Source organism: Nocardioides terrigena (assembly GCF_003047265.1).
GTDB lineage: Bacteria > Actinomycetota > Actinomycetes > Propionibacteriales > Nocardioidaceae > Nocardioides > Nocardioides terrigena.
Genome location: NZ_PZYY01000004.1, coordinates 339,488 through 451,072, shown reverse-complemented (window position 1 = coordinate 451,072; position 111,585 = coordinate 339,488). Strand labels below are relative to the sequence as shown.

General features: G+C 72.8%; 116 protein-coding genes, 2 tRNA genes and 1 riboswitch (2 of these 119 only partly in view). Of the genes, 59 read left to right on the top strand and 59 right to left on the bottom strand.

All coding sequences use genetic code 11. The features are described 5' to 3' along the window. Positions 1–103 carry the 3' portion of a glycoside hydrolase family protein gene (locus DAE25_RS11430; protein ID WP_107766302.1) on the top strand. 851 nt of this gene lie to the left of the window's left edge, so 103 of the gene's 954 nt are visible here — the last part of the coding sequence; its start codon lies beyond the left edge, outside the window; it ends in the stop codon at positions 101–103. Positions 104–115: 12 nt separating this feature from the next. Here DAE25_RS11430 and DAE25_RS11425 read toward each other — a convergent pair whose 3' ends face one another. Both DAE25_RS11425 and upp read right to left on the bottom strand, forming a co-directional pair. Continuing rightward, the gene (locus DAE25_RS11425) at positions 116–1,177 is read right to left on the bottom strand and encodes an alpha/beta hydrolase (RefSeq protein WP_159083688.1); all 1,062 of its coding nucleotides are present in this window, start codon (positions 1,175–1,177) and stop codon (positions 116–118) included. 10 nt (positions 1,178–1,187) lie between these two features. Next, positions 1,188–1,829 (bottom strand): uracil phosphoribosyltransferase, encoded by a 642-nt coding sequence (upp, locus tag DAE25_RS11420; protein ID WP_056888107.1) that lies wholly within the window; start codon positions 1,827–1,829, stop codon positions 1,188–1,190. Between the two features lie 102 nt (positions 1,830–1,931). Here upp and DAE25_RS11415 point away from each other — a divergent pair, with 102 nt between their 5' ends. From DAE25_RS11415 to DAE25_RS11395, 5 genes are all read left to right on the top strand, one after another. Next, on the top strand, positions 1,932–2,417 hold the full coding sequence (locus DAE25_RS11415; RefSeq protein WP_107766300.1) for a tRNA adenosine deaminase-associated protein: 486 nt from the start codon (positions 1,932–1,934) through the stop codon (positions 2,415–2,417). Next, positions 2,414–2,887, top strand: a complete 474-nt coding sequence (locus tag DAE25_RS11410) for a nucleoside deaminase (RefSeq protein WP_107766299.1) — start codon at positions 2,414–2,416, stop codon at positions 2,885–2,887. Before DAE25_RS11415 ends, DAE25_RS11410 begins: the two co-directional genes overlap by 4 nt. Before the next feature lie 32 nt (positions 2,888–2,919). Then, a tRNA-Ser gene (locus DAE25_RS11405) sits at positions 2,920–3,009 on the top strand. A 251-nt stretch (positions 3,010–3,260) separates the two neighbouring features. Next, positions 3,261–4,646 (top strand): calcium-binding protein, encoded by a 1,386-nt coding sequence (locus DAE25_RS11400; protein ID WP_159083687.1) that lies wholly within the window; start codon positions 3,261–3,263, stop codon positions 4,644–4,646. Between the two features lie 157 nt (positions 4,647–4,803). Then, positions 4,804–5,841, top strand: a complete 1,038-nt coding sequence (locus DAE25_RS11395) for a zinc-dependent alcohol dehydrogenase family protein (RefSeq protein ID WP_107766297.1) — start codon at positions 4,804–4,806, stop codon at positions 5,839–5,841. Between the two features lie 15 nt (positions 5,842–5,856). Here DAE25_RS11395 and DAE25_RS11390 read toward each other — a convergent pair whose 3' ends face one another. After that, entirely contained in the window at positions 5,857–6,552 is a 696-nt protein-coding gene (locus tag DAE25_RS11390; protein WP_107766296.1) for a class I SAM-dependent methyltransferase, read from the bottom strand. Positions 6,553–6,669: 117 nt separating this feature from the next. On the opposite strand from DAE25_RS11390, the gene DAE25_RS11385 reads away from it, so the two are divergent. Further along, positions 6,670–7,263 carry a helix-turn-helix domain-containing protein gene (locus DAE25_RS11385; protein WP_107766295.1) on the top strand — a complete coding sequence of 198 codons (594 nt, stop codon included), beginning with the start codon at positions 6,670–6,672 and terminating at the stop codon, positions 7,261–7,263. Here DAE25_RS11385 and DAE25_RS11380 read toward each other — a convergent pair. Then, the gene (locus DAE25_RS11380) at positions 7,253–7,567 is read right to left on the bottom strand and encodes a DMT family transporter (protein WP_107766294.1); all 315 of its coding nucleotides are present in this window, start codon (positions 7,565–7,567) and stop codon (positions 7,253–7,255) included. The genes DAE25_RS11385 and DAE25_RS11380 overlap by 11 nt on opposite strands. A 10-nt stretch (positions 7,568–7,577) precedes the next feature. Continuing rightward, a riboswitch (guanidine-III (ykkC-III) riboswitch) is annotated at positions 7,578–7,642 on the bottom strand. Between the two features lie 63 nt (positions 7,643–7,705). Between DAE25_RS11380 and gndA the strand changes: the two genes are divergently transcribed. Beyond that, positions 7,706–9,160 carry an NADP-dependent phosphogluconate dehydrogenase gene (gene gndA / locus DAE25_RS11375; protein WP_107766293.1) on the top strand — a complete coding sequence of 485 codons (1,455 nt, stop codon included), beginning with the start codon at positions 7,706–7,708 and terminating at the stop codon, positions 9,158–9,160. Positions 9,161–9,175: 15 nt separating this feature from the next. Here gndA and DAE25_RS11370 read toward each other — a convergent pair whose 3' ends face one another. Genes DAE25_RS11370 through DAE25_RS23155 form a run of 3 tightly spaced genes read right to left on the bottom strand, consistent with a single transcriptional unit; the run spans position 9,176 to position 11,838 of the window. Beyond that, on the bottom strand, positions 9,176–10,279 hold the full coding sequence (locus DAE25_RS11370) for a zinc-binding dehydrogenase (protein ID WP_107766292.1): 1,104 nt from the start codon (positions 10,277–10,279) through the stop codon (positions 9,176–9,178). Positions 10,280–10,316: 37 nt separating this feature from the next. Continuing rightward, positions 10,317–10,544 carry a biotin/lipoyl-binding carrier protein gene (locus DAE25_RS11365; RefSeq protein WP_107766291.1) on the bottom strand — a complete coding sequence of 76 codons (228 nt, stop codon included), beginning with the start codon at positions 10,542–10,544 and terminating at the stop codon, positions 10,317–10,319. A 31-nt stretch (positions 10,545–10,575) separates the two neighbouring features. Beyond that, positions 10,576–11,838 (bottom strand): hypothetical protein, encoded by a 1,263-nt coding sequence (locus tag DAE25_RS23155; RefSeq protein ID WP_159083686.1) that lies wholly within the window; start codon positions 11,836–11,838, stop codon positions 10,576–10,578. A 54-nt stretch (positions 11,839–11,892) separates the two neighbouring features. On the opposite strand from DAE25_RS23155, the gene mobA reads away from it, so the two are divergent. The 4 genes from mobA (at position 11,893) to DAE25_RS11340 (ending at position 14,872) form a co-directional block, all read left to right on the top strand. After that, positions 11,893–12,471 (top strand): molybdenum cofactor guanylyltransferase, encoded by a 579-nt coding sequence (gene mobA, locus DAE25_RS11355; protein ID WP_107766374.1) that lies wholly within the window; start codon positions 11,893–11,895, stop codon positions 12,469–12,471. Positions 12,472–12,526: 55 nt separating this feature from the next. Next, the gene (locus DAE25_RS11350; protein WP_107766290.1) at positions 12,527–12,853 is read left to right on the top strand and encodes a DUF6457 domain-containing protein; all 327 of its coding nucleotides are present in this window, start codon (positions 12,527–12,529) and stop codon (positions 12,851–12,853) included. A gap of 52 nt (positions 12,854–12,905) precedes the next feature. After that, positions 12,906–13,874 (top strand): NAD(P)H-quinone oxidoreductase, encoded by a 969-nt coding sequence (locus tag DAE25_RS11345; RefSeq protein WP_107766289.1) that lies wholly within the window; start codon positions 12,906–12,908, stop codon positions 13,872–13,874. Between the two features lie 353 nt (positions 13,875–14,227). Further along, entirely contained in the window at positions 14,228–14,872 is a 645-nt protein-coding gene (locus tag DAE25_RS11340) for a bacterial proteasome activator family protein (RefSeq protein ID WP_107766288.1), read from the top strand. 7 nt (positions 14,873–14,879) lie between these two features. Here DAE25_RS11340 and DAE25_RS11335 read toward each other — a convergent pair whose 3' ends face one another. The 5 genes from DAE25_RS11335 to serS are packed head-to-tail and all read right to left on the bottom strand — an operon-like array spanning position 14,880 to position 18,664. Further along, positions 14,880–15,116, bottom strand: coding sequence for a hypothetical protein (locus tag DAE25_RS11335; protein ID WP_107766287.1), 237 nt, complete (start codon positions 15,114–15,116; stop codon positions 14,880–14,882). Next, positions 15,113–15,709 (bottom strand): hypothetical protein, encoded by a 597-nt coding sequence (locus DAE25_RS11330; RefSeq protein WP_107766286.1) that lies wholly within the window; start codon positions 15,707–15,709, stop codon positions 15,113–15,115. The genes DAE25_RS11335 and DAE25_RS11330 overlap by 4 nt, the downstream gene beginning before the upstream one ends. 5 nt (positions 15,710–15,714) lie before the next feature. Continuing rightward, on the bottom strand, positions 15,715–16,548 hold the full coding sequence (locus DAE25_RS11325) for an HAD family hydrolase (RefSeq protein ID WP_234410984.1): 834 nt from the start codon (positions 16,546–16,548) through the stop codon (positions 15,715–15,717). A gap of 20 nt (positions 16,549–16,568) precedes the next feature. Next, on the bottom strand, positions 16,569–17,402 hold the full coding sequence (locus DAE25_RS11320) for an HAD family hydrolase (RefSeq protein ID WP_107766284.1): 834 nt from the start codon (positions 17,400–17,402) through the stop codon (positions 16,569–16,571). After that, on the bottom strand, positions 17,399–18,664 hold the full coding sequence (gene serS / locus DAE25_RS11315) for a serine--tRNA ligase (protein WP_107766283.1): 1,266 nt from the start codon (positions 18,662–18,664) through the stop codon (positions 17,399–17,401). The genes DAE25_RS11320 and serS overlap by 4 nt, the downstream gene beginning before the upstream one ends. A 40-nt stretch (positions 18,665–18,704) precedes the next feature. Here serS and DAE25_RS11310 point away from each other — a divergent pair, with 40 nt between their 5' ends. Next, positions 18,705–20,282, top strand: a complete 1,578-nt coding sequence (locus DAE25_RS11310) for a YegS/Rv2252/BmrU family lipid kinase (protein WP_234410983.1) — start codon at positions 18,705–18,707, stop codon at positions 20,280–20,282. Between the two features lie 91 nt (positions 20,283–20,373). On the opposite strand, the gene DAE25_RS11305 is transcribed toward DAE25_RS11310, so the two are convergent. Continuing rightward, positions 20,374–20,772 carry a DUF4446 family protein gene (locus tag DAE25_RS11305; protein WP_234410982.1) on the bottom strand — a complete coding sequence of 133 codons (399 nt, stop codon included), beginning with the start codon at positions 20,770–20,772 and terminating at the stop codon, positions 20,374–20,376. A 70-nt stretch (positions 20,773–20,842) separates the two neighbouring features. Here DAE25_RS11305 and DAE25_RS11300 point away from each other — a divergent pair, with 70 nt between their 5' ends. From DAE25_RS11300 to DAE25_RS11265, 8 genes are all read left to right on the top strand, one after another. After that, complete coding sequence (locus tag DAE25_RS11300; RefSeq protein WP_234410981.1) at positions 20,843–21,715, top strand: prephenate dehydratase; 873 nt, start codon at positions 20,843–20,845, stop codon at positions 21,713–21,715. Between the two features lie 23 nt (positions 21,716–21,738). Then, a complete protein-coding gene (gene larB / locus DAE25_RS11295) occupies positions 21,739–22,455 on the top strand; it encodes a nickel pincer cofactor biosynthesis protein LarB (protein ID WP_107766280.1) in 717 nt (238 codons plus the stop codon). Next, positions 22,452–23,624 (top strand): nickel pincer cofactor biosynthesis protein LarC, encoded by a 1,173-nt coding sequence (gene larC / locus DAE25_RS11290; RefSeq protein ID WP_107766279.1) that lies wholly within the window; start codon positions 22,452–22,454, stop codon positions 23,622–23,624. Before larB ends, larC begins: the two co-directional genes overlap by 4 nt. 23 nt (positions 23,625–23,647) lie before the next feature. Further along, positions 23,648–24,250 carry a TMEM165/GDT1 family protein gene (locus DAE25_RS11285; protein WP_107766278.1) on the top strand — a complete coding sequence of 201 codons (603 nt, stop codon included), beginning with the start codon at positions 23,648–23,650 and terminating at the stop codon, positions 24,248–24,250. Next, complete coding sequence (locus tag DAE25_RS11280; RefSeq protein ID WP_159083685.1) at positions 24,229–25,365, top strand: GNAT family N-acetyltransferase; 1,137 nt, start codon at positions 24,229–24,231, stop codon at positions 25,363–25,365. Before DAE25_RS11285 ends, DAE25_RS11280 begins: the two co-directional genes overlap by 22 nt. 42 nt (positions 25,366–25,407) lie before the next feature. Further along, positions 25,408–26,646 (top strand): arginine deiminase, encoded by a 1,239-nt coding sequence (locus DAE25_RS11275; RefSeq protein ID WP_107766276.1) that lies wholly within the window; start codon positions 25,408–25,410, stop codon positions 26,644–26,646. 87 nt (positions 26,647–26,733) lie between these two features. After that, entirely contained in the window at positions 26,734–27,108 is a 375-nt protein-coding gene (locus DAE25_RS11270; RefSeq protein ID WP_107766275.1) for a cyclic nucleotide-binding domain-containing protein, read from the top strand. Positions 27,109–27,206: 98 nt separating this feature from the next. Next, complete coding sequence (locus tag DAE25_RS11265; RefSeq protein WP_107766274.1) at positions 27,207–28,259, top strand: adenylate/guanylate cyclase domain-containing protein; 1,053 nt, start codon at positions 27,207–27,209, stop codon at positions 28,257–28,259. 19 nt (positions 28,260–28,278) lie between these two features. On the opposite strand, the gene DAE25_RS11260 is transcribed toward DAE25_RS11265, so the two are convergent. After that, a complete protein-coding gene (locus DAE25_RS11260; RefSeq protein ID WP_234410980.1) occupies positions 28,279–29,793 on the bottom strand; it encodes a SulP family inorganic anion transporter in 1,515 nt (504 codons plus the stop codon). Positions 29,794–29,857: 64 nt separating this feature from the next. Here DAE25_RS11260 and DAE25_RS11255 point away from each other — a divergent pair, with 64 nt between their 5' ends. Beyond that, the gene (locus tag DAE25_RS11255; protein ID WP_199907541.1) at positions 29,858–30,253 is read left to right on the top strand and encodes a MerR family transcriptional regulator; all 396 of its coding nucleotides are present in this window, start codon (positions 29,858–29,860) and stop codon (positions 30,251–30,253) included. 13 nt (positions 30,254–30,266) lie between these two features. Here DAE25_RS11255 and nhaA read toward each other — a convergent pair whose 3' ends face one another. The 5 genes from nhaA to DAE25_RS11230 all read right to left on the bottom strand — a co-directional run bounded on the left by nhaA (position 30,267) and on the right by DAE25_RS11230 (position 34,123). After that, positions 30,267–31,559, bottom strand: coding sequence for a Na+/H+ antiporter NhaA (nhaA, locus tag DAE25_RS11250; RefSeq protein WP_107766272.1), 1,293 nt, complete (start codon positions 31,557–31,559; stop codon positions 30,267–30,269). An 81-nt stretch (positions 31,560–31,640) separates the two neighbouring features. Further along, positions 31,641–31,811, bottom strand: coding sequence for a hypothetical protein (locus tag DAE25_RS11245; RefSeq protein WP_159083684.1), 171 nt, complete (start codon positions 31,809–31,811; stop codon positions 31,641–31,643). A 47-nt stretch (positions 31,812–31,858) separates the two neighbouring features. Then, entirely contained in the window at positions 31,859–32,197 is a 339-nt protein-coding gene (locus DAE25_RS11240) for a YnfA family protein (RefSeq protein WP_107766270.1), read from the bottom strand. A gap of 176 nt (positions 32,198–32,373) precedes the next feature. Then, a complete protein-coding gene (locus tag DAE25_RS11235) occupies positions 32,374–33,312 on the bottom strand; it encodes a DUF5926 family protein (RefSeq protein WP_107766269.1) in 939 nt (312 codons plus the stop codon). Positions 33,313–33,322: 10 nt separating this feature from the next. Beyond that, a complete protein-coding gene (locus tag DAE25_RS11230; RefSeq protein ID WP_056888078.1) occupies positions 33,323–34,123 on the bottom strand; it encodes a glycerophosphodiester phosphodiesterase family protein in 801 nt (266 codons plus the stop codon). 117 nt (positions 34,124–34,240) lie between these two features. Between DAE25_RS11230 and DAE25_RS11225 the strand changes: the two genes are divergently transcribed. Further along, complete coding sequence (locus DAE25_RS11225) at positions 34,241–35,245, top strand: NHL repeat-containing protein (RefSeq protein ID WP_107766268.1); 1,005 nt, start codon at positions 34,241–34,243, stop codon at positions 35,243–35,245. A 112-nt stretch (positions 35,246–35,357) separates the two neighbouring features. Here the strand turns inward: DAE25_RS11225 and DAE25_RS11220 are convergent, their stop codons facing one another. Further along, the gene (locus DAE25_RS11220; protein ID WP_159083683.1) at positions 35,358–35,951 is read right to left on the bottom strand and encodes a mycothiol transferase; all 594 of its coding nucleotides are present in this window, start codon (positions 35,949–35,951) and stop codon (positions 35,358–35,360) included. A 96-nt stretch (positions 35,952–36,047) separates the two neighbouring features. Here DAE25_RS11220 and DAE25_RS11215 point away from each other — a divergent pair, with 96 nt between their 5' ends. Continuing rightward, a complete protein-coding gene (locus DAE25_RS11215) occupies positions 36,048–36,467 on the top strand; it encodes a DUF2177 family protein (protein WP_107766266.1) in 420 nt (139 codons plus the stop codon). 84 nt (positions 36,468–36,551) lie between these two features. Here DAE25_RS11215 and DAE25_RS11210 read toward each other — a convergent pair whose 3' ends face one another. Continuing rightward, positions 36,552–37,748, bottom strand: a complete 1,197-nt coding sequence (locus DAE25_RS11210) for an ATP-binding protein (protein WP_107766265.1) — start codon at positions 37,746–37,748, stop codon at positions 36,552–36,554. A gap of 90 nt (positions 37,749–37,838) precedes the next feature. Next, positions 37,839–38,117, bottom strand: coding sequence for a hypothetical protein (locus tag DAE25_RS11205; RefSeq protein ID WP_107766264.1), 279 nt, complete (start codon positions 38,115–38,117; stop codon positions 37,839–37,841). 53 nt (positions 38,118–38,170) lie between these two features. Here DAE25_RS11205 and DAE25_RS11200 point away from each other — a divergent pair, with 53 nt between their 5' ends. Beyond that, positions 38,171–39,052, top strand: a complete 882-nt coding sequence (locus DAE25_RS11200; protein WP_107766263.1) for an Fpg/Nei family DNA glycosylase — start codon at positions 38,171–38,173, stop codon at positions 39,050–39,052. Positions 39,053–39,058: 6 nt separating this feature from the next. Here DAE25_RS11200 and DAE25_RS11195 read toward each other — a convergent pair whose 3' ends face one another. Beyond that, on the bottom strand, positions 39,059–39,535 hold the full coding sequence (locus DAE25_RS11195) for a hypothetical protein (RefSeq protein WP_107766262.1): 477 nt from the start codon (positions 39,533–39,535) through the stop codon (positions 39,059–39,061). After that, positions 39,526–40,083 (bottom strand): RNA polymerase sigma factor, encoded by a 558-nt coding sequence (locus DAE25_RS11190; RefSeq protein ID WP_056888071.1) that lies wholly within the window; start codon positions 40,081–40,083, stop codon positions 39,526–39,528. The genes DAE25_RS11195 and DAE25_RS11190 overlap by 10 nt, the downstream gene beginning before the upstream one ends. A 155-nt stretch (positions 40,084–40,238) precedes the next feature. Here DAE25_RS11190 and DAE25_RS11185 point away from each other — a divergent pair, with 155 nt between their 5' ends. From DAE25_RS11185 to DAE25_RS11150, 8 genes are read left to right on the top strand one after another with little or no spacing between them, the layout of a single operon-like run. Then, positions 40,239–40,709 (top strand): Asp23/Gls24 family envelope stress response protein, encoded by a 471-nt coding sequence (locus tag DAE25_RS11185; protein WP_107766261.1) that lies wholly within the window; start codon positions 40,239–40,241, stop codon positions 40,707–40,709. Then, a complete protein-coding gene (locus DAE25_RS11180) occupies positions 40,699–41,013 on the top strand; it encodes an Asp23/Gls24 family envelope stress response protein (RefSeq protein ID WP_199907540.1) in 315 nt (104 codons plus the stop codon). Before DAE25_RS11185 ends, DAE25_RS11180 begins: the two co-directional genes overlap by 11 nt. Further along, positions 41,010–41,366 (top strand): hypothetical protein, encoded by a 357-nt coding sequence (locus DAE25_RS11175; protein WP_107766259.1) that lies wholly within the window; start codon positions 41,010–41,012, stop codon positions 41,364–41,366. Before DAE25_RS11180 ends, DAE25_RS11175 begins: the two co-directional genes overlap by 4 nt. 11 nt (positions 41,367–41,377) lie before the next feature. Continuing rightward, the gene (locus DAE25_RS11170; RefSeq protein ID WP_082600440.1) at positions 41,378–41,554 is read left to right on the top strand and encodes a DUF2273 domain-containing protein; all 177 of its coding nucleotides are present in this window, start codon (positions 41,378–41,380) and stop codon (positions 41,552–41,554) included. Further along, a complete protein-coding gene (locus tag DAE25_RS11165; protein WP_107766258.1) occupies positions 41,547–41,981 on the top strand; it encodes an Asp23/Gls24 family envelope stress response protein in 435 nt (144 codons plus the stop codon). Before DAE25_RS11170 ends, DAE25_RS11165 begins: the two co-directional genes overlap by 8 nt. Then, positions 41,978–42,475 carry a DUF6286 domain-containing protein gene (locus DAE25_RS11160; protein WP_107766257.1) on the top strand — a complete coding sequence of 166 codons (498 nt, stop codon included), beginning with the start codon at positions 41,978–41,980 and terminating at the stop codon, positions 42,473–42,475. Before DAE25_RS11165 ends, DAE25_RS11160 begins: the two co-directional genes overlap by 4 nt. A 25-nt stretch (positions 42,476–42,500) precedes the next feature. Further along, positions 42,501–43,085 carry an alkaline shock response membrane anchor protein AmaP gene (gene amaP, locus DAE25_RS11155; RefSeq protein ID WP_107766256.1) on the top strand — a complete coding sequence of 195 codons (585 nt, stop codon included), beginning with the start codon at positions 42,501–42,503 and terminating at the stop codon, positions 43,083–43,085. A gap of 29 nt (positions 43,086–43,114) precedes the next feature. Beyond that, positions 43,115–43,288: a CsbD family protein gene (locus DAE25_RS11150; RefSeq protein ID WP_107766255.1), complete on the top strand. Its 174-nt coding sequence runs from the start codon at positions 43,115–43,117 to the stop codon at positions 43,286–43,288. 50 nt (positions 43,289–43,338) lie between these two features. On the opposite strand, the gene DAE25_RS11145 is transcribed toward DAE25_RS11150, so the two are convergent. Together DAE25_RS11145 and aat are read right to left on the bottom strand one after the other, a co-directional pair. Further along, entirely contained in the window at positions 43,339–43,797 is a 459-nt protein-coding gene (locus tag DAE25_RS11145; protein ID WP_107766254.1) for a hypothetical protein, read from the bottom strand. A gap of 102 nt (positions 43,798–43,899) precedes the next feature. Then, positions 43,900–44,598 (bottom strand): leucyl/phenylalanyl-tRNA--protein transferase, encoded by a 699-nt coding sequence (gene aat, locus DAE25_RS11140; RefSeq protein WP_199907539.1) that lies wholly within the window; start codon positions 44,596–44,598, stop codon positions 43,900–43,902. An 80-nt stretch (positions 44,599–44,678) separates the two neighbouring features. Here aat and DAE25_RS11135 point away from each other — a divergent pair, with 80 nt between their 5' ends. The 3 genes from DAE25_RS11135 (at position 44,679) to DAE25_RS11130 (ending at position 47,140) form a co-directional block, all read left to right on the top strand. After that, positions 44,679–46,034: a calcium-binding protein gene (locus tag DAE25_RS11135; RefSeq protein ID WP_107766252.1), complete on the top strand. Its 1,356-nt coding sequence runs from the start codon at positions 44,679–44,681 to the stop codon at positions 46,032–46,034. Between the two features lie 264 nt (positions 46,035–46,298). Then, positions 46,299–46,460 carry a hypothetical protein gene (locus DAE25_RS23150; protein ID WP_159083682.1) on the top strand — a complete coding sequence of 54 codons (162 nt, stop codon included), beginning with the start codon at positions 46,299–46,301 and terminating at the stop codon, positions 46,458–46,460. Then, positions 46,457–47,140, top strand: coding sequence for an EcsC family protein (locus DAE25_RS11130; protein WP_107766251.1), 684 nt, complete (start codon positions 46,457–46,459; stop codon positions 47,138–47,140). Before DAE25_RS23150 ends, DAE25_RS11130 begins: the two co-directional genes overlap by 4 nt. Positions 47,141–47,150: 10 nt before the next feature. On the opposite strand, the gene DAE25_RS11125 is transcribed toward DAE25_RS11130, so the two are convergent. From DAE25_RS11125 to DAE25_RS11095, 7 genes are read right to left on the bottom strand one after another with little or no spacing between them, the layout of a single operon-like run. Then, positions 47,151–48,395 (bottom strand): hypothetical protein, encoded by a 1,245-nt coding sequence (locus tag DAE25_RS11125; RefSeq protein WP_234410979.1) that lies wholly within the window; start codon positions 48,393–48,395, stop codon positions 47,151–47,153. After that, the gene (locus DAE25_RS11120; protein WP_107766250.1) at positions 48,392–49,504 is read right to left on the bottom strand and encodes a hypothetical protein; all 1,113 of its coding nucleotides are present in this window, start codon (positions 49,502–49,504) and stop codon (positions 48,392–48,394) included. The genes DAE25_RS11125 and DAE25_RS11120 overlap by 4 nt, the downstream gene beginning before the upstream one ends. Next, a complete protein-coding gene (locus DAE25_RS11115; protein ID WP_107766249.1) occupies positions 49,501–50,589 on the bottom strand; it encodes a hypothetical protein in 1,089 nt (362 codons plus the stop codon). Before DAE25_RS11115 ends, DAE25_RS11120 begins: the two co-directional genes overlap by 4 nt. 4 nt (positions 50,590–50,593) lie before the next feature. Beyond that, positions 50,594–51,520, bottom strand: a complete 927-nt coding sequence (locus DAE25_RS11110) for a hydroxymethylglutaryl-CoA lyase (RefSeq protein ID WP_107766248.1) — start codon at positions 51,518–51,520, stop codon at positions 50,594–50,596. After that, the gene (locus DAE25_RS11105; protein ID WP_107766247.1) at positions 51,513–53,504 is read right to left on the bottom strand and encodes an acetyl/propionyl/methylcrotonyl-CoA carboxylase subunit alpha; all 1,992 of its coding nucleotides are present in this window, start codon (positions 53,502–53,504) and stop codon (positions 51,513–51,515) included. Before DAE25_RS11105 ends, DAE25_RS11110 begins: the two co-directional genes overlap by 8 nt. Beyond that, positions 53,501–55,114 (bottom strand): carboxyl transferase domain-containing protein, encoded by a 1,614-nt coding sequence (locus DAE25_RS11100; protein WP_456093766.1) that lies wholly within the window; start codon positions 55,112–55,114, stop codon positions 53,501–53,503. The genes DAE25_RS11105 and DAE25_RS11100 overlap by 4 nt, the downstream gene beginning before the upstream one ends. Before the next feature lie 19 nt (positions 55,115–55,133). Further along, positions 55,134–55,703, bottom strand: coding sequence for a hypothetical protein (locus DAE25_RS11095; protein ID WP_107766246.1), 570 nt, complete (start codon positions 55,701–55,703; stop codon positions 55,134–55,136). Positions 55,704–56,018: 315 nt separating this feature from the next. Here DAE25_RS11095 and DAE25_RS11090 point away from each other — a divergent pair, with 315 nt between their 5' ends. Next, positions 56,019–56,573, top strand: a complete 555-nt coding sequence (locus tag DAE25_RS11090; protein WP_107766245.1) for an SACE_7040 family transcriptional regulator — start codon at positions 56,019–56,021, stop codon at positions 56,571–56,573. 45 nt (positions 56,574–56,618) lie between these two features. Beyond that, positions 56,619–57,134: a ferritin gene (locus DAE25_RS11085; protein WP_107766244.1), complete on the top strand. Its 516-nt coding sequence runs from the start codon at positions 56,619–56,621 to the stop codon at positions 57,132–57,134. Positions 57,135–57,170: 36 nt separating this feature from the next. Here DAE25_RS11085 and DAE25_RS11080 read toward each other — a convergent pair whose 3' ends face one another. Then, positions 57,171–57,884, bottom strand: coding sequence for an SWIM zinc finger family protein (locus DAE25_RS11080; protein ID WP_107766243.1), 714 nt, complete (start codon positions 57,882–57,884; stop codon positions 57,171–57,173). Beyond that, on the bottom strand, positions 57,881–60,781 hold the full coding sequence (locus tag DAE25_RS23890; protein WP_234410978.1) for a DEAD/DEAH box helicase: 2,901 nt from the start codon (positions 60,779–60,781) through the stop codon (positions 57,881–57,883). Before DAE25_RS23890 ends, DAE25_RS11080 begins: the two co-directional genes overlap by 4 nt. Positions 60,782–60,856: 75 nt before the next feature. Between DAE25_RS23890 and DAE25_RS11065 the strand changes: the two genes are divergently transcribed. The 3 genes from DAE25_RS11065 to DAE25_RS11055 are packed head-to-tail and all read left to right on the top strand — an operon-like array spanning position 60,857 to position 64,158. Next, a complete protein-coding gene (locus tag DAE25_RS11065) occupies positions 60,857–61,345 on the top strand; it encodes a glutathione peroxidase (RefSeq protein ID WP_107766242.1) in 489 nt (162 codons plus the stop codon). 1 nt (position 61,346) lies between these two features. Next, positions 61,347–62,522, top strand: a complete 1,176-nt coding sequence (locus DAE25_RS11060) for a dipeptidase (protein ID WP_107766241.1) — start codon at positions 61,347–61,349, stop codon at positions 62,520–62,522. A 58-nt stretch (positions 62,523–62,580) separates the two neighbouring features. Next, positions 62,581–64,158 (top strand): DHA2 family efflux MFS transporter permease subunit, encoded by a 1,578-nt coding sequence (locus DAE25_RS11055; RefSeq protein WP_107766240.1) that lies wholly within the window; start codon positions 62,581–62,583, stop codon positions 64,156–64,158. A gap of 85 nt (positions 64,159–64,243) precedes the next feature. Here the strand turns inward: DAE25_RS11055 and DAE25_RS11050 are convergent, their stop codons facing one another. From DAE25_RS11050 to DAE25_RS11040, 3 genes are read right to left on the bottom strand one after another with little or no spacing between them, the layout of a single operon-like run. Further along, positions 64,244–66,364: a RecQ family ATP-dependent DNA helicase gene (locus DAE25_RS11050; RefSeq protein WP_107766239.1), complete on the bottom strand. Its 2,121-nt coding sequence runs from the start codon at positions 66,362–66,364 to the stop codon at positions 64,244–64,246. Between the two features lie 10 nt (positions 66,365–66,374). Beyond that, a complete protein-coding gene (locus DAE25_RS11045) occupies positions 66,375–67,151 on the bottom strand; it encodes a 2-phosphosulfolactate phosphatase (RefSeq protein WP_234410977.1) in 777 nt (258 codons plus the stop codon). Positions 67,152–67,194: 43 nt separating this feature from the next. Further along, a complete protein-coding gene (locus DAE25_RS11040) occupies positions 67,195–67,656 on the bottom strand; it encodes a universal stress protein (RefSeq protein WP_107766238.1) in 462 nt (153 codons plus the stop codon). A 125-nt stretch (positions 67,657–67,781) separates the two neighbouring features. Here DAE25_RS11040 and DAE25_RS11035 point away from each other — a divergent pair, with 125 nt between their 5' ends. Next, entirely contained in the window at positions 67,782–68,774 is a 993-nt protein-coding gene (locus DAE25_RS11035; RefSeq protein ID WP_107766237.1) for a patatin-like phospholipase family protein, read from the top strand. 1 nt (position 68,775) lies between these two features. Here the strand turns inward: DAE25_RS11035 and DAE25_RS11030 are convergent, their stop codons facing one another. Both DAE25_RS11030 and DAE25_RS11025 read right to left on the bottom strand, forming a co-directional pair. After that, a complete protein-coding gene (locus DAE25_RS11030; protein ID WP_107766236.1) occupies positions 68,776–70,719 on the bottom strand; it encodes a M13 family metallopeptidase in 1,944 nt (647 codons plus the stop codon). Positions 70,720–70,778: 59 nt separating this feature from the next. After that, positions 70,779–71,747: an NADPH:quinone oxidoreductase family protein gene (locus DAE25_RS11025; protein ID WP_107766235.1), complete on the bottom strand. Its 969-nt coding sequence runs from the start codon at positions 71,745–71,747 to the stop codon at positions 70,779–70,781. 143 nt (positions 71,748–71,890) lie between these two features. On the opposite strand from DAE25_RS11025, the gene DAE25_RS11020 reads away from it, so the two are divergent. Beyond that, positions 71,891–73,207, top strand: coding sequence for an MFS transporter (locus DAE25_RS11020; RefSeq protein ID WP_199907538.1), 1,317 nt, complete (start codon positions 71,891–71,893; stop codon positions 73,205–73,207). Positions 73,208–73,230: 23 nt separating this feature from the next. Here DAE25_RS11020 and DAE25_RS11015 read toward each other — a convergent pair whose 3' ends face one another. Continuing rightward, positions 73,231–74,466: a M15 family metallopeptidase gene (locus tag DAE25_RS11015; protein ID WP_107766233.1), complete on the bottom strand. Its 1,236-nt coding sequence runs from the start codon at positions 74,464–74,466 to the stop codon at positions 73,231–73,233. A 65-nt stretch (positions 74,467–74,531) separates the two neighbouring features. Beyond that, on the bottom strand, positions 74,532–75,917 hold the full coding sequence (locus DAE25_RS11010; RefSeq protein WP_199907537.1) for an MFS transporter: 1,386 nt from the start codon (positions 75,915–75,917) through the stop codon (positions 74,532–74,534). Between the two features lie 61 nt (positions 75,918–75,978). On the opposite strand from DAE25_RS11010, the gene DAE25_RS11005 reads away from it, so the two are divergent. Further along, positions 75,979–76,836: a GTP-binding protein LepA gene (locus DAE25_RS11005; protein ID WP_107766231.1), complete on the top strand. Its 858-nt coding sequence runs from the start codon at positions 75,979–75,981 to the stop codon at positions 76,834–76,836. Between the two features lie 24 nt (positions 76,837–76,860). Here DAE25_RS11005 and DAE25_RS11000 read toward each other — a convergent pair whose 3' ends face one another. From DAE25_RS11000 to DAE25_RS10990, 3 genes are all read right to left on the bottom strand, one after another. Continuing rightward, positions 76,861–77,436 carry a TetR/AcrR family transcriptional regulator gene (locus tag DAE25_RS11000; RefSeq protein ID WP_107766230.1) on the bottom strand — a complete coding sequence of 192 codons (576 nt, stop codon included), beginning with the start codon at positions 77,434–77,436 and terminating at the stop codon, positions 76,861–76,863. A 65-nt stretch (positions 77,437–77,501) separates the two neighbouring features. After that, the gene (locus DAE25_RS24130) at positions 77,502–78,941 is read right to left on the bottom strand and encodes a fatty acid desaturase (protein WP_107766229.1); all 1,440 of its coding nucleotides are present in this window, start codon (positions 78,939–78,941) and stop codon (positions 77,502–77,504) included. 104 nt (positions 78,942–79,045) lie between these two features. After that, a complete protein-coding gene (locus DAE25_RS10990; RefSeq protein WP_107766228.1) occupies positions 79,046–79,834 on the bottom strand; it encodes a maleylpyruvate isomerase family mycothiol-dependent enzyme in 789 nt (262 codons plus the stop codon). A gap of 76 nt (positions 79,835–79,910) precedes the next feature. On the opposite strand from DAE25_RS10990, the gene DAE25_RS10985 reads away from it, so the two are divergent. Next, positions 79,911–80,498 (top strand): dienelactone hydrolase family protein, encoded by a 588-nt coding sequence (locus DAE25_RS10985; protein WP_107766227.1) that lies wholly within the window; start codon positions 79,911–79,913, stop codon positions 80,496–80,498. 70 nt (positions 80,499–80,568) lie between these two features. Beyond that, positions 80,569–81,324 carry a polyphosphate--glucose phosphotransferase gene (gene ppgK, locus DAE25_RS10980; protein WP_107766226.1) on the top strand — a complete coding sequence of 252 codons (756 nt, stop codon included), beginning with the start codon at positions 80,569–80,571 and terminating at the stop codon, positions 81,322–81,324. 3 nt (positions 81,325–81,327) lie between these two features. On the opposite strand, the gene DAE25_RS10975 is transcribed toward ppgK, so the two are convergent. Next, positions 81,328–82,866, bottom strand: a complete 1,539-nt coding sequence (locus DAE25_RS10975) for a fused MFS/spermidine synthase (protein WP_234410976.1) — start codon at positions 82,864–82,866, stop codon at positions 81,328–81,330. Positions 82,867–82,888: 22 nt separating this feature from the next. Next, a complete protein-coding gene (locus DAE25_RS10970; RefSeq protein WP_107766225.1) occupies positions 82,889–83,428 on the bottom strand; it encodes a MarR family winged helix-turn-helix transcriptional regulator in 540 nt (179 codons plus the stop codon). A gap of 74 nt (positions 83,429–83,502) precedes the next feature. Here DAE25_RS10970 and DAE25_RS10965 point away from each other — a divergent pair, with 74 nt between their 5' ends. Further along, positions 83,503–85,581 carry an MMPL family transporter gene (locus DAE25_RS10965; protein ID WP_107766224.1) on the top strand — a complete coding sequence of 693 codons (2,079 nt, stop codon included), beginning with the start codon at positions 83,503–83,505 and terminating at the stop codon, positions 85,579–85,581. Between the two features lie 27 nt (positions 85,582–85,608). Here DAE25_RS10965 and DAE25_RS23875 read toward each other — a convergent pair whose 3' ends face one another. The 4 genes from DAE25_RS23875 to DAE25_RS10945 form a co-directional block, all read right to left on the bottom strand. Then, a complete protein-coding gene (locus DAE25_RS23875) occupies positions 85,609–86,262 on the bottom strand; it encodes a DUF3824 domain-containing protein (RefSeq protein WP_107766223.1) in 654 nt (217 codons plus the stop codon). A gap of 67 nt (positions 86,263–86,329) precedes the next feature. After that, positions 86,330–87,709 carry an NAD-dependent malic enzyme gene (locus tag DAE25_RS10955; protein ID WP_107766222.1) on the bottom strand — a complete coding sequence of 460 codons (1,380 nt, stop codon included), beginning with the start codon at positions 87,707–87,709 and terminating at the stop codon, positions 86,330–86,332. Positions 87,710–87,784: 75 nt separating this feature from the next. After that, on the bottom strand, positions 87,785–88,261 hold the full coding sequence (locus DAE25_RS10950; protein ID WP_107766221.1) for a glutathione peroxidase: 477 nt from the start codon (positions 88,259–88,261) through the stop codon (positions 87,785–87,787). A 43-nt stretch (positions 88,262–88,304) separates the two neighbouring features. Next, positions 88,305–88,814 (bottom strand): hypothetical protein, encoded by a 510-nt coding sequence (locus DAE25_RS10945; protein WP_107766220.1) that lies wholly within the window; start codon positions 88,812–88,814, stop codon positions 88,305–88,307. Between the two features lie 143 nt (positions 88,815–88,957). Between DAE25_RS10945 and DAE25_RS10940 the strand changes: the two genes are divergently transcribed. Both DAE25_RS10940 and DAE25_RS10935 read left to right on the top strand, forming a co-directional pair. Continuing rightward, complete coding sequence (locus DAE25_RS10940; protein ID WP_159083681.1) at positions 88,958–90,079, top strand: zinc metalloprotease; 1,122 nt, start codon at positions 88,958–88,960, stop codon at positions 90,077–90,079. Positions 90,080–90,185: 106 nt separating this feature from the next. Continuing rightward, entirely contained in the window at positions 90,186–90,794 is a 609-nt protein-coding gene (locus DAE25_RS10935) for a 4'-phosphopantetheinyl transferase family protein (protein ID WP_159083680.1), read from the top strand. On the opposite strand, the gene DAE25_RS10930 is transcribed toward DAE25_RS10935, so the two are convergent. Together DAE25_RS10930 and DAE25_RS10925 are read right to left on the bottom strand one after the other, a co-directional pair. Further along, positions 90,754–92,061, bottom strand: coding sequence for a M1 family metallopeptidase (locus tag DAE25_RS10930; protein ID WP_107766217.1), 1,308 nt, complete (start codon positions 92,059–92,061; stop codon positions 90,754–90,756). The genes DAE25_RS10935 and DAE25_RS10930 overlap by 41 nt on opposite strands. A 10-nt stretch (positions 92,062–92,071) precedes the next feature. Then, positions 92,072–95,974, bottom strand: a complete 3,903-nt coding sequence (locus DAE25_RS10925) for a Pls/PosA family non-ribosomal peptide synthetase (RefSeq protein ID WP_107766367.1) — start codon at positions 95,972–95,974, stop codon at positions 92,072–92,074. A 177-nt stretch (positions 95,975–96,151) separates the two neighbouring features. On the opposite strand from DAE25_RS10925, the gene DAE25_RS10920 reads away from it, so the two are divergent. After that, the gene (locus DAE25_RS10920; protein ID WP_107766216.1) at positions 96,152–97,060 is read left to right on the top strand and encodes a CHAD domain-containing protein; all 909 of its coding nucleotides are present in this window, start codon (positions 96,152–96,154) and stop codon (positions 97,058–97,060) included. A gap of 58 nt (positions 97,061–97,118) precedes the next feature. Here DAE25_RS10920 and DAE25_RS10915 read toward each other — a convergent pair. Continuing rightward, positions 97,119–97,204, bottom strand: a tRNA-Leu gene (locus tag DAE25_RS10915). Between the two features lie 148 nt (positions 97,205–97,352). Between DAE25_RS10915 and DAE25_RS10910 the strand changes: the two genes are divergently transcribed. The 7 genes from DAE25_RS10910 (at position 97,353) to pknB (ending at position 105,970) form a co-directional block, all read left to right on the top strand. After that, positions 97,353–98,045, top strand: a complete 693-nt coding sequence (locus tag DAE25_RS10910; RefSeq protein WP_107766215.1) for an FhaA domain-containing protein — start codon at positions 97,353–97,355, stop codon at positions 98,043–98,045. A 3-nt stretch (positions 98,046–98,048) separates the two neighbouring features. Then, on the top strand, positions 98,049–98,525 hold the full coding sequence (locus tag DAE25_RS10905; protein WP_107766214.1) for an FHA domain-containing protein FhaB/FipA: 477 nt from the start codon (positions 98,049–98,051) through the stop codon (positions 98,523–98,525). A 13-nt stretch (positions 98,526–98,538) separates the two neighbouring features. Then, positions 98,539–99,816, top strand: a complete 1,278-nt coding sequence (locus DAE25_RS10900; protein ID WP_107766213.1) for a PP2C family protein-serine/threonine phosphatase — start codon at positions 98,539–98,541, stop codon at positions 99,814–99,816. Continuing rightward, positions 99,816–101,225: an FtsW/RodA/SpoVE family cell cycle protein gene (locus tag DAE25_RS10895; protein WP_107766212.1), complete on the top strand. Its 1,410-nt coding sequence runs from the start codon at positions 99,816–99,818 to the stop codon at positions 101,223–101,225. The genes DAE25_RS10900 and DAE25_RS10895 overlap by 1 nt, the downstream gene beginning before the upstream one ends. Beyond that, positions 101,222–102,682 (top strand): peptidoglycan D,D-transpeptidase FtsI family protein, encoded by a 1,461-nt coding sequence (locus DAE25_RS10890; RefSeq protein WP_107766211.1) that lies wholly within the window; start codon positions 101,222–101,224, stop codon positions 102,680–102,682. Before DAE25_RS10895 ends, DAE25_RS10890 begins: the two co-directional genes overlap by 4 nt. Beyond that, on the top strand, positions 102,679–104,088 hold the full coding sequence (locus tag DAE25_RS23870) for a serine/threonine-protein kinase (protein ID WP_234410975.1): 1,410 nt from the start codon (positions 102,679–102,681) through the stop codon (positions 104,086–104,088). The genes DAE25_RS10890 and DAE25_RS23870 overlap by 4 nt, the downstream gene beginning before the upstream one ends. 85 nt (positions 104,089–104,173) lie before the next feature. Further along, on the top strand, positions 104,174–105,970 hold the full coding sequence (pknB, locus tag DAE25_RS10880) for a Stk1 family PASTA domain-containing Ser/Thr kinase (RefSeq protein WP_107766210.1): 1,797 nt from the start codon (positions 104,174–104,176) through the stop codon (positions 105,968–105,970). A 4-nt stretch (positions 105,971–105,974) separates the two neighbouring features. Here pknB and DAE25_RS10875 read toward each other — a convergent pair whose 3' ends face one another. After that, positions 105,975–106,769: a DUF881 domain-containing protein gene (locus tag DAE25_RS10875; RefSeq protein ID WP_234410974.1), complete on the bottom strand. Its 795-nt coding sequence runs from the start codon at positions 106,767–106,769 to the stop codon at positions 105,975–105,977. A 72-nt stretch (positions 106,770–106,841) separates the two neighbouring features. On the opposite strand from DAE25_RS10875, the gene DAE25_RS10870 reads away from it, so the two are divergent. Next, the gene (locus DAE25_RS10870) at positions 106,842–107,294 is read left to right on the top strand and encodes a cell division protein CrgA (RefSeq protein WP_234410973.1); all 453 of its coding nucleotides are present in this window, start codon (positions 106,842–106,844) and stop codon (positions 107,292–107,294) included. 256 nt (positions 107,295–107,550) lie between these two features. Here the strand turns inward: DAE25_RS10870 and DAE25_RS10865 are convergent, their stop codons facing one another. Together DAE25_RS10865 and DAE25_RS10860 are read right to left on the bottom strand one after the other, a co-directional pair. Further along, complete coding sequence (locus DAE25_RS10865) at positions 107,551–108,480, bottom strand: rhomboid family intramembrane serine protease (protein WP_107766208.1); 930 nt, start codon at positions 108,478–108,480, stop codon at positions 107,551–107,553. Positions 108,481–108,493: 13 nt separating this feature from the next. Further along, on the bottom strand, positions 108,494–109,003 hold the full coding sequence (locus tag DAE25_RS10860) for a peptidylprolyl isomerase (protein WP_107766365.1): 510 nt from the start codon (positions 109,001–109,003) through the stop codon (positions 108,494–108,496). Between the two features lie 193 nt (positions 109,004–109,196). On the opposite strand from DAE25_RS10860, the gene DAE25_RS10855 reads away from it, so the two are divergent. Beyond that, positions 109,197–110,012: a hypothetical protein gene (locus tag DAE25_RS10855; RefSeq protein ID WP_107766207.1), complete on the top strand. Its 816-nt coding sequence runs from the start codon at positions 109,197–109,199 to the stop codon at positions 110,010–110,012. 154 nt (positions 110,013–110,166) lie between these two features. On the opposite strand, the gene DAE25_RS10850 is transcribed toward DAE25_RS10855, so the two are convergent. Both DAE25_RS10850 and DAE25_RS10845 read right to left on the bottom strand, forming a co-directional pair. Continuing rightward, entirely contained in the window at positions 110,167–111,168 is a 1,002-nt protein-coding gene (locus DAE25_RS10850) for a lysophospholipid acyltransferase family protein (RefSeq protein ID WP_107766206.1), read from the bottom strand. Between the two features lie 7 nt (positions 111,169–111,175). After that, positions 111,176–111,585, bottom strand: partial view of a patatin-like phospholipase family protein gene (locus DAE25_RS10845; RefSeq protein WP_107766205.1) — the end only. It continues 439 nt past the right edge of the window; only the last 410 of its 849 coding nucleotides appear in the window; its start codon lies beyond the right edge, outside the window; the stop codon is at positions 111,176–111,178.

Genomic DNA, 111,585 nt, shown 5'->3' with positions numbered 1-111,585 from the left:
CTTCCTCAACCGCGAGCCCGAGGGCATCGACGCGATGGAGATCATCGATCCCATCGTCGTGCACCTCGAGGACGGCTACCTCGTGGCGGACGAGCAGGGCTGAGCCGACCTGCGCTCAGGCTCGCAGCCCGAGCCGGATCGCCCCGACGATCTCGAAGCCCGCCGCGCGGGCCTCGTCGCTCATCGTGACGCCGTTGATGAAGGGGTGCACCAGCGCGGTGTGGCGGCGCAGGGTGACCGGCACGCCGGCGTCGCGCAGCGCCCGGGCGTAGGCCTCGCCCTCGTCGCGCAGCGGGTCGAACCCGGCCACCACGACGTACGCCGGCGGCAGGCCCGCGAGGTCGTCGGCCAGCAGCGGCGAGGCTCGCGGGTCGCTGCGGTCGGTGTCGGGCCCGAGGTAGTGGTCCTCGTACCAGTCCATCTCGCCGTCGGTGAGGAAGAAGCCGTCGCCGTACGTCTCGCGGGACGCGGTGCGACGGCTGAAGTCGACGCCCGGCACGACGAGCACCTGGAGGTCGGGCACGTCGTCGGTGCCGCGGAGCTGCTGGCAGGCCACGGCGGAGAGGTTGCCGCCGGCCGAGTCGCCGGCGACGGCGAGGCGGGAGCCGTCGTACCCCCACCGCTCGCCGTGGCGGCGGGCCCAGCGGACCGCGTGCACGGCGTCCTCCACCGCGGCGGGGAACGGGTGCTCGGGCGCGAGCCGGTAGTCGACCGACAGCACGGCCACCCGGCCGTGGCGGCACAGGAAGCGGGTGACGGCGTCGTGGCTCTCCACGCTGCCGAGCACCCAGCCGCCGCCGTGGAGGAACACGACCACGGGCGGCGGGCCGTCGAAGCCGCCCGGCTCGTCGGCGGGGAGGTAGAGGCGGGCCGGGACCGCGACCTCGCCCGGCTCGTCGAGGGTCACGTCGTGGACGGCGCCGACCTCGATGGTGGGCCCGGTGAAGGTCCACGACTCCTTCTCGAGCAGCGCCCGGGCGGCGGGCACGTCGAGCTGGTCGTACGACGTCTTGCCGGTCAGCGCCAGCGCCCGCAGGGCCAGGGCGAACTGCGGGCTGAGCCGCTGGCCCTCGCTGGTGACGCCGCTGCCGGCAAGCAGCGACTGGAGCCGGGCCGGGCTGGCCGAGGCCACCCGGTTGACGGCCCGCTCGAGGCGGTCGCGGCGGGTGGGCCGCACGGCGCCCACGTCAGTGCGCCACGCCGTACAGGCGGTCTCCTGCGTCACCGAGGCCGGGGACGATGTAGCCCTTCTCGTTCAGGCGCTCGTCCATGGCGGCGGTCACGACGGTGACCGGGACGTCGAGCCCCTCGAGGCCCTTCTCCAGGGCGGCGACGCCCTCGGGGGCGACCAGCAGGCAGATGCAGGTGATGTCGTCGGCGCCGCGGTCGGTGAGGAAGCGGATGGCTGCGGCGAGGGTGCCGCCGGTGGCCAGCATCGGGTCGAGGACGTAGCACTGGCGACCGGACAGGTCCTCCGGGAGGCGCTCGGCGTACGTCGACGCAGCCAGCGTCTCCTCGTTGCGGATCATCCCGAGGAAGCCCACCTCGGCGGTCGGGAGCAGCCGCATCATCCCGTCGAGCATCCCGAGCCCGGCGCGCAGGATCGGCACGACGAGCGGCTTCGGCGTGGCGAGCTTGACCCCGGTCGCCGCGGCCACGGGCGTCTGGATGGTGTGCTCGTTGACGCGGACCTCGCGGGTCGCCTCGTAGGCCAGCAGCGTCACCAGCTCGTCGGTCAGCCGGCGGAAGGTCGGGGAGTCCGTGGTCTCGTCCCGCAGCGTCGTGAGCTTGTGGGACACCAGCGGGTGGTCGACGACGTGGGTGCGCATGGCGCAAACCCTAGTGGGCGCGGGCGTGAACAGGGTTGGCGGCGGGTCGCCTTTCTGCGACGCTGGAGGCTCGGCGGGGACGGAGCACGGGAAGGGGTCTCCATGTCTGAGCAGTCGGACGGAGTCGACTTCGCGCTCGCTGCCTTCCGCGACGACGGGGAGTGGCTGCTCCAGGAGATCGCGTCGCCCGCGTACTACTCGGTCGACTCCCTGTCGCACGCGCTGCGACGCCTGCCCGGCGATGCCGGTGCCGTCGGCATGGTCGCGGTCGACGAGGACTTCTTCGTGCTGGTCCGGGTCGACGGCTCGTCCACCCGGGTGCTGCTGTCCGACGTGACCGCCGCCGAGGAGTGGGAGCTGGCCCGGTCGGCCCTCGACGTCCTGGGCCTGCCCCCGCTCGACGACGAGGACGAGCCGGCGCCCGCGGGCGACCTCGAGCTGCTGGGTGACCTCGGGATGCACGCCGTGGACCTCGCCGTGCTCCTCGACGACGTCGACCTCTACCCCGACGAGATGCTCTCCGAGGTCGCCCGCCGCCTCGGCTTCGGCGAGCTCTTCGACGACGTCGTCGGGTTCACGTCTGCATGAGCCCTGCCGCTCCCCCGGTGTGGGACACCGCGATGCGCCTCGCCCTCGACGAGGCCCGGGCCGCCGGGACGACCGGCGACGTGCCGATCGGCGCAGTCGTCCTCGACCCCTCCGGTGACGTCCTCGCCCGCGGCCACAACGTCCGCGAGGCCGAGGGCGACCCCACCGGCCACGCCGAGGTCGTGGCCCTGCGCGCCGCAGCCCGTGCCCTCGGCGAGTGGCGGCTCACCGGCTGCACCCTGGTCGTCACGCTCGAGCCGTGCACCATGTGCGCCGGCGCGGCCGTGCTGTCGCGGGTCGACCGCGTCGTCTTCGGTGCGTACGACGACAAGGCCGGCGCCGCGGGGTCGCTGTGGGACGTGGTGCGCGACCGGCGACTCAACCACCGGCCCGAGGTCGTCGCCGGCGTGCTGGCCGCCGAGTCGACCTCCCTGCTGGACGCGTTCTTCACCGGGCAGAGGTCGATTTAGCGCCGCGTGCGACGTCCGGTAATCTCTCCGGCGGTGGCGTGTCCGAGCGGCCGAAGGTGCATCACTCGAAATGATGTGTGGGGTCAAACCCACCGTGGGTTCAAATCCCACCGCCACCGCCATGTGATCTCGCAAGAGACAGCAAAGATCCGAACCCCCAGTGGGGGTTCGGATCTTTCGCATTTCTGGGTTGGTAGTCGCGGCCTGTGTCGATGGTGAGCAAGCGGAAGAACGCGCCGCGTACGTTCAGCCCGGTGGTTCGACTCCCTCGACCGCTGGCCGATGAGGTTGACGTGCGAGGTGCACAACTTCTTCGACTGCTCTCGCGTCGTACAGGGGCTACCGCCCTGATACCCGCTCCCACGGAGGCACCATGCGAACGACCACGACCGCTCTTGCCGCACTGGGCGGCCTGTTGATGCCACTGGCGGCTGTCGGGGCGATGGCAGTGATGTCCCCGGCACAGGCGGCCGATGAGACCTGTGATGGTCGCCCGGCCACGATCGTCGTGGCGGCCGACCCCACGTCCTACCGGACCGACCCCGTGGTGGGCACCCCCGGAGACGACGTGATCCTAGGAACGTCGGGGGCTGACACGATCGACGGCGCGGGTGGCAACGACATCATCTGCGGGTTCGCGAGTGAGGACCACATCACGGGCGGGACAGGCGACGACCGCCTCTTCGGGGGCCTCGACCGGCACTACGAGGGCGACGACTCCCCGTACGTGGGGGACCTGCTCGTGCCTGGTCCCGGCGATGACCATGTCGACCTCGGCGTCGACCTAGACTCCCTCAAGTTGTGCGACTGCTACACCTACATGACCCCAGACCGGGTCTCCTACGCCGACTCGACGACCGGAGTGAAGGTCGACCTCGCCACCGGCCTGGCGACCGGAGAGGGCCGCGACAGCATCGTGGGAGACGGTCACTTCGGTGTCATCGGGTCAGCATTCGACGACCACCTCATCGGCACCGATGGGCCCAACGACATCGAGGCCGGAGTCGGGGCAGACACGGTGGACGCCGGTGCCGGGGACGACTGGGTGTACCTCGACGCACCCCCGGTCAGGCGCGAGCTCAACGGCACCACGACCGACAGCACCCCACTCGCTGATGACGGCGACACCCTCGACGCGGGCGAGGGAGACGATCGCATCGCCTTCACCGGCGGCGACCGCATCGACAGTGGCTCGGGGGACGATGAGGTGCGCGGCAAGAGCAACGCACGGCTGTCTGTCAGCAGCGGCAAGGGGCGCGACTCGATCCTCTTGGCCGGGACCGGGTCCATGGCAGTACGCGCAGGCGCCGACAAGGACATCATCCGCGCCGCATACACCCGACAGGGACGCCACGTCCTCGACGGCGGCAGCGGCAGTCGCGACAGCCTGCGCTTGAGAATCGCCCCGTCCGTCCCTGCAGGGGCCATCACCATCAACCTGCCCCAGCGTCGTATCAGCGTCGCCGGGCACAAGCCCACCGTGCGACTTGCTGGACTGGAGTCATTCGATGTGGTCGGGAAGGGACGGAAGACGTCGGGCCTCACCTTCATCGGCAGCAACCGTGCCGACCACTTCGGCGCATTGGACGCCACCTTCCCGGTCCACGCAGACGGGCGCGGCGGAGACGACTTCTTGTTCAGCGGCTACGGCAAGGACGTCCTCGACGGCGGCCCCGGACACGACACCCTCAACGCTCGTTACGGCCGAGACCGATGCCTGAACGGTGAGAAGGTCACGGACTGCGAGGCGCGACGCTAGAGCCAGGAGGTGGACCGCCGCCATTGCTCAGCACTGGACTCTGACTGTGATGTCTCAGGACATCCGCAAGGCCCGGACCCACGGACGTGGGTCCGGGCCTGTCCTGTCCGGGGAGCACCGCTCCGGCCCGCCGACTCGCGGGTGCCACGATGTCGCCATGCGCGCTGTCGTCCTGGATGCCGTCCGAGCCCGACCCGAGGTCCGGGAGGTGCCCGACCCCGTCGCCCCGGCGGGCGGGGTGGTGGTGCGGGTGATGGCCACCGGGATGTGCCGCAGCGACTGGCACGCCTGGGCCGGCCACGACGACATCGCCTTTCCCCACGTGCCGGGCCACGAGCTGGCCGGGGTCGTCGAGCAGGTCGGGCAGGACGTCCGCCACTGGCAGGTCGGGGACCGTGTGACGGTGCCCTTCGTCTGCGGCTGCGGCCGGTGCGAGTGGTGCCGGGCCGGTGAGGCGCAGGTCTGCCCCGACCAGCAGCAACCGGGCTTCACGCACTGGGGCTCCTTCGCCGAGCTCGTCGCCCTCCACGCGGCCGACACCAACCTGGTGGCCGTCCCGGAGGAGGTGGACTTCGCCACCGCAGCGGGCCTGGGGTGCCGCTTCGCCACGGCCTACCGGGCCCTCGGCGCGCGGGCCCGCCTGCGGGAGGGCGAGTGGGTGAGCGTGGTCGGGGCCGGCGGCGTCGGTCTCAGCGCGGTCATGATCGCCCGCGCGCTCGGGGCGCGGGTGGTGGCCGTGGACCGCAACCCCGAGGCCCTCGAGGCAGCCACCGCGCTGGGCGCCGACCACGTCGTCCTGGCCGACGGGGTCGACGTGCCGTCCGTGGTGGCCGACCTGACCGGCGGTGGCAGCCACGTCGCCGTCGACGCGGTCGGCAGCGAGCAGACGAGCGCGGACGCGATCCTCGGCCTGCGGCGCCGCGGACGCCACGTCCAGGTCGGGCTGCTGCCCCCGGTGGACGGGCACCCCCGGGTGCCGATGGCGCGCGTCATCGCCTGGGAGCTGGACCTGCTCGGCAGCCACGGCATGTCGGCGGTCGACTACCCGGAGATGCTCGGGCTGATCCGCAGCGGCGCCCTCGCTCCGCAGCGACTCGTCGAGCGCACCGTGGGCCTCGAGGCGGCGGCGGCGCTGCTGCCCGGCTTCGACACCGCGACCGTGGCCGGCATGACGATCATCGACCCGACGCGCTGAGTCGACCCCGAAGGACTACGAGGAGGCCGCCCCGGGCGACGTACGGCGCCGGGCCCGGACGACGACGTCGTGCAACGGCGCCTCCCGCCCCTCGATCGTCCGACTGCGCTCCTCGGCGGAGACGACCTCCCACGCCTCCGGGTCGAGGCAGCCGACGACGCTCGCCGCGGTGACAGTGGCGTGCGCGGGCGGCTGGCCGTCCTCGGCGCCGTCCCCGGCGTCGTGACCGTGACCGTGCCCCTGTCCGTGCGCGTGGCCGTGGTCGCCGCCCGGGTCCTGGAGGTGGCCGACGACGAGCAACGTCCCGCCCGGCGCGACCCACCCGGCGATCCGCTCGTAGAACGCCAGCTGGGGCATCGCGGGGTGCGCGTAGTGGGTGGTGACCAGGTCGAAGGCACCCACCGGCTCCCACGTGCCCAGGTCCGCCCGCCGCCAGTCGATGCGGTCCGCCGCCGGGCTCGAGGCCGCCCGCCCGGTCGCCCGCGCCAGCACCTCGGCCGAGATGTCGGCCGCCGTGACCTGCCAGCCGCGCTCGGCGAGCCAGATCGCCTCGGCGCCCTCGCCGCAGCCGGCGTCCAGGGCCGTGCCGGGCACGAGGCCCTCGGTCCCGGTGGCCAGGTAGGGGTTGGCGGGAACCTGTCGGTGCCCGTCACGTGCACCCACCTCGCGCCAGTGGTCCTCCCAGTAGTCCGCGTCGAACCCGTGCGTCATCGTGCCTCCGTGCGTCCGGCCCGGCCGGCGTCCGGTGCGCGGTCGGGTCCTCGGTCGCCAGCCTGCGGCGTACGGCTCCGATCCGCACACGATCTTGCCGAATGGCAAACTGCGCCCATGGACGACCGCACCCTCGACGCCGTCGGGCCGCGTCTCAAGCGGCTGCGCCAGCAACGCGACCTCACCCTCACGTCCCTGTCCGCCGATACCGGGATCTCCACCAGCACCCTGTCCCGCCTCGAGGCCGGGCTGCGACGGCCCACCCTGGAGCAGCTGCTCCCCCTGGCCCGGGCCCACGGCGTCACCCTCGACGAGCTCGTCGACGCGCCGCCGACCGGCAACCCCCGCATCAACCTGCGCCCGATCGCGGTCGGCGACGGGTCGACGGTCATCCCGCTCACCCGACGACCCGGTGGCATCCAGGCCTACAAGTTCGTCCTGCCCGCCGGGCGCGACGACGCCGAGCCGGAGCTGCGCACCCACGAGGGCCACGACTGGGTCTACGTCCTCGACGGGACGCTGCGCCTCGTCCTGGGCGAGCACGACCTGGTGCTGGTCGCGGGCGAGGCCGCCGAGTTCGACACCCGGACGCCGCACTGGTTCGGCGCGACCGCCGCCGGGCCGGTCGAGTTCCTCAGCCTGATCGGCCGGCAGGGCGAGCGGGCGCACGTGCGGGCCGCCCCCGCGGGGCGCTCCGGCCTCAGTGGGTGAGCTTGAGGCCGACCACGCAGCCGACGAGCCCGACGATCAGCAGCACCTTCACCAGGCTGGCGGACTCGGCGCCGGTGGCCATCCCGAAGCCCACCGTCAGCGCCGCCCCGATCCCGACCCACACGGCGTACGCCGTCCCGATCGGCAGGGTGCGCATCGCGAACGCCAGCCCGCCCATGCTCAGCACCAGACCCACGACGAACACCAGTGACGGGACGGGGCGGGTGAAACCCTCGGAGCGTCCGAGCGCCACGGCCCAGACGGCTTCCAGCACCCCGGACACGATGAGCACGATCCACGCCATGACGACCTCCAGGAGGCCGTCTTGTCGCTGTCCGGGTACGGCTCCCTCGTCCGGCGAGCCGGGTCGGCTCACCGCCGATGCTACCCACGCGACGCCCCTCCCGAGGAATAGCGGCCCGCCGGCAGGGGTTGGCGCACCATGACCGACGAGCATGCTCGAGCGACCATCGGCCTCACCGGGCTGGCGACCATGGGGCGCAACCTGGCCCGCAACATCGCCCGCAACGGCCACACCATCGCGGTGCACAACCGCACGACCGCGCGCACGACCGCGCTCCTCGACGAGTTCGGCGACGAGGGCGACTTCGTCGCCAGCGAGTCGCTGGAGGAGCTGGTGAATGCCATTGCCCGACCGCGCGCGATCGTCGTGATGGTCAAGGCCGGCGAGGCCACCGACGCCGTGATCGACGAGCTCGTGCCGCTGCTGGACGAGGACGACATCGTCGTGGACGCCGGCAACGCGCACTTCGTCGACACCGTCCGGCGCCAGGAGGCGCTGGCCGAGCACGGCCTGCACTTCGTCGGCATGGGTGTCTCCGGCGGCGAGGAGGGCGCCCTCCACGGACCCTCGATCATGGTCGGCGGCTCGGAGCACGCCTACGAACGCCTCCGCCCGGTGGTCGAGTCGATCGCGGCCGTCGTCGACGGCACCCCCTGCTGCGCCCACGTCGGCCCCGACGGTGCGGGTCACTTCGTGAAGATGGTGCACAACGGCATCGAGTACGCCGACATGCAGCTCATCGCCGAGTCCTACGACCTGCTGCGCTCGGTGCTCGGCCTCGAACCCGCGCAGGTTGCCGACATCTTCGAGGAGTGGAACGGCGGCGACCTGGAGTCGTTCCTCATCGAGATGACCGCGGACGTCCTGCGCCACACCGACGCGGCGACGGGCGAGCCGTTCGTCGACGTGGTGCGCGATGCCGCCGAGCAGAAGGGCACCGGTCGGTGGACCGTGCAGAACGCGCTCGAGCTGGGCGTCCCGGTCACCGGCATCGCCGAGGCGACCTTCGCCCGGTCGCTCTCCGGCCACACCGAGCAGCGGGCGGCGGCCCGCGCGGTCTTCAGCACCGACCCCGAGGCGCAGCGGGTCGAGGTCGACCGCCACACGTTCGTCGACCAGGTCCGGGCGGCGCTCTACGCCTCCAAGGTGGTCGCCTACGCCCAGGGGTTCGACCAGATCGCGGCCGGCGCCGAGGCGCACGGCTGGGACATCGACCTCGGGGAGGTCGCCACCATCTGGCGCGGCGGCTGCATCATCCGCGCTCAGTTCCTCGACCGGATCAAGGAGGCGTACGCCGACGAGCCCGACCTGACCACGCTGCTCACCACGGCGTACTTCGCCGACGCCGTCAAGGACGGTGTCGACGCCTGGCGTGAGGTGGTCGCGACGGCGGTGCGCGGCGGCGTACCCACTCCCGCGTTCTCCTCGTCGCTGGCCTACTTCGACGGGCTGCGCCGCGACCGGCTGCCGGCGGCGCTCATCCAGGCGCTGCGCGACAACTTCGGGGCGCACACCTACGAGCGCGTCGACCGCGAGGGCACGTTCCACACCCGCTGGGCCGAGGACGGGCGACCCGAGGAGTCCTCCGGCTGAGCCGACGCGCTTCCGTCAGCCGAACGTGATGACCTGGCGGATGGCTCGCCCCTCGGCGAGCTCGTCCATGCCGGCGTTGATCTCGTCGAGGGCGATGTGCGACGACACGAGGTGCTCGACCGGCAGACGCCCGGCCCGCCAGAGGTCGGCGAAGACGGGGATGTCCCGGCTCGGGACGGCCGACCCGAGGTAGCTGCCGATGATGGTGCGCCCCTGGGCGACCAGGGCGAGCGGCGAGACGGTCGCCGTGTCGTCGGGTGCGGGCAGCCCGACCGTGACCGTGCGACCGCCGGGAGCGGTCAGGTCGATCGCCGCCTCGAAGGCGCGGGCGCGACCGACGCACTCGATGACGACCTCGGCCTTCACGCCCTGCTCGACCGCCTGGTCGGGGGTGAGCGCGTCGTGGGCGCCGAGGCGGCGGGCGGCCTCGAGCTTGTCCGGCAGGGTGTCGATGCCGACGACACGTACGCCGTCCTGGGCCAGCGCGGTGAGCACCGCGGCCATGCCGACACCGCCGAGGCCGACCACGGCGACCGTCTGCCCCGGTGTCGGCCGGCCGGCGTTGAGGACCGCCCCGCCACCGGTGAGGACCGCGCACCCGAGGACCGCGGCCACCTCCGCGGGCACGTCGTCGTCGACCGCCACGACCGAGGTCTCGTGGACCACCGCGTGGTCGGCGAAGCCGGAGACGCCGAGGTGGTGGAAGACGTCCGCGCCGTCGCGGTGCAGGCGCTGCGCGTCGCCGATGAGGTGACCGGCGTTGTTGGCGGCACTGCCCGGGATGCAGGGCGCGAGCCCGTCGGTGGCGCAGGCACTGCACTCGCCGCAGCGCGGCAGGAAGGTCATCACCACGCGCTGCCCGACCGCGACGGTCGTACCGGGTCCTGCCTCGACGACCCGGCCCGCCGCCTCGTGGCCCAGCAGCATCGGCACCGGCCTCACCCGGTTGCCGTCGACGACCGACAGGTCGGAGTGGCAGAGGCCGGCGGCCTCGACCTGCACCAGCAGCTCGCCGGGCCCGGGCGGGTCCAGCTCGAGCTCGCCGATGGTGATCGGACGGGAGTCGGCGTAGGGGCGCGGGGCGCCGATCGACTCGAGGACGGCACCGCGGATCAGCATGTGCCCACTGTGCCGCACCCCTCCCCGGAGGCGCGTGTCAGTCCAGCACGATCAGCGGGTCGCCCTCCTGGACGACGTCGCCGGGGGTGACCCTGATGGCGGTGACGGTGCCCGCGCGCTCGGCGAGGACGGGGATCTCCATCTTCATCGACTCGAGGAGGATGACGGTGTCGCCCTGGGCGATGGTGTCGCCGACCTCGCAGGACACCACAAGGACGTTGGCCACCATCTCGGCGAGGATCTCGGTGGACTGGGAGCGGGCCATGGAGGCGACGCTAGCCGTTACTGGGGCGTAGTCAGAGTTCCGCGAGCCGCGAGGGCTCGGGACGGTGCGCCTCGGCCTCCTCCGCGCGACGCCCGCGCCGGCCGCGCGGGCCGGTGAGTGCCAGATCCGTGCGCACGACGAGGTAGCCGAGCAGCAGGCCCGGGACGAGCGAGTACGCCGCCTGCAGGCCGGCCTCGAGGAAGCTGCCCTCCGGGTCGAGCAGCCCCTGCGCCAGCGGGATCGTGGCCGTCACGCCGAAGGCGCAGACCCACCAGCCCTGGCGGCGCCGGGCGCGCATGTGGGTGCCCCAGACCAGCGCGGGGATGCCGAGCAGCACCACGAGCGGACGCGGGAAGGCCCCGATCCGCTCGGTGGTCCAGTCGACGAACTCGAGCGCGCTCTGCACGACCGACCCCGCGCCGTACCTCCGCAGCAGCTCGGCGTAGGCGAGGGTGAGGACCAGCAGGACGGCGCCGACGAGGACCGCGACCAGGCCGCGACGACCGAGGCCGTGGAGGCCGGCGCCGAGACGGTAGACGAGACCGAAGACGAGCACCAGCCCCAGCAGCAACGAGGCGTAGTCGAAGCGCGGGACCGTGACCGTCGGCTCGAGGCCGACGGCCGCGAGGGCCGTGATGCCGGAGATCACGGTCGCGATGAGGACCTCGCGGCACGCGCGCAGGTAGGTGGCGGCCGGGACGGTGAGCATGACCGCCAGCACGCCGCCGGTGACGACGGTGAGGACGGCGGCACCGGTGCGCAGCATCGCCGTGTCGACCACGACCGCCGAGCCACCGATCGCGAGCGCGAGCACCGCGGTGACCCAGGGCCGGCCGCCGGTCCGCACCGCGAGCGCCCACGACAACACGGTGGCCACCGCGACGGCACCGACGCCGTCGAGCCATTCCGGACCCACGCCCAGTGCGGCGGCGACCAGCGCGGCCACGCCGGCGACGACCACCACGGCGGCGGTGAGCCACAGCAGCGCCTGGACCCGCGGCGAGACGCCGAGCCCGGACTCGGGTGGTGGAGCCGGCTCGGCTTCGGTCGGTGTGGTGCTGGTCGGCTCGGCCTCGGCCGGTGTGGACCTGATCGACTCAGCCTCGGTCGGTGGGGTCCCGGTCGGCGCGGGATCCGGCTGCTCCGTGGGCCGGTCCGGCGGGGAGGCCGACCCGGGGCCGGTGGTGTGGGCGGCCCCCGCCTCGGGGTGCGACGACCGACCACGCCGCCACCGTGACGGCGGCCTGTCGGCGATGCGGCGGCCCTTGGCGGGGCCCCGAGAGGGGGAGGACACGGCCCGAAGGCTACAGGCGGCCGGGGCGTGGGACGCCGCTGGGAGACTGTCGCCATGGGACCGGACGGGACGGCGGCGGGCTTCTGCGGGATCGTGCTCGCGGGCGGTACGGCGGCGCGCATGGACGGCATCGACAAGGCCGGGCTCGAGCTCGGGGGGCGCACCCTGCTGGAGTGGACCATCGACGCCTTCCTCGACGCCGACGAGGTCGTCGTGGTCGGTCCCCCGTCAGTGCCGACCACGCGTCCGGTGACCTTCACCCGGGAGGACCCGCCGAAGGGCGGGCCCGTGGCCGGCCTCCTCACCGGTGTCGACGCGCTGCTCCGCGCCCCGGCCGTCGTCGGCGTGCTGGCCGTCGACATGCCGCACGTGACGACGTCCACGATGCGTCGCCTGCGGGAGGCGGCCGCCGGTCACGACGGCGCCTTCCTCATGGACGCCGACGGACGCCGACAGCTGGCCGGGGTGGTGTCGGCCTCCCGCCTGGCCGCCGTGCGCCCCGACCCGGAGCGCCAGCACGGGATGTCGCTGCGGGCGCTGCTCGCGGACCTGGACCTCGCGTCCGTGCCGGCCGACGGCACCGAGGCGCGCGACGTGGACACTTGGGCGGACTGGCGCGACCTGCAGGACTAGGCCGCCTCCGGAGAGGCACTTGCACGCCCGATCCCTGCGGGTGGAGATTGAGTGTGTGAACCTCCACGACTGGATCGATGAGCTGTGCGACGTGCTCGACGTCGAGACCGAGGTCGACGAGGGCCTGATCCTCGACCTGGCACGCGCAGCGGCCAAGAACGTGCAGAAGACGTCGGCGCCCATCACGGCCTACCTCCTCGGCGTGGCGGTGGGCTCCCGGGACGCCGACCCCGAGGAGACGGAGCGGCTGGCGGCGCTCGCCCAGGGCCTGGCCGAGCGCTGGGAGCGGCCGGCCGGGGCGCCGGACCCCGACGACATCGACGACGAGGTCCCCGACGACTCCGCCGTCGACCACACCGGCGAGGACTTCGAGGAGGAGTAGCCCGGGCTCCCCGCTCGACGGGCCGGCCTCGACGGGCTGGCATGGTGGTCCCATGCGAGCCGTGATCGCCTCCGGTACCGGAGGTCCCGAGGTCCTGTCCGTGGGCGAGGTGCCCGACCCGACGCCGGGGCCCGGCGAGGTGCTGGTGGCGGTGGCCGCCACGGCGGTCAACCGGGCCGACACCCTGCAGCGGCAGGGCTTCTACCCGCCGCCCCCGGGCGCCTCGGACGTCATCGGCCTCGAGTGCAGCGGCACGATCTCCGCGCTCGGCGACGACGTCGAGGGGTGGGCGGTCGGCGACCAGGTCTGCGCGCTGCTCGCCGGTGGTGGCTACGCGTCGTACGTCGTGGTGCCGGCCGGGCAGCTGATGCCGGTGCCCGCGGGGGTCTCCCTCGTCGAGGCCGCCGCACTCCCCGAGGTCGCGTGCACTGTGTGGTCCAACGTCTTCATGGTCGCTGGTCTCCAGCCCGGTGAGCGGTTCCTGGTGCACGGCGGCTCGGGCGGCATCGGCACCATGGCCATCCAGCTCGCGACCGCGCTCTCCGCCAAGGTCTTCGCCACCGCCGGCAGCGCCGAGAAGCTCGCGGCCTGCGCGGAGCTGGGGGCCGACGTGACGATCAACTACAGCGAGGAGGACTTCGTCGAGGTGGTGAAGGCCGACGGGGGTGCGGACGTCATCCTGGACAACATGGGCGCGAAGTACCTCGGCCGCAACGTCGACGCGCTCGCCACCGAGGGCCGGCTCGTCATCATCGGGATGCAGGGCGGGTCAAAGGGGGAGCTCGACATCAACGCCCTGCTGCGCAAGCGCGGCGCCGTGATCGCCACCTCGCTGCGCTCCCGCCCGGCCGACGACAAGGCCGCCATCTGCGCGTCGGTGGTGGAGAACGTGTGGCCGCTCGTCGCCGACGGCACCGTGCGGCCGATCGTGCACACGACGATGCCGCTCGAGGACGTCGCCGCCGCGCACGCGCTGATGGAGTCCAGCGACCACATCGGGAAGATCGTCCTGACGCTCTGAGGCCTGTCGCGACCCCCGTGCCCGGGGCCTTGCCTGCGCAGGTGCGCAGCTCTGGCCACCGCGAGCGGGTCCTTGCCTGCGCGGGCGCGCAGCTCTGACGGCCGGGCCCAGGGCCTTCCCTGTGCAGGTGCGCAGCTCTGACGGCCGGGCCCGGGGCCTTCCCTGCGCAGGTGCGCAGGGAGAGCCGTCCGGCGGGGCGCGATTCCTGCGCAGCCGCGCAGGGAACACGATCGGACGCCTCCCCAGAGCTGCGCAGGTGCGCAGGGAACGCGGCGCGATGCCTCCCCAGAGCTGCGCACCCGCGCAACCCACTCCGCGGGGAGGCCCATCGCCCCGCGGCTAGGGTGGCTCGCATGAGTGAGCAGCAGCAGCCCGGCCCGGACGGCACGGTCGCCGACCACAGCGACGAGGAGCAGGTCGTGGTCGTCGGACCCGACGGGCGCCCGGTCGGGACGATCCCGGTCAGTGCTCTGCCCACGCTCGACGAGCACCGCGACGCCGAGGACGAAGCCGGCGAGGGCGCGCGACACATCACCGAGCTGGTCGAGCAGCCGGCCAAGGTGATGCGGATCGGCTCGATGATCCGACAGCTCCTCGAGGAGGTGAAGGCCGCGCCCCTCGACGAGGCCAGCCGCAACCGCCTCAAGGAGATCCACCAGGCCTCCATCAAGGAGCTCGAGGCCGGGTTGGCCCCCGAGCTGGTCGAGGAGCTGGATCGCCTGACGCTCCCCTTCACCGAGGAGGGCACCCCCTCGGAGGGCGAGCTGCGGATCGCGCAGGCGCAGCTGGTGGGCTGGCTCGAGGGGCTCTTCCACGGCATCCAGACCGCGATCTACGCCCAGCAGATGGCGGCCCGCAGCCAGCTCGAGCAGATGCGCAAGGCCCTCCCGCCCGGCATGCACGCCGAGGGCCACGGCCCGTCGCAGCCGCAGGGCATGCCGACCATGCCGACAGGTGAGCCGCAGGCGCCGGGCGAGTCCGGCGGGATGTACCTCTGAGGGACGGCTACCTGTCGTCGGTCGTGCGCCGTTGCGACCACCGGGCGCGCAGCGCGCGGAACACGAAGAACCCCAGGAAGGCCAGGCCGAGCACGCCGAGGACCAGGCGACCCGTCCGCCACTGGTCATAGGTCAGCCCGACGCTGTCGGACGCCGCGGCGGGGCCGGCCGTGAGGGCCAGCGAGCCGCCCAGCAGGGAGACCACCAGCAGCGCCCCGGCCAGTGCCCGGGAGAGGGGTGTCACGCCCGGCGACCCAGCCGCCCGACGACGACGAGCCCGAGCAGTCCGACGAGGACCAGCGCGCCACCCGGGGCGGCGAGCCGCGCGAGCGACGCGGGCGGGGAGTCCTCGACCAGGGTGCGGGTCGCGGTCGGCGGCGGAGGCGGCTGCACGGCCTGCCCGGTGCCGAGGATGCCCTCGATCTGGGCGACCCGGTCCGCGTCGAGGCGGCCGGTCCCGTCGCAGCTGTTGGCGACGTACGGCGGGGCGTCGCCGCGCACGATGAAGAGGAGGTCGGTGCCGACCTCGGGCTCGCCGATGCCGCACGCGGTCGTCTGGGTGGCCGTCGTGACGGTCGTGCTGCGCTCCACCGTGCCCTTGTAGGCGCGGGTCGCCGTGACGGCCATCTCGAGCTGCTGGTCACCCCGGGTGACCCCGTCGACGGTGCCGATGAAGACGGCGTCCGCCCGGGAGGTCTGTCGCTCGGCGTCGGCGGGCTGGCAGGTGCACGCGGCGGCCGACGCCTGCACGGAGAGCACGAGGCCGCCGACCACGAACACGCAGGCCAGCAGGGCGCGCAGCACCCGGGGCAGCGCGGACGGGAGGCGGATGGACATGCGCGTCACCCTACCGAGAGGCCGAACACCCGATCGAGCACGGTGGCGACGCCGTCGTCGTCGTGGTGGGGGGCCGTGTGGTCGGCCAGCTCGATGACGGAGGGGTGCGCGTTGGCCATGGCGTACGACGTCCCGGCCCACTCGAGCAGGGGCAGGTCGTTGGGCATGTCCCCGAAGGCGATCACGTCCTGGGGCCCGGCCCCGAGCTCGGCCGCCAGGCTCGCCAGCGTGGAGGCCTTGGTGACCCCCGCTGCGCTGATCTCGACCAGGGTGCCGACCGACGACCAGGTCGGGACGACCCGCTGGCCGACGACCTCCTCGACGCGCCGCCAGTAGTCCTCGGGGCCGATCTCCTCGTGGCGGGCCAGCAGCTTGACCACCGTGTCGTCGGCGATCTCCTCCAGGGTCCCGGACGGCACGTCGGGCGCCGCGTTGACCTTGAGCCGCGGCATGAAGTCGTGCTCGCGGGCGAAGCCGGTGGTCTTCTCGAGGGCGAAGGTCGACCCCGGGATCGCGCTCCGGATCGCGGCCCCGACGTCGAGGAGGACGTCCGCCGGGATGGTGCGGGCCGTGCGGACGGCGCGCTGCGCGACGTCGTACACGATGCCGCCGTTGCTGCAGATCGCGAGCCCGTGGCCCCCGACCTCCTCCCACAGCGCCTCCATCCAGCGGATGGGGCGACCGGTGGTGAACACGACGGGGACGCCGAGGTCGTCGAGGGCGGTCAGGACGGCGCGGGTGCGCGCCGTGACGGTGCCGTCGGTGTGAAGCAGGGTGCCGTCGAGGTCGGTGGCGACCAGGCGGGGTTTCGAGGCTCGCTCCGCTCGCACCTCAACCACCGAGGACCTCCGCTCGCACCTCAACCACCGGAAGGGAACCAGCGGCCGATCTCCACCGCGGCCCCGTCCTCGTACACGGTGTCGGTGACATGGTCGGCGACGTCGCGGACCTCCTCGACGGACTGGCCCATGGCGACGCCGCGGCCGGCCCAGCGGAGCATCTCGATGTCGTTGCGGCCGTCGCCGATGGCGAGCACGTCGCGCGCGTGGACGCCGAGCTCGTCGGCGACGTGCTGGAGCCCGGAAGCCTTGTGGACGCCCTGCGGGGAGAGGTCGAGCCAGGCCGTCCAGCCGACGACGTAGCCGATGGAGTGCAGCCCCAGGGTGTCGGCCAGCCTGACGAAGTCGTCGGCGCTGGCGTTGGGGTCGCGGATGATCACACGGCTGACCGGGTGCCCGACGATGTCGTCGAGGTCGGTGAGGATCATCTCGCCGGAGAGCTCGCCCTCGGGGAAGTGCCGGTTGACCCGGTAGCCGACACCGCGCTCCTCGACCGCGACCAGCGCGTCGGGGTGGAGCTCCAGCACGGCAGCGACCGCCGGGGCGGCGTCGAAGGTCTCCTCGTGGACGACGTCCACGGGCGGGTAGCGGAAGACCACGGCCCCGTTGGACGCCACGATCCACAACGGGTCCTGGTCACCCTCGTGGATGTCGAGGAGGTCGGCGACCCGGGTCATGCCGTGCGGCGAGCGGCCGCTGGCCAGCACGATGTGGGCGCCGGCCGCCCGGGCGCGCTGGACCGCGTCGTACACCGCGGGCGCGATCTGCTCGTAGGTCTGCCCGGACCCCTCGACCCAGGCGAGCAGCGTGCCGTCGATGTCGAGGGCGACCAGCTGCGGCTGCCACTGCGTCACCCGATCGGCTCCATGACCTCGAGGCCGCCGAGGTAGGGCCGCAGCGCCTCGGGCACCGTGACCGACCCGTCGGCGTTCTGGTGGGTCTCGAGGATCGCGACGATGGTGCGGGTGATGGCGGTGAGCGTGCCGTTGAGGGTGGCGACCGGCTTGATGTCGCCGTCGACGCGCTGGCGGGTGTCGAGCCGGCGGGTCTGGAAGTCGGTGCAGTTGGACGTCGAGGTCAGCTCGCGGAACTTGCCCTGGGTGGGGATCCACACTTCGCAGTCGAACTTGCGGATCGCCGAGAGCCCCAGGTCCCCGGCGGCGACGTCGATCACGCGGTAGGCGAGCCCCAGCTTGTCGAGGAACTCCTTCTCCCACGCGAGCAGCCGGTCGTGCTCGGCGTACGACTCCTCGAGCGTCGTGTAGACGAACATCTCGACCTTGTCGAACCAGTGGACGCGGATGATCCCCTTGGTGTCCTTGCCGTGCGAGCCGGCCTCCTTGCGGAAGCACGGGCTGAACGCGGCGTACCGCAGCGGAAGCGACGCGCCGTCGAGGATCTCGTCGGAGTGGTACGCCGCCATGGCGACCTCGCTGGTGCCCACGAGGTACATGTCCTCGCCCTCGATGCGGTAGACGTCGTCGGCGGCCTGGCCGAGGAAGCCGGTGCCCTCCATGGCGCGCGGCTTGACCAGCGACGGGGCGATCACCTGGGTGAAGCCGGCCTCGCGGGCCTGGTCCATCGCCATGCTGACAAGCGCGAGCTCAAGGCGCGCGCCGATGCCGGTGAGGAAGTAGAAGCGCGAGCCGGACACCTTGGCACCGCGCTCGAGGTCGATGGCGCCGAGGATCCTGCCGAGCTCGATGTGGTCACGGGGCTCGAAGTCGAACTCGCGCGGCGTGCCGACGTGCTCGAGGGTGGCGAAGTTGTCCTCGCCCCCGGCCGGGGCCTCGTCTGCCGCGACGTTGGGGATCGAGCGCAGGGCCTCGTCCCACTCCTGCTCGGCCGCCGTCTGGGCGGCCTCGAGCTCCTTGACGGCGGTCGCGACGTCCTTGACCCGGGCGAGCAGCGCCTGCTTGTCATCCCCCTGCGCCTGGGCGACCTGCTTGCCCATCGCCTTCTGCTCGGCGCGCTTCTGCTCGTACGCCGTGATCGCGCTGCGACGGGCCTCGTCGGCGGACAGGGCCCGGTCGACCACGTCGGCGGAGAGTCCGCGCTTGGCCTGGGCGGCACGCACGCGGTCGGGGTCGTCTCGGAGCAGTCGGGGATCAATCACGGTGCAAGGCTATCGGCTGGTCCCCTGCATACTGGCGTCCGTGCTCGACCGTCCCCGCCACGTGCCCCTGCTCTGGTCAGCCGGCTTCTTCGCCGCCTTCGCCGTCCTCGCGTGGATGGTGGCCCAGCAGGACCGCTCCCCCCTCGACGCCCTCGACACCTGGGGCCGCGAGGCGGAGGACTGGGCCGACGACCACGAGCACCTGCTGACCTTCCTCGGCCTCGTCGAGCACGCCTTCAGCACCATCGGCATGACCGTCCTGACCGTGCTGCTCGCCGGCGCCCTGCTCTACAGCAAGCACCGCCGGGCCGCAGTGTTCACCGTGCTCGTGATGGTCACGACGTCGCTGATCACCACGGTGGTCAAGCTCAACCTCGCCCGCTCCCGCCCGGAGTGGCAGGCGTCGGCGGACTTCCTGGAGACCAAGTCGTTCCCGTCGGGCCACGCCTCGTCGGTGACCGCGTTCGCCGCGATCCTCGCCGTGCTCGCCCTGATGCTGGTGCGCCGCTCGGGCCTGCGGCGCTGGGCGTACGCCGGGTGCGTGCTGCTCGTCCTCGTCACCTGGGCCGACCGGGTGATGCTCGGGCGGCACTACCCCACGGACGTGATCGGCGGCTCGTTGCTCGGCATCGCGGTGACCCTCTTCTTCATCGGGGTGTACAACCCGCTGCCGCGCGGCCACGCCGTCAAGGAGGAGCCGCTGCCCGAGGTCTTCGTCAGCGAGCGCCGGCTCGCGGTGGTCCTCAACCCGATCAAGGTCGAGGACCCCGGGGCGTTCCGCGCGATGGTGGACGCGATGGCCGCCGAGTCGGGCTGGTCGGAGCCGACCTGGCACTACACGACCATCGAGGACCCGGGCACCGGCATGGCCGAGAAGGCCGCGGTGGACGGCACCGACCTGGTGCTGGTCTGCGGTGGCGACGGCACCGTCCGCGAGGTGTGCGCCGAGCTGGCCGGCACCGGCATCCCGGTCGGCATCGTCCCGGCCGGCACCGGCAACCTGCTGGCCCGCAACCTCGACATCCCCCTCTACATCCGCTCCGCGATCGACGTCGCCCTCAACGGCCAGGACCGGGCCATCGACCTGGTGGACGTCAGCGGTGACGGGATCGAGGACACCCACTTCATGGTGATGGCCGGGATGGGCTTCGACGCCGCCCTGATGGAGGGCGTCAACGACGACATCAAGGCCCGGGTCGGGTGGCTCGCCTACGTGGTCTCCGGATTGCGGTCCCTGATGTTCCCGGCCGTGAAGGTCGAGATCCAGATCGACGACGAGGAGCCCACCGTCCACCGCGCCCGCACCGTGGTGGTCGGCAACGTCGGCCACCTCCAGGCGGGCATGCCCCTGCTGCCGGACGCGTCGATCGACGACGGCCTGCTCGACGTGGTGATCCTGCACCCGCAGCGGTTCGTGTCCTGGATCCCGCTCGCCGTGCGCGTGCTGTCCCGGGCGACCAAGACCGACGAGCTGATCAACCGGATGACCGGCCAGCGGGTCGTCCTCCGGGCCTCGTCCGACATCCCGCGCCAGCTCGACGGGGACTCCATCGGCGCCGGCCGCGAGCTGCGGATGTCGTGCGTCCACGGGCGGCTGCTGGTGCGCGTCCCGCGCTGAGGTTCCGCGACCCATCTGGGGTGGTCCGTGACGAACGGACCCCTGTCCGTGCGATCCCGGGGTCCGTTCGTCACGGACTACCCCAGGAATGTCACCCGCGGGCGTGCGAGATGGCCTCGTCCTCCTCCGGCGACAGCTGCTGCTCGCAGGTCCAGCCGGTGATGTTCTTGGCGTAGGTGCGCGCCTCGCTGCGCCCGTGGATCGAGGTCAGCACGACCCCGTGGCCGGCGTCGTCGAGCAGGGCCAGGCTCCAGCTGAGGTGCCCACCGACGTCGCCGAACGCGTCGTACCGGACCACCGAGAGGTGTCGCAGCGCGTCGCCGGCCTCCACCTTGAGCGCCGCGACCTCCTGCCGCAGCCCGTGGACGTCCTCGGGCAGGGCGTCGGCCTGCGGTCGGGCGCCCGCGGCCGACGTACGACGCAGCGCGACGACGGCGAGGACGAAGGCGAGGAGGGCGAGCACGAGGGCGACGGAGGCGAGGATCCACACGGGGCCGACCCTATGGCGGTCGCTGAGACGAGCCGGTCGCGACACGGTCGCGCGTGCCAGACTCCGAGCCGTGACGTCCAGCGCCTCCCCAGTGCCTCCGAGCCCGGGCGCCCGGCGCATCGCCTACCAGGGCGAGCCGGGGGCCAACTCCCACCTGGTCTGCCAGCAGGCCTACCCGGACTGGGATGCCGTCCCCTGCGCCTCCTTCGAGGACGCGTTCGCGGCCGTGGAGGGCGGGGACGCCGACCTGGCGATGATCCCGATCGACAACTCGATCGCCGGGCGGGTGGCCGACATCCACCACTTCCTGCCGACCAGCAGCCTGCACATCGTGGGCGAGCGGTTCCTGCGCATCCAGTTCTCGCTGATGGCGACGCCGGGAGCCGACGTGACCGGGTTGCGGACCGTGCACAGCCACGTGCACGCCCTGGGCCAGTGCCGCGGCGTGATCCGCGAGCTCGGGCTGACCCCGATCGTCTCCGGCGACACGGCGGGCGCGGCCCGCGAGGTGGCCGAGGCCGCCGACCCGACGCAGGCCGCGATCGCGCCGCCGCTGGCCGCCGAGATCTACGGCCTCGAGGTCCTGCGGGACGAGATCGAGGACGAGGACCACAACACGACGCGCTTCATCGTGCTGTCCCGCGACTACGACGAGGCACCGCGCGGCAACGGGCCGATCGTCACGACGTTCATCTTCAACGTCCGCAACCTGCCGGCCGCGCTCTACAAGGCGCTGGGTGGCTTCGCCACCAACGGCGTCAACATGACCAAGCTGGAGAGCTACATGGTCGGCGGGCACTTCACCGCCACCCAGTTCCTGGCCGAGGTCGACGGGCACCCCGACGACCCGCCGGTGCGCAACGCTCTCGAGGAGCTGACGTTCTTCACCACCGAGGTCAAGGTGCTCGGCGTCTACCCCGCCGACGCCTTCCGGGCCGAGTAGGCACATGGCCTAGCGTTGCGGCCGTGACGCAGACACCGGGCCCCGACGACAAGACGGCCGACCTCGGCTTCGCCCGCGTGGACCTCGAGCGCGCGGCCCGCACCGGCGACCCCGAGGTCGTCTACGGCGCCGGCAAGACCCCCGAGCAGGTGGCCGCGATCCTCACCACCCTGCACGCCAGCCACCCCGACCGGGCCGTGCTCGCCACCCGCCTGTCGCCCGAGGCCATGGACGCCGCCCGCACCGCGGGCGCCACCGTCCACGAGACCGCCCGGGCGGCGACCCTCGGACCCCTGCCCTCGGCCCGCGGCACGGTCGGCGTCGTGAGCGCCGGCACCTCCGATGCCCCCGTCGCCGCCGAGGTCGCCCTCACGGTCGCCTGCCATGGCTCCCAGCCGGTCGAGATCCGCGACGTCGGCGTGGCCGGGCTGCACCGGCTGATGTCGGTCCGGGACCGGCTCGACGAGGTGGACTGCCTCGTCGTCGTCGCCGGGATGGAGGGCGCACTGCCGTCGGTCGTCGGCGGCCTGACCGGCACGCCGCTCATCGCGGTCCCCACCAGCATCGGCTACGGCGCCTCGTTCGGCGGCCTGGCCGCCCTCCTCGGGATGCTCAACTCCTGCGCTCCGGGCGTGACCGTGGTCAACATCGACAACGGGTACGGCGCCGGCGTCGCCGCCGCCCGCATCGCCCGTCGCGTGGGTGCACCCGCGGGCCCGCAGGACGGGACCGACGGATGACCGTCTGGGTCGACGCGTCCGCCGGCGCCAGCGGCGACATGCTGCTCGGCGCCCTCCTCGGCGCCGGCGTCCCCCTCGACGTGCTCGGTCGGGCCGTCGACGCGGTCGCGCCCGAGCCGGTCGCGCTCGCCCCCGAGGCCGTCACCCGCAACGGCTTCGCCGCCACCCGCTGCCACGTCGAGATCGCAGACTCGGAGCACCACCGCAGCTGGCGCGACATCAGGGCCCTGCTCCAGCAGGCCGAGCTCGACGAGGAGGTCCGCGACCGCGCCACCCGCGCCTTCGAGCGGCTGGCGGTCGCCGAGGCCCGGGTGCACGGCGCCGACCCGCTCGACGTCGCCTTCCACGAGGTGGGGGCCCTGGACGCGATCGCCGATGTCGTCGGGGTCTGCGCTGGCTTCGCCTGGCTCGCCACCCACGTCGGTGGACCGGTCACGGTCTCGCCGGTCGCGGTGGGGTCGGGGTCGGTCCGCGGGGCCCACGGCACCATGCCCGTCCCGCCGCCCGCGGTCGCCGAGCTGCTGCGCGGCGTACCGTCGCTTGCCGGTCCCGGCAGCGCCGAGTCCTGTACGCCGACCGGTGCCGCCCTGCTGACCACGCTCGCCGACGCGTGGGGTCCCCAGCCCGCGATGGTCGTCGACGCGATCGGGATCGGCGCGGGCGGACGCGACCCGGACACGCACGCCAACGTGCTGCGGATCCTCACCGGACCGTCCGCGGCCGTCGACGGCTCCCCGCTGCTCATCGAGTCCAACATCGACGACCTCGACCCCCGGGTGTGGCCATCGGTCATCACCGCCCTCTTCGCCGCCGGGGCCAGCGACGCCTGGCTGACCCCGATCCTGATGAAGAAGGGTCGTCCGGCCCACACGCTGTCGGTGCTCACGTCGTCGACCACCGCGGAGGCGGTCCGCGAGGCGCTGTGGCGGCACACCTCCACGATCGGGGTCCGCGAGTCCCGCCTCGACAAGCACACCCTCGACCGCGAGATGGTCGCCGTCGAGGTCGCGGGGCAGCGGATCGCGGTCAAGCTGGCCCGCCACGGCGGCGAGGTGGTCAACGCGCAGCCCGAGTGGGAGGACGTCGCCCGCGCCGCCACCACCCTGGGGCGCCCGGCCAACGACGTGCTCGCCGAGGCCATCGCGGCCACCCGGGCCCTGCTGGCCTGAGACCCGCTCCCTAGGCTGATCGGGTGGACCCCGTCGTCGTCGCGCTCGCCTTCGCCGCCATCTTCGTGGTGGAGCTCCCCGACAAGACGTTCATCGCCACCCTCGTCCTCTCGACGAAGTTCCGGCCGCTCTTCGTCTGGATCGGCGTCGGCCTCGCGTTCTTCGTCCAGACCCTCATCGCGGTCGCCCTCGGCAAGGCCGTGAGCTTCCTGCCCGAGACCGTCGTGCACGTGGCGGCCGCGCTGATGTTCACCATCGGCGCCGTCATCCTGCTGCGCGAGGCGCGCTCGCACGACGCCGCCGAGCAGGACGAGGAGGAGAACTTCGCCGCCAAGGCCGGGGAGGCCCAGGGCTACAAGGTCATCCTCACCAGCTTCCTCGTGCTCTTCGCCGCCGAGTGGGGCGACCTGTCCCAGCTGCTCACGCTCTCGCTCGTCGCCAAGTACGACGACCCGGTCAGCGTCTTCATCGGCGCCTGGGGCGCGCTGCTGGCGGTCAGCGGGCTCGCGGTCATCGTGGGCCGGGTGCTGCTCACCCGCGTCCGGCTCAGCCTGCTCCACTACCTGGGTGCGGGGGTCTGCCTGCTCATGGCATGTTTGACGGTGTGGGAGATGACACGGGCCTGACGCCCGCCCGGCAGGTGGTCCTCGACCGGTACCTCCAGGTCAACGGGGAGCACCCGATGACCGAGGTGGACGACACCTACGTGCGGGCCGGCTTCGTGCCGGCCACCGACGAGCAGCTGGACCTGATGGCCGCCGGTCTGGTGCCGCTGCCGTCATACCGCCTCGCCGACGGCACCCCGATGGTCCCCCGCGACCACCTCGACCCCGTCGGGTGGGCCGGCGGCGCCGACCGGCTGCACGACTGGTTCGTCGCCTACTGGCCGGCCGACCGCCGCGACGACGCCGAGCGGGAGTGGGCGGCGTACCTCTCGGGCCGGTACGTGTGCCTCAAGCGCGTGTCGCCGCTGACCATCCGGGACAAGGACCGCTGGAGCGCCCGGCTCGACGCCGCGGTCGAGCGCCTGGCCGCGACGCCGGGCGACCACGTCGGCCGCGGCATGCTCGGCGAGGCCGTCGACCGGCTCGAGGACCTCCTGCTGCCGCAGACGACGTACGACGCGCTGCGCTTCGGCGGGGCGACCAGCTCCTGGCAGCGGGTCCAGCAGGCCCGCCGTGCCCACCTCGTCCCGGCGCTGCCCGAGCTGCCGATCCGCACCGAGCGGCTGGTGCTGCGGCGTGCGACGCCGGACGACGCCGACGACCTGTACGCCTACTACGGCCGCGAGGACGTCACCGAGCACCTGCTGCACGACGCGTTCAGCCGGCCCGAGATCGACGACATGCTGCGCCGGCGACTGGCCGAGCCGCGCAACCACCACGCCTGCAACCTCGTGGTCGAGCTCGAGGGGCGCGTCGTGGGCGACCTGGTGATCTTCCTCAAGGGCGAGGGCCACGACATGGCCGAGATCGGCTGGGTCATCAACCCGGACGTGGCCGGGCGGGGCATCGCCACCGAGGCGGCCACCGCGATGGCGGACCTGGCCTTCGGCCACTACGGCGTCCACCGGCTCTTCGCCGACCTCGACAGCCGCAACGAGCGCTCCCGGGCCCTCGCCCGCCGCCTCGGGATGCGGCTCGAGCTCGACGCCCGGGGTGACTACTGGTCCAAGGGCGAGTGGACCGACTCCCAGCGCTGGGCGATCCTCGCCGACGAGTGGGCGCGGCGTACGACCTGATCGGGGGCTGGCGCACCCGCGTGGGGCCACTAGAGTCAGCCCATGCCTGCAACCCACGGCGCCGACAGCGAGGTCGGCACGCTCAAGACCGTCATGCTCCACCGTCCCGGCAACGAGCTCAAGCGCCTGACCCCGCGCAACAACGACAAGCTCCTCTTCGACGGGATCCCGTGGGTGAGCCGGGCCCAGGACGAGCACGACGCCTTCGCGGACACGCTGCGCCAGCGCGGTGTCGAGGTGCTCTACCTGACCGAGCTCATCACCGAGACCCTCGCGAGCGAGGACGCCCGCAACCACGCCATCACCTCGGCGCTGAGCGGGCTCCACCTCGGCGACACGCTCCGGCGCTACCTCGCGTCCGCGCTCAAGGACTACTCGCCCGAGGAGCTGACGCAGGTGCTGACGGCCGGCATCCGCAACGACGAGGTCCGCGGCGGGCACGGCCTGGTCACCAGCCTGCTCAGCCCCTACGACTTCCTCGTCGACCCGCTCCCCAACCTGCTCTTCACCCGCGACTCCAGCGTGTGGATCCGGGACCGGGTGGCGATCACCAGCCTGGCCATGCCGGCGCGCAAGCGCGAGACCCAGCTGACCGAGCTGATCTACACCGAGCACCCGCGCTTCGCCGGCCAGACCCGCAAGATCCACGGCTGGCACAACGAGCACGTCGAGGGCGGCGACGTCCTGCTGCTCGCGCCCGGCGTCATCGCGGTCGGGGTCGGGGAGCGTACGACGCCCGCCGGCGTCGAGCGCCTCGCCCGCCAGGTCTTCGACGCCGACCTCGCGCACACCGTGCTCGCGGTGCCGATCGCGCAGGAGCGCGCCACCATGCACCTCGACACCGTCTGCACGATGGTCGACGTCGACAAGGTCGTGATGTACCCCAACGTCGCGCACACCCTCACCGCGATCACGGTCACGGTCGGCGACTGGGGCTCGGCCGAGCGGGACCTCGTCCTCGACGTCGCCGAGCCGGAGCCGTTCCTCGTGGCCGCCGCCAAGGCGATGCAGATCGACACGCTGCACCAGATCGACACCGGCCTGGACCCGGTCACCGCGGAGCGGGAGCAGTGGGACGACGGCAACAACACCCTGGCGCTGGCGCCGCGGGTGGCCGTGGCCTACGAGCGCAACGACGAGACCAACGACCGGCTCGAGGACGCCGGCATCGAGGTCGTCCGCATCGCCGGCTCGGAGCTGGGCTCGGGCCGCGGCGGCCCGCGCTGCATGTCGTGCCCGATCTCCCGTGACCCGCTGCCCGTGGACGAGGACGCGCTGTAGGGCGCCGCACGTCACACATCACGTCGGGGCCGCTCGCTCGTTGAGCGCAGTGACCCCGCACGTGCGCACGGAAGAAAGGCACCACCCATGACGTCCTCGATCTTCGACGGCCTCTCCCCCGCCGACGTCGCCCGGATCAGGTCCGCCGGCACGGCGCTCACCCTGCCGCAGGGCTGGTCCCCCATCTCGGAGCAGACCCCGGCCGACAAGGCCTACATCCTCGAGGAGGGGCAGGTCTCCGTACGCCGCCGCGGCGAGGAGGTCGCGACCCTCGGCCCGGGGCAGATCATCGGGGAGGCCGCCATCCTCAACCGCTCGCTGCGCACCGCCAGCATCGTCGCCACCACCCCGCTGCGGGTCATCCACTTCACCGGCGAGGCGCTCGAGCGCCTGGTCGGGGAGGTGCCGGCCTTCGGCGAGGCCGTGCGGTCGGCGACCGCCGGGCGTCAGGCCCAGCCCTGACCGACGACCTCCCTCCGGCCGCTCCGGCGACGGAGGTCACCGATCCGGACGCTGACGCACCCTCGTCCGCCGAGGTCCTCGCCGACGCGTACGACGACGTGGAGGCCTTCCTGCTCGGCGGTGCCCCCGCACTCACCCGGGTCGAGGTGGCCGAGCGCGCCGGCGTGCCTCTGGAGCTGGCCCAGGAGCTGTGGCGGCTGCTCGGCTTCGCCCACCAGAGCGACGACACGGTGGCCTTCACCGACAGCGACGTGCGCGCCCTCGAGCTGACGGCCGACCTGATGCGGATGGGCATCCTGGGCGAGGACTCGCAGGCCGCGCTGGTACGCACATGGGGTCGCAGCTACGCCCGGCTCGCGGAGTGGCAGACCAGCCTGCTGGCCGGCCTGGCGGTCGAGGGGCCCGACCCCGACGTCCGGATGGCCGAGCTCGCAGCCGGGGTGCTCCCCCGGGTGGAGGCGCTCCAGTCCTACGTCTGGCGCCGGCACCTCGCGAGCGCGGCGAGCCGGCTGTTGACGGCGGAGTCGACCGGGGCCGCCGAGGTGGACATGGCCGTCTGCTTCGTCGACATCGTCGGTTACACCACCCACAGCAAGAACCTCTCCGAGGGCGAGCTCGTGCAGTGGATCGAGCGCTTCGAGCAGGAGACGACTGGTGTTGCCGTCGACCGCGGGGGCCGGGTGATCAAGACCATCGGCGACGAGGTCCTGCTCACCGCCGACGACCCCGTCGCGGCGGCCGAGATCGCGCTGGCGCTCGTCGAGCGGGGCCTCGACGAGGACGACCCCTTCCCCGCGGTGCGCGCCGGCCTGTCCTTCGGACCCGTCGTGAGCCGGCTCGGCGACGTCTTCGGCCCGACGGTCAACATCGCGGCCCGGCTCACCTCGGTGGCCCGCCCGGGGACGGTCGTCGTGGACCGGGGGCTCCACGACGCGCTGTCGCCGCAGGAGGAGCCCGCCGAGACGCCTTCCTCCGCGGCGGCTTCCACCGAGCCGCCTTCCTCCGGGGCGGCGGGGACTCCCGACGACCCGGCGGCCGAGGAGCCGGACACCGACACCCCGTCGTACCGGCTGAAGCGGCTGCGCCGCGTCTCGGTCAAGGGCTACTCGCGCCTCGAGGCGTGGAGCCTGCGGCGTCCCAAGCGGGACTGACGCAGGGCGCCGGTCGGGGTCAGTGCGCGGGCAGCGAACCCGAGAGCCGCTCGTGGCGCTCGGCGCTGGAGGCGTTGAGGCCGATGATCTCGACCCTCTTGCCCTTGCGCTCGTACTTGGTGGTGATCGCGTCCAGCGAGGCCACCGTGGAGGCGTCCCAGACGTGCGAGGCCGACAGGTCGATGACCACGTGGTCGGGGTCGTCGGCGTACTCGAACTGGGTGTAGAGGTCGTTGCTGGAGGCGAAGAAGAGCTCCCCGGTGACGCGGTAGACGGCCGAGGTGGTGCCGTCCCGGTCCTCCACGAGCTCACGGTGCGTCTCGGTGAGGTGGGCGACCCGGCGGGCGAAGAGGGTCATCGCGACCAGGACGCCCACGCCGACGCCGATGGCGAGGTTGTGGCTGAGCACGGTGACCACGACGGTGGACGCCATCACGACGGTCTCGGACTTCGGCATCCGGCGCAGGGTGGCGGGCCGGACGGAGTGCCAGTCGAAGGTCCCGACCGACACCATGATCATCACCGCGACGAGTGCCGCCATCGGGATCAGCGCGACCACGTCACCGAAGCCGACGACCAGGACGAGCAGGAAGACACCGGCGAGGAAGGTGGAGATCCGGGTGCGGGCGCCGGAGGCCTTCACGTTGATCATCGTCTGGCCGATCATCGCGCAGCCGCCCATCCCGCCGAAGAAGCCGGTGATGACGTTGGCGGCACCCTGGCCCCACGCCTCCCGGGTCTTGTCGGAGTGGGTGTCGGTGATGTCGTCGACCAGCTTGGCGGTCAGCAGCGACTCGAGCAGGCCGACCAGCGCCATGGCGAGGGCGTACGGCGCGATGATGCGCAGCGTCTCCAGGGTCCAGGGCACGTCGGGCAGCAGCAGGCCGGGGAGGCTGTCGGGCAGCTCGCCCTCGTCACCCACGTCGGGGACGCTGAGCGCCGCCAGCAGGGTGAAGCCGGTGAGGGCCACGATGGCCACCAGCGGCGCCGGGACGACGGTGGTGACGCGCGGCAGGGCGACGATGATCGCGATGCCGACGGCCACCATCGGGTAGACGAGCCACGGGACGTCGACCAGGTGCGGTACCTGCGCCATGAAGATCAAGATGGCCAGCGCGTTGACGAAGCCGACCATGACGGAGCGCGGGATGAAGCGCATCAGCCTGGCCACGCCGACCAGGCCCAGCACCACCTGGAGCACGCCACCCAGCAGGACCGTGGCGATGAGGAAGTCAAGGCCGTAGGTGCGGGCGACGGGCGCGACGACCAGGGCGATGGCGCCGGTCGCGGCGGAGATCATCGCCGGGCGGCCACCGAGGAAGGCGATCGAGACGGCCATCGTGAACGACGCGAAGAGCCCGACCCGGGGGTCCACCCCGGCGATGATCGAGAACGAGATCGCCTCGGGGATGAGGGCGAGCGCGACGACGAGGCCGGCGAGGACCTCGGTGCGCAGCATCCGTGGCGACCGCAGCGCGTTGCGCACGGTCGGCTCGAGCACGGGAGTGGAGGTCGGGGAGGCAGAATGGGGCACGAGCGGAAACTCTAACCTCACGTAAGGGTAGGGTTGCAATCCGGACCGAGGTGAGAGGGACCACGTGAGCACCAACCCCGAGGCGGTCATGCACATCGGTGAGGTCGCCGCGCGCACCGAGCTGTCGCTGCGCAGCCTGCGGCACTGGGAGGAGGTCGGCCTCCTCCAGCCGTCGGGACGCAGCGACGGCGGGTTCCGCCTCTACACCGAGGCGGACGTGGAGAAGGTCCTGGTCATCCGCCGCATGAAGCCGCTCGGCTTCAGCCTGGACCAGATGAAGGCGGTCATGCGCGACATCGAGGCCCTCGACGACCCGGCCACGGGTGTCGGGGAGCGCGACGCCGTCCGGCAGCGCCTCGACGAGATCCGCCAGGACGCGACCGAGCGGCGTCGGGCGCTGGTGCGCCAGCTCGAGATGGCCGACGAGTTCATCGACCTCATCACGACCCGGCGGGGCTGACCTCCGCCACCGCTCAGTGCCCGACCGCCCCCACGGCCTCCTCGTGCACGTGCGGGAGACCGCGGTAGTGCCGGTTGCGGGCGGCCAGGACGACCAGGGCCAGCACCGACGCGACCAGGGAGCCGACGAGGACGCCGACCTTGACGTCGTCGTCGAAGCCGCTGCCCGTGCCGAAGGCGAGCTCGCCGACGAGCAGGGACACCGTGAACCCGATGCCGCCCAGCAGGGCCGCGCCGAGCAGGTCGGGCCAGCGCAGGTCGTCGTCCAGCCGCACCCCCGGCACCCGGGTGACGAGCCAGGCGGCGCCGGTGATGCCGACCGCCTTGCCGAGGACCAGCCCCGCGATGGTGCCCAGCGCGACCGGGGTGGAGACCGACTCCGCGAGCCCACCCAGTCCGCCCACGGTGACGCCGGCGGCGAAGAACGCGAAGACCGGCACCGCCAGGCACGACGACCACGGCTTGAGCAGGTGCTCCAGTCGCGCGGCCGGGCCGTGCGCGGCGGCCTCCTCGCGCTCGGCGGCCGACTCGGCCCGGACGCCCTGGTCGATGACCGGCACGCTCAGGCCGAGGAGGACCCCGGCGATGGTGGCGTGGATGCCGGACGCGTGCACGAGGGTCCACGCCACGAGCGCGAGCGGGACGAGCAGCCACCACACCGGGCGACGTCGTACGACGACCGCGAACGCGACGATCGCGACCAGCGACAGGCCCAGCGTCATCAGGTCGAGCCCGTCGGTGAAGCCCACGGCGATGATCGTGATGGCGATCAGGTCGTCCACCACCGCCAGGGTCAGCAGGAAGGTGCGCAGCGCCGCCGGCAGGTGCGTCGACACCAGAGCCAGCACAGCGACCGCGAAGGCGATGTCGGTGGCTGCGGGGACCGCCCACCCGGCCAGCTCGGCGGCGCCGCCGCCGAGGGCGGAGACGACAGCGAGGTAGACCAGGACGGGGACGACCACACCACCGACCGCGGCCGTGATCGGCACCAGCGCCCGGCGCGGGTCGCTGAGGTCGCCGGCGACGAACTCTCGCTTGAGCTCGAGGCCCACGACGAAGAAGAAGATGGCGAGGAGCCCGTCCGCCGCCCACTCGCCCACGGTCAGGTGGAGGTGCAGCGCCTCGGGGCCGAAAGCGGCGTCGCGGACCGCCGTGTAGAGGTCGACCGCCGGGGAGTTGGCGGCGACCAGGGCCAGCACGGTGGCGGCCGCGAGGAGGATCCCGCCGCTGAGCTCGAGGCGGGACCACTCACCGAGGCGGGCGAGACGGGTCGACGGGGCAGGGGTGGCATGGGTGTGGGGCGTCATGGCTCTTCCGGACAGGCAGCTGGCACGCGGACGGCTCCTCGGGGGAGCGTCGACGCGTGCGGGACGGGTCGGAGGCTGGGCTCAGGGCCGCGCGGGGCGGACCGGGAGCACCCGGGCTCGAGGAGCCGGACATCCCGTCTGGTGGTCGCCCCAGGTCGAGACGTACCCGTTGGTGCCGATCGCCGAGAGCGTCTGCCCGTCGGCTGTCGACGCACGCATCCCCACGAGCGGGGCGGCGCAGCAGTCGGTCACGACCCCCACGGTACCGGGGAGGAATCGGGGCGCCCAGTCGTCGAAGGTCACACGGTGGCGCGCGGGGCGTACATGATCACGGCGACCCCGACCAGGCAGATGAGCGCGCCGGTGACGTCGTACCGGTCGGGCCGGAAGCCGTCGGCGACCATGCCCCAGAGCAGCGAGCCGGCGACGAACACTCCGCCGTACGCCGCGAGGATCCGGCCGAAGTTGGCGTCGGGCTGGAGCGTGGCCACGAAGCCGTAGAGACCCAGCGCGATCACGCCGGCACCGATCCACACCCAGCCGCGGTCCTCCCGGACGCCCTGCCAGACCAGCCAGGCGCCGCCGATCTCGGCGACGGCGGCCAGGGCGAACAGGAGCAGCGACGTGGCGATCGACATGGTCGCGAGTGTGCCAGCCCGGAGGCGGCGGCCGGCCAAGCGACGGCGCGGGGACTTCCGCATGAAATGTGGTGGCCCGGCCGCTGTTGACGGGGGAAACAACAACGACCGGGCGAACGAAAACCTACCGTCCGGTCACAACGCCGACAAGGTCTTGAGCCAAATCAAGTTGATCCTTAACGGATCGTCACCTGTCGGTTGGCCAGCCCGGCCCGGGCGGAGCGCTGCTCCGGCGTCAGGTCGGAGGTGTCGGCGAGCGCCTTCTCGAGCTCGGCGGCGAAGCGCTGGGCGGGCTCCTCGAGCACCTCTGCGCCGGTGCCGACCGGAAGGTCCCAGACGGGCGCGAGCAGGCCGTGCGCGCGGAACATGCCGACGAAGCGCGAGCCCTCCGCGACGCTGTCCTTCCCGGCGGCGTGCAGCCGGGCCAGCGCGTTGAGCAGCTCGTCCTCCGGGTGCGGCATCACCCAGCGCAGGTGCTCCTTGGGTCCCACGTTGGTCCAGTACGCCGCCTCGACGCTCGCGAGCCGGGTGGTCGGGTTGGCGGCGCCGTTGGCCTGCTCGAGCGCGGCCTGCGTCGACGCGTCCTGGTCCTCGACGTCGTCGATCCAGTAGCCGAAGCCGTCGTGCACCGTGATGTCGAGCTCGGTGTCGTTGATGAGGTCCTGGAGCCGCGGGCCCTCGCCGGGCGCCTCGGTCAGGCCGATGATCCCCGGCTCCTCGGTGGCGAGCGCCTTCTCCAGCACGGCACCCAGGTCGCGGGCGGGATCGCCGTACTGGTGTGCGACCTGCAGGCCCAGCCAGATCGCTCCGGAGTCGCGCACCATCGCGGGCGCCGCCATCGGCAGCAGCGTGCACAGTCGCACCTCGCGGTCGGTGCCCTTCACGTCCAGCGGGACGGTGGCGGCCGGGACCAGCTCGCGCAGGGCGATCACGTCGCACTCGCCGGGCATGCCCTCGAAGGGACGGCTCACGAACGCCGGAGCGGCTCCGCCGGCGGCACCGTGGCACGCCTTGTAGCGCTTGCCGGAGCCGCAGGGACAGGGCTGGCGCGGGCCGACCTCGCCGTCGACGGGAGCAGCGTGGTCACGGGCCTTGGTGCGGGACTTCTTCGCCATGGGGGCGAGGCTATCCAACGCCTCCGTCGGGCGGACCGTCGAGGAGCTCGAGGAGGTAGGCCGGCCGGTCGGTGATGACCGCCCGGGCGCCGAGGTCGAGGCACAGCTGCAGGTCCGCCTCGGAGTTGACGGTCCACACGTGCACCTGGCGACCCGCCCGCCGCAGCGACCGGCGCAGGCCCGGGTGCTCACGCAGCTCGCCGATGCCCGGACCGATGATCCAGTCGTCGCCCACGACCCGCCGCAGCATCGGCCAGTGGTGCGCCTTCTCCACGAGCATCACGACGTCGACGTCGGGGGCGAGCCGCTTGGTGCGCTGCAACGCCGTGAACGAGAAGCTCATCACCCGCGCCGGACTGCCGGCGCGGTCCCAGCCGAAGTCGGAGAGCAGCTCGACGACGCGCTTCTCCACCAGCCCGCCGTACCGCGTCGGGTGCTTGGTCTCGATGGCCACCTCCACCCGGCGATCGGCATCGGCCACCGTCTCCAGCAGCTTGCGCAGCGTCAGCACCTTGCCGTCGGTGGGGTCGAGCTCCGGAGCCTCGTCGTCCATGTCGGACCACGGGTTCTTCCACCGGGCGAAGTCCAGCTCGTCGAGCTCGGCGAGGTTCATCGTCGAGACGAGGCCGCGCGAGGACGCCGTGCGCCGCAGGTCGCGGTCGTGGACACAGACCAGGTGGCCGTCGGCCGTCAGGCGTACGTCGCACTCGAGCGCCTCCGCACCGAGCTCGATGGCCCGGGTGTAGGCGCGCAGGGTGTGCTCGGCGGTCTCGTCGCTGGCGCCCCGGTGGGCGACGACCTGCGGCCTCATGCGTCGAGGGTAGGGCTCCGGACGCGAGAGCAGCGTCACCCACGTCGACGTACCGTGGCGGAACCACCACCCCTCGCGTCGGCGAGCACGGCCGGCGCCCGACGATGAGGTTGCACGATGACCAGCACCCGACGACACCGCGGCGCACGCAGGACCACGCTCGCCGCCGCCCTCTCCGCCCTGCTCACCGCCGGTCTGGCCGCGAGCCTCACCACGGCCCCCGGGGCGACGGCCGGTCCTCCGGACGACGTGTTCCCACCCCGGATCGAGCTGCCCGACGGCTTCCAGCCCGAGGGGATCACCATCGGCCGCGGCGCCACGGCGTGGTTCGGCTCCCGGGCCGACGGCGACATCCACGAGGTCGACCTCCGGACCGGTGAGGGCGAGACGATCAGCCAGGGCCCCGGTCCGGGCAACCCGGCGGTGGGGCTCAAGGTCGACCAGCGCGGACGGCTCTTCGTCTCCGGCGGCACGGCCGGTGACGCCCGCGTCGTCGACACGCGGACCGGTGAGCTGCTCGCGCGCTACCAGCTCTCCACGGCGACGGACCGCTTCATCAACGACTCGTTGATCGTCGACGACACCGTGTGGTTCACGGACTCGCGCAGCGCCCGGCTCTTCGCCCTCCCGCTCGGTCGCGGTGGCTTCCTGCCCGCGGCCGGCGAGGTCGTCACGGTGCCGCTGGGCGGCGAGTGGGTCCAGCCGGGGGTCGGGGTAAACGGCGCCAACGGCCTGACCGAGACCCCCGACGGCTCGGCCCTGCTCGTCGTCAACGCCGGCGTCCTCTACCGGGTCGACCGCGGGACGGGTGACGCCCGGGTCGTCGACCTCGACGGCGCGTCCGTCGAGAACGGCGACGGGATGCTGCTGCGGGGCCGCACGCTGTACGTCGTGCAGAACCGCCTCGACCAGGTCGCCGTCCTGGAGATGGAGCGCGACGGCAGCGCCGGGATGCTGGTCGACACCATCGCCGGGACCGACTTCGACGCGGCCGTGGACGTCCCGACCACCGTGGCGGCGTTCGGACGCTGGCTCTACCTGCCCAACGCCCGCTTCACCACGCCGGCCGAGCCCGGCACGGCGTACTGGGTGAGCCGGGCCGAGATCCCGCGCACGCGCTGACCCCCTCGTCGGTAGTCCGTGACGATCGGACCCCTGAAATCGAGTGTCCGGGGTCCCTTCGTCACGGACTACCCCGGGTCGAGGGTCGCCCCTCCCCCGGACGCGCGCCGGATCAGGCGTCGGCGGTCTCCCGGCGCCAGGGCTGGATGAAGTCGTTGCCCTCGATCCCCTCCACCGCCATGGTCAGCTGCCCGGCCAGCGCGCCGTCGAGCTGCTCGCGGATGATGTCGGCGTGGCCGGCGTGCCGGGCGAACTCCTCGATCATGTGCAGCACCAGGGAGCGCCGGTTGACCACGCTCGGCTCCATCCGGCCGAACCACGGCGCCGGCGCCTCCAGCACCTCGGCCGACGGGTCCACCGCCGCCACCGCGGCGAGGAGGGCGTCCGTCGCGGCGTCGTACCGCTCGACGACCTGCTCGAGGGTCTCGTCGGGGCTGAGCGCGAAGCTGCCGTAGAAGACGCCGTAGTCCTCCTCGGTGAGCTCCCAGCCCCGCTCGCCGCGGTTCTGCGCCTCCCGGCGCTCCCACGTCACCCAGGCGGTGGCGAGGTGCTTGAGGATCCCGCCGATGCTCAGAGCGGACCGCGTCGGCGTCATCCGCGCCTCATCGTCGGTCAGGCCGTGCGCGGCGGTGCGGGCGGCGACGACCTGCTCACGCAGGAAGGCGGTGAGGGCCTCGGACTCGGTGCGGGTGGTGGGCTCGATCATGGGGACTCCCCTGTCTGTGGTGGCTTGTTGCCGTGCCTCCACCCTCCCGCCGCAGGCGGACAGGATCGGTCCGCAGTCGCCCTCCATACTGTGCGCATGCGCGTGTCTGCCTGGCTCACCCAGTTCCTCGTCGCCGCGGTCGTCTTCAGCGTGATCGACGTGCTCTGGCTGAGCACCGTCGCCACCGACCTGTACGACGAGCAGCTCGGGGCGCTGCGGGCCGAGTCGCCGAACGTGCTGGCCGCCGTGCTCGTCTACCTCGTGCTGCTGGCGGGGCTGGTCCACTTCGTCATCCACCCGGCCGTCGCGGCGGGGTCGTGGCGCCGGGCCGTCGGGGTCGGCGCGTTCTTCGGCTTCGTCGTCTACGGGGTCTACGAGCTCACCAACCTGGCCGTCGTCGACGGCTGGCCGGCGGCGCTGGTGCCGATCGACATGGCGTGGGGGACGTTCCTCTCGGCCGCGGTCGGGGTCGGGACGTACGCCGTCGTCCAGCGGCTCCCGGCCTGGGCCCGCTGACCTCTTGGTCGTCGGCTCGTCACCGGGGAAGATCGTCCCGCGCAGGGCCGGACGATGTTCCCCGCTGATCCGGGTGGTCAGGCCCTAGTTGGCGTGCTCGCGCAGGTAGCGCCCGAAGTGCGGCACCGTGAACGCGATCCGGCCGCGCTCGCCGGAGTAGATCAGCCCCTTCTTGAGCAGCGAGTCGCGCGCCGGGCTCAGCGACTGGGGCTTCTTGCCCAGGGCGGCCGCGACGTCCGCGGTCGGGACGGCGTCGGGCGCGTCCTGCTCGGTGCCGGCCACGTCGGCCATCGCCCGCAGGTAGTCGCGCTCCCCCGGTGTGGCCCGCTCGTAGCGGCTGCCGAAGAAGCCGACCGCGAGCTCGGCGTCGGCCTCGGGAGCGGCCACCGCGACGTCGGCCGCGGTGATCGGCGAGCGGGGCGCGCGGTCCCAGACGGCCTTGCCGTAGGCCTGGATGAAGTAGGGGTAGCCGCCCGTCGCGGCGTACATCGCCTCGAGCGCACCCGCCTCGTAGAGGGCGTCCTCGTCCTCGGCCGGCACGGTGAGCGCGAGGTCCGCCGCCTCGCGGGTGAGGCGGTCGATGCGCTGGTAGCGGAAGAGCCGCTCGGAGTAGGACTTGCTGGCCGACAGCACCGCCGGGAGGTGCGGCAGTCCGGCGCCGACCACGATCACCGGCAGCCCCGACTGGCTGATCTCGTGGCACGCCGCGCAGAGCGCCGACACGTCGTCGGGGCCGAGGTCCTGCATCTCGTCGATGAAGATCGCGATGCCCTTGCCCTTGTCGGCGGCGAGCCCGCCGAGGTCGGTGAAGAGCTCGACGAGGTCGATCTCGATGTCGCCGGAGTCGGCCCGCCCGCGGACGGCCGGGGCGTCGATCCCCGGGCTCCACTGGTCCCGCATCTTGGCGGCCGGCCCCGCGTCGCGCTGGGCGAAGGCCTTGATCACGCCGAGCACGTGGTCGACGCTGTCGGCATCGCGGTGGCCGAGCTCGCGGACCGCCTGGTGCAGCGCCCCGCTGAGCGGACGACGCAGCCCCTGGTCGGGCCTGGCCTCGAGCTTGCCGGTCCCCCACTGGCGGCGTACGGCGGCACCGCGCAGCGCGTTGAGCAGCACCGTCTTGCCGACCCCCCGGAGCCCGGTCAGCACCAGGCTGCGCTCGGGGCGACCGCGGGACACCCGCTCGAGGACGACGTCGAAGGCGGCGAGCTGCTCGTCGCGGCCGGCGAGCTCGGGCGGGCGCTGGCCGGCGCCGGGGGCGTAGGGGTTACGGATCGGGTCCACGATGTGACGGTATCGGGCTCTCTAGCCAGATCCTTAGACATCGCGAGACTCGGCGATCGTGTCGCAGCTGGACGAGCAGCCGTACGACGCTCAGCCGGCCTGCTTGCCCTCCTCGGGGAGCGCGCCACCCCGCTCGGCGCGGTCGCGCGCGACGGCGTACGCCTCGGTGAGACCGGTCCGGAGCATGGCGATCAGGTCGGGGACCTCGTCGACGGACAGGCGGAAGGTCCCGGCGCAGAGGTTGTCGCGCCACAGCGACAGGACCACCACGTCCGCCTCGGGGTGCCACGAGACGCGCAGCGACCGGTCCTCACCCCGGGGGTCGAGGTAGACGGCCCCGGTGCGGGGCAGTGGTCGCGGCTGGGCCATGGTCCATTGTGACCCCGACCACAAGGGGCTGTCACGCGTCCTAGACTCGGCGCATGCCCGAGCTGCCCGAGGTGGAAGCGCTGGCCCAGGACCTCCGGGGCCGGCTCGTCGACCGTGCGATCGCCCGCATCGACCTGGCGGCCTTCAGCGCGCTGAAGACCTTCGACCCGCCGCTGCAGTCGCTGCACGGCACCCTCGTCGAGGACGTCACCCGCCACGGCAAGTTCCTCGACATCACCGCGAGCGGCACCCACCTCATCGTCCACCTCGCCCGCGCGGGCTGGATCCGCTGGCGTGACGACGTGCCGGCGCTCCCCGCCCGCCCCAACAGCAAGAACCCGCTCGCCGCGCGGGTGGTCATCGACGACCCGGACTTCGAGACCACGCCGGGGCTCGACATCACCGAGGCCGGCACGAAGAAGAGCCTGGCGATCTACGTCGTGCGCGACCCGCAGGAGGTCCCCGGCATCGCCCGGCTCGGGCCCGATCCGCTGGACGACGCGTTCACCATCGACGTGCTGGCCGGGATCCTGCAGAGCGAGGGCCGCAAGCAGATCAAGGGCGTCCTGCGCCACCAGGGCACCATCGCCGGGATCGGCAACGCCTACTCCGACGAGCTGCTGCACGCCGCACGCATGTCGCCGTACAAGCCCGCCAGCTCGCTCGACGAGGCCGAGGTGCAGACCCTGTACGACGCGATCCGCACCGTCATCGGCGCGGCCGTCGAGCGGTCCCGTGGCCTGGCCGCCAGTGAGCTCAAGGGCGAGAAGAAGTCCCACCTCGCCGTCCACGGCCGGACGGGCCAGGCGTGCCCGGTGTGCGGGGACACGGTGCGCGAGGTGAGCTTCGCCGACTCGAGCCTGCAGTACTGCCCGACCTGCCAGACCGGCGGCAAGCCGCTCGCGGACCGCCGGATGAGCCGGCTGCTGAAGTAGCTCCCCCTAGACCACGTGGGGGTCGCCGACCACCACGTCGGACACGACGATGTCGATGCTGCCGCGGGTGAACTCGGGGTCCGGACCGAGGATGCCGAGGACCACCGCGTGCACCTCGTCGCGGGCGACCTCGGCCTGCGCGCGCAGGTCGATGCCGTAGGAGCAGACGAGGGTGACCTCGACGCGGCGCAGCCGCTCGTCCTCGATCACCAGGTCGATGGCCTCCGGGGCCAGGGTCGGCTCACGCAGGGCGCGCCGCAGCGCGGTGGTGAGGATCCGGGCGGATACCCACGTGCGGGAGCCGGCGTCGTCGCGCTCGGTGGCCCCGTCGTGGCCGAAGGCCAGGATGGGCTCGGACGGGGCGACCGTGGCCCGCACGCGGGACATGATCGACCCGGACAGCTCGATCCAGCCCGCGGGCTCGTCGTGCCGCGCGGCCTCCAGGGCCCGGTCGAGCGGGTCAGGTCTGGGCTCTATCGCCATCGTGCCATCCTCTCCGCCAGGGTGCGTCGGCCCCGGTGCAGGTGCCCGCGGACACTGCCCTCGGACACCCCCAGGGTGACTGCGATCTCGTCGTAGCTCATCTCTTCGACCTCCCGCAGCAGCCAGGCGGCCCGCTGGTGCCACGGCAGCTCCGCGAGGGCCACCTGCAGCGCCGCGAGCAGCTCGGCGTCCAGCACCTGCTGCAGGGGGTTGTCCTGCGCCGGGCGCACCATCGTCGACAACAGGTCGTCGTTGACCGGGATCGCCTTGCGGTGCCGTTGCAGGTCGGCGGCCCGGCGGTGGACCAACCGGAACAGCCACGTCTTGAGGCTGGAGCGCCCGGCGAACGTGGCGAGGTCCTTCCAGGCCGACACCAGTGCCTCCTGGGTCACCTCGCCGGCATCGCTCTCCGAGCCGACCAGCCGCACGGCGTAGCGGTACATCCCGGGGCCGTAGCGGTCCACGATCACCGCGAACGCGTCCTCGTCGCCGAGTCGGGCCGCCCGGACCAGGGCATCGTCGGTCGGCTCGGCCACGAAACCCGACATTCCCCACCCCCTCCGACAGCCCGAGGGACCTGTGTCCCGGCCTTCACCCTAGGACGTGGCGGAAGGCGTGACGCAGGCCACACGAACGGGGCGTGAGGAATCGGCCGCTCGCGACGACTAACCACTGTCCCAACACGCAGACGAGAGGCAACACGATGAGCGAGACCACGACCCCCACGACCCGATCCGCCGCGGTCGTCAGCCGCCCCGGCAACGACACCGCCCTGGTCAGCGAGCAGGGCCGGACCTCCATCTCGGACACCGTCGTCTCCAAGATCGCCGGCATCGCGACCCGTGAGATCAGCGGCGTCCACGACCTCGGTGGCGGTGCGTCGCGCGCCGTCGGCGCCGTCCGCGAGCGGATCCCCGGCTCCCGCACCAACCTCAGCCAGGGTGTCGCGGTCGAGGTCGGCGAGCGCCAGGCCGCCGTGGACCTCGACATCGTCGCCGAGTACGGCGTGTCCATCGCCGACCTGGCCGCCGCCATCCGGCGCAACGTCGTCGGCTCGGTCGAGCGGATGACCGGCCTCGAGGTCACCGAGGTCAACATCACCGTCCACGACATCTTCATGGACACCGACGGCGACGGCATCGACGACGAGAGCACCGGCTCGCGTGTCGAGTGACCGACCCGGTCCCGTGGACGCCACCGACCGCACCGACGCCGACCTCGTCGCCGAGGCCGTCGTCGCGGTGCCCGGCGTCCACGGACTGCACGCGGGCGTCGTCGGCGAGGTCGCGACGTACCTCCCCGGCCGCCGCGTCAATGGCGTCCGGCTCCTCGAGCCCGGCTGCGACGTCCATGTCGTGCTGGAGTTCGGGGCGCCGATCCAGGAGACCTCCGACCTCGTCCGCCAGGCCGTCCGCCCGCTCGTCGGGGGTCCGGTCGACGTGACGGTGGAGGACGTCGTCGCGCCGGGCTCGGCGTGACCGGTCCGACGCACGACACAGACCCGTCGCGCGGCCTGGCCGGGGGGGAGGCCGCGCGACGATCCCTCCGCCGGGCCACCGCCCGGCAGCTCCACCCCGACCTCGGGGGCGACCCCGACGACTTCGACCGGGCCATGCGGGCCCTGGAAGCGGCCGTGCCGCCCCCGCCCGCCGGGCCACGCCACCGCCGATCCGCCGGCGGCTCCGCGACGAACCCCGTCGCCACCATCCGTACGACGCCGCGCTCGCGCGCCGTCCGCCGCATCACCGCCTCGGGCAGACAGCTCGTCCACACGATCCGCACCCGCATCCCACGGTCGTTGCCCGGCTCCCGCCGCTACGGCCACCTCTGAAGGAGACCACCATGACCACGTCCACCCTCGGCCTGCTCGCCGGCCTGCTGCTGACGATCGCCATCGTCACCGGCGGCCTCCTCGGACTGCTCCTCGCCCTCGTGCTGGGCGGCGGCGGCTACCTCATCGGAGGACAGGTCGACGGCGAGCTCGACCTCGGCTCCCTGTTCCGGGGTCGTCGTGGCTGAGGCCGCGCCCGCCACGGCGCCGCCACCACCCGTCGTACCGTCCGAGGAGCCGTCCGGACCGCAGCTCGTGGCGGCCGACCCCGCCGAGCGCGGGACCCTCGACGTCCGCACCAAGGCGATCCAGCACATCGTCGAGCGGGCCGTCCTCGACACCCCCGGCACCGTCGCCCACCAGGGCGCGCTCGGCAAGCTCATCGGCACCGGGTCGCCCCGCGCGTCCATCACGATGGAGGGCCGCCGGGCCCGCGTCGAGGTCGACGTCGCCGCCGTGTGGCCCGCGCCGGTCACCCGCATCGCCACCGACGTCCGTGACCGCGTGCTCCGCGAGGCCGCGCGCCAGTCCGGCGTCTTCATCCGCACCGTCGACGTCACCGTCCACGCCGTGACGCCCGACGCCGTCGACCACCAGCAGAGGAGGGTCCAGTGAGTGTCTCCACGCCCCCCAAGGCCCGCCCGGCCGCGGTGCTGGGCGCCGCGCTGATCGCCGTCGTCCTGATCGCGGTCGCCGCCGTGGCGGTCCGCGAGCTGGTCGTCAGCCAGCGCTGGGCGAGCGGCTCGCCGTGGTCGCTCGACGCGGTCCGCGCCCTCGACGGCCTCACCCCCTCCGTGGGCGTCGCCGCCGTCGGCGTCGTGATCGCCCTGCTCGGCCTGGTGCTGGTGTGGGTGGCCATCAAGCCGGCCGCTCGCACCCACCTGCAGGCCCACGCCGACGGCGACCTGTGGCTGTCCGCGCCCGCCGTCGCGGCCCTCGCCCGCGGCGTCGCCGACCGCGCGCCCGGCGTCATCTCCGCCGACGCCACGCGGGTCAGCCGCCGGCGCATCACCGTCGAGGTGGTCACCAGCGGTGACCCGACGGCCGTCGCCGAGCGGGTCGACTCCGCACTCCAGTCCCAGTCCAGGGCCTCACCCGGGCCGCCGTGACCGTCCGCACCCGGGAGGTGTCCCGATGACCCGCACGCTCCTCGGCCTCGACCGACTGCTCGTCCTCGTGGTCGGCCTGGCCCTCGTGGCCCTCGGCCTGCTGGCCGTGGACTGGCAGTACAACCTCGTCCTCTCGTCGTACGACCAGACCGTCCGCACCGGCGCTGCCGAGGACGTCGTCACCACCGCCTGGTGGCCGTGGGTCCTGGCCGTCGCGGGCGTCCTCCTGGGGCTGCTCGGCCTGTGGTGGCTGCTGGCGCACCTGCGTCGCGAGGCCTCCTCGACGACGCGGCTGTCCGCGAGCGACGAGACCGGCCGGCTCGAGGTCGACGTACGCTCCGTCGCCACCGCGGCCGCGGCCCACCTCGGCACCATCGCCCCGGTCGTGGACCCGTCCGGCACCGTGCGCTCCTACGGCGCCACGACGCTCGTCGAGCTGCGCGGCCGGGTCGACCCCGCCGCCGACGTGGAGGCGCTCACCGAGGCGGTCGCCACCACCAGCCAGCACGTCGCTGCGGCGTTCCCCGACGACCGGGTCGAGTGCCGGGTCGTCCTCGACGCCCCGCAGCGCAGGAGACGGGGGCGCACCACCCGGGTGCGCGTCCGCTGATCCACACCACCCACATGAAGGAGGTCCCCATGGGACTCGGAGACAAGGCGAAGAACGCCGCCCAGGACGCGCTCGGCAAGGCCAAGGAGGCCGTCGGCGAGGTCAAGGACGACGACAAGCTCAAGGCCGAGGGCAAGGCCGACCAGGCCGAGGCCAAGGTCAAGAAGACCGGCGAGGACGTCAAGGACGTCTTCAAGGGCTGACCCGCCGCACCCGACGGGCCCCGGTCATCGACCGGGGCCCGTCGTGCGTGCTACTGGCTCGGGGTCTCCGTCGGGATCTCGGGGACCTCCAGGTTGTCCATCGGAGAGCCGCAGGTGTCGGTCGTGTAGGTGTCGAACTCGTCGACCTGCGCGGTCTCGTCCTCGCTGAGGTCCTCGTCGATCTTCTCGAAGTCCTCCTGCTGGGCGTCGTCGTCGAGGTCGTTGATGAGGGTCATCGTCGTCTCGAAGCCGGCGCGCGCGTCCTCCGGCATGTCCTCGGGGGTGCCGGTCTCCTCCATCGTCGTCGCCCAGTCCTTGATCTGGGCGATGATCTCCGCGTCGGTGGCGTCGGCCATCGTCGACATGTCGTCGAAGAGGCTCTGGTAGCCCGCGCAGTAGTCCTCCTCGCTGGCGTCCGTCGGGGCACCGGCGCCCCCACCTCCGCCACTGCAGCCGAGGGCCGTGCCGCCCACGAGGACGAGCGAGGCGGCGAGCAGTGCAGACTTCATGGGGCTCTCCTGACGAGTGGGTGCGGCGCGGGTGCCTGTCCCCCAGCCTGCCCCATTGCCCCTCCTCGACACCTGTCCCGGCCCCCGTTCTCCGTCCTGCCGCTAGGGCCGCGCTGACGGGCGGGGGCCGAAGGCGGCGGGCAGCGGCAGGTGGAGGGCGACCGGCAGGTCAGCGAGGTACGCCGACCGCGACCGCTCGACCACACCGAGGCTCTCGAGGTGCGGGGTCTGCCACTGCACGTCGAGCAGCCGGTCCTCCGCGTGCTCGTCGGAGAGCAGCGAGACGAGGCCCATCAGCGCCACCTTGGAGGCGTCGCGCTCGCGGTGGAACATCGACTCACCGGCGAAGAGCCCGCCGATCGCCACGCCGTACAACCCGCCCACCAGACGCCCGTCGCGCCACGCCTCGACCGAGTGCACCCAGCCGAGCTCGTGGAGCTCGCAGTACGCCGCCCGCACGTCGCGGGTGATCCAGCCGTCGGGTCGGCGGCGGTCGCCGCACGCGTCGATGACCTCCTCGAAGGCGGTGTCCACGCGTATCTCGACGTCCTTGGCGGAGCGTCGCAGCGACCGCGACACCTTGAGCCCGTCCAGGGGCAGCACCCCGCGGCGTACGGGCGAGAACCAGCCCATCGGGTCCTGCGGCGGACCGATCGGCATCGGGAACAGTCCGTGCGAGTAGGCCCGGAGCAGCGTGCCGGCCTCCAGGTCGGCCCCCACCGCCACCAGGTCGTCCTCGGCGTCCCACAGCTCCGGGTCGGGAAAGACCCAGGGGGTGTCGGGGGGCTGGACGGGGGTCACGGTGGGCACGGTAGCCAACGCGTCGACAACTTTGCGCCCCCGGCGGGCATCCCACCCGGCACCAGATCTCGGAGGACACCATGCGAACCACCCCGCACACCATCCCGCTCAGGCCGGCGCTCGCCGCGGCCCTGTCCGTCGGCGCGCTGTCCCTCGGCACCGTCTCGCTCGGCGCTCCCGCCCACGCTGCCGCGGCGACGACCTGCGAGGGCCGGGCCGCCACCATCGTGGTGCCCGCGACGGGCTACGAGACCGCGCCGGTCGTCGGGACCCCCGGGGACGACGTCATCGTCGGCACCCCGGGCCGCGACACGATCGACGGGGCCGGTGGCAACGACATCATCTGCGGGTTCGGCGGCCCCGACACCCTCAGCGGGGGCCCCGGGGACGACCGGCTCTTCGGCGGGTTCGACGGCCAGTACTCCATCGACAACGGCTACTCGTCCGACCTGGTCGCCCCCGGGCCCGGCGACGACCACGTCGACCTGGGCGCGGACCGGCAGGCGCTCGACATCCACCCGGTGGACTTCGCCTACTACGACCGGGTCGTCTACACCGACGCCGCCGGTCCGGTCGTCGTCGACCTGACCGCTGGCACTGCGACCGGCGAGGGCACCGACACGATCGTGGTCGAAGGACCGGCCGGCGTCGTCGGCAGCGCGTTCGGCGACCGGATCACCGGCTCGCCGTACGCCGACCTGATCCAGGCCGGGGACGGCGACGACGTGGTCGACGGCCGCGCGGGCAACGACCGCATCGTCGTCGACGGCGGTCTCGGCTTCACCACCTCCCTGCCGGCCCTCGACGGGGGCGACGACGTCGCCTACGGCAGCGACGGCCGGGACGGACTGGTCTCCAGCGGCGGCACCGACGAGCTGTGGGGATCCTCGGGCCGCGACTTCTTCACGACCTCGCCCATCTCACGGGGCCAGCTGCGGGGAGGCCGCGACCGGGACCGGGTGTACGCCCAGGGTGCCGTCGACGTGTCTGCCGGCGCGGGCAAGGACCAGATCCACTACGAGCTCCAGCCAGGCTTCCGCACCGAGATCGACGGCGACGGCGGCCGCGACCTCCTCGACCTCGGGCTGAGCCGTGCGTTCGGCAAGGGCGAGCGCGTGCGCGTGGACCGGCCGCGGAGCCGGATCACCTTCACCGGCTCGACCACCCGGCTGGCCTACTCCGAGGTCGAGCGGCTGGAGGTCAGCGGCGGGCACCCGCACTGGACGTTCATCGGGACGCGCGCCGACGAGAGCTTCCGGGTCCTCGGCGGCCGGTCGGTGCGGGCCTTCGGACGTGGGGGTGACGACGTCTTCATCGGCACCGGTGGGCGGGACTTCTTCGACGGTGGCCGCGGACGCGACCGGGCGACCGGCTCCTCGGGACGCGACACCTGCGTGCGCATCGAGCGCGCCCAGGACTGTGAGCGGCGCCGGTGAGGGCGGGGCTCGGCGGGCCGGGACGCGGGGCGGGGACGACTTTCCTGCGCACCCGCGCAGCTCTGGGGGCAGGACGTCAGCCCTTCCCTGCGCAACTGCGCAGGGAAGGCGACCAGCCCCGGCCCCATGCCTGCGCACGTGCGCAGGGAAACGTTGAAGACCGAGCCCTATTCCTGCGCACCCGCGCAGGGAAGCCGTCGATACCCGTCCCCATGCCTGCGCACCCGCGCAGGAACCAGCGCAGTCCCCGCTAACCTCGCGGCCGTGAGGAAACGCGGGGTGGTCGTCGTACGACACGACCCCTGCCCGTGGCTGCTGGTGACCTCGGGCGAGGACGTGTGGGTGGTCCCGCGCGCCGACGGCGAGCGGCACTGGTGGCCGCTGGACCGACGGGCTGCACCGCGGTCCGTAATATCGGGAGCATGAGCATCAAGGGATCCGTCGGCCGGCACCTCGCCCCCAGGATCTCCGACATCGCGCCCGGACTGACCACCACGTTCGTCCGGGAGTCCCTCAACCGGGCCATCGACGGCGTCGGTCCCCTCCCGCCCGCCGCGGCGGCCGCGGACAAGCAGCTCAAGGAGCAGCGGGGCCACGTCGAGCGGGCGGTCCACGAGGTCATCGAGAACCACGTGCGCCTCGCCGGCGCCCAGGGCTTCCTGACCAACGTCGGCGGTCTCGTCACCGCGGCGGTCGCGATCCCGGCCAACATCGCCGGGCTCACCCTGCTCCAGTGCCGGATGATCGCCGGCATCGCGCACCTGCGCGGCCACGACCTCGACGACCCCCGGGTCCGCAACGCGATCCTGATGACGCTGCTGGGTGAGGACACCGTCACCGTGATGGTGCGGCAGTCCAAGCTCCCCGCGCCTCCGATGGCGCTGGCCACCGCGCCGGCCCACGACGCCAACCTCGACGGCATCATCGCCGCCGTGGTGGCCACCGACCTCCTCACCCGGGTCGCCGGCAAGCGGCTGGCGACCAGCGTCGGCCGCCGGGTGCCGATCGTGGGCGGCATGGTCGGCATGGGCGCCGACGGCTACGCGACGTGGCGGGTCGGCCGGTACGCCGATCGCGAGCTGCTGCCGCGCAACCACCGGCCCTGACCCCGGCCCCTCAGTGGTGCCGCCCACGCACCCGTCGGTAGGCGCCCAGTGCCTTGCGTCCCGACGGCCGCGCCTCGAGCGCTTGGACGGTCCGCTCGGCGGCCGTCCGACGTGCGAGGTGCAGCTCGTGGCGCGCCTCCTCCAGCTCGCGGGCGAGGTTGGCCTCCGACTCCCGGAGTCGGGAGCCCTCGACGAGCAGCGCCGTGATGGCGTCCATCGCGGCCGGCAGCAGGTCGTCGGCCGGTGCCGTGTCCGGGTCGGTGAAGGTCTCCGACGGAGCGCCGAGGAGGTCGGCGAGGTCGCCCACCACGTCGTACCCGCGCTGCTCGACCTCCGCGATCCAGGACCGCGACAGGTCCTGGACCCAGGCGTGCGTGGCGGGCGGGAGGCCGAGGCGAGCGCTCGACGTACGCCGCGACAGCGTCTGGTGGGCGAGCAGCTCGCGGACCAGCGGACGGTAGTCGGGCGGGTCCACGACCGGGGTGACCCGCTTGTTGACCAGCCGCAGCAGGGCGGTCTCGGGCACGCCGAGGGACGGGTTGGCGCGCTCGGGGGTGAGGTCGAGGTCGACGCCGTCGAGGCCGAAGGTGTGGCTGAAGCGCCGCCACAGCTCGTCAGGTGCCGAGCCGGGACGCGGCACCGTCACCAGGTGGACCTGCTCGGGCGGCAGGATCGCTCCCCAGCGGTCGAGGATGTCGGGGATCTCCTGGGCGCCCCAGAACCACGAGCCGATCCGGGTGTCGCGCGCGGGGTCGCGGATCATCTCGAGGAAGTGGGCGTAGGAGACGAGGCTGCGGTGCTTGACGTTCTCCTGCCACTCGGCCGGGACCTGCCGGACGAGGTCGCGCACGGACACGATGAGGTGCACCTCGACGCCCTCGCCGAAGGACGTCATCGCCCGGTCGATCTGCATGGGCGAGGCGGTCGAGAGGATCTCGTGGCTGATGATCGAGGTGCCCGGCCAGGCGCGCACCTGCTCGGCGAGCCGGTCCCAGGCGCCGACCGCCTCCGTCTCCAGGCCGCCCCACGTGAGCCGCATCAGGTCGAGCGCGGCCAGGAAGTGCCCGTCGAAGCGGTCGGCCGGGTAGAGGATCCCGTGCCCGCGCAGCACCTCGCGGTTGCGGAAGAGCACGTCCTGGAGGTACGACGTCCCGGTCTTGGGGGTGCCGACGTGCAGCAGCACACGCTTGGCCGGCGCGCTGGGGACCGGCGTGGGCGCCGCGGCCGTCGGAGGGGTCGTCGGAGGAATCGTCACCGCGCCTCCTTCGTCCAGTCGTCGTCCACCAGCATCCGCACCGCGAGCTCGAGCACCGCGGCGTCGGGGCGCTCCGGCGCCGGCGTCTCGCCGGTCAGGACCGGGGCGACGGCGGCGGGATCGCCGACGACAGGGTAGCCAGCCCGCTGCAGCCGGCGGGTCATCCGCTCGGCGGCGCGCGTCACCCACTCCCGGTGCTCGTCGGGGACGCTCACCGGCGGCATCGAGGTGACCGGCATCCGCGGCCACACGGTGCGCGACATGAGGGCGGCCCGCTCGTCCGGCGGCACCAGGAGCCCGACGACCGTCGCGATGCGGCGCGCGAGCTCGGCGGCGTCGGCGCCGGGGCGGTGGGCCGGGGGCAGGCGTCGTACGCCGAGGGCGTGCGGCAGCGCGGTCGGGTCCAGGACGACGACCACTCCCCCGGGCGAGGCCGCGTGCCGCTCGGCCACGGCGGGCAGGTCGACGCGGGGCGGCAGCTGACCGCGCTGCTGCCAGAACCGCAGCCACTCCAGCCAGGCGCCCGAGCCGCGCTCGAAGCACCGACGGGTCCACACGTCGGCGAGCATCTGGTCCAGCGGGGCACCGATGACTACCATCCGGCCGCGACCCAGGCGGCGCGGGCTCAGCGCCCCACGCGCGGCGGTCGCGAGCACCGGGTCACCGGCGACGCGGTGGTGGCGTGCCCACGGCCGCGGCAGGCCGCGCGGCTCGCGCGGGAGGCCGATCCGGACGACGTCCTCGGCGAGCACGCTGGTGGCGACGCGGACCAGCTCGTCCGCGGGCAGGGTGGCGGGCTCGACCGGCCGGGGACCGTAGGCCGGGCCGGGAACGCCGACGAGGGCCAGGTCGGGCTTGCCGCGGCCGGGGGCGGCGGCGGTCAGCACCCGGTGCGCCAGGTCCGGGGTCAGGGGTCCCGAGGCGGCGAGGTTGAGCCGGCGGAGGAGCTCCAGCTGCTGGGCGCCGGGCAGCACGCGACCGGAGGGGGGTGCCTCGCCGGTCCACGCCGACCAGGGCGTCGTACCGCCGTGGCGCAGGTGGGCCACCCAGCCCCACGCTCGCGCGGCCCCGGGGCTCCCGGCGGCCGGTGCGGCCGCGGTGTGGCTCACCGCTCGCGCAGCCGGCGGGCCTGGTCGCGCAGGCGCCGGACCGGGGTCTCGGCGGCGGTGCGCTCGGCGGCCTCGCGGGTCATCACGGTGAGCGCGTCGAGGGCGGCACCGAGCTGGAGCTTGGGGCTGACCCGGTCGGGGTTGCGCCACGCGGCGTCCGGCTCCGGCCGGCGGGGACGCAGGTCCTCGACGTCGCCGACGACGTCGACGCCGCTGCCCTTGATCCAGTCGATCCACAGCTGGGCCTGCGCCTCCGCGTGGTCGAAGCGGTCTGGGGGCAGGCGCACCGGGATCGAGTCCCGGCTGACCAGGACCTCCTGGGCGAGGAGCTCACGGATGAGGCCGTCGTACGTGGCGTCGCGCCACATCGGCAGCTCGAGACGGCGGTTGAGGCGCCGCAGGAGCTGGGTCTCGGCGATGCCGAGGCTGCGGTTGGCGCGCTCGGAGTCGAGCGGGGCCCACGCGGGATCGATGCCGAAGGCGCGGCAGAAGCGGAACCACAGCTCGTTGCCGGTCGGGCCACGGTCGTGCGGCACGGTGACGACGTGCACCCGCTCGGGCGGCAGCTTGGCGCCCCAGTTGTCGAGCACACTGGGCAGGTCCATCGCACTGCGGAACCACGTCTGGCCGCGCTCGACCTTGGTCAGGAAGCGGTTGAAGGTCCACTTGCGACCCTGCTTGATGCTCTCCTGCCAGGCGGCCGGGAGCTGGCGACCGAGGTCGCGGGCGGAGTAGACGACGTGGATCTCGCTGCCCTCGAGGTCGTTCATGACCCGGGCGATCTTGTCCGGCTTGGCCGGGGCGAGGATCTCGTGGCTGATGATGACGGTGCCGCTGGCGCGGTGCACCCGCTTGACCATCGTCTCCCACGCGCCCTGCGCGTGACCGGGCGTGCCGCCCCAGTCCTGCTCGAGCAGGTCGAGGGCCGCGCGGAAGTGGAAGAGGTCGGCGTCGACGAAGCGGTTCTTGGTCGGGATCGTCACCCCGTGGTCCGACAGCGACGACTGGTTGAGCATCAGCCTGTCCTGCAGGTAGGTCGTCCCCGTCTTGGGGGCGCCGATGTGGAGGTAGACGACGCGACTCATGGGCTCATCCTGCCAGCGCGCGTACGACGGCGCTGGGACTGGGGCGCCCGAGCCGTCCGGCCATCCACACGCTGGTCTCCACGACCGCGTCGAGGTCGACCCCGTGCTCGATCCCGAGCCCGGTGAGCATCCAGACGAGGTCCTCGGTGGCCAGGTTGCCCGTCGCGGACTTGGCATAGGGGCAGCCGCCGAGGCCGCCCGCGCTGGCGTCGAAGGTGGTGATGCCCTCCTGGAGCGCGGAGAAGGCGTTGGCCAGCGCCTGGCCGTAGGTGTCGTGGAAGTGCATGGCGAGCTGGTCGGTGCGCATGCCCGCGTCGACGAAGGCGTGGACGAGGTCCTTGACGTGGCCGGCCGTGCCGACGCCGATGGTGTCGCCCAGGCTCAGCTCGCTCGCGCCGAGGTCGAAGAGGCGCTTGCCGACCGAGACCACCTGGTCGACCGGCACCGCCCCCTCCCAGGGGTCGCCGAAGCACATGGAGACGTAGGCACGGACGTCGAGCCCGGCGGCGCGGGCCCGGGCGACGGTGGGCTCGAACATCGCGAACTGCTCGTCGAGGCTGCGGTTGAGGTTCTTCTGCGCGAAGGTCTCGGTGGCGCTGCCGAAGATCGCGATGTGCTCCATCCCCAGCTCGAGGGCCCGGTCGAGGCCGCGCTCGTTGGGGACGAGGACGGGGTGGGCGCGGCCCTCCTCGCCGAGCATCGTCATCAGGTCGGCCGCGTCCGCGAGCTGGGGCACCCACTTCGGGTGGACGAAGCTGGTGGCCTCGACGACCGGCAGGCCGGCGGCGACCAGGCGGCGTACGAACTCGGCCTTGTCCTCGGTCGCGACGACCGCCTTCTCGTTCTGCAGGCCGTCGCGGGGGCCGACCTCGTAGATCGTGACGCGCTCGGGAAGGGGTTTCGAGGCGCGCTCCGCTCGCACCTCAGCCACCGATCTCCCCCTCCTCGACGACGAGGAGGACCGCGCCGAGCGGGACCTGCTGGCCGGCCGCGACGTTGACCTCGGTGACCGTGCCGGCGAAGGGCGCGGTGAGCGCGAGCTCCATCTTCATCGCCTCCATGGCACCCAGCGTCTCACCCGCGGCCACCTCCTGCCCGACCGTGACGAGGACGTCGAGGACCGTGCCGGGCATCGGCGCGAGCAGGGTGCCGTCGCCGGCCGCGGGGCCGTGGTCGGCGAAGGCGTCGGGACGCTCGAAGGAGTGGCGCTGCCCGCGGTGGGCGACCTCGACCTTGTGGGTGGTGGCGTTGACGTACGCCGTCTCGCGGTGGCCGTCGAGGGACAGCACGGCCGTGTGGTCGGCCAGGCGGTGCTCGCTGACGACGACGTCGTCGACGCGGTGGCCGGGGACGTCGACCCGCAGCTCGCGGCGCCCGTCCGGCGTCTCGAGGGCGACCAGCGTGCGGGCGGGCTCGCCTGCGACCCGCCAGCCGTCGGTGGCGAACGGGTCGCCCGCCCGGTCGGTGAACCGAGGGCTGTGCAGCACGGCGTCGACCCAGGCGGCGGCCACCAGGGCCACCTCGCTGTCGGGCGCCGCGACGGTCGCGTGGTCGAGCCAGGCGGTGTCGATGGTGGCGTCGCGGAACTCCGCACCGGCCGCCAGGGCCCGCACGAAGCCGGTGTTGGTGGTGAGGCCGAGGATGCCGGTGCGGTCGAGGGCGTCGACCAGCCCGGTGCGTGCGGCCTCGCGGTCTGCGCCCCAGGCGATGACCTTGCCGAGCATCGGGTCGAAGGACGAGCTCACCACTTGGCCGGACTCGAGGGCGGCGTCCACGCGGACACGGCCGGGCCCCGACCCCGCTCGACCACCGGCGGCGCCCTCGGCGAAGGGCACAGTCGGCCACCGCACCAGCTCGGCGGTGCCGGCCTGCGGCAGGAAACCGCCGAAGGAGTCCTCGGCATAGATCCGCGCCTCGATCGCGTGCCCCTCGACGGTGACGTCGGCCTGGGTGAAGCCGAGCGGCTCGCCGGCGGCCACCCGGAGCTGCAGCTCGACCAGGTCGATGCGCTCGCCGCGGACCCGCACGACCTCCTCGGTGACCGGGTGCTCGACCTGGAGGCGGGTGTTCATCTCGAGGAAGTAGACCTCGCCGGTGTCGCTGTCCAGCAGGAACTCGACGGTGCCCGCGTTGGTGTAGCCGACCGCCTGCGACAGGGCGACCGCGCTGGTGGTGACCGACGCACGCTGGGCGTCGGTGATCGTGGGCGCGGGTGCCTCCTCGAGCACCTTCTGGTGGCGGCGCTGGGTCGAGCAGTCGCGCTCGAAGAGGTGCACCACGCTGCCGTGGTGGTCGGCGAGCACCTGCACCTCGATGTGGCGACCGTGCTCGACGTACTTCTCGACGAGGATCGTGTCGTCGCCGAACGCGCTCAGCGCCTCGCGGCGGGCGGCGGCAAGCGCGGCGGCGTACTCGCTGCGCGCACGGACGATGCGCATGCCCTTGCCGCCACCGCCGGCCGCGGCCTTGACCAGCACGGGATAGGCGAAGCCGGCGGGATCGGCGTCGAGGTCGTACGACGGCACGACGGGCACGCCCGCGCCCACGGCGATCTCGCGGGCGGCGTCCTTCTTGCCCATCGCGTCCATGACGTCGGCGCCGGGCCCGACGAGGAGGACCCCCTCGGTGCCCTCGATCGCTCGGGCGAAGGCCGACCGCTCGGAGAGGAAGCCGTAGCCGGGGTGGATCGCCCCGGCACCGCTGCGCCGGGCGGCGTCGACGATCGCGTCGATGTCGAGGTAGCCGGGCACCTCGAGGGCCTCGTCGGCCTCCCGCACGTGCGGGGCGTCGCGGTCGGGGGCGGTGAAGACCGCGACGGTGCGCAGGCCCATGGCCCGGGCGGTGCGCATGACGCGGAGGGCGATCTCGCCGCGGTTGGCGATCAGGACGGTGTCGAAGGCGGACAAGGCGGTCACATCCTGAAGATGCCGTAGGAGGGGTCCGGCACCGGGGCGTTGGCCGCCACCGCCAGGCCCATGCCGAGCACCCGGCGGGTGTCGGCGGGGTCGATCACGCCGTCGTCCCAGAGGCGGGCCGTGGAGTAGTAGGGCGAGCCCTGGGTCTCGTACTGCTCACGGATCGGGGCCTTGAACGCCTCGACCTGCTCGTCGGTCTCGAGGTCGGTGCGCACGGTCGCGAGGACGCTGGCCGCCTGCTCCCCGCCCATCACCGAGATCCGCGCGTTGGGCCACATCCACAGGAAGCGGGGGTCGTAGGCGCGCCCGCACATGCCGTAGTTTCCGGCGCCGAAGGAGCCGCCGATGACGACGGTGAACTTCGGGACCACGCTGCACGCGACCGCGGTGACCAGCTTGGCGCCGTCGCGGGCGATGCCGCGGTTCTCGTACTCCCGGCCGACCATGAAGCCGGTGATGTTCTGCAGGAAGACCAGCGGGATGCCGCGCTGGTTGCACAGCTCGATGAAGTGCGCACCCTTGAGGGCGGACTCGCTGAAGAGGATGCCGTTGTTGGCGACGATCCCGACGTCGTAGCCGTGGATCTTGGCGAAGCAGGTCACCAGCGTCTCGCCGTAGAGCTTCTTGAACTCGTGCATCCGGCTGCCGTCGACGATGCGGCGGATGACGTCGCGCACGTCGTACGGCGTGCGGGTGTCGGTGGGCACGACGTCGTACAGGCTCTCGGGCGACTCGTGCGGCTCCTCGACCGGGCCGGGCTCGAGCCGACGCCCCGGCTGCGGGTAGCCGGACGTGGCGGGGAGGGTGTCGACGATGCTGCGGACGATGGCCAGGGCGTGCGCGTCGTCGTCGGCGAGGTGGTCGACCACCCCGGACTTGCGGGCGTGGACGTCACCGCCACCGAGGTCCTCGGCCGTGACGACCTCGCCGGTGGCGGCCTTCACCAGCGGCGGACCGCCGAGGAAGATCGTGCCCTGCTCCTTGACGATCACCGTCTCGTCCGACATCGCCGGCACGTAGGCGCCGCCGGCGGTGCACGAACCCATCACGGCGGCGATCTGCGGGACGCCCTTGGCGCTCAGGTTGGCCTGGTTGAAGAAGATCCGGCCGAAGTGCTCACGGTCGGGGAAGACGTCGTCCTGCATCGGCAGGAACGCGCCACCGCTGTCGACCAGGGCGATGCACGGCAGGTTGTTGTCCGCGGCCACGGTCTGCGCACGCAGGTGCTTCTTGACCGTCAACGGGTAGTACGTGCCGCCCTTGACCGTCGCGTCGTTGGCGATCACCACGACCTCGCGGCCGTTGACCCGGCCGATGCCGGTCACGATGCTCGCGCTCGGCACGGCGTTGAGGTCGTCGGCGTCGCGCCCGTACATCCCGTACGCCGCCAGCGCGCTCAGCTCGAGGAAGGGACTGCCCGGGTCGAGCAACCGGTCGACCCGGTCGCGGACCAGCAGCTTGCCGCGGCCGGTGTGCTTGGCCCGGGCAGCCTCGCTGCCACCCTGGCGCACGACGGCCAGTCGCTCGCGCAGATCGGCGACGAGGTCACGCATCGTGGGTGCGGCCGCGGGGGCGGGGCCGCTCGAGGGATCGCTGCTGGCGTCGGTCACGAGCTCAGGTTAGCGATCGTTAACCTGCCCTGTCGACCGGCAGGTCCTCGGCGAGGACCGCTCGGAGGTGCTGGGTCAACGCGGCGCGCACCCCGCGGTCGGTGAACCGGTCGGGCAGCCGCATGGCCGGCTCGCCCTCCGGAGGCGCTGCGAGCGTCACGACCTCTTCCGCGAGCCCTGTCACGATCGCGCGCAGGAGCCTCGCCTGGCGCTTCGCCTGCGGGGCCGGCAGGCCCAGGCTCACGAGCACCCGGTGGCACAGGTCGAGCAGTCGTCGGTCGAAGCCCCCGACCGTGATCGCCATGTCCCAGTCGTGCCGCCCCCACGCCTTGTAGGCGTGGAGCAGGCGGAGCCGCTCGAGCCCGGCACCGTCGGTGGGCAGGTGGACGGCCAGGACGTCGACCGCGTCCTCGACTCGGGGCCTGTCACCGCGACCGAGCCTGCCGGGGGCGAACGGGTGCCGGCCGAGCTCGTGGGAGAAGTGGTCGTCGACCGCGGCGAACGCGCACGCCAGGAGGTGCGACTGGTTGCGGTAGTAGTAGCGGACCGTGCTGGCGCTCAGGCTGCCCTCGGCCGCGACGGCCCGCACCGTGGCGGCTCCGCAGCCGGACCGGAGGACGATCGCTCCACGGCGGCGTACACCTCGACGTAGTAGCTCAGGTTCTGTGGTCTCATGCCGGGCTCCTACCCCGTCCGACCGAAGTCGCATCTCGTTGTCCACAGGCACCCGGTGTCCACAGGGACCCGGTCTGCGCAGGTGCGCAGGCATGGGGCGGGGTCTTCACGCCTTGCCTGCGCACGTGCTCAGGGAAGCGGTCCGCCGTGGCCGCCATGCCTGCGCACGTGTGCAGGAACACCGTGGACGACGCCGGGGACCGCGGTTAGCGGGCGCTAACCTTGGCCGGTGACCCCGCGGCGCCAGCAGATCCTCGACATCGCCGCGGACCTCTTCGCCCAGCGGGGCTTCCACGGCGTCTCGGTCGCCGACCTCGGCGCGGCGTGCGGCATCTCCGGCCCGGCGCTCTACAAGCACTTCCCCAGCAAGGACGCGGTGCTCGCGGAGATGCTGGTCTCCATCAGCGAGGAGCTCCTCACGGTCGGGCGCCGGCGCGCGGAGGCGGCCGGGAGCCCGACGGCGGCCGTCGAGGCGCTGATCGAGTGGCACATCGAGTTCGCGCTCGCCCACCGCGCCCTGATCGTCGTCCAGGACCGGGACTGGTCCTCGCTCGCCGACGACGCCCGCGAGCAGGTGCGGGCGCTCCAGCGGGAGTACGTCGACGTGTGGGCTGCCGAGCTCCGTCGCGTGCACCCCGACCTCACCCTCGACCGCGCCCGGGCGATGACCCACGTGGCCTTCGGGCTCATCAACTCCACGCCGCACAGCGGACTGCTGCCCGACGACCAGATGCACGGGCTGCTGCACGACATGGCCCTCGGCGCCTTGGTCGCTCCCGCGTAGGACCGCTCACCCCGGAGGGTGGGCACCACGATTAGGCTGGGCGCCATGAAGCTCAGTGACAAGCTCGAGACGGCGTTCAACGCGCAGATCACGCTGGAGTTCCAGGCGTCCCTCGTCTACCGCCAGCTGGCCATCGAGCTGGAGCTGATGGACCTGCCCGGGATGTCCGCGTGGCTGCGCCACCAGGCGGACGAGGAGATCGTCCACGCCAACAGGTTCATCGACCACGTCGCCGATCGTGACAACCACCCCGCCATCGGCGCGATGCAGGCGCCGAGCGTCGCGGGCGGGTCCGTGCTCGACGCGTTCAAGGCGGCGCTGGCGCACGAGCAGAAGGTGTCGGAGTCGATCCGCAACCTCTACCGGGCCGCCGAGTCCGAGGGTGACCTCGACTCCCGGCCGCTGCTCAACTGGTTCCTCGAGGAGCAGATCGAGGAGGAGGCGACGGTCAGCGAGATCATCGGCCGGCTGGTCATGATCGACGACGACGGTCCCGGCCTCCTGCGCCTCGACGAGGAGCTCGGGCTGCGCCCGATCGCGACCACCGAGCCCAAGGCCTGACCGACCCCGCGCCGCCAGCCCGGCACCGACGACGCCTCACCACCAACGCGTCAGGTCGACCTCCGGGTCGGCCTCCAGCGCGCTCAGCATCCGGGCCGCTCGCAGCGCGGCGTCCTCGGCCACCGCGAGGTCGTCGGTCCGCGGGTCCGCGCCCTCGCCGACCCCGCCGACCCCGCCACCGCCGGGGCCGACCGTCAGCTCGTGCAACCCGGCCAGCACCGCCTCCCGGGACAGCCCCCGCAGCTGGAGCAGCACGAACGGATCCTCCTGGAGCAGCCAGCCGACCTGCGTGAGCACGGCCAGCGCGTGCGGGCACGGGTCGAGCCATGAGTCGCACGTGCAGGTGGAGCCCAGCTCCCCGCCGTACGGCAGCAGCTCGATGCCCGCCTCCTCACAGGCCTCGACCAGGGCGTGCGGCAGCTGTCCGGCGAGCAGCGCGGCGATCCGTCCGGACTCGGCACCGACCAGCTCGACGAAGGTCGCCGCGTCGCGGTCGTCCAGGGGCGGCACGCTGATCGTGACCGTCCGGGCGTCGTCGCCGTCCTTGACCGCCGCGATGGCCGACCCGGTGTCGACCGCGATGGCGCCCACCTCGCCCGCCCGGGCCAGGGCCCGGCCGCGGCGCAGCTCGGCGACCCCGAAGGCCGACTCCTCGACCGCCCGGCCCCACGCCTTGCTCCACCACGTGCCGGCACCCGCGCCGCGGCGCGGCGGGATCCGCGGGTGGGTGACGGTGTGCGCGCCGGTCACGGCGACTCCACGCCACCCGAGCCCGGGTCGCGCAGCTCCACCAGGTCGCGGAGCTCGGCGTTGCTCAGCTCGGTGAGCCCGGCCTCGCCGCGACCCAGGACCGTGTCGGCCAGCGCGCGCTTGCGGGAGAGGAGCTCGGCGATCTTCTCCTCGATCGTGCCCTGGGTGACGAACCGGTGCACCTGCACCGGCCGGGTCTGGCCGATCCGGTAGGCCCGGTCGGTGGCCTGCTCCTCGACGGCGGGGTTCCACCAGCGGTCGACGTGGATGACGTGGTCGGCCTGGGTGAGGTTGAGGCCGGTGCCGCCGGCCTTGAGCGACAGCAGGAAGACCGGCACCTCGCCGGCCTGGAAGCGCGCCACCATCGCCTCCCGCTCGGCGACGGTCGTGCCGCCGTGCAGGAACTGGTGGGGCACCCCTGCCCGGGACAGGTGGCGCTCCAGCAGCCGCGCCATCGCGACGTACTGCGTGAAGACCAGCGCCGCCCCGCCCTCGGCGAGGACCGTGCCGATCAGCTCGTCGAGGAGGTCGAGCTTTTCCGAGCGGCCCGACAGGCGCGGGTTGGACTGCTTGAGGAAGTGGGCCGGGTGGTTGCAGATCTGCTTGAGCCCGGTGAGCAGCTTGAGCACCAGGCCGCGACGGGTGTCCTCGTCGGCCTCCTCGATGCGGCGCATGCAGTCGCGCACGTAGGTCTCGTAGAGGACGACCTGCTCGCGGGTCAGGCCGATGAGGTGGTCGGTCTCGGTCTTGGCCGGCAGCTCGGGGGCGATGCCCGGGTCGGACTTGCGGCGGCGGAGCAGGAACGGCCCGATCAGGTCGACGAACTGTCGCGCCTTGGTCGGCTCGAGCCCGGACTCGATGGGGGCGGCCCACACCTTGCGGAAGGCGTTGCGGCTGCCCAGGAGCCCCGGGATCGCCCAGTCGAGGATCGCCCACAGCTCGGTGAGGTTGTTCTCGACGGGGGTGCCGGTCAGCGCGACCCGGGCCGCGCTCGGGATGGTGCGCATCGCGCGCGCGGTCGAGGACTGGGCGTTCTTGACGTGCTGGGCCTCGTCGGCCACGACCAGCCCCCAGGGCACCGCGGCGAGCTGCTCGGCGTCGTTGCGCATCGTGCCGTAGGTCGTCAGCACGAACCCCGGGTCGCCCACTGCGGTCCCCTCCAGCGGGGCGAGGAGGTCGTCCGGGTCCGAGACCAGCCCGTCCAGCGTGCGACCGGCACCGTGGAGGCGCCGGACGGGTACGCCGGGGGCGAACCGCCGGATCTCGGCCTCCCAGTTGCCCAGCAGCGACGCCGGGCACACGACGAGCGTCGGCCCTGCAGCCTCGGTGGTCGAGGTGCGAGCGGGCTCTTCGGTGGTTGAGGTGCGAGCGGGCTCTTCGGTGGTTGAGGTGCGAGCGGGCTCCTCGGTGGTTGAGGTGCGAGCGGAGCGAGCCTCGAAACCCTCCCCCTCGTGCCGGTGCAGGTGCAGCGCGATGACCTGCACCGTCTTGCCCAGCCCCATGTCGTCGGCGAGGCAGGCACCCAGCCCGAGCGAGGTGAGCTCGGCCAGCCACGAGAAGCCGTGCCGCTGGTAGTCGCGCAGCGTCGCCGCCAGCCCCGCCGGCACCTCGATCGGCTCGCGCACGGCCGCGGTGCGCAGCTGGTCGCGCACCTTCAGCAACGACGCCCCGACGACGGCCTGGTGCTCGACGTCCTCGACCTGGACGACCTCGGTCAGCGTCGCGGCGAGCGCGGCCGCGGGTGCCACCCGCTTGATGAGGCGCTTGCGGGCCCGCTTGAGCACGGCGGAGTCGACGATGGTCCAGTTGTCGCGGATCTTGATGATCGGCGTGGCCGCCGTCGCCAGGTCGTCCATCTCCTGGTCGCTCAACGCCTCGCCGTGCAGCGCCAGCTGCCAGGAGAACCCGAAGAGCGCGTCCGGACCGAACAGCCCCGTCTGGAGGGGCTCCTCGCGGCTCGCCGGCGGACCGGAGAGCACCACCCGCGAGGTCACGTCACGGTCGAGGTAGCGCGGCCACAGCACCTGCACCCCGATCGTGTCGAGCGCGAGGACTCCTTCGTCGAGCAGGCTCAGCAGCTCGTCGCTGTCGAGGGTGATCTGGTCGGGCACCCGCAGCTCCAGCAGCCGGTCGAGCACCGGCCAGGCCTCCGCGGCGGCGCGCAGGGCGATGGAGGCGTGGGTGCGGGCCCGGTCCCCGAATCCGTGGCTGCTGCCCGGCTCGTCGGCCTCGGTCCACAGCAGGGCCGCGTCGGCGACGTGGGCGGCGTTGTCGGCGGCGACGACCTGGAGCACGAGGCGGACGGCGCCCGCGACCAGCTCCTCCTCTTCGGCCTCCACCCGCAGCGCGATGTTGACCAGCTGGGGCCGGTCGTCGTTGCCGCGCGAGCGGGCCCGGGCGATCCGCTCCTCGAGCCGGCGGGTGAAGTCGGGGTCGACCCGGGGTGGGGCCGGCGACGCCGTGGCGGACCGGGCGGGACTGCGACGGGTGGCCAGCGGAGCGGCGCGCGGCATGGCGTCGGCGACGGCCTCGAGCACCGCGCGGACGATGCCCTCGGCGGTGTCGACGTCGAGGCCCTCGCGGGCCCGGGCCTGGGCCAGCCGGGCGATGCGGTCCTCGTCGGAGGCGTCCAGCCCGGACACCTGCCAGCGGGTGCCCGTCTCGTCCGGGGCGAAGCGGCCGGCCGCGACCAGTCGCATGCCGAGCAGCGCGGCCCCGCTGAGCAGGGCGACGCTCGGGTGCACGTCGGGCTGAGAGTGGGCCCGGGTCAGCACCGGGAGCGCCCCGCGCATCGGGAGACTGACCGTGCGGCGCTCGTCGGTGAACTCCACCGTCCCGTCGCGGGGCTGCTCGCCCGCCCGGAAGGTGGCGGGACCGCTGACCGGGACGAAGCTCACGCCTCGCAACCTAACGCGCGACACCGACACCCCACCGCGGCGAGGTGCACACGGCCAGCCGCTAGCGTCGTACCCATGAGCATCCTCGACGCACCCCTCGCCCGCCTCGACGGCACGCCCGGCACCCTGCGCGACCTCACGGGCGGACGCCCCGCCCTGCTCGTCAACGTCGCCAGCAAGTGCGGGCTGACCCCGCAGTACAACGGACTGGAGGAGCTCCAGGAGAAGTACGGCCACCGCGGCTTCACCGTCGTCGGCCTGCCGTGCAACCAGTTCGGCGGCCAGGAGCCCGGCAGCTCGGAGGAGATCGCGGAGTTCTGCTCGGCGACGTACGGCGTCAGCTTCCCGATGAGCGAGAAGGTCGAGGTCAACGGCGAGGACCGCCACGAGGTCTACCGGGAGCTCGTCGGGACGCCCGACGACAAGGGGCAGGCCGGCGACGTGCAGTGGAACTTCGAGAAGTTCCTCATCGACGGCGACGGCACGGTGGTCGCTCGCTTCAACCCGACCGTGGAGCCGCAGGACCCGCAGCTGGTCGGTCGCATCGAGTCGCTCCTCGACTGAGGTGGACCTCCCCGCGCTGCTCGCCCAGCACCCCGTCGTCGACGGGCACAACGACCTCCTCTGGACCGCCCGCGAGGAGACCCGCTACGACTGGGACGCCCTCGACGTCGGCGTCGGCGGCACCCCGACCCACACCGACCTGCCGCGGCTGGCCGCCGGCGGGGTGGGCGCCCAGTTCTGGTCGGTCTACGTCCCGACCCGGCTGACCGGTGACCACGCGGTGAGCGCGACGCTGGAGCAGGTCGACGCGGCGTACGCCCTCACCGCCCGGTACGCCGACCGGCTGGCGCCGGCGCGGACCGCCGACGAGGTCGAGGCGGCCTGGGCGGACGGGCGGATCGCCTCGCTGATGGGCGCCGAGGGCGGGCACTCCATCAACTCCTCGCTCGGGACCCTGCGCCAGCTGCACGCGCTCGGGGTGCAGTACCTGACGCTCACCCACAACGCGAACACCCCGTGGGCCGACTCGGCCACCGACCGCCCGGTCGCGGGCGGACTGACCGCCTTCGGCCGCGAGGTGGTCCGGGAGATGAACCGGATCGGCATGATGGTTGACCTGTCCCACGTCTCGGCCGGCACGATGCGCGACGCCCTCGCCGTGGCCGAGGTGCCGGCGATCTTCAGCCACAGCTCCGCGCGGGCGGTGACCGACAGCCCCCGCAACGCGCCCGACGACGTGCTGGAGTCGCTGCGTGACCAGGGCGGGGTCTGCATGGTGACCTTCGTCCCCAAGTTCGTGAACCAGGCGTGCGCCGACTGGCACCGCGGTGCCGTGGAGGCCGCGGCCGCGGAGGGGATCGCCGAGGCCGACAACGCCCGTTTCTCGCCGTTCTACGCGGCCTACCGCGCCGCCCGCCCGGAGCCCGTCGCGGACCTCTCCGACGTCGTCGCGCACTGCGAGCACGTGCGCGAGGTCGCCGGGATCGACCACGTCGGGCTGGGCGGCGACTACGACGGCGTCGAGGTGCTGCCCACCGGCCTCGAGGACGTCACGGGCTACCCGGCACTGCTCTCCGCGCTGGCCGACCGCGGCTGGTCGGCCGACGACCTCGCCCGGCTCACCTGCCGCAACGTGCTGCGGGTGATGCGGTCCGTCGAGGCGGGGGCCCGGGAGATCCAGCGACTGCGCGGGCCGAGCCTGGCCCGGATCGAGGACCTCGACCACCCCGTGAGGTGAGGCAGACCACAGCCGTCAGGACTGGGTGGTTGTCGGTGGCAACTGTCACCATTCTCCGGTGACCACAGACATCCAGCAGCACCCCGCCGGGACACCGGCGGGCGACTCGGACAAGCTCGACAAGAACGTCCTCCTGGTGGCGGGCGTCGTCGTGCTCGGCGCGATCATGTCCATCCTCGACATCACGGTCGTGTCCGTCGCGCTCGAGACCTTCCAGCGCGAGTTCGACGCCACCGCGGCCGAGGTCGCCTGGACCATGACCGGCTACACGCTGGCCCTGGCCAGCGTCATCCCCCTGACCGGCTGGGCGGCCGACCGCTTCGGCACCAAGCGGCTCTACCTGCTGGCCGTGCTGCTCTTCACCGCCGGCTCGGTGCTCTGTGCCGCGGCCACCAGCCTCGAGATGCTGGTCCTCTTCCGCGTCCTCCAGGGCCTCGGCGGCGGCATGCTGATGCCGCTCGGCATGACGATCCTGACCCGCGCCGCCGGCCCCGAGCGCGTCGGTCGCGTGATGGCCGTGCTCGGCATCCCGATGCTCCTCGGCCCGATCTTCGGCCCGATCATCGGCGGCGCCCTGATCGACAGCGCCTCGTGGCACTGGATCTTCCTGATCAACCTGCCCATCGGCATCGCCGCGATCGCCTACGCGTGGGTCGTCCTGCCGAAGGACGAGGTCGAGCCGTCGGAGACCTTCGACTGGCTGGGCATGCTGCTGCTGTCGCCCGGTCTCGCCCTGTTCCTCTACGGCGTCAGCTCCATCCCCGAGCACGGCACGGCCGCCGCCAGCGAGGTCTGGGCCCCGATGGTCCTCGGCCTCGCGCTCATCGTGGCCTTCGTGCCGTGGGCGCTCAACCGCCGCAACCTGCACCCGCTGGTCGAGCTGCGCCTGTTCAAGAACCGCAACATGACCGTGGCGGTGATCGCGATGATGCTGTTCGCGATCGCGTTCTTCGGCGCCTCGCTGCTCTTCCCGCTCTACTTCATCCAGGTCCGCGGCGAGGACGCCCTCGGCGCCGGCCTGCTGCTCGCCCCGCAGGGCATCGGCGCCATGATCACCATGCCCATCGCCGGGATCCTGGCCGACCGCATCGGCCCCGGCAAGATCGTGCTCACCGGCATCACCGTGATCACGATCGGCATGGCCATGTTCACCCAGATCGGTGCCGACACGTCCTACCCCTACATGCTCGGCGCGCTGTTCATCATGGGCCTCGGCATGGGCGGCACCATGATGCCGATCATGACCGCGGCGCTCGCGACGCTGACCGCGCACAACGTGGCCCGGGGCTCGACGCTGCTCAACATCACCCAGCAGGTCGCGGCGTCGATGGGCACCGCGCTGTTCTCGGTGATCCTCACCAACGAGATCAAGGGCAGCGACACGGCCCCGGTCTACCTCGCGGCCCGGTCCGCCGAGGGCGATCCGTCGGCGCTGGCCGCCCTCGCGGAGCAGCTCGGCCTGCCGATCGACCAGTTCACGGCCGTGGTGGCGCAGGGCCAGGTCGCGCTGGCCGACTCCTTCGCCACGGTGTTCGTCGTCGCGACCATCCTCGTCGCCTGCTGCCTCATCCCGGCCGCCTTCCTGCCGCGCACGAAGGTCACCCCGGCCGACCCCGCGGCGATGATGGGTCACTGACCCCCCACGCTGACGTACGACGCCCGCGCCCGCCATCAGCGACCGCGGCGTCGGACGGACCCGGCCGCCCCGCGACGGGCGGCGCTCAGGCCTGGGTGCCGAGCGCGACGGGCAGCACTGCCGAGGCACCGGCCTCCCGGAGCGCGACGGCGGCGACGGTGAGGGTCCAGCCGGTGACGACGAGGTCGTCGACGAGCAGCACCGGGCCGGAGGGCACGTCGGCGCGCAGCTCGTAGCGCCGGGTGACCGCGGCGACGCGCTGCGCGGAGTTGGTGGCTCCCCGACCGGGCGCGACCGAGGGGTCGGCGATCGCCCAGGTGCCGACGACGGGGAGCTGCATGACCCGGCTCAGGCCGGCGGCGAGGTCGGCGACGAGCTGGGGCCGGGTGGCGGACTCGACGTGCACGATCGCGACGGGCCGCTCGGCCCACTCGCCCGACCAGTCCTTCATCACCGTCATCAGGCCGGCGGCCAGCGACGGCGGCACGGGACCGTCGGGAACGCCCTCGGCGAAGAGCTCGCGCAGGGCCTGCCCATGACCGAGGTCGGTGAGCCGGGCGATGGCACGGCCCTCGGAGGGGCCGCTGCCGATCTTGCCCTTGAGGCCGAGGCCCAGGTTGGCCAGCGCGGTGGGCCACATCTTGCGGGGCTCGATCGCCACCCCGGGGCGTGAGAGCCGGGCACTGGCGGAGGCGACGGCCTCGTCGGACACCGTGGTGGTCAGCGAGAGGCCGCCGCAGTTGTCGCAGCGCCCGCAGTCGACGGCGTCGGGGTCGTCGAGCTGCTCGCGCAGGTAGCGCATCCGGCACACGTCGCTGTCGAGGTAGGCCAGCATCGCAGCCTGCTCGCGCTCGCGGGCGGCGCGCACCCGGTCGTAGCGCTCGGCGTCGTAGACCCACTCGCGACCGGTCGCCTCCCACCCGCCCTGCACGCGCCGGACGGCGCCGTCGACGTCGAGCACCTTGAGCATCGCCTCGAGGCGGTTGCGGCCGAGCTCGACGTAGGACTCGAGGGTCGCGGTGGACAGCGGCCGGTCGGACCGGGCGAGCACGTCGATGGTCTGCCGGACGAGCTGCTCGGGCGGGAACGACAGTCCGGCGAAGTAGGCCCAGATGTCGCGGTCCTCGAGCTGGGGCAGCAGCACGACACTGGCCTCGGAGGTGCCACGGCCGGCGCGACCGACCTGCTGGTAGTAGGCGACCGGGGACTGGGGAGCCCCGAGGTTGATGACGAAGCCCAGCGACGCGTCGAACCCCATGCCCAGCGCCGAGGTGGCGATGAGGGCCTTGACCCGGCCGCCGACCAGGTCGGCCTCCAGGGCCTGGCGCTCGGTCGGGTCGGTCTGGCCTGAGTAGGCCGCCACCTCGTGCCCGCGCTCGCGCAGGTAGGCCGCGACCTCCTGGGTGGCGGCGACGGTCAGGCAGTAGACGATGCCGGAGCCGGGCTGCTCGGAGAGGTGGTCGGCCAGCCAGGCCAGCCGCTGCTCGGCCGTGCGCAGCCGCAGCACCCCCAGGCGCAGCGACTCGCGGTCGAGGGAGCCGCGCAGCACGAGCACGCCGGAGCGCTCGTCGGCGGCCGGGTCGAGCCCGCCCCCGAGCTGCTCGGCGACGTCGGCGGTCACCCGGGCGTTGGCGGTCGCGGTCGTGGCGAGCACCGGGATCCCCTCGGGCAGGTCGCCGAGGAGGGTGCGGATCCGGCGGTAGTCGGGACGGAAGTCGTGGCCCCAGTCGGAGATGCAGTGCGCCTCGTCGACCACGAGCAGCCCCGACGTGGCCGCCAGTCGGGGCAGCACCTCGTCACGGAAGCCGGGGTTGTTGAGCCGCTCGGGGCTGACCAGCAGCACGTCGACCTCGCCGGCGTTGATCGCGTCGTTGATCGGCTGCCACTGCTCGATGTTGGTGGAGTTGATCGTCACCGCGCGGATGCCGGCCCGCTCGGCCGCCTCGATCTGGTTGCGCATCAGGGCGAGCAGCGGCGAGACGATCACCGTCGGGCCGGCCCCCTGCGAGCGCAGGAGGAGCGTTGCCACGAAGTAGACCGCCGACTTGCCCCACCCGGTGCGCTGGACCACGAGCGCGCGGCGCCGGTCGACGGCGAGGGCCTCGATCGCCGACCACTGGTCCTCGCGGAGGACGGCGTCGTCGCGGCCCACCAGCGCCCGGAGGTGGCGCTCGGCATCGGCACGGACGTCGGTGGCAGTGGTCATGGCTCCATGTCTAACAGGGCGCTCCGACACCCGCTCGGCCCGCGTCGGTGAAGGCCTCCCCGTCCAGCACGGGGACGACCTCGCTGGCGTCGACCATGGCCGCGACGACCACGTCGTCGGCGAAGCCGGCGGCCGCCAGCTCGCGCCCGCCGGCGCAGTCGTGGAGGTCGGTCGGCAACCGCGCCCCGGACCAGGCGTGGGTCGCGGCCCGGGCCTCCGGGCTCAGCCCCTCCACCCCGAGACCGACCAGGCCGGACAGGATCGCGCCCGCACCCCACAGGTCCTCGACGCACGGTCGCAGGGTGCCGTCGGGCCACCGCTCCCCTGCCGGTACGACGACGCACGTCGCGCCGTCGCGCAGCAGCGGCGCGAGGAGGGCGGCGACCGCCGAGGCGTTGCGCAGCGACCCGGCCACGACCCGGGCCCCGGTACCGGCCAGGGCAACGGTGATGGTCGACCCGTTGGGCGACGGCAGCACGATCCGGCCCACACCGGTCACCTCGGTCATCGCCGCCGGCGACAGGCTCACGCTGCCCTCCTGCTCGCGCGCCTCGAGACGACCGACCGCCAGCAGCGCGTCGCGGGACGCGGCGTACGCACGGGCCCGTTCGTCGCGCCAGCCGAACGGCAGAACCTCGATGCCCTGCCCGACCGCGACGGTCACCGTCGTGGTGAAGGACAGCACGTCGACGACGACCGCGACGTCCGCGGGGACGAGGGCCGCGCCGACGGGTCCCCACTCGCAGCGGACGGCGTACGCGCCCTGGTCGTGCCCCGGCTTGATCACCGGCCCATTCAACAACCCGCCGACGAGGCCGGCCGCAGGAGCATCACTCGCCGCGGTTCTTGATCGGCACGACCACGACCGGGCACGGCGAGTGCCGCACCACCTGGTCGGCCGTCGAGCCGGTCAGCAGCCCACGGAAGCCGCCCGCGCCGCGCCGGCCGACCACGAGCATCTCGGCACCGACCGCGGCCTCGAGGAGCTTGGCCGACGACTGGCCGTGGGCGGCGTGGAGCTCGACGGTGCAGTCCGGGTGCAGGTGCAGGGCCTCGACGTCGCGGGCAAGCTGCTCGAGCACCGCCTCCTCGAAGTCCTTCTCCGGCGGGACGAAGCCGGGCTCCATCGTCTTCGGCCGCGGGGCGTTGGTGAGCACCCAGGCCCGCATCACGTGGAGGGGCACCCCGAGCCGGGCGGCATGGCCCGCGGCCCAGGTCACCGCCTCGCTGGAGGATTTCGACCCGTCATGACCCACGAGGATCCCGCCATCGATGCTGACCGCTGCTCCCATGGCCCGAGGGTAGACCCGTCCGCGGGTGCGGGGAATCGCCTCGATGCCGTATCACCGGCCGACGGCGCGTCTCTTTACCTGGTGAGCCGGTGTCACGGGGGCGCCGTGGTCGAGGGGAGCACCACATGTCCATGAGCGATCTGGTCCTCGAGGGCGGGGGCGTCAAGGGTGCCGGCCTGGCGGGGGCGGTGCACGTGCTCGCGGACCACTACGACTTCCACCGGGTGGCCGGCACGTCCGCGGGCGCCATCGTGGCCTCGCTGGTCGCCGCGGGCCTCGGGGACCGGGTGGAGGAGCTGACCATCGACACGGACTTCGCGACCTTCCTCGATGAAGGGCCCTACGGCCGTCTCCTCGGCCCCCTCGGCAACGGCCTCGACCTGCTCACCGGTGAGGGCGTCCACCGCGGCCGGAGCCTGCACCGCTGGATCCAGGAGACGCTGGCCGACGCAGGCGTGTGGTCCTGGGGGGACCTGCGCCTGCCCGGCACCACGTCGCGGACCCCGATCGAGCACCGCTACCGGCTCGTCGTCATCGTCTCGGACGTCTCCCGCGGCCGGATGCTGCGCCTGCCGTGGGACTACGAGCGCCTGCTCGGCTGCTCCCCGGACGGCATGCCGGTCGCCGACGCGGTCCGTGCCTCCGCGTCCATCCCGTTCTTCTTCCGGCCCTGGCGCCTGCCGGTCGACCCGGCCCTGACCGGCGGCCGCACCGAGCTGGTGCTCACCGACGGGGGGATGCTGTCCAACTTCCCGATCGGCCTCTTCGACGACGAGCCCGACCACCCGACCCTCGGGATCCGGCTGTCGGCGGGGCTCCCGCTGTCGGAGGAGCGCTGGTACGACGCCGACGACCCGATGGCGCTGGCCCGGGCCCTGGTCGCCACCATGACCAACGCCCACGACCGGGTGGTCGAGGAGCGCCCGTCGGTGGTGTCGCGCACCGTCTTCGTCGACACCGGAGAGGTGCGCTCGACAGACTTCCGGCTCTCGGCCGGGACCAAGCGCGAGCTCTTCGACAACGGCGTCGGGGCCGCGACGGCGTTCCTCGATCGCTGGGACTTCGACGCGTGGCGCCGGGAGCACGGCTCCCCCCTCGTCGCGGGGGGAGCCGCCTGACTCACCAGATGCGGACGCGCTGGTCCGGCTCGACCCAGAGGGCGTCGCCGTCCGAGGTCTCGAAGACCTCGTGGAACTCGTCGAGGTTGCGCACGATGTTGGCGCGGAACTCCGGCGGCGAGTGCGGGTCGATCGTGAGGTACTGCTGCTCCTGCTCCTTGCGCCGCTTGGTGCGCCAGACGTAGGCCCAGTTGAGGAAGACCTTGCGGCGGTCCTCGACGGACGCCTCGCCACCCTCGGCGATCACGAACGCCTTGTGGCCGATGGTCAGCCCACCGAGGTCGCCGATGTTCTCGCCGACGGTCAGGGCCCCGTTGACCTTCTCGCCCGGCAGCGCGCGCGGCTCGAAGTCGTCGTACTGCTCGATGAGGGCCTTGGACTTGACCTCGAAGGCGGCCTTGTCGTCGGCGGTCCACCAGTCGTTGAGGTTGCCGGCGCCGTCGTACTGCGCGCCCTGGTCGTCGAAGCCGTGGCCGATCTCGTGGCCGATCACCGCGCCGATGCCGCCGTAGTTCTCCGCGGGGTGGGCGTCGGGGCTGAAGAACGGCTTCTGGAGGATGCCCGCCGGGAAGCAGATCTCGTTGGTGCCGGGGTTGTAGTAGGCGTTGACGGTCTGCGGCAGCATGAACCACTCGTCGCGGTCGACCGGCGAGCCGATCTTGGCGAGCTCGCGGTCGGTCTCGTACGCCGCGGAGGCGGCGACGTTGCCCATCAGGTCACCGGGGGTGACCCGCAGGTTGCTGTAGTCGCGGAACTTCTCCGGGTAGCCGATCTTGGGCCGGAAGGTGTCGAGCTTGTCGTAGGCCCGCTGCTTGGTCTCCTCGGTCATCCAGTCCAGCGCCTCGATGGAGACGCGGTAGGCCTGCAGCAGGTTGGCCACGAGGTCGTCCATCATCGCCTTGGACTCCGGCGGGAAGTGGCGGTCGACGTAGACCCGGCCGACGGCCTCGCCGATGGCCCCCTCGACCAGCGCGACGCCACGCTTCCACCGCTCGCGCAGCTCGGGCGTGCCGTTGAGGGTGCGGCCGTAGAAGTCGAAGTTGGTCTGCACGAAGGCGTCGGGCAGGTAGGGCGCCGCGGAGCGCAGCACGTGGAACAGCAGCCACGGACGCCACTGCTCGATGTCGACCTCCTCGAGCACCGTGGAGAGGTGCGCGAGGTAGGACGGCTGCCGGACGCACGACTCGGCGATCGTCTCGGCGCTGCCGCCGAGGTTGGTGGCGTAGGCCTCCCAGTCGAAGGCCGGCGCCAGCGCCTGGAGCTCCTCGAGGGTCATCAGGTTGTAGGTCTTCTGGACGTCGCGGGTCTCGGCGCGCTCCCAGTGCCCCTTGGCCAGGCGGGTGTCGAGGTCGAGGACCGTCTGCGCCGCGGCGGCGGGATCAGCATGGCCGCCCAGCTCGAGCAGGCGGGTGAGGTAGCCGACGTACGCCTCGCGGATCTCGGCGAACTTGTCGTCGCGGTAGTAGCTCTCGTCGGGCAGGCCCAGGCCGCCCTGGGTGATGTGGAACAGGTAGCGGTCGGAGTTGCGGTCGTCGGTGTCGATGTAGGACCCGAAGAGACCGGCGCCGCCGATGCGCTCGAACTCACCGAGGAACGCCGCCAGGTCGCGCACGTCGCGCAGCCCCTCGACGGCGTTGACCAGCGGCTGGATCGGGCGGGTCCCGAGCCGGTCGATCGCCTCCTCGTCCATGAACGAGGCGTAGAGGTCACCGATCTTGCGGGCCTCCTCGTCGAGCTCGTCGGCCGGCGTCTCGGCGAGCGAGGTGATGATGTCGCGCACCTGCTGCTCGGCGACGTCGGCGAGCTGGACGAAGGGGCCCCAGCTCGACCGGTCGCTGGGGATCTCGGTCTCGTCGAGCCAACGCCCGTTGACGTGGCCGAACAGGTCGTCCTGGGGACGGATGTCAGGGTTCATGCCCGGGCGGGCGTCGTCGAGGATGCTCACGGACCCGACCCTAACCGGCACCACCCACAGTGGTCAGCCGGCAGGGCCGGCACCCTGTGTCAGCGCACCCGTACGACGCTCTTGCCGAGCGTGCGCCGCTCGTCCATGTCGACGAGCGCACGACCGAAGTCCTCGAGGGTGTACGTCGCACCGACCGGCGGCTTCACGACGCCGCCCTCGATCATCGGCACCAGCTCGGCCCACTGCTGCTGCATGAAGTCCTGGCGGGTCATCGCGTAGGCGCCCCACCCGACGCCACGGACGTCGATGTTGTTGAGGAGCAGCCGGTTGACCTTGACCTCCGGGATACCCTGGCCGGCGGCGAAGCCGACCACGAGGAGCCGCCCCTGCTCGGTCAGGCAGCGCAGCGAGTCGGTGAAGAGGTCACCGCCCACCACGTCCAGCACGATGTCCACGCCCCTGCCCCCGGTGAGCTCCTTGACCCGGTCCTTGAAGCCCTCGACCAGCACGGCCTCGTCGGCACCGGCACGACGGGCCACGTCGGCCTTCTCCTCGGTGCTGACGACGGCGATGGTGCGGGCGCCGTACCCCTTCGCGACCTGGATCGTCGCGGTCCCGACGCCGCCGGCGGCCCCGTGCACCAGCACGGTGTCGCCCTCCTTGATCGAGCCGCGGTCCTTGAGCGCGAACTGGGCGGTGAGGTAGTTCATCGGCAGCGCCGCCCCCTCGTCGTACGACGAGACGTCGGGCAGCGGGAAGGTCCAGGCCTTCGGCGAGGCCACCCGCTCGGCCGCGTTGCCCCAGCCGGCGACGCCCGCGACGCGCTGGCCCACGACGAGGTCGCTGCTGCCCGGGTCGAGCACCTCGCCGGCGAAGTCGACGCCGAGGTTGAAGGGCGGCTCGGGCTTCATCTGGTACTCCCCGCGGCTCAGCAGCAGGTCGGGGAAGGAGACACCGACGCTGTGCACCTCGACCAGCACGTCGTCGGGTCCGGGGGTGGGCTCGGGCACGTCGTTGACGACGACGTCGAGCGGACCGGTGGGCGTGACGACCTGGGCTGCGCGCATGTCGAGGAGGCTAGCGTCCGGGCGCGGCCCGGTGGTCGAGCGGCGTCGGGACCTTGACCTCGAGTGCACGTGAGCACCGAGCATCGCCGGATGAGCAACAAATGCGTGGCCCGGTGTCGGTGCCGCCCGTCAGAATGTGCGACATGCCGGACCCGCTGATCGACCAGCTCCAGGACACGGTCGGCGACCAGGGGGTCGGCCGGAGCCTGCCGCGCGCCCTCACGCCCTTCCGCACGCCCGCCTACCGCTGGCTCGCCCTCGCCCTGGCGGCCAGCTCGTTCGCCAGCGGCGTGTGGCTGGTGGCGCTGATCTGGGAGGTGATCCGCCTCGGCGGCGGTCCCGCCCAGCTCTCCACGGTGATGACCGCCAGCGCCGTCGGCGTGCTCGTGCCCGCGCTGCTCGCGGGCGTGGTGGCCGACCGGATCCCGCAGAAGACCATCCTGCTCGCCGTCGCGCTCGTCGAGCTCGTCGGCATGGCGCTGGTCGCGTTCCTCTCCAGCACCGACACCAGCACCCTGTGGATGCTCGCGTCCGTCACCTTCGTGACCGGGATGGGCATGGCCTTCTACTACCCGGCCTACTCCGCCTGGCTGCCCGCACTGATCCCCGAGTCCGACCTCCAGGCCGTCAACGGCTTCGAGGGCATGGTCCGCCCGACGATCGGGCAGGCCATCGGACCGGCCGTGGCCGGCGCCGTCGTCGCCGCTGCCTCGCCCGGGGCGGCGTTCACCGTCGCCGCCGTGTCGTCGGCGGTCGCCCTCGTCGTCCTGACCAAGGTCCCGTCCACACCCGTACGCCGCAAGCTCGACGCTGTGCACGCGGGTCACCCGGTGCGGGCGGCGTTCGCCGACATGCGCGAGGGCTTCGTCTACATGGTGCGCACGCCGTGGCTGCTGGCCACGCTGCTCTTCGCCTCCCTGATGATCCTGGTGATGATGGGGCCGCTCGAGGTGCTCATCGCCTTCCTCGTCAAGGACCGCCTCGGTGGCGGACCGAGCGACCACTCCTACGTCCTGGCCGCCTTCGGCATCGGCGGGGCGCTCGGCTCGCTGGTGATGGCCTCGGTCCCGATGCCACGGCGCTACCTCACGGTGATGAACCTCGGGTGGGGCCTGGGCGCGCTGCCCTTCGTCGTCATCGGACTGGCGGAGTCGGTGTGGGTGGTCATCGCTGCCTCCTTCGTGATGGGGGCGATGTTCTCCTTCCCCATGGTCATCTGGGGGACGCTGCTCCAGCGCCGGGTGCCGTCCCACCTGCTCGGCCGGGTCGCCTCGCTCGACTTCTTCGTCAGCGTCTCCCTCATGCCGGTGTCCATGGCGCTGGCCGGTCCCGTCGCCGACGCGATCGGGCTCCGCAACACCTTCTTCATCGCCGGGCTGGTCCCGGTCGTGGTGGCGGTCGTCGCGATCCTCTGGGCGCGGCTGCCCGCGGACGAGATCGCGCACCCGTTGCGCGACTGAGCCTGCGCGGCGCTCCGCGGTCCCTACTCCGGGTCGACGATCGCGTTCATCTCGAAGTGCATCGGGTCGGTGTAGCCCCAGTCGCCGCCCCATCCGAAGCCCCACCGCTTGAAGATGCTCACCACGTCCCGGTCGATCTCGCCGACGGTCCCGCGTTGGTTGCCCGGCACGTTGATGTCGAAGGCGATCCCGAAGGAGTGCAGCGAGAGCTGTTGGGAGCCGGCGATGAAGCGCGGGTAGAAGCACCCGGCGTACTCCTCAACGTTGATCTCGTCGGCGAGACCGCGCTGCTCGATCTCGAGCAGGGCCGCCCGCAGCTGCGGGAAGACGACCCGGTGGCAGGTCATCGAGCCGAGGATCGGGACGGGCTCGGTGCGAATGTTGGCGTCGACCCACGACTGCTCCGGGGCGATGCGGCCAGCCCCGAGCACGGTGTAGCGGAACGTGCCGACCGCGTCGGCGACCGAGCCACCGGTGAGCACGGCGGTCTGCGTGGCACCGGGGTCGAGGTTGGGGCCGAGGATGGTCACCGACGCGTCGTCGCCGACGAGCCGGACGAGGTCTTTGCGCACGTCGCGAGGCGAATGGATGCCGGTGTAGACGAGGAGGGCGTTGCCGGTCTCGATACCGAGCTCCTGGCCCCACTTCTCGTTGACCACCGCGTCGACCTGGGGCACCTGCGGGGCGAACGCCCCGATGTGGACGCGGGCGGCGTCCTTGTCGTTGCCGAGCTTGAGGTAGCCGTTGGCGTCCTGGAGGCGACGCCCGAGCGCCTTGTCGATGGCCAGCTCGCCACCGGCCACCCGGTCCCAGATCTCCTGCAGCTCGGCGGCCTCCCGCACCGCGTAGTTGCGGTAGGTCGCCGGATCGACCGCCGCGACCGTGATGACACCGTTCTGCACTCCGAAGTCACCCAGGGAGATCCGCTCGACCCGGTCCACCCGCCGGTTGCCGGTGATGCGCTCCACGAGCTCGTCGCTGAGCGGCTCCTTGGAGTAGATCCGCAGGTCCGGCCCGACCAGCGTGCCGGTGCGCTTCCCGGGCGGGTCGACGGCGTGCTCCGGGTCGGCGACCGGGCTGGCGGTGGAGCCGTCGCCCCGGTCGTCAGACCCGCCGTCGTCGACGGGCTCGGGCACTGAGGTCGCCGACGACTCCGGCTCACCCGCCGATCCGACGGGGTCGTCGCTGCACGCCGTGGCCAGGGCGAGGGAGAACAGCGTGGCGACCGCCATTGCGCGCAGGCGTCGTGCTCGCGTCATCTCTCCCCCTCTCTGGAGCCCAGCGTAGGCACAGGATCCACGACGCGTCGGTGCTTGCTGGCCGGTCAGCTCGGCATCCGCGCCGGGATGGTCAGCCACGAGACGAGCCCGCCGAGGGCGAGGAGCGCGGCACAGACGATCATCGCCGAGCCGTACGCCGAGTCCAGCGCGACCGGGTCGGCGTACGCGTCACCGCTGAGCCCGAGGGCGACCGGGAACGCGGCGACAGCGATGAGCGACCCGGCGCGGGCGATCGCGTTGTTGATCCCGCTGGCGATGCCGGCGTTGTCGTCGGGGGCGGCGGCCAGCACGGTCGCGGTGAGCGGGGCGACCATCAGCGCGAGGCCAAGGCCGAAGACGGTCAGCCCGGGGAAAACGTCGACCCAGTAGTCGACGTCGTCACCCACCCCGAGGAGGAGCAGCGTCCCGACCGCCATCACCACCGGCCCCACGGTCATCGGGATCCGGGGCCCGATCCGGGCGCCCAGCGCACCGCCTCGTGCGGCGAGGAGGAGCATGCACACGGTGATCGGCAAGGTGGCGACCCCGGCCCCGAGTGCGCCGTACCCGCTGACCGTCTGGAGCTGGAGGACGAGGAAGAACAGCACGGCGCCGAGGGCCGCGTAGACGAGGAAGGTCATCGCGTTGCTCGCGCTGAAGGTGCGGTCGCGGAAGAGCTCCGGCGGCATCATCGGGAACTCCTCCCTCCGCTCCAGGGCCACGAAGGCGACGGCGGCGATGATGCCGGCCGCGGCGGCCCAGGGCGCGCCCCGCCCGCCCCACTCGATCAGCGCGTACGTCGTCCCGGCCAGCGCGAGCGAGGCGAGCACTGCCCCGGTGTAGTCGAAGGTGGTCGGCGCGTGGGGGTCCTTCGTCTCCGGCACCGAGCGCATCGCGATCACCACGGTGATGACAGCGAGCGGGAGGTTGATGAGGAAGATCCACCGCCAGCTCGCGTGGTCGATCAGGACGCCCCCCACGAAGGGGCCGATCGCCGACGCCACCCCGCCGAGGCCGGACCAGGCCCCGATCGCCCGCGCCCGGTCCCTCGGCCCGAACGAGCCCTGGATCATCGCCAGGCTGCCCGGCGTGAGCAGCGCGCCGCCGACGCCCTGCAGGATCCGCGCGGCGATGAGGACCTCGGCGGTGGGCGCGAGACCGCACAGCAGGCTGGCCGCGGCGAAGAGCACCGTGCCGAGCACGAACATCCGGCGCCGGCCGAAGCGGTCACCGAGCGAGCCGCCGATCAGGATCAGGGAGGCGAGCATCATCAGGTAGCCGTTGTTGATCCACTGCAGCTGCGCCAGCGAGGCGTCGAGGTCCTCCCCGATCGTCCGCAGCGCGACGTTGACCACCGAGCCGTCGAGCCAGGTCATCCCCGAGCCGAGGCTGGCGGCCGCGATCACGGCGCGCGCACGCGGCGTACCCCACCCGATCGGATCCGCGCCCACGACGAGCAGGCTAGGGCAACGGGGTCATGGAGGGGTCGCTCCGGCCCTAGGATCCGGGGTCGTGAGGACACGTTCGACCGAGCTGCGGCTCGCCGCCCACGTCGACCGGCTGGGCGAGGAGCACCCGCCGATCGAGCTCGACTCGGTCGACTGGACCGTCCACGACCCGGCCGCCCTCTCCGCGCGCTTCGGCCACGTCCTCGACTACATGGCGCGCGTCGAGCTCGAGGTCGACCGCAACGTCCTCGAGCTGGTCGCGATGCTGCCCGACCCGCCGGAGGTCGACCGGCGCTTCTACGCCGACGTGTGGCAGCCGCAGGAGATCCAGCACGGCCTGATCCTCGACGAGCTGCAGATCCGGCTCGGCCGTCCGCCCGCGACGCCGGACCTCGACACCGTCTCCGCCAAGCTGCGGGTGCTCGGCGTGCTGGGCCACCTCGACCGGGTCCAGGACGTCACCCGGATGCTCTACTACCTCACCGGCATGGCCACGGAGCGCTCCGCGGTGCTGGCCTACAACCTGCTACACGATGGCGTCGTCGAGATGGGCGAGACGGCCGTCGCGGAGACCGTCGTGGCGCCGATCCGCCGCCAGGAGCCCGGTCACTACGCGTTCTACAAGATGTCGGCGATCGGGCTCGCCGAGCAGCTCGCGCCCTGGCAGCGCTGGCTCGTACGCCGCCTGCGCCAGCTGTCCTTCGCCCCGGTCGGCGCCAACGACGCGACCCAGCGGGCCGACTTCGGGGACGTGATGGAGACCCTGGGGATCACCGACGACCTCGAGGACTTCACCGAGACGATCGCCCGCGTCGAGCGCGAGCTGCTGTGGGCGCAGGCCGACGGGATGCGGGTCCCGCCCTACGTCCTCGCGGCCTTCCGCGACGCCGCCGCGCTGGCCGCCGAGCGCCGCACGGCCTGAACGCGACCGTCGGACGGCTGGGGCTCAGCCGCCGAGCACCTGCCGGGCCATCCAGGCGAGGTCGGCGGCGGTCTGCTCCGCCGAGCCCGACGGCTGCATGATGTGGCTCAGCACCACCCGGACCACCATGTCGATCGCCGGCGCCAGCCGGTGCGGCGCCAGGTCGAGGTCGAAGGCCTGCACCCGCTCCTCGATGACGGTCTTGGCGGTCGCGAGCAGGGTCCCCGCGTGGGTGGTCAGCAGCGGGAGCAGCTCGGTGTCGGCGCCGTGCGTGGCACTCACGACCGCCTTGAGCAGGGCGTTGTCCTGGGCCAGGACCAGCACGTCGTACGCCGCCGCCTCGATCGCCGCCGAGATGTCACCGGGGTGCCGCTCGAAGGCCCCGTCGACCACCGTGAGGAACCGGTCGAGCTCGCCCAGGATCATCGCCTCGGCCAGCGCGTCCTTGGTCCCGATCTCGTTGTAGACGGTCTGCCGACTGACGCCGGCCGCCTCGGCGAGGCGGGCCATCGTCACCTTGGCCCACCCCACGTCGGTGGTCATCACGACGGCGGCGGTCACGATCCGTTCGCGCAGGGTGGGCACGCGAGGGGTCGACATGGCGCCGAGTCTAGGCAGGCGCGTGCGGGGCGGCTCCGCTCAGTCGGCGAGCAGTGGGTCGCACCTCATCGGGCCACCGCCCGGCTCGGGTCGCACGGCACGAAGTCGGCCTTGTCGCGGACCCCGCAGTCGGGGCAGGTCCAGTCGGCCGGGACGTCGGCCCAGGCAGTGCCCGCGGCGAAGCCCTCGTGCTCGTCGCCGGCGGCGACCTCGTAGGTGTAGGAGCAACCGGGGCAACGGGCGGCCAGCACTTCCTCGACGAGGCCGGGCGTCTCGTCCTCCCGCTCGTCGACGACGGCGACCGACAGGGCGCCGTACCTCCGGAGGTAGCGCTCGCGCCGGCCCGGGCTGATGTTGGCGCGGGTCACGTCGCCGCCGAAGTGCGCGACCACGCGGGGGTCCATGACCCGGCGCCAGACGGGCGGGACGATGGCCAGCACGATCATCCCGGCGTAGCCGGTGGGCAGCACCGGCGACTCCTCGAAGTCGCGCAGCGCCTGGTAGCGCCGGGTCGGGTTGGCGTGGTGGTCGCTGTGCCGCTGGAGGTGGTAGAGCAGCACGTTGGTGGCGATGTTGTTGGAGTTCCAGCTGTGGCTGGGCAGCACCCGCTCGTAGCGCCGGCGTTCACCCACGCCGACCTTCTGCCGCAGCATCCCGTAGTGCTCCATGTAGTTGACGACCTCGAGCAGCGAGAAGCCGACCACCGCCTGGAGGACGAGGTACGGCGCGACGCCGGGGCCCAGCCAGGCCACCAGGCCGCCCCACAGCACCGCCGTCATCAGCCAGGCGTTGAGCACGTCGTTGCCGAGGCGGAAGGGGTGCTGCTTCCTGCGGGCGTAGCGGCGCTTCTCCAGGCGCCAGGCGGACCGCAGGGAGCCGAGGACCGTGCGCGGCCAGAACCGGTAGAAGCTCTCGCCCAGCCGGCTGCTCGCCGGGTCCTCGGGGGTGGCGACGCGGACGTGGTGGCCGCGGTTGTGCTCGATGTAGAAGTGGCCGTAGGCGACCTGGGCCAGCGCGATCTTGGACAGCCAGCGCTCGTTGGCCTCCTTCTTGTGGCCGAGCTCGTGGGCGGTGTTGATGCCGATCCCGCCGATGCAGCCGATCGAGACGGCCATGCCGACCTGGTCGAGCACGCCCATCCCGCCGATGACCTCGGGGTGCGCGAGCAGGTAGAACGCGCCGACGAACCCGGCGTACTGGATGGGCAGGAAGAGGTAGGTGATCCAGCGGTAGTAGCGGTCGTTCTCCAGCGCCTCGATGACGTCGTCCGGCGGGTTGGCGCGGTCGAGCCCGACGACCAGGTCGATGGCGGGGACGACGCCGAGGATGACGATCGGGCCGAGCCAGAACCACACCCCCCACCCGGTGAGCTGGTGCAGGCCGATGCCGAGGAACGCCAGGCTGGGCACCACCAGCCCGATCAGCCACAGGTAGCGCTTCTTGTCGGTCCAGCCGTCGGTGGAGCCCGAGGGGACCGTGCCACTGAGCGAGTGCTCGAGGCTCATGGCCAACACCTTCCGTCAGGGGAACGCCGTCGTTCCGGGGGTTTACAGGACCATAGGGTTTGTAAACCTCGTTGACAAGAGGGTGCCTTTTGTAAACCTGTCCCTCACCCCCAGATGATGCCGGCGTCCCGCCAGGTGTCGTCCCAGTCGTCGTCCGAGCAGGGCGTGACCTCGTCGCTGCGGTTCCAGAGGGTCAGGTAGAGCGCCACGGCGGAGCCCCGGAGCAGCGAGTCCCCGTCGGGGCGCGCGGCGGGGTCGACGCGGGTGGTCACCGCGGGCGTCGGGCCCACGTCCAGGGTCCAGGCCACGCCTCCGTCCTCGGGGAGCACGACGATGCGGTGCGGCTCGGGCGACCGCAAGCGGGAGCGCGGCCGGGTGACGAAGCCGGTGAGCAGCTCGTCGATGCCGTCGAGGGCGACCTCCTCGGCGATCCAGCCGGCGTCCGCGGCCCGCGGGAGGCGACCGAGCTGGGCCGCCAGCGCGTCCACGGCGTGGATCGTCGTCTCGTGGCACTGCCGTCGCGCCCAGAACTCTCGCGGCGCAGGCGCGTCGTGGAGGAACACCGGCGCGACGAGGTCGTCGGGCGCGCGGACCAGTGCGGTGACGAGGTCGATCGCGCCGTCACCCAGCCAGTCGAGCGGGTCGGCTGCGTCGATCCCCTCCTGCTCGAGGGCGTCGGGGTCCGCGGGCAGGCCCTGGATCGTGGCGACCGCCCAGCGGTGCACCATCCCCTGGTGGGCGACGAGCCGCCGGACGCTCCAGTCGGGCGTGGTCGGGACGGGCGCGCGCAGCCCGGCGCGATCGGCGTACCGCACGAGGGCGACCATCGCCTCCCGCAGCCCCTCGAGGTGGCGCGGGACGCCGAGGCGGGGTCGTGCGGACGAGTTCGTCATGTCGCCACGGTGACAGAGGACGGGACGCGTCCGCTCGTGGTTTTCGCTGTCCCCACCGGCCCCTAGCGTGGGCGCCATGACCGACATCCTGCTGTTCCCCTCCGTCCTCGGCGTCCGCACCGGGATCACCGACACCGCCGACCGCCTGCGCGCCGCCGGGCACCGGGTGGAGGTGGTCGACGTCCTCGACGGCACGACCTTCGACTCCTACGAGCCGGCCCTCGAGCGGGCCCGCGCCGACGGCGCGACCAACGAGGCCACCGCTCTCGAGCGCTCCCGGGTGGTCGAGGGCCCCTTCGTCGCCGTCGGCTTCTCGTCCGGTGCCGCGCTGGCGATGTACGTCGCGACGCAGCGCCCCGACGACGTCCGCGGCGTCGTGGCCATGGGCGGCGCCATGCCGACGAAGTACCTCGGCGACGGCACGACCCCCTGGCCCTCCGGCGTGCCCACCCAGGAGCACATGGGCGCCCACGACGACTTCGACGACGGTCCCGAGGTGCGCGCCGAGTTCGTCGCGGACGTCGAGAAGGCCGGGGCGACGCCCGAGCTCTTCCGGTACGACGGCGGCGGCCACCTCTTCAACGAGCCGGGCCTGCCCGCCGAGCACGACCCGACGGCGGCCGAGGAGTTCTACGCCCGCCTGCTGGCCTTCGTCGCCGGCTGAAGCCCCGGCCACCGACCGTCGCACCAGGGGTCGACTGGTCGCCGGGGACGCCCTGCGGCAGGGTGGACCCATGAGCAACGACCCCTTCGGCATCGACTTCGGCGGCACCGGCATCAAGGGAGCCCCGGTCGACCTCGACGCCGGCGACTTCGCCGGGGAGCGCTTCAAGATCTCCACGCCCAAGCCGGCGACCCCCGAGGCCGTGGCGCAGGTGTTCCGCGACCTCGTCGACCACTTCCCCGCCTCGACCTCGCCCGTCGGCGTCACCGTGCCCGCGGTCGTCCGCCACGGCATGGTCTCCTCGGCCGCCAACATCGACCCGTCCTGGATCGGCACCGACGCCGACGCCGTCTTCACCGAGGCGTTGGGCCGCGAGGTGCACGTCGTCAACGACGCGGACGCAGCCGGCCTGGCCGAGGTCGAGTACGGCGCAGCGCGCGGCCGCAGCGGACTGGTCATCGTCACCACCCTCGGCACCGGCATCGGCTCGGCGCTCATCCACGACGACGTGCTCGTGCCCAACTCCGAGCTCGGGCACCTCGAGATCGAGGGGTACGACGCGGAGTCCCGGGCGGCCAACAGCGCCCGCGAGAAGGAGGAGCTCTCCTGGGAGGACTGGGCCGAGCGCCTCACGACCTACTACCGGACGGTCGAGCGGCTCTTCTCCCCCGAGCTGATCGTGGTCGGCGGCGGGGTCAGCAAGAGCTTCGACAAGTTCGGGCACCTCATCGACATCGAGACCGAGATCGTCCCGGCCAAGCTCCGCAACAAGGCCGGCATCATCGGCGCCGCCCTGGTCGCGACCCGGGCCGCGCACGGCGCCTGAGGATCAGGCCACGGGATAGGGCGTCAGCAGCTGGTCGACGGGGGCGAGCTCGTCGGTCAGCACCACGGCGCCGTCCACCCACGCCCGCAGGTCGCGACCGGTGATCACCCGCCAGTCGGTGCCGCGCTCGTCGAGCCGGTCCTGCCAGGCCGCGGTGTCCAGCGGGCGGTCCGAGGCGAGGGCCACGAGGTTGCCGCCCGCCGCCGCCGTGCGTCCGACGGTGTCCGCGTCGGCGGCCAGGGCCACGTGGTCGAAGGTCGAGGCGAGGGTCGCCAGCTCGGCCCGCGCAAAGCCGAGCGACCCGTGGTCGATCAGGTTGGCGACGTACACCCCGTCGTCGCGCAGCACCCGGTCCACCTCGGCGACGGCCTCGCGGGTGGCGAGGTGCCACGGCGCGCTGACCCCGCCGAAGGCGTCGCCCACGACCAGGTCGCGGGTGTCGTCCCCGAGCCGGCCGAGCCCGAGGCGACCGTCCTCGACGCGCACCTCGATGTCCGGCGACAGGTCCACGCCCACGCGCGTGACGGCGGCGTCCACGACACCACGGTCGATCTCCGAGACGAGGCTGCTCGAGCCCGGCCGGACGGCGTCGAGGTAGCGCGGCACGGTCAGCGCCCCGGCGCCCAGGTGGTAGGCGTCGACGGCGTCCTGCCCGGGGAGCGCCGTGTCCACGGCCGACGCGATGGCCTGCACGTAGGCGAACTCGAGGTGCGTGGCGTCGTCGAGGTCGACGTACGAGTGCCGCAGGCCGTCGAGCACCAGCACCCGGCCGGACTCCCGCTCGGGGTCCTGCTCGACCACCACGCAGTGGTACGTCGTCTCGGCGTCGCAGCCGCCCGGGCCGACCGCCCCGCCGAGCCCGCCCAGCGCCACCAGCACGAGCGAGGCCCCAGCCGCCCCGCGCACCAGCCGGAGCCGCGCCTCGACCGCCACGGCGGCGACCACCAGCGCCAGACCGAGGCCGACCATGATGCCGGTCACCGGGACCCGGGAGACGAGGACGAAGCCGGTGACCACGGTGCCGACCACCGCGCCCGCGGTGCCGATGCCCGACAGCCGGCCGACGACCGTGCCGGTCTCGGCGATGCTGGAGAGCCGCAGCTTGGTCACCGCCGGGGTGACGGCCGAGAGCAGGGCGCCGGGCACGAAGAGCGTCAGCCCGGCCGCGAGCAGGAGCATCGAGCCGTCGGCCGACTCGGCCGCGAGCCGCACGAGGAACGGCGTGGCGGCCACCGTCACCCCGGACACGAGCAGCAGCGGCCCGATCAGGCGCCGGGCCGGCACCAGGTCGGCCAGCCGACCGCCCCACCACGACCCGACGGCGATCGCGGTGAGCGCGACCCCGATGACGACGGTGTTGGTCTCGAGGGTGAGCCCGAGGTACGGCGCGAGCAGGCGCAGCGCCACCAGCTCGACGACGAGGACCGCGGCCGAGGAGCCGAAGACGAGCGCCGCCGCGGCGGGGCCGCCCATCGTGGACGGGGCGGGGGGCGGGGCGGGGGGCGCGACGGTCGGGTCGGGTGCCGGGTCGCCGTCGCTCATGGGCCGATCATGACAAGCGGGGTCACGGGGCCGGGTCGGCAGGCGGCTCGGTGACCGCGCGGAACGCCTCGAGGGCGCCCCGCAGGTAGCGCTCGACGACCGCCCGCTCATCGGCGTCGAACGACGCGTCGAGCCGCTGCAGTGACATGAACATCGGCATCAGCCGCCGGAGCACCTCCTCGCGTCCCGACGGGGTGACCGTGACCTGCGTGCGACGCCGGTCCCCCTCGTGGGGCTCGCGGGTGACGTGCCCGTGGCTGGCCAGGCGGTCGACGATGCCGGTGCCGGCGGCGGTGCTCACCTCGAGGAGCCGGGACAGCTCCGCGGGGCCGAGCGGGCCTCGCACGAGGTGCTCGAGGGCGCCGAGCTCCGACTCGCTGAGGCCGGCCTGCCTCGCCACGATCGGACGCATCCGGGCTGCCGCGTCGGAGAACTCGCGGAGCGCCTCGAGGCTGCCGGTCTGCTCCCACGCGTCGGCGAACGCGGTCGCCGGCGCGGTGGCGGGCGCAGCGTCGGCGGGCGCCTCGGCACCACCGACCCGGGGGTCCGGCGTCGTGTTCATGCTTGGTCTTTCACCTACTTAGCGACTAAGGTACTGAACGATTATTCCACACCCGCCCCCGCCAGGAGCCCGTCATGTCCACCTCCACCCTTCCACGCGACCGCGCGGACGAGGACCAGCAGCGCATCTCGCCGCTGCTGCGCCGTCGTACGGCGTGGCTCGTCGCCCTGCTCCCCCTGCTGATCGCCGTGGCTCTCATCGTGGGCATGGGCGAGGGCAGCCGCGAGCGCACCAGCCTGGACAACCTGCCCGAGGGGTACGACAGCACGCTCGGCACCGAGCTGCGCGACGCACTCCCCGACGAGGACGCCCCGGTGGCGGTGGTGCTCTGGACCAGCGACGACGGCGAGCTCAGCCCTGAGGCGATCGCCGACCTCGGCCGTCAGGCGGAGGCGCTCGGTGCCGTGCCCGCCGGACCGACCGGCCCCGTGACGGTGGCCGAGGACGGCACCGCCGCGATCGCGGTGGTGCCCGTCGAGTCCACCTCGGCCACCGACAACTCCGACCAGGTCACCGATCTCCGCGACACCCTCGAGGCCGACCGGCCTGACGGGGTCACCAGCCAGGTCACCGGCCCGGCCGCCGTCGAGGCCGACCTGGCCGCCGTCTTCGAGGGCGCGGACACCAACCTGCTGCTGGTCACCGCCGGCGTGGTGGCGCTGCTCCTGCTCATCACCTACCGCAGCCCGGTCCTGTGGCTCATCCCGCTCACCGTCGTCGGCATCGCCGACCGCCTCGCCGCCGTGACCGCGACGCAGGTGATGGCCGTGCTCGACGTCGCGTGGGACGAGTCCACCGTCGGGATCCTGTCCGTGCTCGTGTTCGGAGCAGGCACCGACTACGCACTGCTCCTCATCTCCCGCTACCGCGACGAGCTCAAGACCCACGAGTCCCGGTACGTCGCGATGAGCGTCGCCGTGCGGCGTACGGCCGAGGCCGTGCTCTCCAGCTCCACCACCGTCGTCCTCGGCCTCCTCACCCTGCTGCTGTCGGTGGTGCCCACCACCCGCGGTCTCGGCCTGGCCTGTGCGATCGGCGTGGTGATCGCGGCGGCCTTCGTCCTGCTCGTGCTCCCCGCGGCCCTGGTGCTCTTCGGCCGGTGGGTCTTCTGGCCGCGCGTCCCGCACGTCGGGGACCCGGCCCTGGTCGACACCGACTCGCTGTGGCACAAGGTCGGCGCCCGCGTCGCCAAGCGGCCGGCCGCGTTCGTCACCGGCACGCTGGTGGTCCTGGCGATCATGTCGATCGGCGTCTTCCGGATCGACACCGGCCTCGACCAGGCCGACCAGTTCCTCGTCGAGCCCGAGGCGATCTCCGCCTCCGAGCGCCTCGCGGAGTCCTTCCCGGCCGGCGTCTCCGACCCGGCCCAGGTGCTCAGCCGGGACGACGGCGAGGAGGTGCTCGCCGCGGTCGAGTCCGTGGACGGCGTCGGGACCGCCGCGATCACCCAGCAGGGCGACGGCATCACCCAGATCGACGCCGTGCTCACCGCCGAGCCCGGCACCGACGAGTCCCGGGCGACGATCACCGACATCCGCGACGAGGTCGCCCCCTTCGAGGACACCCACGTCACCGGCACGGAGGCGACCTTCATCGACCAGGGCGAGAGCGCCCAGCGGGACCGGCAGGTGATCCTCCCGCTGATCCTGCTGCTCGTCCTCGGCGCGCTGTTCCTGCTGCTGCGGGCCGTCGTGGCGCCCCTGCTGCTCGTCGCGACCGTGCTGGCGACGTACGCCGCGAGCATGGGCGTCGCCTGGTGGCTCTTCACCGGACCGCTCGGCTTCGAGGCCCTCGACTCCGGCGTGCCGCTGCTGGCGTTCCTGTTCCTGGTGGCGCTGGGCGTCGACTACAACATCTTCCTGGTGACCCGGGCTCGCGAGGAGGCGGCGGTGCACGGCTCCCGTCAGGGCATGCTGCGGGCGCTCACCGCGACCGGCGGCGTGATCACCAGCGCGGGCATCCTGCTCGCGGCGGTGTTCGCCGTGCTCGGCGTGCTGCCGCTGGTCGTGCTCGCCCAGCTGGGCACGGTGATCTGCATCGGCGTGCTGCTCGACACCCTGGTGGTCCGCACCGTGCTGGTGCCGGCGCTCGCGCTCACGCTCGGCGACCGCTTCTGGTGGCCGCGCTCGGTCGGGCCGGCCCCCCGGGCCTGATCCGGGACGCCGACCCGTGGGGTCGGGTCAGCGTTGGCGCTGGCCCGACACCGCGGCGTAGAAGTCGCTCGACTCCCGCTTCCACAGCAGGAAGACGATCACGGCCCCGAGCACGAGGTTGGCCAGCCCCAGGAGCGTGCTGACCAGCGGCTGGGGCTGGGTGAAGGAGAAGAGGAAGGACGCGGCCGAGAGCCCGAACAGGATCGACGAGACGATCCTCGCCCAGCTGCGACCCCGACCGTTGGCCCAGGCCATCCACAGCCACAGCGCCGCCCCGACCAGGCCGAAGAAGATCGCGAACGCCACACCGACCGCGACAGCCGCGTCGAGGGTGGTGCCCGTGAGCTCGGTGCCCTGCTCGGACAGCGACCGCTCGGCCTCGTCCCGGATCTGGTCGATCAGGAAGAAGGTCGACAGCAGGCTCACCAGCGAGAGCACGGCACCGGCGCGCATCAGGAGCACCGCGGTGCGGATCGACGCGGGCTGCTCCGCCGGGACGGGCGGTGCGCCGTACGACGCCCCCGGCTGGCCGTAGCCGGGCTGCTGCCCGTAGTCGGGCTGGCCGTACGCGGGCTGCTGGCCGTAGTCCGGCTGGCCGTACGGGGACTGTCCCGGTGCCGGTGGCTGCTGGCCGCCGTACGGGTCCTGTCCGTCGGGCGTGCTGGTGCCGTCGTTGCTCATCTGCGTCTCCCCCTTCGTGCGACGACCGGTCGGCCGTCACGAGGTGAAGCCTAGTGAACGTCGGCGCTCAGGACTCCTGGTGGCTGATCGCCGCGGCGACCTTCTTGGCGACGTCGGGGTGGAAGACGCTGGGGATGATGAAGGAGGCGTTGAGCTCCTCGTCGGTGACGACGAGGGCGATCGCCTCGGCCGCCCGCAGCAGCATGTCGGTGGTGACGTGGTCGGCGCGGGCGTCCAGCAGACCGCGGAAGACGCCCGGGAAGGCCAGCACGTTGTTGATCTGGTTGGGGTAGTCGGAGCGGCCGCTGGCCACCACGGCCGCCCGCTTGCCGGCCTCGGCCGGGTCGACCTCGGGGTCGGGATTGGCCAGCGCGAAGACGATCGCGTCGTCGGCCATGTCGTCGATCCACTCGGGCGCCAGGATGCCCGGCGCGCTCACCCCGATGAAGACGTCGGCGTCCACGAGCACGTCGTGGAGGCCGCCGGTGGCGCGGCGCGGGTTGGTCGCCGCCGCGAGCTCGAGGTGGGCGGGCGACAGGGTGGCGTCGTCGGCCGAGAGGGCGCCCTCGCGGTCCACGACGACGACGTCGCCCGCCCCGGCGGCGAGCAGGAGGGTCACGATCGCGGTGCCGGCGGCACCGGCGCCCGAGACGACGATGCGCACGTCACCGAGCGACTTCTTGACGCAGCGCAGCGCGTTGGTGAGCGCCGCGAGCACCACGATGGCCGTGCCGTGCTGGTCGTCGTGGAAGACCGGGATGTCGAGCGACTCGCGCAACCGGCGCTCGATCTCGAAGCAGCGCGGGGCAGCGATGTCCTCGAGGTTGATGCCACCGAAGCCAGGGGCGATCATCTCGACCGCGCGCACGATCTCGTCGGTGTCCTGGGTGGCCAGGCAGATGGGCCAGGCGTCGATGTCGGCGAAGCGCTTGAAGAGCGCGGCCTTGCCCTCCATCACCGGCAGGGCGGCGCCGGGACCGATGTTGCCGAGCCCGAGCACGGCCGACCCGTCGGTCACCACGGCGACCGAGTTGCCCTTGATGGTGAGCCGGCGCACGTCCTCGGGGTTGTCGTGGATCGCCATGCTGACCCGCCCGACGCCCGGCGTGTAGGCCATCGAGAGGTCGTCGCGGGTGCGCAGCGGGACCTTCGACTCCACCGAGATCTTGCCGCCGATGTGCAGGAGGAAGGTCCGGTCGCTGACCTTGTGGACCACGACGCCGTCGAGGCCCTCGACCTTGGCGACGAGCTCCTTGGAGTGGCCCTCGTCGGAGGCCGAGCAGGTGACGTCGACGACGAGGCGGTCGTGCCGCGACTCGGTGACGTCGATGGCGGTGACGACCCCGCCGCCCTCGGCGATCGTCGTGGCGACGGTCCCCACGACGCCGTGGTCGGGCGCGGTGTGCAACCGCATGGTGATCGAGTACGACGAAGCGGTGGCGGCCATGGGACGACCCTCCCCCGCTGCGGAGGTTACGGGCAAGTCACCTACGTGGCGTGAGACAGGCGTGTGTGCGACGCCTCAGAGGACCCGCTCGATGTCGGAGGTGATCTTCTCCGGCTTGGTGGTGGGGCCGAAGCGGTCGATCACGGCGCCGTCGCGGCCGATGAGGAACTTGGTGAAGTTCCACTTGATCTTGCCGCCCAGCAGCCCCGACTTCTCCTTGCGCAGCCACGCGAAGAGCGGGTGCGCCTCGTCGCCGTTGACGTCGACCTTGGCGAACAGCGGGAAGTCGACCCCGAAGTTGCGCTCGCAGAACGACGAGATCTCCTCGTCGGTGCCGGGCTCCTGGCCGCCGAACTGGTCGCACGGGAAGCCGAGGACGGTGAAGCCGCGCTCGCCGTACGTGTCCTGCAGCTCCTGCAGCCCCTTGTACTGGGGGGTGAAGCCGCACTGGGAGGCGGTGTTCACGACGAGCACCACCTTTCCCTCGTACGACGCGAGGTCGGTCTCGGTGCCGTCGATGCCGGTGGCCTTGAAGTCGCCCAGGGAGGTCATGCCCGTCCTTCGGAGTGGGGGGTGGATCGGATGGGTGGGGTGCTCACGCCTCGGGCCGGGGTCCGGGCTCCGGTTCTGGCCCCGGTCCCGGCTCCGCGTCCTTGCGACCCAGCACGCGGACCCTCCAGACCAGCACGAGCACGGCGACCAGGATCGCGTCGAAGAGCAGCGTGCTCCACAGCCCCACCCAGCTGCGCACCTCGCCGGAGACCGTGTGTCGCGACGGTGAGCCCTCGAGGACGCGGACGGTGATCGACCCGCTCTCCTCGGCGGCCGTCCAGGTGGCGCGGTCGACCTCGCCCGCCCACGTGCCCTGCTCGGGGTCGACGTCCTCGGGGAAGCGGTAGCTCACCCACCAGCGCGGCTCCTCCGGCGTACCGAGGTTGCGGGCGGCCGTGACCTCGGCGGTCACGTCGGTGCCGGCGCTCTCGACGCGGAGGTTGGTCCACGTGGCCAGGGCCAGCGGCAGGTTGACCATCAGCACCACGAAGGCGAGGACGGCGACGTTCTTGGCGCGGCGCCGGTCGGCGAGCAACCCCTTCAGCCACTCCACGGCACGGCCTCGGCGGTCGGCGGGAGGACGGCGTCGGTCGCGACGGCTGGTCCGGACATGTCGACCAGTATCGGCGAGGGGGGTTTGCGGGCCGTCCCCCGGTGGCACAAGGCACCTGACGCGACCACCACGAGGGGACACCCATGACGCACCGATCTCGCCTGGGAGGCATGGCGCTCGTCGCCGTGCTCGCCCTGGTCCTCACCAGTCTCGCCGCCTCGCCGGCCACCGCCGCCGGCAAGCGCACCCAGGGCAAGGTGTCCTACGGCACCACCTCCTGGACGGCCGGCACCTCCGGCTACGCCATCAAGGGCAAGGCCTCGGGGCCCCGGCGCAAGGTCGCCCTCCAGGTGAAGTGGGCAGACGGCTGGCACACGATCGACAAGACCCGCACCAAGCGCAAGGGCAAGTACCGCTTCACCGGCTCCTTCGACTGGTACGGCGCACACAAGCTGCGCGTGCTGGTCCCGCGGAAGAAGAGCTTCCGGGCCAAGACGTTCAAGGCGAAGAAGTTCTCCGTCGCCGTGCCGTGGACGCCGCGCGGCGCCACCACGTCGTACCTCCCGTTCTCAGACCGCGGCCTCACCTTCCGCTGGAACCCGTGCGAGACCGTGAAGTACCGCATCAACCCCGGCCTCGGCGGCCCCGGCGCGGTCCCGGTCACCCAGCAGGCGATGGAGCTGCTCGAGCGGGCGACCGGCTTCAAGAGCAAGTACGTCGGCACCACGACCGCCGTCCCCATCCGCGGCGACCGCCACCCGCGCGGCACCGACCTCGTCATCGCGTGGTCGCACCAGGACCTCGACCCCCGCCTCGTCGGCGCGGTCGGCGTCGGCGGCACCGGCCCCTCGCCGGTCGCGCAGTTCAAGAAGGGCAAGAAGCCGACCTGGCGGATCAAGACCCCCGGCGTCACCATGAACATGGCGTACGGCGCGGAGTACCCCATGACGATGGACGACCCGGGCCACGAGACCATGGGCCTGGTGCTCATCCACGAGCTCGGTCACGCGTTCGGCCTCGACCACTTCGCCGACGACATCCAGGTCATGCACCCGGGCAACCGCTCGCCCGCGGTGGGCGGCTACTACTCCCGCTACGAGGCCGGCGACCTCGCCGGGCTCCGCAAGCTGGGTGCCTCCAAGGGCTGCCTGACCAAGTACCGCGGCCGCTTCCAGGCCCGGACCGGCGGTCCGGTCCTCACCGGCGGCGTCGTCTCGCCCGGTCGCGAGGTCGTCGACCTGGTCGAGGAGCACGCGGCCCACTGACCCCCGCGGTGGCGGCGGACGACACGGGATGCTCGGGTCCCGGCGTCGTCCGCCGCCACTGTGGCGTCCGGCCCGGCGTCCGGACCGACGTGCGGGACACTCGGGCGTGACCTGGCTGTCGATGGCGTGGGTGCGCGACGACGCGTCGTACGTCGCCGAGCGGATGCTGCGCGCGCTGCTGCGGCGTCGCTACGGACCGGAGATCGGCGAGGCCGGGACGGTGCGCCTGTGTCCGCGCTGCGCGAGCACGGAGCACGGTCGACCGCTCGTCGGGGGCCGACCTGGACCCGGACGCCCTGCGGTGAGCATCGCCCGGACCGCCGGGGCGACCGTCGTGGCCCTGACGGGGTGTGGCTCCGTGGGCGTGGACGTGGAGGCCACCGCACTCTTCGGCGCAGCGGAGGTGGCGGACGTCCTGCTGCACCCGGCGGAGCGGGCCGCGACCTCGCGCGAGACGGCGGCGGCCTGGGTCCGCAAGGAGGCCCTGCTCAAGGCGTCCGGCTGGGGCCTGGCCGTGGAGCCGTCGGCCATCCGCCTGGACGACTCGACCGGGTCACCGGTGGTCGTGGAGTGGCCGGTGTCGGTGCCGCGGCCGGACTGGGTGATGGACGTGACGCTGGCCGCCGACCTGACCGCGGCAGTGGCGGGGAGCGGGCCGGTGCACCCCCACGACGTCACGACGCAGGAGGCAGGTCCGGGAGGGTCGCTCGGTTGAGCCAGACGTCGAAGAGCTCGGCCAGGTCCTGTCCGGTCGACAACTCGGCGAACTCGACGAAGGCCCCGGTGTTGACCGTGCCGTGGGCGTGCTTGTCGGTCCAGCCGCGCAGCACGCCGAAGAAGGCGTCGTCGCCGACGGTGAGGCGCAGGGCGTGCAGGGTCAACGCGCCGCGCTTGTAGACGCGGTCGTCGAACATGAGCTCCGGCCCGGGGTCGGCGAGCACGAGGTCCTGGTCGAGACCGGCGAGCTTGTCGTGGTGCTCCTCGGCCCGCTGCTGGGCCGACGGGCCCCCGGACTCCTCCGACCAGATCCACTCGGCGTAGCAGGCGAACCCCTCGTGCAGCCAGATGTCCTGCCAGCTGCCGAGGGTCAGGCTGTTGCCGAACCACTGGTGGGAGAGCTCGTGCGCGACCAGCCGCACGGACTCCCAGTCGGAGGTCAGGAAGTTGGCACCGAAGGCGGAGAGCCCCTGTGCCTCCAGCGGGATCTCGAGGTCGTCGTCGGTCACGACGACGGTGTAGGCCGGGAAGGGGTAGGGCCCGAAGAGGCGGGAGAAGGTGTCGATCATGGCGCGCTGCTCACCGAAGGCGTCGTCGTACGACGACAGGAGCCGCTGCGGCAGGACCGCGTGCATGGGCACCTCCCCGTCGTCGGCGGTGCGGAGCTCGTACCGGCCGATGTGCACGGTCGCGAGGTAGGTGGCCATCGGCTGCAGCTGCTCGTAGACCCACGTGACCGTGCTCGAGCGGCGGCGGTTGCTGAGCAGGCTCCCGTTGGCGACGACGCGGTAGCCCGCCGCCACCCTGATGCTCATCCGGTAGGTGGCCTTGTTGGACGGCCGGTCGTTGCAGGGGAACCACGAGGGGGCGCCGTGCGGCTGGCCCGCGACGATCACCCCGTCGGTGAGCTCCTCCCAGCCGGCAGCCCCGAGGTGGCGTGTCTTCTCCGGGGTCGGGTGGCCGTGGTAGCGCACGGTGACGGTGACGGACTCGCCGGCGGCGACCGTCTCCCCGAGCCGGACCGTGAGCGTCCCGGTGCGGTCGCGGTACTTCACCGCGGAGCCGTCCACGCTCACCTTGGTGACGTCGAGGCCGTGGAGGTCGAGGGCCAGCTCGTCGGTGTCCTCGCGGATCGTGCAGTCCAGCCGCGCGGTGCCGTCGAGGCGGTTGCCCTCCAGGGAGTAGGCCAGCTCGAGGTCGTAGTGGGTGACGTCGTAGGTGAGGTCACCGTGCCCCGGCACGTAGGGATCGGCGCCGGTCCTCATGCGTGCGCCCTCATGCGTCCGGGTGGGGCGCGTCGTCGAGCCACGGACCGATGGGGTTGCCCACCCAGCGGGTCTTGTCAGGCACCAGCTCACCCCTCATCACCAACGACACCGGGCCCACCGTAGCGTCCCGTCCGATGGTCGCCGCGGGCAGCACGACGCTGTTGGGACCGAGCGTCGAGCCCCGCCGCAGAACGACCTTGTCCATGCTCATGACGCGGTCGTGGAAGAGGTGGGTCTGCACCACGCAGCCCGCGTTGACGGTGGCCCCGTCGCGCAGCTCGACGAGGTCCGGCTCGGGGAGCCAGTAGGTCTCGCACCACACGCCGCGCCCGACGGTGGCGCCCAGGGAGCGCAGCCACGCGTTGAGGGCCGGGGTGCCGGTGGCGGGCCGGGCGAACCACGGGGCGGCCACCAGCTCGATGAACGCGTCGGCCAGCTCGTTGCGCCAGACGAACGAGCTCCACAGCGGTCGGTCCTCGGCCCGGTGCCGGCCCACGAGGAGCCACTTGGCCGCGGTCGCCGTCGCGGCGGCGACGAGCCCGGCCACCATCAGCAGGGCCCCCGAGGCCGCGGCGGCCACGACCACGTGCGTCCGGTCGAGGAGCACCTCCAGGGCCACCACGAGGCCGAGCCCGATCGCCGCGGCCACGACCACGGGCACCAACCGACAGGCCTCCACGGCGGCGCGGGCCACCCGCAGCCGGGTCGGGGGGTCGTAGGTGCGACTGTCGTCCACGTCGTCGCTCGCCCGGCGCAGCCGGGTCGGCGGGCTGCCGAGCCACGAGGAGCCTGCTTCGGCCTGCGTACGACGGGGCGCCGCCGACAGGACGGCCACCAGGGCCCGCTTGGGGACCTTGCGGCCGGCGGCCGCCATCCCCGAGTTGCCGACGAACGCCCGCTTGCCGATCTTGACCTTCTCCACCCGCAGCCACCCCCCGCCGAGCTCGTAGCTGCCGATCAGGGTGTCGTCGGCCAGGAACGCCTGGTCGTTGATGGTGGTGAGCCCGGGGATCAGCAGGACCGTCGAGGCCTCGACGTTGGTGCCCACCCGGGCACCGAGGCGCCGGAGCCACCACGGGGTGAGGGTGCTGGCGTACAGCGGGTAGAGCCAGGTGCGCGCCTCGTCGAGGACGCGGAGGGTCGCCCAGGCCTGCAGCGCGGGCCTGCTGTGGACCGGGTGGTGTCCCGGTCGCAGCCCGAGGCCGGCCAGGCGCACCGCGACCAGGACGAGGGCGGCGAGCACGACGAGGGTGACGGCGGCGGCGACCGGGAGCAGGAGCAGGACACCCGTGGCCGCGTCGCCGAGGGCGGTGGCTCCGTCCAGGGAGGGGAGCAGGACGAGCAGTCCGCAGGCCAGGGCGACGAGCGGCAGCGACGCGATGCCGAGGGCGGTGGCGCCGTACGCCACGGCCCACGACGTACGCCGCGGGGGACGCTCCGAGGACCACGGCCCCCGCGCCTCGGACACCCGCTCGGCGGGCGAGCCCGACCAGAACTCCCGCTGCGGGACGGCACCGTGGACGGACGACCCCGGCGCCACCTCCGCGTCGCGACCCACCTGGGCGCCCGGGCCCAGGGTGCTGCGCGTCCCGATGCGGGCACCGGGGCCGACCTCGACGGAGCCGACGTGCAGCACGTCGCCGTCCAGCCAGTGCCCGGTCAGGTCGACCTCCGGCTCGACCGAGCACCCGTCCCCCAGGGTCAGGAATCCGGTCACCGGGGGCACCGAGTGCAGGTCGACGTCCCGGCCGACCCGGGCTCCCAGGGCCCTCGCGTAGAGCTGGATGAAGGGAGCCCCGGAGAGGTTGACCGCACCGCACTCGTCGGCCAGCCGCTCGGCCAGCCACACCCGGAGGTGGATCCTGCCGCCGCGCGGGTAGGTCCCCGGACGTACTCCGCGCAGCAGGAGACGCGCACCCAGGACGGTGGTGCCCATGCGACCCAGCGGCGTGATCAGCAGCAACCAGCCGATCACGACCGCGAGCCACGGCACCGGCTCGAGGTAGGTGGTCCCGAGGAGCCAGGTGGCGACGTTGTTGCCGATCGCGACCCAGGTCAGCCAGCGCAGTCCCGTGATCGTGCGCAGCGGCAGGCTGAAGGCGAGCTGCCCCCGCTGGGTCTTGGTGGGGGTGGGCCGCACGTGCCGGTCGGTGCGGGACGCGGGCGCCGCCATGGCGTCGAGCGCCCCGGCCAGGCCGGCCAGGGTCGGGTGCTCGTAGATGTCGGCGACCGTCGTCTCGGGGTGGCGGCTGCGCAGCTTCGACACGATCTGGGCGGCGGTGAGGCTGCCCCCGCCGAGGTCGAAGAAGTCGTCGTCGCCCGAGCGCGGGGTGGCCCCGATGACCTCGCCCCACAGCTCCGCGACCCACGCACCGGTCCCGGTGAGCTCGTCGTGCGCACGGGTGTCGTCGGCCCCGTCGGGAAGCGGCCACGGGAGGGCGTCCCGGTCCACCTTTCCCGAGGTCTTGGTCGGCAGCGACCCGACGGTCGCCAACCGGGGGACGAGCGCCGCGGGCTGCGACTCCCGCAACAGGGCGAGGGCGGTCGGGGCGTGGAAGGTCTCGTCCACCTGGACGTAGCCCACCAGCAGGGTGTTGCCCGCCTGCGTCCTCCGCACGGCGGCCGCCGCACCTCGCACGCCGGGCAGCCGGAGCAGCACGCTGTCGACCTCGCCGAGCTCGATGCGCCGGCCACCGAGCTTGACCTGGTCGTCGGCGCGGCCCTCGAAGAGCAGCCCGTGGCCGTCGTCGCGCACCAGGTCCCCGCTGCGGTAGGCGCGGGTCCAGCCCAGCGACGGCATCGGGGCGTACTTCTCGGCGTCCTTGTCCGCATCCAGGTAGCGAGCCAGACCGACTCCTCCGATGATCAGCTCGCCGACGGCCCCGGGGGGCACCGGCCGACCCTCCGCGTCCACGACGGCGAGGTCCCAGCCGTCGAGCGGCAGCCCGATCCGCACCGGCCCGTCCGGGCCCAGCCGCGCGCCGCACGAGACGACGGTCGCCTCGGTGGGCCCGTAGGTGTTCCAGACCTCACGCCCGTCGTGGGCCAGGCGGGCTCCGATCTCGGGTGGGCAGGCCTCTCCACCGAGGATGAGGAGACGGACCGCGGCCAGGGACTCGGTGGGCCACAGGGTGACCAGCGTCGGGACGGTGGACACGACGGTGATGTCGTTGGCGAGCAGCCACGGCCCGACGTCCACACCGCTGCGGACCAGGGACCTCGGTGCCGGGACCAGGCAGGCGCCCTGCGCCCAGGCGAGCCACATCTCCTCGCACGATGCGTCGAAGGCGACCGACAGCCCGGCCATCACCCGGTCGTGCGTCCCCAGCGGGTCGTCCCGGAGGAACAGTCGCGACTCGGCGTCGACGAAGGCGGCGGCGCACCGGTGCGACACGGCCACGCCCTTCGGCGTACCGGTGGATCCCGACGTGAAGATCACCCACGCGTCGTCGTCGGGGACCACCGGTCCGTCGGTCCTCGCCGGGGCAGGTGGTCGGCGCAGGGCGACGGCCAGGTCGTTGCCGACGACGGCGGCCACCCCCGCCTCACCGAACACGAGCCGGGCCCGGTCGTCGGGGTCCTCGGCGTCCACCGGGACGTACGCCGACCCGGCGAGGAGCACCCCCATGATCGCGACGTACAGGTCGGGGGTGCCGGACTTGATCCGGACCCCGACCCGGTCACCACGCCCCACCCCCACGGCGTTGAGGTCGTCGGCGAGGGCCAGCGCCGCGTCCGCGAACTCCCCGTAGGTCAGCTGCTCGGCACCGTTGTCGAGGGCCCGCGCCTCGGGGGCGGCGGCGAGCGTGGCCTCGAAGACGTCGACGAGCGTGCGCTCCGGCGGGGCTGCAACCGCGCGCAGCAGGCGGTCGTCGGCGCTCGCGGGGTGCGACGGAGTGGGCGCTGACACCCACGGAGTCTCGTGCAGGGAGGTGAACAACGGGGGGACGTCCAGCGAGTGGCGGCCCTCCGTGCGCGACTCGTGGTCACCGCGCCGGTGTGTTCACCTCCGGTCGCTACCGTGCGTGACGCGACCGGATCACGCCGGATCTCGCACCACACGGAGAGCCCGGTGAGGTCCGCCCGCATGATCAGCCAGGACACGACGCGCCGCCCCACGACCGCGGCGGAGGCCCTCACGCCGGGGCTGGGTCGCCAGCTGGCCGACCTGCGGTCGCGGGAGATCGACGTCCGCGCGCACGCTCCCGGTGCGGTCCACCGCTTCCGGGTGGCGACCCGGAGGCTGCGGAGCGACCTGTCCGGCTTCGAGCCGCTGCTCGACGCCCGGACCTGTCGCATCCTGGTCGACGACCTGCAGCGCACCGCCCGGGCCGTCGGGCCTGCCCAGGACGCGGTCGTCGTGCGCCGCCAGGTCGACGCCCTCTTCGCCGGCAGCGAGGGCGCGGCCGCGTCCCGCGTGCACGATCGGCTCGGTCAGCTGCTCGAGCCGGCCTCGCACGAGACCTGGCAGCGCGCGATCGACCACCTCGACGACCCGGCGTACGACGAGCTCACGCGAGGCCTCGAGCGCCTCGCCGACCTCCCCCCGTGGCTGCCCGCGGCGCACCGACCGGCCGACGAGGTCCTGGTGCCGCTGCTGCGCTCCGAGTGGTCCCGCTTCCGCCGACGCGCCCGCGCCGCCCTGGACCCGACCGGAGGCGCCACCGCGGACGACCTCCTCCACGAGGCCCGCAAGGCGAGCAAGCGCGCCCGCTACGTCGCCGAGTCGCTGACCGAGGTGCTCGGCCGTCGGACCAGACGCCTGGCGAAGACGGCCAAGCGTGTGCAGCGGGAGCTCGGCGACCACCAGGACCGGGTCCTCGTGCACGAGTTCCTGGTCGACGCACCCCTCCGCCTCGAGCTCGACGGCGATGAGGCCCGCGTCCTGGCGAGCGTCCGCGACGCCCAGGCCGTCGCGCTCGAGGCGGCCCGCGACGACCTCCGGCGCGTGCTCCGCGATGTCGACCGGACGTCGTTGCGGTCCTGGATGCGCTGACGACTCCCAAGGCCCCCGGACGCACCGAAGGCCCCGGGGTGACCCGGGGCCTTCGTGGTGGTGCGCGAGGGGGGATTTGAACCCCCACGCCCTTTCGGACACTGCGACCTGAACGCAGCGCGTCTGCCGTTCCGCCACTCGCGCGTGAAGCGAGGGCAAGGCTATCCCACGGCCGCGGAGGCGTCACAATCGCCGTCCCGGGGCGGCGTTCGGCCGCGGTGGTGCCCGGACGGCCGGTCCCCTGACAGTACGATCGGCCAGACCCGACGGCCGTCGAGAGGAGGCGCACGACGTGAATGCACTGCAGCGATTCGAGCGCAGGCTCGAGCAGATGATCTCCGGGGTGTTCGCCCGCGCGTTCCGCAGCGCGGTGCAGCCCGTCGAGATCGCCGCGGCGCTCCAGCGCGAGTGCGACAACAACGCGCAGATCATGAGCCGCGACCGTCGACTGGTGCCCAACCGGTTCCTCGTGCAGCTCGCCGGCGTCGACCTCGAGCGCCTGCAGGGCTACGACGACGCGATGGAGCGCGAGCTCGTGGACCAGCTCAAGGACCACGCCGACGCCCAGGGCTACGTCTTCACCGGGCCGGTGCACGTCGACTTCGAGGCGGCCGACGACCTGACGACCGGTCGCTTCCGCATCCTGAGCCGCGCCGAGGCCAGCGTCACCGACAACGACCAGCGCACCCGCACCCGGGCCGCGCGGGCCGTCCTCGAGGTCAACGGCACCCGCCACCCGCTGCGCGCCCCCGGCCTCGTCGTCGGGCGCGGCACCGAGGCCGACCTGCGCATCAACGACCCCGGCGTGAGCCGCCGGCACATCGAGTTCATGGTCAACGGCGAGGACCTCGAGGTCGTCGACCTCGGCTCCACCAACGGCATGCTCGTCAACGGCGCCAAGGTCGGCCGGGCCGGCCTGCGCGACGGCAGCGAGGTCAAGATCGGCCACACCACCATGACGGTGCGCGTCACCGAGGAGGGCTAGGTCGTGTCCGAGCTCACCCTGTTCCTCATCCGCTTCGCCTACCTCGCGATCCTGTGGATCTTCGTGCTGTCCGCGATCTCGGTGATCCGCTCCGACATGTTCGGCGCCCGCGTGCCCGAGACCGCCCGTGGCGGGGCCGCTCCCGCCCGCGGCAAGTCCAAGGCCAAGTCCCCGTCGCGCCGCCGCGGCTCGCCCACCCACCTGATCGTGGTCGAGGGCGACAACACCGGTGCCCGCGCCGAGCTCGAGGACGCCCCCCTGCTGATCGGACGCGGCAGCGACGCGGCGATCCGCCTCGACGACGACTACGTCTCGACCCGCCACGCCCGGGTGGCCGCCAGCGGCGACGAGTGGTTCGTGGAGGACCTCGGCTCGACCAACGGCACCTACGTCGGCTCGGTGCGCATCACGCAGCCGACGACCATCGGCCTCGGCATCCAGGTGCGCATCGGCAAGACCATCCTCGAGCTGCGGAAGTAGGGACCTCCTCCCCATGACCGGACCGCTGCACCTGGCGTACAGCGCCATCTCCGACGTCGGCCGCGTGCGCCGCGACAACCAGGACTCCGGCTACGCCGGACCCTGGCTGCTCACGGTGTGCGACGGCGTCGGTGGAGCGGCGCGCGGCGACCTGGCCAGCAGCACCGCCGTCCAGCAGCTGCGCAAGCTCGACGCCGAGCCGACCGACGACCTGCTCGCCCTGGTCGCCGGTGCGATCCACCGGGCCGACGACCGGATCGGCGAGCTCGTCGAGGAGGACCCCGAGCTCAGCGGCACCAGCACCACGGCCACCGTGGCGCTCTTCGACGGCAGCCGGCTCGGCGTCGGTCACCTCGGCGACAGCCGCGGCTACCTGTTCCGCGGCGGCGAGCTGCGCCAGCTGACCCACGACCACACCTTTGTCCAGAGCCTGATCGACGAGGGGCGCATCAGCGAGGAGGAGTCGCGCGTGCACCCGCACCGCAACCTCATCCTCAAGGCGCTCGACGGCGTCCGGCACGAGGAGCCCGACCTCTTCGAGGTCCCCCTCGAGGTCGGGGACCGCATCTTCCTGTGCAGCGACGGTGCGTGCGGCACCCTCGACGACGCCCGGATGGCCGACATCCTCGCCACCGGCACCCCCGACTACGCCGCCGTCGAGCTGGTCCGCGCCAGCCTCGAGGCCGGGAGCAGCGACAACGTCACCTGCGTGGTCGCCGACGTCATCGACACCGAGCCCGACCCCGACCTCCAGCCCCTGCTGGTGGGCGCGGCCGCCGACCTGCCCCGCAAGTCGACCGGCGGCGTCACGGGCCGCGGCCTCTTCCGGGGCCACCGCTCCGGCGACACCGGCGAGATCGACCCGGTGCCGGACGACCTGCCGGCCGACATGCACGTCATCCCCTCCGACCCGATCGACCGCGAGGCCCAGCGCTACGCCCCGCGTCCGCCGACCCGGCACACCTGGCTCAAGCGCCTGCTCGCCCTCGCCGTGCTCCTCGGCGTCATCTGGGTGGCCCTGGCGGCCATGTGGTCCTGGAGCCAGCAGCAGTTCTACGTCGGTGTCTCCGACGACCGGGTGACGATCTTCCGCGGCCTCAACGCCGAGATCCCCGGCATCGAGATCTCGCACCCCTACGAGGTCACCGACGTCGACCTCGCCAACCTGAGCGAGATCGACGCCGAGCAGGTGGCCGAGGGCATCGAGGCCCGGGACCTCGACGACGCCCGCGCGACGGTGGACAACTACGCCGCCCGTCAGGACGTGCCCACCGAGACGAGCACGGGCTGATGAGCCAGGACCACACCCTGATGGGGTTCGTGCACCGACGCCGTCGGGGCGCGGAGCTCTTCCTGCTCCTGCTCGCCCTCGCGGTCGGCATCGGCGCCTACGCCGCCGTCGGCCTCGGGATGGAGGGCACGATCCCGGCCGACATCGTCGGCTACGGCGGGTGGCTGACGGCGCTCATCGTGGTCGCCCACGTCGCGGTCCGCATCTTCGCGCCGTACGCCGACCCGGTGCTGCTGCCCGTCGTCGCAGCCCTCAACGGCCTCGGCCTGGCGGTGATCCACCGCCTCGACCTCGACAACACCGCCCAGTGCGTCGACAACGACACCTTCGCCCGCCAGCAGCTCATCTGGATGACGCTGGGCGTGGTGCTCTTCGTCGCCACCCTCGGGCTGCTGCGCGACCACCGCCTGCTCCAGCGCCTGACCTACACGACCGGCCTGGCCGCGATCGTGCTGCTGCTGCTGCCGATGGTCCCGATCATCGGCAACACGGTCAACGGCGCCAAGATCTGGATCTCGGTCGGCCCGTTCAGCTTCCAGCCCGGCGAGGTCGCCAAGGTGCTGCTGGTCATCGCCTTCGCCGGCTACCTCGTGCTGCACCGCGACGCGCTGGCCCTGGCCGGGCGCCGGGTCCTCTTCATCGACCTGCCGCGCGGTCGCGACCTCGGCCCGATCCTGGGCATGTGGGCGGTCAGCATGTTCATCCTGGTCTTCCAGCGCGACCTCGGCTCCTCGCTGCTGTTCTTCGGGATCTTCCTGATCATGCTGTACGTCGCCACCGAGCGACCGGGCTGGCTGGTGGTGGGCACGGCCCTGTTCGCCGCCGGGGCGTTCGCCGGCTGGCAGGCCTTCGGCCACGTCCAGAACCGCGTCAACATCTGGCTCGACCCGATGGCCTACTACGACCAGAGCCCCGGCTCGGGCCAGCTGGTCGAGGGCCTGTTCGGGATGGGCTGGGGCGGCCTCATCGGCCGGGGCTTCGGTGAGGGTGCGCCCTGCCGGATCCCGTACGCCGAGTCCGACTTCATCGTCCCGGCCATCGGAGAGGAGCTCGGGCTGACCGCGGTCCTGGCCGTCATCCTCTGCTACGGACTCATCGTCGAGCGGGCGCTGCGCATCGCGCTGATCTCCCGCGACGGCTTCGGCAAGCTGATGGCCGTCGGCCTGGGCAGCATCTTCGCCCTGCAGGTCTTCGTGGTCGTGGGCGGCGTCACCGGCCTGATCCCGCTCACCGGTCTCACCACGCCCTTCCTGTCCTACGGCGGATCGTCGCTGGTGGCCAACTGGGTGGTGATCGCGCTCCTGCTGCGCATCTCCGACCAGGCCCGACGCCCCGCCCCGCGCCTCAGCGAGGCCGACTCCGACACCGGCTCCGACAGCGAGTCGACCCAGGTGGTGAAGCTGAAGTGAACAAGCCGATCCGCACGATCTCCCTCTTCTGCCTCGTGCTCTTCCTCGCCCTCATGCTCAACGCGACCTACCTCATGTACGTCCGCTCGGGAGAGCTCACCGAGGACCCGCAGAACCGCCGCGTGATCAACGCGGCGTTCTCCCGCGAGCGCGGCGCGATCCTCGTCGGCAAGGACCCGGTCGCGCGCAGCGTGCCCAGCGACGACGCCTACGACTTCCAGCGCGTCTACCCCCAGCCCTTCAAGTACGCCCCCCTCACCGGGTACTTCTCCTACTTCAGCCAGTCCGGCATCGAGCGCTCGCAGAACGACGTGCTCTCCGGCGACGACTCGCGACTCTTCGTCACCCGGCTGGTCGACATGCTCAGCAACACCGACCCCAAGGGCGGCAACGTCCAGCTGACCATCGACCCCGAGGCCCAGACCGCGGCGTACGAGGGGCTGCGTGCGCTGGGCGAGGACGTGCAGGGCGCCGTGGTGGCCGTCGAGCCGGCCACCGGCAAGGTCCTCGCGATGGTCTCCAACCCGACGTACGACCCCAACACCCTGGCGACGCACGACTTCGGCTCGTTGACCGAGACCTTCCAGCAGCTCGAGCAGGACCCGGCCGAGCCGCTCATCAACCGCAGCATCGGCACCACGCTGCCCCCGGGGTCGACCTTCAAGCTGGTGACCGCGGCCGCCGCGATCGAGTCCGGCGACTACGACGCCGAGTCGATCGTGCCCGGCGGCACGTCGTACCAGCTCCCGCAGTCGACGACCAAGGTCGGCAACCAGGGCGGCGGCGACTGCGGCGGCAACCGGATCACCCTGACCCAGGCGCTCCAGGTCTCCTGCAACGTCACCTTCCTCTCCCTGGCCGACGAGCTGGGCATCGAGGCGATGACCGAGCAGGCCGAGAAGTTCGGCTTCAACGCGACCTCGCTCGAGGACCTCGACGGCCAGGCCCGCTCGCTGTACCCGCCCGACATGGACCCGCCGCAGACCGCGCTGTCGGGCATCGGCCAGGCGAGCGTCACCGCGACCCCGCTCCAGATGGCCCTGGTCTCGGCCGGCATCGCCAACGACGGCGTGGTCATGCGGCCCTACGTCGTCGACGAGGTCCGCGCGCCCAACCTCTCGCTGCTGGACAAGACCGAGGAGTCCGAGCTCTCCCAGGCCGTCTCCGTGAGCACCGCCGACGACCTCACCGAGATGATGGTGGCGACGGTCGACGAGGGCACGGCGTTCGCCGCGGCGATCCCCGGCGTGCGGGTGGCCGGCAAGACCGGCACCGCCGAGTCGACCGACTCGCGGCCGCCGTACGCCTGGTTCACCTCGTTCGCCCCCGCCGACGACCCCAAGGTCGCCGTCGCGGTGCTCGTGCAGTCCAGCAACACGGCCCCCGGCGACATCGCCGGCGGTCGCCTCGGCGGCCCGATCGCCAAGGCCGTCATGGAGGCGGTGCTCAACCCGTGACGACTCCTCCCACCGGGCCCTCCGCCGGCGACACGCCGGACCGCTACGCCGACGACGCCCACCGCTACGCCCTCACCTCGCGGATCGCCACCGGCGGCATGGGCGAGGTCTGGCGCGGCACCGACACGGTGCTGTCGCGCCCGGTCGCGGTCAAGGTGCTCAAGCCGGAGTACGCCGACGACGCGCTCTTCCGCACCCGCTTCGAGACCGAGGCCCGGCACGCCGGCTCGCTGCACCACCCCGGCATCGCCAGCGTCTTCGACTTCGGCGAGGCCTCCCCGGTCGACGGCTCGACCACGCCGCGGCCGTTCCTCGTGATGGAGCTGGTCGAGGGCCAGCCGCTGTCCAACCTGCTGCGTCCCGACGCCCCGATGGACCCCGAGGTCGTGCGCGACCTGCTCGGCCAGGCCGCGGTGGCGCTCGGTGCCGCCCACGCGACCGGGATCGTGCACCGCGACGTCAAGCCCGGCAACCTGATCATCACCCCGGACCGTCGCACCAAGGTGACCGACTTCGGGATCGCCCGCGCCGCCGAGGGCATGTCCCTCACCGAGACCGGCCAGGTGATGGGCACGCCGGCCTACATCTCGCCCGAGCAGGCAGAGGGCAAGCGCGCCACCGCGGCCTCCGACGTCTACGCCCTCGGCGTGGTCGCCTTCGAGTGCCTCGCCGGTCGCAAGCCCTTCCTCGCCGACACCCCGGTGGCCACCGCCATCGCCCACCTCCGCGAGCCGGTCCCCGACCTGCCCGACACGGTCCCGGCCGACCTCGCCGCGGTGGTGCGGCGGTCGATGGCCAAGGACCCGGCCGAGCGGTACGCCGACGGCGAGGCCTTTGCGGCCGCCCTGCGGGACCCCGCCGGTGCCGCCGCCTCCGCGGGTGCCGCGACCGTGGTCGCCCCGGTGGTGGCCGGGCTCCCGGACGACGACGAGCCGACCAGGACGCAGGTCATCGCGCCGGTGCCGGCCGCCTCCCAGGCCTCCCCTGCCCCCGTGCCGCCCTCCCCGCCGGCCGACGACCGTCCCCGGCGCGGCCTGCCGGGCTGGCTGCCGTGGGTGCTGCTGGCCCTCGCGCTGGTCGTGGCCGCGCTCGTCCTGATGCAGGCGCTGGGTGACGACACGACCCCCGACGACGAGCCGGAGCAGCCGACCCCGTCGCAGACGCCCAGCCGGACCCCGAGCGAGACCACCTCCGAGCCGCCGTCCGAGACGCCGACCTCGGAGACACCGACCCAGACGCCGACGGACAGCCCCAGCGAGCCGACGACCGAGCCGACTCCCACGGAGACCGAGCCGACGCCGACCGAGACCACTCCCACCGAGCCGGCTCCTACCGAGACCGAGCCGACGACGCCGGCGCCGACCGAGCCGGCTCCCACCGAGACGCCGACGGGCAGTCCGACCTGATGGACCACGTGACCAGCCTGACCACCACCAGCCAGAACACCGGCCTGACCACCAGCTTGACCACCAACGCAGCGAGAGGGCGACGATGAGCAACGAGCCGACCGTGATCGGCGGCCGCTACGAGCTCGGCGAGCTGCTGGGCCGCGGCGGCATGGCCGAGGTGCGCAAGGGCCGGGACACCCGGCTCGGGCGCACGGTCGCGGTCAAGCGGCTGCGCACCGACCTCGCCAGCGACGCGACGTTCCAGGCGCGCTTCCGCCGGGAGGCGCAGAGCTCGGCCTCGCTCAACCACCCCGCGATCGTGTCGGTCTACGACACCGGCGAGGAGATGTCCACCGACGGCTCCGACGTCGCCCAGCCCTACATCGTCATGGAGTGCGTGCAGGGGCGGACGCTGCGCGACATCGTGCGCGAGGGCCGCAAGATCCTGCCCGAGCGCGCGCTCGAGATCACCAGCGACGTGCTCGCGGCGCTCGACTACAGCCACCGCGCGGGGATCATCCACCGCGACATCAAGCCCGGCAACGTCATGCTGACCCCCGGCGGCGACGTCAAGGTCATGGACTTCGGCATCGCCCGGGCCGTCTCCGACGCGTCCTCGACGATGACCCAGACCGCGGCCGTGGTCGGCACCGCGCAGTACCTCTCCCCCGAGCAGGCCCGCGGCGAGACGGTCGACTCCCGCTCGGACGTCTACTCCACCGGCTGCCTCCTCTACGAGCTCCTCACCGGACGCCCGCCGTTCGTCGGCGACAGCCCGGTGGCCGTCGCCTACCAGCACGTGCGCGAGCAGCCCTCCCCGCCGTCGGACCACGACCAGGAGCTCGACCCCGAGATCGACGCGATCGTGCTCAAGTCGCTGGCCAAGCGGGTCGAGGACCGCTACCAGAGCGCCGCGGCGATGCGACAGGACATCGAGCGCTACCTCGCCGGTCACCCGATCCAGGCCGCTCCGCCTCCGGTGGCGCCCACCGAGGTGGTGCCGCCGGTCGATGCCACCACGACGATCCCGGCCGCCGCGGCCGTTCCCCCGCAGGACGAGGACCGGCCCCGCGGACGCATGGCGCTGATGGTGCTGCTCGGCCTGCTGGTCATCGCGGCCATCGCCGGCGCGGCGTACGTCCTCCCGAGCCTGTTCGAGGAGGAGGTCCAGCGCGACCCGGTCCCCGCGCTCGTGGGCCTCACCGAGGACGAGGCGCGGCTGGCCATCGGCGAGGCCGGCCTCGCCGTCGGACGGGTCACCCGGCAGGCGTCCGACGACGCCCCCGCCGACGAGGTCATCCGGCAGGAACCCAACCGCGACGTCTTCGTCGAGCCCGGCACCGAGGTGGACCTGGTGGTCTCGTCCGGCAGGCCCGACGTGCAGGTGCCCTTCGTCGTGGGGCAGCCACGGGCCACCGCCCGCGACGTGCTCCTGGCCGCGGGCCTCAAGGTCACCGCGACCGAGGTGGAGTCCGACGAGCCCCAGGGCCAGGTCATCTCCACCGACCCCGCCGCCGGCCAGTCGGTCGCCGAGGGCACGACCGTGACGATGTCGGTCTCCGACGGCCCCGAGTCGGTCCCCTCGGTGGTCGGGCTCCGGCAGGGCGAGGCGACCCGGACCCTGCGGCAGGCCGGCTTCGAGGTCGAGGTCCGCACCGACTCCACCTCCACCGCTCCCAAGGGCGAGGTCGTCGACCAGTTCCCCAGCGCCGGCGGCGAGGCCGACCGGGGCGACACGGTGATCATCTTCGTGTCCGCCTTCGAGGAGCCGCCGCCGACCGAGACGCCCACGGAGACTCCGACCGAGACCCCGACGGAGACGCCCGCCCCCACGGAGACGCCGACGGAGACGCCCACCGAGACCCCGCCGACCACCCCGGCCGGGCGGCGTACGCCCTGAGGGGTCAGCTGTTGTCCTGGCTGGGCGTGGCCATCGGGGTCGCCCAGGTCAGGTCGAGCAGGCCCTCGTAGGCCGGCGCGGTCACCCGCGGCAGCGTGACCACGTCGTAGCCCACCCCGCCCGTGGGGTCGGCGGCGTACTCGCGGTAGACGTCGAGGTACCGGTCGTCCTCCAGCGAGGCCAGGATGTCCTCCTGCGCGCCGATCCCGACGATCTCGTACGGCGGGGAGTAGGGCACGCCGTGCAGGGTGACGGAGTTGCCCTCGCACTTGATGCCCGTGGTGGAGATGACGCGCTGCCCCTGGAGGGTGACCGCAGTGGCCCCCGCCCGCCACATGGCGTTGACGACGGCCTGGATGTCCTGCTGGTGGACGACGAGGTCGTTCTGGTCGCGGTCGGTGGTCTCGATGAGGTCCTGGGGGGCGTCGGTGAGCGTCACCTTGACCGCGGGGCCGGTGCGCGGGGTGAGGCCGGCCGGGTCGACCAGGGTGTCGATCTCGTCCTGGTAGCGGTTGACCGTCCGGTCGCCGAGCCCGGCGGTGAGGGTCTCGATCTCCGCGGTGAGGTCGGCGACCTCGTCGGTGAGCTCGTTGGTGTCGTTGCGCTCGGCCTGCACGACCGACGCCAGGTCGGTGTAGCTGCCACCGCGCAGGTCGGTGCCGCCGCTGTGCTCGGCGCTGACCGCGAAGAGCGCCCCGCACAGGATGAACATCGCGGGAGTCCCGACCCGCCACACGAGGCGCCGACGACGGGCGCGCGCGGCGTCCTCGTCGGGGCGCGAATCGGGCTGGGCGGACATGACGACTACGCTAACCCCCCGGTGGGCGCCTGACGTCCCATCGCCCCAGTTCGTGAGCTACGAGGAGTGGTCGTGCCCAAGTCCAGCGAGGCGTTCGTCGACAGCCCGGCGAAGGTCTTCTCCGTGAGGTTCGTCGTCGCACTGCTGCTCATCGCGGCCGGGATCGGCTGGATCCTCTACTACTACCTCGGTGTCCGGCCCGACCCCGCCGTCTTCCCGGCGGAGGAGGGCTCGCCCAAGGCGATCGCCGACCTCGGCCTGTGGAACTACGCCATCGGCTTCGGCCTGATCATGGTCGGCCTGGCCATCTCGGCGCACCCCTCCACCCCGCTGGGTCGCGGCCGGGGCGTCGTGATCGGCATGCTCGGCTGCTTCCTCATCGGCCTGCTGTGGATCTGCACCTTCTACGTCTTCTCCAACGACCTGTCGGGGCTCCCGGTCATGAACGACCTGGGCCAGTGGAACCTCGCGGTCGGCATCGCCTTCATGGCGGTCGGGTTCACCTTCGCGACCCGCTGGGAGTGACCCTCCCCCTCGTCGAGCGCACCGGCGCCGGCTCCCGCCAGGGGGTCGGCGCCGGCGTCATTTCCGGGCGTCTCCCCGACCGATTTCCCCAGTCTGGGGACAACCTGTGGAGAATTACACGCCTGTAGTTATCCACAGGTGATTCCACACCTGTGGATGGAGTGGGCGCGCGAATACCCGCCGCTGTGATTCATACAGCGGCGGGTCGCGACGACCGCCGGGCGTCATGCGCGGCGAGCGGGGTGCGGCGTCCGGCTCAGCCCAGGGCGAGCGTGCGGACGGTCGTCAGCGCGAGCAACGACACGGTCAGCAGCGCCATGCCGGTCCACTGGACGAGGGCGCGGCGCTCCCGGGGCGCGTAGACCAGCAGGGCGGCGATGAGGGCGCCGCCGACGAGGCCGCCGAGGTGCCCCTGCCAGGAGATGTTGGGCACCGCGAAGGTGATGAAGATGTTGATGGCCAGCAGCGCGAACAGGCTGCGCAGGTCGCCGCCGACCTTGTGGGCGACGACCCCGAGGGCGCCGAAGAGTCCGTAGATCGCGCCGGACGCACCGACGGTCAGCCCGAGCTCCGGGGAGAGCCACAGGACCGTGACCGAGCCGGCCAGCCCGGACAGCAGGTAGATCGCCAGGAAGCGCACGCGTCCGAAGACCGCCTCCAGCTGCGGGCCGAGGACGTAGAGGGCGAGCATGTTGCCTGCGATGTGCCACAGCTGCACGTGGGTGAACTGGCTGGTGACCAGCTGCCACCACGCTCCGTCGGAGACGCCCACGAGGAACTGCCCGCCCACGGCGTCGCACGCTCCACGCTCGATGGCGTAGAGGAACTGGTCGCCCGGGGCGCAGGCGCCGTTGGGGCGCAGCCCGAGGCGGTCGACCAGCACGCTGGACGACCGGCCGGTGACCTGGATCGCCAGCCAGACCACGACGTTGATGACGATGAGCACCAGCGACGTCAGAGCCGGGTTGGCCGAGCGCGCCCCGCCGTACGGCGCCTGGATGCTGCGTGTCGTCCGTGCGCCCTCGGCGATGCAGGAGGGGCACTGGAAGCCGACGGCCGCGTCCCGCATGCAGTCAGGACAGATGGGGCGCTCGCAGCGCTGGCAGCGGATCCAGGTCTCGCGACCGGCGTGCCGATAACAGGTCGGGACGCCGGCCGCGGGATCGCCGGAAGGCGGCTGGGTCATGCGGGTGGGTGCCTCAGCGCTCGATGGTGACCGACTCGATGGTGACCGGCTCGGCCGGTCGGTCCATCGCGCCGGTGCGGGTGGTGCCGATCGCGTCCACGACGTCGCGCGAGGACTGGTCGGCCACCTCGCCGAAGATCGTGTGCTTGCGGTTGAGCCACGGGGTCGCGCCCAGGGTGATGAAGAACTGCGAGCCGTTGGTGCCCGGGCCGGCGTTGGCCATGGCGAGCAGGTAGGGCTTGTCGAAGACGAGCTCGGGGTGGATCTCGTCCTTGAACGTGTAGCCCGGGCCGCCGGTGCCGGTGCCCTGCGGGCACCCGCCCTGGATCATGAAGCCCTCGATGACCCGGTGGAAGCCGAGGCCGTCGTAGAAGGGACCGCTCTTGCCGTCGCCGGTGGTGTAGTCCTTGGTGCCCTCGGCGAGGCCCACGAAGTTGTCGACCGTCTCCGGCGCGTGGTTGGGGAACAGGTTGATGACGATGTCACCCTTGTTCGTCTTCAGGGTGGCCTTGGTGTCAGCCATGGTCTGCCTCTCGCGTGTCAGGAGTGCGTACGACGCCCCGAGGGCGCCGCGCACGTGTCGCCGTCGATCCTGCCATGTGGTCGTGCACCGCGACCGCGCGGTCGAGGTTCACCCGGACGGGGCTGTCGGTCGGTTCACGCGGCATGGTGAGATGGGTGCACTACTCGCTCCACTACACAGCAGGAGGCCTTGCATGCACATCGGCAGGAAGAAGTCGGTCATGGAACGGGCCCACGACTACGTGGAGTCCGTCGCCGACACCGTCATCCCGCAGCTCGAGGCCGCTCTGGAGAGCGCCCGCGACGCGGCCGGGCCCGCGCTCGCCGACGCCCGGGACAAGGCAGCGCCGCTGGTGTCCGACGCCCGCGACCGCGCCGTGGTCCTGACCCACGACGCCCGGGACCGTGCGGTCCCCCTGCTCCAGGACGCGCGCGACCGCGCCGTCCCGGTGCTCGCCGAGGGCAAGGCGCTGGCGGCCGAGAAGGCCGCCGTCGCCGCGACGATCGCCGCGGACAAGGCGGCCGAGGGCCGTGACCTGGCCGCCGCCAAGGTGGCCGAGCTGCGCCACGAGCCCGAGCCCCAGCGCAGCAAGATCAAGACCGTCCTGGTCATCGGTGGCCTGCTGGCCGTCGGTGCGGCGGTCTTCAGCAAGGTGCGCCAGTCGCAGAAGACGAAGGACAACTGGCAGTCGAGCTACACCCCGGCCCCGCCGGCCAGCGCGACCGGCTCCGGCGTCTCGTCCCCGCTGCCCAAGAACGGCACGGCAGGTGACCCGCTCACCGACCCGATCAAGACGCCGCTCGACGCGGACACCCCCACGGCGGTCGACGCCGCCGAGGCGTCCGACGCGATGACCGACCCCACCCACCGCGCCCCGGTGGACGACGCCGCCGGTGGCGCCCCGGGCGAGGCCCTCAGCGACGCGGTCGAGGAGCCCCACGACGTGACGACGCCGGACAACCCGGCCGAGGTCATCGACGTGGACGACGTCCCCGACAACAAGAGCTGATCGCACAGCACTGATCCACCCCGCGAGCCCCGGACCTGCTGGTCCGGGGCTCGTGGCATGTCCGGGACCTTTTCGGGGTAGTCCGTGACGAACGGACCCCCCACCGGCCGTCGGCGGGGTCCGTTCGTCACGGACTACCCCACAGAAGGGCTCCTCAGGCCACCGGGCGGTTGTCCTCGACCCAGGCGTCGATCTGCTCCCACCAGCCGTAGAGCCACTCGATGCGCTCGTCGCGTCCCTCCGGGATCTCCGCGCGCGGGACCTCCCACCAGCGCATCACCAGGGTCTTGTCCATCGGCAGCTCACGCCACAGGTCGGCGACGGTCAGCAGGTGGTCGAGCCCCGTGTGGGCCACCATCACCACGTCGGCGTGCGGGGCCGCGTCGAGGGCGGCGAGGAACCCGCCGGGGCGCGGGGCGAGCACGTGGGTCATCCGCTCGGCGCGGTGCGCCATCTGGTGCAGGCCGAGCTTGTGCAGCCGCCCGATGGCGCGCTCGCGGCGGGCGGGGGTGAAGTTGCCGCCCTCGGGGAAAATCACGAACGCGTCGTTGGTGTCCAGCCCGGCGGCGAGGGCGGCGATCTGCGACTCGAGGTCCTCCCCGGCCCCCGGGTCGGGGGAGATGAAGCTCGCCGGGATCCGGCGCAGGATCACGTCGATGGCCGGGTCCCACGCGAGGGTGTCCTTGAGGACGACGCGCGGCTCACGGCCGTACCAGTGCAGCAGCGCGTACATCAGGGTGAACGAGTCGCCCGGTCCCGCGTGGCGGCAGCAGACCAGGATCGGCCGCTCCGGGTGCCGGTCGGGTGCCGGCCCGTCGGTGCGGATCCGCAGCGCCAGCACGCGGCGCGCCTCGCGGAAGAAGCCGACCAGCGTGAACTGCACGAGGTCGTAGTGGATCCCGGCGAAGTACGGCGACCGGATCTTCCACCCGAAGCCCGAGGCCAGCCACAGGCCGAGGAGCACGAGCAGCAGCAGCGACTCGGCCGTGAGGTAGAGGAAGGCCACCCAGAACAGCCGCAGTGCCCGCCAGCGTCCCGGGATCACCGGCGAGAGCGCGGCCGCCCCGATGATCCAGACCGGCAGGCTGACCCACAGCAGGGCGGTGACCACGACCAGGGCCGGCGCGAGCACCAGCCGACGCAGCACCCAGATCACGGCCGGCTCACCGCGGGTCCGGCCCGAGGTGCTCGTCGAGATAGGCGATCGAGGCGTCGTACGTCGCGTCGATGCGGCGCTGCACGGACGAGAAGTTGCGGAACGCGAGCATCGAGTCGTCCTTGGACGACGTGCCGGCCGCCGGCAGCACGTGGGCCTCGACGTCGTCGGGGACCTCGGCCAGCTCGCGGGTGAAGCGGTGCCGGCGGGCCACCTCGAAGCTCACCCGGGCCACGTCCCACGGTCGCTTGGGCACCGAGAGCGGTCGATCGATGCGGCCGACCTGGAGCACGAAGACCCGGGTCGCGCCGAGCGCGACGGCCCGCCCGACGGGGATCGAGTTGACCAGACCGCCATCGAGGAAGTGCTCGACGCCGAACTCGGTCTCGACCCGGGCGGGCGGGAGCAGGCCGGGCA

What these genes read in the sequence shown, in the direction of transcription:
- upp (WP_056888107.1), bottom strand. Translation starts at nt 1,829, where the DNA reads ATGCGCACCCACGTCGTCGACCACCCGCTGGTGTCCCACAAGCTCACG.
- DAE25_RS11415 (WP_107766300.1), top strand. Translation starts at nt 1,932, where the DNA reads ATGTCTGAGCAGTCGGACGGAGTCGACTTCGCGCTCGCTGCCTTCCGC.
- DAE25_RS11410 (WP_107766299.1), top strand. Translation starts at nt 2,414, where the DNA reads ATGAGCCCTGCCGCTCCCCCGGTGTGGGACACCGCGATGCGCCTCGCC.
- DAE25_RS11400 (WP_159083687.1), top strand. Translation starts at nt 3,261, where the DNA reads ATGCGAACGACCACGACCGCTCTTGCCGCACTGGGCGGCCTGTTGATG.
- DAE25_RS11395 (WP_107766297.1), top strand. Translation starts at nt 4,804, where the DNA reads ATGCGCGCTGTCGTCCTGGATGCCGTCCGAGCCCGACCCGAGGTCCGG.
- DAE25_RS11390 (WP_107766296.1), bottom strand. Translation starts at nt 6,552, where the DNA reads ATGACGCACGGGTTCGACGCGGACTACTGGGAGGACCACTGGCGCGAG.
- DAE25_RS11385 (WP_107766295.1), top strand. Translation starts at nt 6,670, where the DNA reads ATGGACGACCGCACCCTCGACGCCGTCGGGCCGCGTCTCAAGCGGCTG.
- DAE25_RS11380 (WP_107766294.1), bottom strand. Translation starts at nt 7,567, where the DNA reads ATGGCGTGGATCGTGCTCATCGTGTCCGGGGTGCTGGAAGCCGTCTGG.
- gndA (WP_107766293.1), top strand. Translation starts at nt 7,706, where the DNA reads ATGACCGACGAGCATGCTCGAGCGACCATCGGCCTCACCGGGCTGGCG.
- DAE25_RS11370 (WP_107766292.1), bottom strand. Translation starts at nt 10,279, where the DNA reads ATGCTGATCCGCGGTGCCGTCCTCGAGTCGATCGGCGCCCCGCGCCCC.
- DAE25_RS11365 (WP_107766291.1), bottom strand. Translation starts at nt 10,544, where the DNA reads ATGGCCCGCTCCCAGTCCACCGAGATCCTCGCCGAGATGGTGGCCAAC.
- mobA (WP_107766374.1), top strand. Translation starts at nt 11,893, where the DNA reads ATGGGACCGGACGGGACGGCGGCGGGCTTCTGCGGGATCGTGCTCGCG.
- DAE25_RS11345 (WP_107766289.1), top strand. Translation starts at nt 12,906, where the DNA reads ATGCGAGCCGTGATCGCCTCCGGTACCGGAGGTCCCGAGGTCCTGTCC.
- DAE25_RS11340 (WP_107766288.1), top strand. Translation starts at nt 14,228, where the DNA reads ATGAGTGAGCAGCAGCAGCCCGGCCCGGACGGCACGGTCGCCGACCAC.
- DAE25_RS11330 (WP_107766286.1), bottom strand. Translation starts at nt 15,709, where the DNA reads ATGTCCATCCGCCTCCCGTCCGCGCTGCCCCGGGTGCTGCGCGCCCTG.
- larC (WP_107766279.1), top strand. Translation starts at nt 22,452, where the DNA reads ATGACCGTCTGGGTCGACGCGTCCGCCGGCGCCAGCGGCGACATGCTG.
- DAE25_RS11275 (WP_107766276.1), top strand. Translation starts at nt 25,408, where the DNA reads ATGCCTGCAACCCACGGCGCCGACAGCGAGGTCGGCACGCTCAAGACC.
- DAE25_RS11270 (WP_107766275.1), top strand. Translation starts at nt 26,734, where the DNA reads ATGACGTCCTCGATCTTCGACGGCCTCTCCCCCGCCGACGTCGCCCGG.
- nhaA (WP_107766272.1), bottom strand. Translation starts at nt 31,559, where the DNA reads ATGACGCCCCACACCCATGCCACCCCTGCCCCGTCGACCCGTCTCGCC.
- DAE25_RS11240 (WP_107766270.1), bottom strand. Translation starts at nt 32,197, where the DNA reads ATGTCGATCGCCACGTCGCTGCTCCTGTTCGCCCTGGCCGCCGTCGCC.
- DAE25_RS11235 (WP_107766269.1), bottom strand. Translation starts at nt 33,312, where the DNA reads ATGGCGAAGAAGTCCCGCACCAAGGCCCGTGACCACGCTGCTCCCGTC.
- DAE25_RS11230 (WP_056888078.1), bottom strand. Translation starts at nt 34,123, where the DNA reads ATGAGGCCGCAGGTCGTCGCCCACCGGGGCGCCAGCGACGAGACCGCC.
- DAE25_RS11225 (WP_107766268.1), top strand. Translation starts at nt 34,241, where the DNA reads ATGACCAGCACCCGACGACACCGCGGCGCACGCAGGACCACGCTCGCC.
- DAE25_RS11220 (WP_159083683.1), bottom strand. Translation starts at nt 35,951, where the DNA reads ATGATCGAGCCCACCACCCGCACCGAGTCCGAGGCCCTCACCGCCTTC.
- DAE25_RS11215 (WP_107766266.1), top strand. Translation starts at nt 36,048, where the DNA reads ATGCGCGTGTCTGCCTGGCTCACCCAGTTCCTCGTCGCCGCGGTCGTC.
- DAE25_RS11205 (WP_107766264.1), bottom strand. Translation starts at nt 38,117, where the DNA reads ATGGCCCAGCCGCGACCACTGCCCCGCACCGGGGCCGTCTACCTCGAC.
- DAE25_RS11200 (WP_107766263.1), top strand. Translation starts at nt 38,171, where the DNA reads ATGCCCGAGCTGCCCGAGGTGGAAGCGCTGGCCCAGGACCTCCGGGGC.
- DAE25_RS11195 (WP_107766262.1), bottom strand. Translation starts at nt 39,535, where the DNA reads ATGGCGATAGAGCCCAGACCTGACCCGCTCGACCGGGCCCTGGAGGCC.
- DAE25_RS11190 (WP_056888071.1), bottom strand. Translation starts at nt 40,083, where the DNA reads ATGTCGGGTTTCGTGGCCGAGCCGACCGACGATGCCCTGGTCCGGGCG.
- DAE25_RS11185 (WP_107766261.1), top strand. Translation starts at nt 40,239, where the DNA reads ATGAGCGAGACCACGACCCCCACGACCCGATCCGCCGCGGTCGTCAGC.
- DAE25_RS11170 (WP_082600440.1), top strand. Translation starts at nt 41,378, where the DNA reads ATGACCACGTCCACCCTCGGCCTGCTCGCCGGCCTGCTGCTGACGATC.
- amaP (WP_107766256.1), top strand. Translation starts at nt 42,501, where the DNA reads ATGACCCGCACGCTCCTCGGCCTCGACCGACTGCTCGTCCTCGTGGTC.
- DAE25_RS11150 (WP_107766255.1), top strand. Translation starts at nt 43,115, where the DNA reads ATGGGACTCGGAGACAAGGCGAAGAACGCCGCCCAGGACGCGCTCGGC.
- DAE25_RS11145 (WP_107766254.1), bottom strand. Translation starts at nt 43,797, where the DNA reads ATGAAGTCTGCACTGCTCGCCGCCTCGCTCGTCCTCGTGGGCGGCACG.
- DAE25_RS11135 (WP_107766252.1), top strand. Translation starts at nt 44,679, where the DNA reads ATGCGAACCACCCCGCACACCATCCCGCTCAGGCCGGCGCTCGCCGCG.
- DAE25_RS11130 (WP_107766251.1), top strand. Translation starts at nt 46,457, where the DNA reads ATGAGCATCAAGGGATCCGTCGGCCGGCACCTCGCCCCCAGGATCTCC.
- DAE25_RS11115 (WP_107766249.1), bottom strand. Translation starts at nt 50,589, where the DNA reads ATGAGTCGCGTCGTCTACCTCCACATCGGCGCCCCCAAGACGGGGACG.
- DAE25_RS11085 (WP_107766244.1), top strand. Translation starts at nt 56,619, where the DNA reads ATGAAGCTCAGTGACAAGCTCGAGACGGCGTTCAACGCGCAGATCACG.
- DAE25_RS11065 (WP_107766242.1), top strand. Translation starts at nt 60,857, where the DNA reads ATGAGCATCCTCGACGCACCCCTCGCCCGCCTCGACGGCACGCCCGGC.
- DAE25_RS11050 (WP_107766239.1), bottom strand. Translation starts at nt 66,364, where the DNA reads ATGACCACTGCCACCGACGTCCGTGCCGATGCCGAGCGCCACCTCCGG.
- DAE25_RS11040 (WP_107766238.1), bottom strand. Translation starts at nt 67,656, where the DNA reads ATGGGAGCAGCGGTCAGCATCGATGGCGGGATCCTCGTGGGTCATGAC.
- DAE25_RS11035 (WP_107766237.1), top strand. Translation starts at nt 67,782, where the DNA reads ATGTCCATGAGCGATCTGGTCCTCGAGGGCGGGGGCGTCAAGGGTGCC.
- DAE25_RS11025 (WP_107766235.1), bottom strand. Translation starts at nt 71,747, where the DNA reads ATGCGCGCAGCCCAGGTCGTCACGCCCACCGGTCCGCTCGACGTCGTC.
- DAE25_RS11020 (WP_199907538.1), top strand. Translation starts at nt 71,891, where the DNA reads ATGCCGGACCCGCTGATCGACCAGCTCCAGGACACGGTCGGCGACCAG.
- DAE25_RS11015 (WP_107766233.1), bottom strand. Translation starts at nt 74,466, where the DNA reads ATGACGCGAGCACGACGCCTGCGCGCAATGGCGGTCGCCACGCTGTTC.
- DAE25_RS11000 (WP_107766230.1), bottom strand. Translation starts at nt 77,436, where the DNA reads ATGTCGACCCCTCGCGTGCCCACCCTGCGCGAACGGATCGTGACCGCC.
- DAE25_RS24130 (WP_107766229.1), bottom strand. Translation starts at nt 78,941, where the DNA reads ATGAGCCTCGAGCACTCGCTCAGTGGCACGGTCCCCTCGGGCTCCACC.
- DAE25_RS10990 (WP_107766228.1), bottom strand. Translation starts at nt 79,834, where the DNA reads ATGACGAACTCGTCCGCACGACCCCGCCTCGGCGTCCCGCGCCACCTC.
- DAE25_RS10985 (WP_107766227.1), top strand. Translation starts at nt 79,911, where the DNA reads ATGACCGACATCCTGCTGTTCCCCTCCGTCCTCGGCGTCCGCACCGGG.
- ppgK (WP_107766226.1), top strand. Translation starts at nt 80,569, where the DNA reads ATGAGCAACGACCCCTTCGGCATCGACTTCGGCGGCACCGGCATCAAG.
- DAE25_RS10975 (WP_234410976.1), bottom strand. Translation starts at nt 82,866, where the DNA reads ATGAGCGACGGCGACCCGGCACCCGACCCGACCGTCGCGCCCCCCGCC.
- DAE25_RS10970 (WP_107766225.1), bottom strand. Translation starts at nt 83,428, where the DNA reads ATGAACACGACGCCGGACCCCCGGGTCGGTGGTGCCGAGGCGCCCGCC.
- DAE25_RS10965 (WP_107766224.1), top strand. Translation starts at nt 83,503, where the DNA reads ATGTCCACCTCCACCCTTCCACGCGACCGCGCGGACGAGGACCAGCAG.
- DAE25_RS23875 (WP_107766223.1), bottom strand. Translation starts at nt 86,262, where the DNA reads ATGAGCAACGACGGCACCAGCACGCCCGACGGACAGGACCCGTACGGC.
- DAE25_RS10955 (WP_107766222.1), bottom strand. Translation starts at nt 87,709, where the DNA reads ATGGCCGCCACCGCTTCGTCGTACTCGATCACCATGCGGTTGCACACC.
- DAE25_RS10950 (WP_107766221.1), bottom strand. Translation starts at nt 88,261, where the DNA reads ATGACCTCCCTGGGCGACTTCAAGGCCACCGGCATCGACGGCACCGAG.
- DAE25_RS10940 (WP_159083681.1), top strand. Translation starts at nt 88,958, where the DNA reads ATGACGCACCGATCTCGCCTGGGAGGCATGGCGCTCGTCGCCGTGCTC.
- DAE25_RS10930 (WP_107766217.1), bottom strand. Translation starts at nt 92,061, where the DNA reads ATGAGGACCGGCGCCGATCCCTACGTGCCGGGGCACGGTGACCTCACC.
- DAE25_RS10920 (WP_107766216.1), top strand. Translation starts at nt 96,152, where the DNA reads ATGATCAGCCAGGACACGACGCGCCGCCCCACGACCGCGGCGGAGGCC.
- DAE25_RS10900 (WP_107766213.1), top strand. Translation starts at nt 98,539, where the DNA reads ATGACCGGACCGCTGCACCTGGCGTACAGCGCCATCTCCGACGTCGGC.
- DAE25_RS10895 (WP_107766212.1), top strand. Translation starts at nt 99,816, where the DNA reads ATGAGCCAGGACCACACCCTGATGGGGTTCGTGCACCGACGCCGTCGG.
- pknB (WP_107766210.1), top strand. Translation starts at nt 104,174, where the DNA reads ATGAGCAACGAGCCGACCGTGATCGGCGGCCGCTACGAGCTCGGCGAG.
- DAE25_RS10875 (WP_234410974.1), bottom strand. Translation starts at nt 106,769, where the DNA reads ATGTCCGCCCAGCCCGATTCGCGCCCCGACGAGGACGCCGCGCGCGCC.
- DAE25_RS10865 (WP_107766208.1), bottom strand. Translation starts at nt 108,480, where the DNA reads ATGACCCAGCCGCCTTCCGGCGATCCCGCGGCCGGCGTCCCGACCTGT.
- DAE25_RS10860 (WP_107766365.1), bottom strand. Translation starts at nt 109,003, where the DNA reads ATGGCTGACACCAAGGCCACCCTGAAGACGAACAAGGGTGACATCGTC.
- DAE25_RS10855 (WP_107766207.1), top strand. Translation starts at nt 109,197, where the DNA reads ATGCACATCGGCAGGAAGAAGTCGGTCATGGAACGGGCCCACGACTAC.